Source organism: Litorerythrobacter xanthomarinus (assembly GCF_046254955.1).
Taxonomy (GTDB): domain Bacteria; phylum Pseudomonadota; class Alphaproteobacteria; order Sphingomonadales; family Sphingomonadaceae; genus Qipengyuania_C.
In genome coordinates this window covers 831,060-940,080 of sequence record NZ_JBJXRG010000001.1, presented here as the reverse complement: position 1 = coordinate 940,080, position 109,021 = coordinate 831,060, and the positions used below count along the sequence as shown (strand labels likewise).

The following is a 109,021-nucleotide window of genomic DNA, read 5'->3' as shown; positions in this document are numbered from 1 at the left end:
GCGTGGCGACTTGCCAAGGGCAATGCGCCTTTTTGCGCCAGTAGCTGGGCTTCGATAGGCCTGACGCTGGGTGCCACCGAAACGCAGCATGACAAGTTCTTCGTTCTGGCCGTGGCGCCTGACTCGCCTGCCGAGCGGGCCGGACTCGTAGCCGGAAATGAGATCATCTCGCTTGAGGGAATGGATTACGATTTCCGCGCCAAGAGCAGCGAGGAAACAGGCGACCGGCTGTATCGCATCCATCGTGCCATAGAGACGCTGCTCGACGAGGCTGGCTCTCTTTCACTCACATGGCAAGATGCGCACAGAGGACGGCAGGAAGCAGTAGTGGAGGCGCAAGGCGTCTGCCCCTCCCGCTTCCTCACGCGCGAAGGCAAGAGAATCGGTGCCGACGGTGTCAACGTCCGCTTCGGAAAAGGATTTGCCGGTTTTGAATATCCCGAAGACGAATTTGCGGCGGCGATAGCACACGAGTTGGCACACAATCTGATGGGCCACCCCTATTGGCTTGATCGCGAAGGTCGCAAACGCAGCAATATCCGGATGACCGAGCGTGAAGCAGACCGACTGATGCCGTGGCTATTGGCCAATGCAGGCTACGATCCGCATGCCGCACGGCGCTTCATGGAGCGCTGGGGACCAAGGCACGGTGGAGGATTGCTGCGCAAGCGCACGCATGATGGCTGGGACGAGCGCGCCGATTCGATCGATTCGGAGGTCGCCCTGGTTGAACAGCTATGGGAAAGCGAAGGCGCAGCCGACTGGCGCGCGCGCTTCGAGCGCGAGGAAGGCCTTGCGGAAGCGAGCCCCTAGCTCTCGTTTTCGACGACCTTGGCGTACATCGAATTGACCGGCCGCGCCATGACCCGGCGGACCATCGGCTCGAAGAACTCAAGCGATTCGCTCTCATAGTCCGGATCGAAGGCCGACTGGTCATACTTCTCGCAAAATTCGGCGCAGGCATCGAAATAGGGGCTGTCCCGGTAGTTCTCGCGGATGTCCGGATCCATTCCCACATGGTGGAAATAGAAATAGCCCTGGAATGCGCCGTGATGCTGGCATATCCAGTGCTCTTCCTCCGAAATGAACGGCTTCAGCAAAGCCGCGGCCACATCGGGGTGATTATATGTGCCGAGCGTGTCGCCGATGTCATGCAGCAATGCCATCACGACGTAAGTTTCGGGGCGTCCGTCACGATGCGCGCGAGTCGCGGTTTGCAAGGAATGCTCCAGCCGATCGACCGGAAAGCCTCCGAAATCTCCGTCCAGCAGCTTGAGATGATCGAGAACGCGATCCGGCAAACCCTTCGCGTGAGCCATGTATTCGCTTGAAATGATGGCCCAATCTTCCTGCGTGCCCTCTTTCATCTCGCGAAACTTGGCGCGTTCCATCTGCGTCGACGTAATCTTCTCTTCAGCACCCATGAGCCAATCTCCTCGCTAGCGAGTGTAGCGACTGGCGCAGGCGGAGACAATTCGTCTAAAGTGACGGGATGGCTGTCTTGCCTTTTCAACCCACGCCGTTCTTCGCCAACAAGAACAGGGCCTTTTGGAACCTGCAGCTCGCCGGGTGGCTGAGCGTGTTCGTGTTCCGCGCCGTTTCGGGCTTTGCAGGCGGGCAGGAATTATCGTTTTTCGTGATCATCCTGATCGAAGCCATCACAGGCTTCTCGGTCACCCTTGTGCTTTCGACGATCTACGGGAAGCTTATCACGCGGCGGCCGCTGGTCACCTGGGGCATGACCGCAATCGTCCTCGCCATCGCCGTGCTGGTCATCGCATCGATCAATGCATGGGTGCTGAGTCTAACCCGCCCCGATAGTGAGGCGAGTTTTACCGCACTCCTGATCGGCTACATGATCTTCCCTATGACGCTGCTCGGCGCGTGGTCGGCGCTTTACTATGCCATCAACTTCTTCCTGCAGGTCGAAGAGCAGACCGACCGGATGGAGCGGCTGGAAGCTCAGGCAACCAGCGCCCAGCTGGCGATGCTGCGATACCAGCTTAACCCGCACTTCCTGTTCAACACGCTGAATTCGATCAGCACACTGGTCCTTCTGAGACAGACCGAACCGGCCAATGCGATGCTGACGCGGCTTTCGTCATTCTTGCGCCACACGCTGGTTTCCCAGCCGGGTAGCAAGGTGACTGTCGCCCAGGAAGTCGAGACATTGATGCTCTATCTCGACATCGAGCGGATGCGGTTCGAGGAAAGGCTGCGAACCGAATTCCGCATCGATCCCGACGTGCGCAATGCCTGCCTGCCCGCCATGTTGCTTCAGCCGCTAGTCGAGAATGCCATAAAATATGCAGTGTCCGCGCAGGAAGAGGGCGCGCAGATCAGCCTTTCCGCTCAACTCGTCGGCAACCGGTTACGCGTCGCCGTATCGGATACCGGACCCGGCTTGCCGCAGCCCGGCGAACCGCTAACGCTGCTCGCCGCCATGCCAGGTGGGGGCAAGGCGGTTTCAACCGGCGTGGGGCTCGCCAATATCAGGGACCGATTGGCCCAGGCCTATGGCGATGAGCACAAGTTCGAGATCCGCAATCCGCCCGAGGGCGGGTTCACCGTGATCATCGAGATCCCGTTCGAAGAATCGGAGGAGGCGGCGCGAGCCGAAGCCGCAATATCCCAGCAACCTCACCGGAACCCGCAGCCCGCTCTTGCCGAAGCGAGCCAATTGGCCAATGGAACAAACGCATGACCATCCGCACCATCATTGTCGACGACGAGAAGCTCGCCATCCAGGGGCTGCAATTGCGGCTCGAACCATTTGAGGATGTCGAAATCGTCGACACCTGTTCGAACGGGCGTGAGGCGATCCGCAAGATCAAGACTATCAAGCCCGACCTGGTTTTTCTCGATATCCAGATGCCGGGTTTTGACGGCTTCTCAGTCGTAAAAGGCGTGATGGAAATCGAACCGCCACTGTTCGTGTTCGTAACCGCTTACCAGGAGCATGCGATCCGAGCGTTCGAGGCCAATGCGGTCAATTACCTGATGAAGCCGGTCGATGAGGACAAGCTCGCCGACACGATCGAACGTGTGCGCCAGCGCCTCGCCGAGAAGCGCTCGACCGAGGAGGCCGAGAAACTCAAGAACGTGCTGACCGAAGTTGCACCCGAAGCGGCGGAAGAATTCGCCGAAACTGAGAGCGAGAGCACCCAGCGATTCGAGAAACTGATCAATGTGAAGGATCGCGGGCAGATCTTCCGCGTCGAAGTGGAATCGATCGAACATATCGAGGCGGCAGGCGACTACATGTGCATCTACACCGGCGACAATTCGCTGATCCTGCGCGAGACCATGAAAGATCTCGAGCGCCGACTCGATCCGCGCAAGTTCCAGCGCGTGCACCGCTCAACTATCGTCAATCTTGATCAGGTGAGGCAGGTTAAGCCGCATACGAATGGTGAGTGCTTCCTGGTTCTCGACAGCGGTGCCGAGGTGAAGGTCAGTCGATCTTATCGTGATGTGGTGGCCAGGTTCGTCCATTGAGCGGATTCACGCTTGGCGGTTTCGATCTCGACGTCTTCGTGCGCGAGACGCTGGCTGAAGACCTGGGCATCGGCCTCCCCGGTGGCGGCCACGATGTGACCTCCGAAAGCGTCATCCCAGCCGATGCGCGGTTCTCCGGCGTCATGGACAGCCGCGATGCGATTGCGGTGGCCGGCCTCCCGATAGCCGAGGCATTTTTCCGCGCGCTCGACCCCGGGATTGAGTTAGAGATGCTGGTTGCTGATGGTGACGAAGTCGAGGCGGGCACGGACCTGATGCGCCTATCCGGCAATGCCCGCGCGATGCTGACTGCCGAACGAAGCGCGCTGAACACGGTCCAACACCTCTCCGGCATTGCCACTATGGTACGCACCTATGTCCGCATGATGGATAATCCCGATTGCACCCTACTCGATACTCGCAAGACGATCCCCGGGCTGCGGATGCTCGAGAAGTACGCCGTTCGCATGGGCGGCGGATCGAACCACCGCATGGGGCTGTGGGATGCAGCGATGATCAAGGACAACCATGTGCTGGTCGCCGGTGATGTCGGCGAAGCAGTGCGCCGCGCGGTCGAGGCGGGGGTTCAGGAAATCATCTGCGAAGTCGATCGGATCGACCAGATCGAACCCGCGCTGCAAGCGGGAGCGACGCGGTTGCTGCTCGACAATATGGACCCACAAACGCTGCGCATCGCGGTTGCGCTGGTGAACGGGCGCGTCCCGACTGAAGCCAGCGGCGGGATCGACATGAACACGATCAAGGCCAAGGCAGCGACCGGAGTGGACTTTGTTTCGGTTGGCAGGCTGACCCAAAGCGCGCCCGCAGCGGATATCGGACTCGATTTCACCCCGGTCTAGTTGCCCGCGCCCGAATTGCATGGCATTCTGGACATGTCCGCATGGGGGAGAAACTAATGCGTCCGCAATCCATATTGATGTTCGAGCGCCTGTATCTGGCCAGTCTGGCGATCGGGATCGCTAACTTTGTGTTCTCCTTCGATCAGGCAGTCTCGATGGTCCAGAACGATCCAGAGCTGTCGGAGCTCGGCTTGGGTTCCGGTTTCGTAATCGCCACAAGCGCGTTCAGTTTCTTCATCTCACTGTTGCTCTGGTATCTGATCGCTCGGCGAGCCAGCTCGATCGCCAAGTGGATTTTGGTGGTCCTGACGGCCTTCGGTTTCGTTTTCATGCTTTTCGATCCGTCGAATTATGGCGGCGTTGCTGGAGCAGTGACCTGGATCACGACGATTTTGCAGCTCGTGGCGCTGGTTTTCCTGTTTCGGGGTGACGCGCGCGCCTGGTTCGACGAGGTGCGTGCGAGCAAGCGCAAGGAAAGGCCATCCGGCAGCGTTACGCTGAAATGAAGCGGGCGGGGCCGGCGCTGGCCGCCGCGGCGGCGTTGCTGGCCCCGGCGCAAGCCGCAGCCCAGGCCTATCAATGCCGCAGCCCTGAACGAGTCATTGTGCCCGATATCGAGCGCGATGGGCCAGTCCGGCAACTACCGATCTCGGGCTATACCATGGCGCTGAGCTGGTCTCCCGAGTTTTGCAAGGGGCGCGGATCACAATCCTCGCACAAACGCCAATGCTCAGGCCGCGAAGGTTCGTTCGGATTGATCGTGCATGGATTGTGGCCCGAAAGTGGACGGACATGGCCGCAGTGGTGCTCTGCGCCGCGAAAGCCGCGGCCGAGCGAGCTCAGCCCCAATATGTGCCTGACGCCTTCTGCGAGGCTTCTCGCACACGAGTGGGCCAAACACGGCAGCTGCATGACAAGGCGCCCGGCGACCTATTACAAGGTCACGCGCATTCTGTTTGGCGCGCTGAGAATGCCCGACCTCGACCGACTTTCGCGCCGCGATGGGCTCAAGGTGGGCGATTTGCGCGAGCAGTGGCACATCGCCAATCCGGGTTGGCGTGGAAAGCGGATCGGAGTGGATGCCAATTCGCGCGGCTGGTTGCGCGAAATCAAGCTTTGCTACGGCAAGGACTTCAAGCCGGTCGATTGCCCGCGTTGGCAAGTTGGCGCGAGAGATAGTGCTGCGCTGAAAATCTGGCGGGGGCTTTAGCTTCCCGGTTCATGCGGAAAAGAAGACCCCCGGCTTGCGATGCAAACCGGGGGCTTCCGAGTTCCAGTGATCAATCCTTCGCCACGTTCAGCCGCCGAAGTTGATCTTGAACCGCACGCCGATTTGACGCGGTGGCAAGATGTTCGTGAAAAAGCGACGCGGATAGACAGGATCGCCATTGAAATCCTGCACGGTCTGGCTGAACAGCGGCGTATTGGCGGCACCGGTTTCGGCAAATTTGTCGAACAGGTTATCCGCAAACAGCGTGGCTGACCAGCGATCCGCTTCGTATGTGACCGCGGCGTTGGCGGTGCCGTAGCCATCCAGCGTCAGGCTGCCGCCGCGCCCGCCAGCGCGTGTGAGAACGCTGCTTTGGTACGAGTAGCTGGCGTTGAAGATCAGGCCGTCGCCATTGGCAAGCGGATGATCGTATGAACCGAAGACCGAGAACTGCGTCTTTGGAGTGCCCGGAAGTCGATCACCTTCCTCCCCGTCTTCGAAGACGGTACCAAATCCGGGAGGATCGATCGCCTGGATGAGCCCTGGCGTGAAATCGGTCAACTCAGCGTCGATGTAGCTGAAATTTCCGCGCAGGCGCAGGCGGTCGGTGGCGCGCCAATTGGCGGACAGTTCGATACCTTTCGCCTCGGCTCCTTCGCCATTAACGGTGATGGGAATGCTGGCGTTGACGGTTGCCGAGCCGAGCTGTGGATCAATCCAGTCAATGTAGTAGGCTGCGCCATTGAAGGTCAGAGCGCCATTTGCCAGCGTCGACTTGAAGCCGATTTCGTAGTTACGGGTTTTGTCCGGGAAGTATTGGCGTTCGTCCCTAGTGGAAAACTGATCCGGATTATCGTCGAACTGCTGCCCCGGCGCCAAGGCACAGGAACCCTGAGTGGCATTGGGATCAAACGAATCGCATTGTCCCAGCCCATTGGTCGCGCCGATCCGATAACCCTCACTGACAGTTGCGTAGACTAGCAAGTCGTCAGACGCCTCGTATGAAGCATTGAATTTATAGAGAAAGCCATTGTCCGACTGCGATAGATCCGGATCGAATGCAGCATTTGCAATCTCGTCCAGCGTCAGCGGCATGTAACTGATGTCCTCGAAGTGCGGGAAATCCACTGAGGCGAACGCTTTCAAATCATAGTCGTAATACCGAGCGCCTGCCGTCAGCGTCAGTCGATCAAACAAAGTGTAGCTCAACTCGCCGAATGCCGCGACTTCTACCAACCGCTGTCGATCAGCAGAGAAGTATTCCAGGTCGTCGGGCCGGTTGGTGTAACCGAAATCCAGGCCCGGCTGGTTCACGAACTCGACAAAGTTCGGAGTGAACTCCGAAGATGAAGCAGCCAAAGTCAGCTTGTTGTAATAACCGCCGACGATCCAGCTGAATGGTCCACCATGCTTTGAAACAAGGCGGACTTCCTGATTGATCCGCTCTTCTTCGCCTTCTTCGAAAGTAAAAGCCGTGAATCCGGGGAACAGCTCGTAGCTGTATTCCAGCGTGATCAGCAGCGGCGATTGGTCGCGCTGACCTTCATCAGCGAAGTTGCTCCAACCTGTGGCCGAGGTCAGTTCAGCGAAGCCCAGGTCAGCAACGACTTCAAGCGCAAGAAGATCGTTCTTGATCTCGTTCGGCTCAACAACGCGCTGAGCGTTTTCGTAGCGACCAACGCTGGGTGTGCCGTCAAGCAGGCCAGGTACATTGTCGCGCCAATGCGATACGCGGCGCCCTTCAATGTCAGCTTCCTGATAGTAATAAGTCAGCGTCGCATCGAGTGCCGGTGTCGGCTGCCAGCGGGCAGCGATACGGCCAGAGATAGTCTCTTCCCCGTCGGCGTCCTTAACCCGATTTAGGCCTTCTGCTGTGTCACCATTGGTCACGCCAATTTCATCGACTACGCCGACATAGTCGATAAAACCGGAATCATCCGACCAGTCTAGTGAGCCGCGAATGGCAAAGGTGTCCGAAACGCCAATGTTTACGGTGAAACCAGTTTCATGGCTGAGGCTCGAAGCCTCCGAGTACTTCGACAGCTCGGCCCGCACTTGTCCGCTAAATTCATTGAATTGCGGCTTGACCGGGATGTATCGGATTGCGCCGCCCAGAGTTCCTGCGCCGTAGAGCGTACCTTGCGGCCCAAGCAGCACCTCGACACGCTCTAGGTCATTCAGCTTGAGATCAACAAATACGGGGATTTCGCCCAGATAGGTCGCGACCGTGCCGCCGCCGTCGTTATCGCCGTCACCGGAGCCAATCGCTTCGACATTGAGCCCGCGCACGATAATAGGGTTACCCTGACGGCCGCCTCGATCGACGACGTTTATGCCGGGAACGAAAGGCAACAGATCAGAAAGTTCGGTCAGGCCTTGCTCTTCGATCTGCTCAGTGCCGACCGCAGCTATATTGAGCGGAATGTCCTGGACCGATTCAGCGCGACGGGTGGCCGTCACAATGATCGTATTCTCATCTTGGGCAGCGCTAGCGCCATCCTGCGCCATCGCAGGGGCGGCAAGGGCCGATGTAAAGATGGTGCCACCAAGCAAGGCGGCTTTGGCGACGCGACCGGTGAAAGGAGCTTTCATGTCTGTCATTCCCTCATATTTTTCGTTGGAAGGCTCAGTCCCGTTGCTGCATAGCAACACGCAAATTTGCTGCGCGCGGGGGCTTGAATTGTCAAACTCGGAAGGGGAGAAATGCCATTAGTGCACAAAACTCCCTGACGGGTGTGGCCAAAAAGGAACTATTTGCGGGCCGCTTCAGACAGGCCCATGCCGCGGCACAAGGGGCTCTCAAGGCTAATCCACGAGCCGATGAAGCGGTCTTGGTCATGGCGGCGATCGCCATTGAGCATGGCAACGCTCCTGGAGCTGCAAAGTTATGTGGCCTGCTGGTCGAACGCGATCTTCAAGCCTGCTGGCTTTCCGTGTTGCTTGCGCGTGTGGCGCTTCTGCAACAAGATCAGGAGGCCGCGCGCGGACATGCCTTGGCGGCCCATAAACTGGGAACAAGAGAGCCGCATATCGCCAACCAGCTGGGCGTCGTCCTCTCGCGAACAGGATGGCATCGCGAGGCAGTGGCGCCATTCCGGATTGCGGTTGGCGGAGTGCCGCAAAGCGCCGACTATCGCTACAATCTGGCAGTGGCACTGCAGTTTGTCGGCGATCTTCAAGAGGCAGAGGCGCAATTCTCTGAGCTAATCGCTCGTCATCCTGACCATGCCAGCGGCTGGTTGGCATTGGTGCAGTTGGCTAGCGCCCCTCTGCCGGATTGGGCACCCGTCCTCGAAGCGCAAATCGCCCAAGCAAGCGACCCCGACAAAAAGTTGTTGTTTGGCCATGCGTTGGCCCGAATCGCCGAAACTCAGAAGCACTGGGACAAGTCATTTAACTGGCTGCAGGAGGCCAAGCGCGCAAAACGAAGTGAAGTCATGCATGATCGCAGAAACGTTGAAGCGTTGGCAGTGGCCGCGCGCGCCGCAGCAGAGCAGCAGAATTTTGCGGACGAGACCGAGGGCGACGAACGCCCCATCTTCATTGTCGGCATGCCGCGCAGCGGGACCACGCTGGTTGAGCGCATCCTGACATCGCACTCCGCTGTCACCTCGGTGGGTGAGCTGTCCGATTTTGCAATTGTTCTTAAACAAGCGCTTGGAACGCCTGGGCCGCATGTGCTTGACCCGGAGGTGCTGCAGGCCGCCGCTAAGTCACCCGATCTGGCTGGCGTCGGGGAGGATTATCTGCGCCGCGCGGGAGCGCTGGCCGGCGAGGCTGCGCGGTTTATCGACAAAATGCCGTTTAACTCCTTCTTTGTGCCTGCAATTCTCAAAGCGCTTCCTGGTGCCCGCATCATCTGCTTGCGGCGATCGCCGCATGATTTGCTCTTCGCCAACTTCAGGCAGCTCTTTGCAACCGGCTTCAGTTATTACTCCTATTCATATGACTTTGGCGATGCGGCGCACTTTATCGCCCAGTTCGAGGAAATGGCTGATCACTATGCCGGGGAGCTGCCTGCTGGACGGTTTCACTCGGTTTGCTACGAAAACGTGATTGCCGATCAACGCGGTGAAACAGAACGGCTGCTGGAGTTCTGCGGTCTCGGCTGGGAAGACGCCTGTATGGATTTCCATCGCAATGTGGAGCCAGTCGCGACGGCAAGCTCGGTTCAGGTGCGCTCCCCACTCTATTCCAGCTCGCTTGAGCAATGGCGTCGATATGGCGAGGGCAGCAAGATCGCTGTCGCTGAACTGGGGCGTTACGGTATTGAACCGGACTAGGGCGAGCATAGAGCCAACAGAACCGATTTGCGCGCAATTCCTGGCTCAGGCAGGCGAACAATCTAGCGCCGGGCTTTGAAGAAGTCCCTGAGCAAGGCAGCCGCTTCCTTTTCGCCCATGCCTGGGTAGACATCGGGCTTGTGCAGACATTGCTCCTGCTCGAAAACGCGCGCGCCGTGCTCAACGGCGCCGCCCTTTGGATCAGAAGCAGCGTAGTAGAGTCGCGCGATCCGGGCATGCCCGATAGCGCCGGCACACATCGCGCAAGGCTCCATTGTTACATAGAGTTCGCAATCGGTCAGCCGCTCCTGCTTGAGAGCGCGGGCCGCCCGGCGAAGCGCCAGGATCTCGGCGTGGGCCGTCGGATCATGCGACATTCGCGGCGAGTTATGCGCTTCGGCCACGATCTCCCCGGCCCGAACGACGACCGCCCCCACCGGCACTTCACCGGCGGAGGCGGCCTGTCTGGCAAGCTCCAGCGCGCGGGCCATATGGGGGCTAGGAAACACCCTGCTGCCCCCGGCCAGAAACGCTGAGAAAAGCCTTATTCGTCGCCGGTAACCGGTTCGCCGTCCGCATCACCGGGCATATCGACATCGACTGTCGGAACGTCAACGGTCACTTCCTCGGTTCCAACGTCCACATCGGCGGTTTCTACGTCGAATTCGGGCAGGTTGCCGCCTTCTACGTCAACGTCAGGCATCTCGCCTTCTTCGGTCTGGTCCACATCGCAAGCGCTCAATGAGAATGCAGCTGCAAATAGCGTAGCAGTTGAAATGATCTTCTTCATCGTAGATTCCTCCAAACATCGCTGCACGGGCCAACACGACTCGACCGCGATCGGGAACATAACGGTCCCCGCGCCCCTTGGTTCCAGCTTGACGGAATCACCTGCCCCCGCTATTCGCGCGCCTTTCCGGGCTCCAAGGGCCTGTCGACAACCCATTTTTGAACGAGATTTATCATGTCGCGTATTTGCGAACTGACTGGCAAGGGCCGCCTGGTGGGCAATAATGTTAGCCACGCCAACAACAAGACCAAACGGGTGTTCCTGCCGAACTTGCAGAATGTCACGCTGATGAGCGAAAAACTCGGTCGCAGCTTCAAATTTCGCGTGTCAACTCAAGGCCTGCGTTCGGTCGAGCACAATGGCGGGCTGGACAATTGGCTGCTCAAGACCAAAGACGAAAAACTTTCGAGCAATGCGCTGAAAGTGAAGCGCGAGCTCAAGAAGGCAGCCAAGGACGCAGCCTAAGCCCTAGGGGGTTTACGGTCATCGCTGAAATTCCAAGAGCGCGCGGCGACCCCGCGCGCTTTTTCGTGCGGCTGCTCATCCCAGCGAAGCTGAATAAGTAGCGTCCTTTGCCAGCGCATGAAATTGTCGTCCGATATCAACCAGATCGATTGCGAACCATCGCTTTCACTAATTGCCGCAATACCTTCGTAGTTATCCATCGGAAACGGCGATTCAAGCCGCGCAACCACTTCACCTTGCAATATTTTCCCGGGCGCGATCTCAGTCGGATCAGCAATGACAAGTGCGCCGTCAAAGCGTGGGGGAATACCGAACCGAAACCTGCGAACCAGCACGAGGATCCGCCCGTCGCGCAATAGTGTCGCGCCGGTCGGGCTGAATCCATTGAGGCCAGAAAAGCGGAACGACGCGGGATTGCCACTTGTCAGGGGATCGCCAGGATAGAGCAGCGCTGGCGAGCCCCTGCGCTCGGCCGCTTCCCCGATAATCAGAAAACTGCCGTCGGCCAGTCGCTCGCTTGCTTCTGCGCCAGATCGGCTCGGCCAATCGGCCATAGCCGAAAGAGTCACGGTGCGCCGCGATCCGCCAAAGTCCACGCGCTCCAGCGTGTTGAGGTTCTCATATGTCGCCCACAATGTGCCCGATCCGGGATCATGGGCTAGTGACTCAAGATCAGACAACCGTTTGATACGAGTGGGGTTGGGCCCGAAGTAGCCAAGCTTGGCGGAAGGGATAGCAGTGGTCAGTGGAAGGGTGAGTTCCATGCGCCTTGCCCTGTCACTCGCGGCCAGAAGAGTTCGATCGTCGAGCGCAGCCAATGCAGAGAAGCCGCCGAAATGCTCGTTCGTGCTGCGAAGCTCCCACGCACCAACGACTTCAAGCCGGCCAATCTTCTCGGGGAGGTCGCTCAGCTGCAACACTTCAACTGGCGCACTATGATCCAATCGTGGGGGCTCCGTGCGCCACCACAGACCTGGCGCTAGTCCCAGCAGGACAACGATCAAAAGGATAGCCCTAGATCGGCGGGAATCTCCGCGCTGCCGGTCAAGCTGCATGGACGGAGCCTACACCTAGCGCATCGGGCCGGCGAACAGCAGCGGATCGAGACGCGCATCGCGCCATTTCAGGCTCCAGTGCAGGTGCGGACCCGTCGCTCGGCCGCTAGATCCCACGGTCCCGAGACGTTCGCCCTGGCGCACCACTTGCCCCTCCTCAACCGCGATTGATTCGCTATGAAGGAAGGCGCTGTTGAGGCCTTGGCCATGGTCGATGATAATCAAATGACCTTCGAGCGAAAACGGGGTCTTCGCCGCCAACGTCACGACGCCATCGGCGGGGGCCACAAATGGTGTTCCGCGGCCCGGCGCAATATCGATGCCAGAATGGTAGCTTCCAGTTTCGCCGCGATAAATCCGCTGCGAGCCAAACCTTCCCGAGATCCTGCCGGTCACGGGCCAGATAAAATCCCGCGTCCAGCCAGTCGAATCGCTATTCTTCTCCCGCGCCGCGTTGATGGCATTCCATTCCGGCTCACGTTTCTTCCACCAGGCTTCACTGCTACCACCGCTGCGCTTGGCGACATTGACGTGCTCTATGTTCCATGCGCGCGGCGCCACCACGAGCGTTTCAATGATCTGGCGCCCATCTTCGAGGCGCGCGCGCAGGGTCGCCTCGGCCCCTTCATCGCGGTCAAATGCAGCAAAGAAGGTTCCGTCTTCTGCCAGCTCAAGCCGCTCGTTTCCGAGGAAAGCTTCGACGGCTCCCGCCGGCGCGGTTCCGCGAAGCCAGCCGCCCTGGGTCAATTCTCCGCTGTAGCGAAATGCAGCTATGACAGGTTCACGTGCAGCTTCAGACGTTGGCACCGCTTGAGATTCTGCAATGCCAGGATGGGCAGTCTGAGAGGAATTCTGGGCTTCAGCAGAACATCCACACAAACCAAGCAGGGCGTAGCATCCAAGATTGAGCAGGCTAGGCGTCATGCATGGCCGAGCGCGCGCTTCGTGGCGATCTGCGCGCTGACGTAAGGTTCCTGCAGCTCAACGCTCCAATAGCGCAGCTCCTCGAGCGGAATCGGATCGCCCGTCACCGCACAAGTTACATGCTGCCCCGGTCGCATGACGCGGAACCCGTTGGGGCCATAAACGAGCTTGGCTTCGCTGTTTCCTGAATTCATTAACATGGCGCGCGCCTTAGCAAGGAAGAGCTATCCGAACAAATCATCCTGACCGGGTGTGGCCGCTTTCGGCTTAGCTCGCGATGAACGCCTGGGCGGTGCACCTTTGGCAACCCTACCTGCAGGAACCACATCCAGCGCGCCATCCCGAAACTTCAGCGAGAGCGCAGTCTCCTTCGCCGCCTCAGTGCGGTCAGTAAGCGTCTGGCCCGCGCTCCCAATGACGCGAACATAGCCCCGCGCAAGCACCGAATCAGGATCAAGCGAGGTCATCAGCCTCACTGTGGCAGCAATCCGTTGACTGGCCTCGCGCCAACCGCGCTGGAGCACAGCTGGCGAGAGGCGCGCGGCATTGAGCCGCTCGCGCCCATGCGCCGCACGATCGCGCAGGCCCCGCCGCAAACGCTCCGCCAAATCGTCGAGCTTCTGCGCCTGAGGTTGCAAGAGGGCTTCAGATGCTGGCAGTCGATCTGCCCGCCCGGCAAGTCTTTCCCGACCAAGCTGGACCGGGCGCTGTATTGCGCGCTTCTGCCGCAAGCCATAGTCCTCAAGCGTTGCCGCCAACTCGGCCCGAACAGGCACCGCTATCTCGGCAGCAGCCGTGGGCGTGGGCGCGCGGCGATCGGCCGCAAAGTCTGACAGCGTCGTGTCTGTCTCGTGCCCCACTGCGCTGATGGTGGGGATGGGGCATTCGGCAATGGCTCGGACGACCACTTCTTCGTTGAAGGCCCACAGATCCTCAATCGAGCCGCCCCCTCGCGCGACAATCACCAGGTCCGGCCGCGAGATCCCGCTCCTGGGCTCGAGCTGTGAGAAGCCGCGCACCGCTGCTGCTATCTGTTCTGCTGCGCCTTGACCCTGAACCAGCACCGGCCAAACCAGTACGTGTGTGGGGAAGCGATCAGCCAACCTATGCAGGATATCGCGGATCACAGCCCCGGTTGGTGACGTCACGACACCGATAGTCTTCGGCAGGAAGGGCAAAGGCTGCTTGCGATCGCGTGAAAACAAACCCTCGGCATCGAGCCGCAGGCGCGTTTTCTCCAGCAACGCCAGCAATGCCCCTTCGCCTGCCAGTTCGAGGCTATCAATCACGATCTGGTATTTCGAGCGCCCGGGATAGGTGGTAAGTTTCCCGCTCGCGACCACTTCCAGACCATCTTCTGGAGCAAAGGAGAGCCGCGATGTATTTCCGCGCCACATTACCCCGTCAATTACGGCTTTCTCATCTTTGAGTGCGCAATACATATGCCCTGAAGCGGCGCGCTTCACTCCGGAGAGCTCGCCGCGCAGGCGAACATAGCCGAAGCGATCCTCGACAGCGCGCTTGAGCAGGTTCGAAATCTCGGTGATCGAGAGCGGCGCGGCGTTGTCGCCCGACTGCTCCCGCGCTACCAGCCCGCCCGAGCCATCCGTGTCGTCACCATTTCCCGTAGGAGCGCCAGCCATGAATATCCTTCTACTCGGTTCGGGTGGCCGCGAACATGCGCTGGCATGGAAACTTGCGCAATCCCCCTCGCTGGCCAAACTGTACTCCGCACCCGGAAATCCGGGCATGTCCGAAGGTGCCGAGCTGGTATCATTGGATGCCGGCGATCATGCGGCGGTGGCTACGTTCTGCGACGAACACGACATTGGCTTGGTTGTGGTTGGGCCGGAAGCTCCTCTGGTTGATGGGCTGGCCGACAGCTTGCGCGCTGGAGGCATTGCCGTCTTCGGGCCCTCGAAGGCGGCGGCCCAGCTGGAGGGCAGCAAAAGCTTCACCAAGGCCCTGTGCGACCGCGCTGGTATTCCCACGGCAGGCTACGTGCATACGCACTCGCTGGCAGATGCAATCTCCGCGCTGGATGAATTCACGGCGCCTTACGTTCTCAAGGCTGACGGGCTGGCTGCCGGCAAGGGCGTGGTCATTGCCGAAACCCGCGCAGAGGCGGAGGCGGCGCTCGCCGACATGTTCGGCGGGCAGTTCGGCGAAGCGGGCGCGGAAGTGGTTATTGAGGAGTTCCTCACCGGCGAGGAGGCGAGCTTCTTTGCGCTTACGGATGGCGCCGCAATTCTACCTTTCGGTACAGCGCAGGATCACAAGCGCGTTGGAGAGGGGGATGTTGGTCCCAATACGGGCGGTATGGGGGCCTATTCACCTGCGCCGGTCTTGACCAAAGAGCTGCAGGCGCGAGCGATGCGCGAGATCATCGAGCCGACCGTTTCTACCATGGCCGCCGAGGGAATGCCTTATTCGGGAGTGCTCTACGCCGGTCTGATGCTGACGGCGGATGGCCCCAAGTTGATCGAGTACAATTGCCGCTTCGGCGACCCCGAATGCCAGGTGCTGATGATGCGACTGGAAGACGATCTCGCCGAACTGATGCTGGCCTGTGCCGAGGGAAGGCTTGGCGAAGGACGCGAGGCCCGTTTCGATCAGCACACTGCGCTCACCGTTGTGATGGCGGCCAAGGGATATCCGGGCGCTCCCGAGAAAGGCGGCGCGATCAATCTTCCCTCAAGCGAAGATGGCGGCGCAAAAGTCTTCCATGCCGGAACATCGCTCGACGGCGATCAGCTCGTCGCCAGCGGCGGGCGCGTCCTTAATGTGACGGCACTTGGCGCGAACGTTACAGGAGCTAAGGCGGCCGCCTATGCAGCGGTCGATGCTATAGATTTTCCAAGCGGATTCTGCCGCCGGGACATTGGCTGGCGCGAGGTTGCGCGCGAGCGAGGATAACTCCGCCCAGAGTCCCAAACTTGATTCAGATCAATGCAGCGCGCTGCAATAGGTCTAGTCTCCCGAATGAGAAGGCCAGAGGGAGGCAGCATGCGCGCGATCATAAGTTTGGGTATCACGGCGATTGTGCTGGCCGGATGCCAAGCGAATCAACCGCCAACCCCGCCTCGAACGGCGAGTGCGGTTATGCCTTCCAACGAGGCGCTCGAAGGAGCGCATGAACCGCTGGGCTTTGCCCAGGCTGCATGCGGGGGTTGCCATGCAGTCGAACGCTATTCGGATTCGCCCAATCCAATGGCGCCGCCGTTCCCTGCGATCGCCAATCGCGAGGGGCTGACCGGCGAATCGCTGGCCTCCTGGCTGGCCGATGCGCACAATTACCCCGAGGTCATGGACTTCGACCTCTCGCCAGCCCAGGCAGCGCTCATCGCCAAATACATGCTGACGCTCAGGTCGGAAGATTACGCTCCGCCGATCTGAGACGCTTCAGCCCAGCTTCTCGGCTATCAGTGCCTGCAGATCGGCTTCGGGGCGGGGGCCGTAGTGGCTGATCACTTCCGATGCCGCGATTGCGCCCCGCTTGAGCGAAGCCGCAAGGCCCTCGCCGCGGGCATGCCCTGACAGGAATCCGGCCGCAAACTGGTCACCCGCGCCGGTCGTATCGACCACCTTCGCAACCGGCTCTGCGGCGACTTCCGCACGCTCGCCATGGGCAACCGCAATCGCCCCCTTTTCGCTGCGAGTGGCCACGAGGACCGGCACCTTTCCAGTCAGGGCGGCGACGCCTGCTTCGAAATCTTCTTCGCCGGTCAATGTCGCCAATTCGTGCTCGTTTACGAACAGGATATCGATCACGCCATCATCGATCATTTGGCGGAAGTCATCGCCATGGCGTTCAATCACAAAGCTCTCGCTGGCAGTGAAGGCGACTTTGCGGCCAGCCTTGCGCGCGACATCGATCGCGCGGCGCATTGCACGGCGCGGCTCTTCCGGGTCCCAAAGATAGCCTTCAAGATAAAGGATCGCACCGCTGGCTATCAGATCTTCGTCGAGCGCATCGGCAGGCAGGAACTGTCCTGCACCGAGAAAAGTGTTCATCGTGCGCTCTCCATCAGGCGTCACGAAAATCAGCACGCGACCCGTGGCGGGTTCGCCTTCACGCGCAGGCGTATCGAAATCGATCCCCGTCGCGCGCATATCGTGTCGGAATACCTTGCCGAGCTGGTCATCGGCGACTTGTCCCACAAAAGCACATTGCAGCCCCAGCGTTGACAGCCCGGCAAGCGTATTGGCGGCCGATCCGCCAGAAACCTCGCGCGCCGGCGGCATGGCAGCATAAAGCTCGTCCGCGCGCACTTCGTCGACCAGCGTCATCCCGCCGCGATTGAGCTCGAGCTCTTCGATCAGCTCCTCTCCGCAAGAGGCGATCACATCGACTACGGCATTGCCGATAGCGATAACGTCATAACGGGGTTGAGTCATAAAAGTCCTGAAAAGTAGGGAAGGATTGAGTTGCAGGCGCGCCTAGCGGCTCGATCGCCGCAGGCCAAGACCGCTTCGCCGATATGCTGCGTTGACTTAGCGTGCACCGCGAACGATTGCAGTGGGGATGAATTCGCTCCCCACATCGCTGTCGCTTGCTTTCGGGCAATTGGGCGACCCCGCGATCATACGTGTTTTCCTGAAATCAATCGGGATCACGCTGATTCTCATCGCGTTGGTCGGCGTGCTGCTATTCCAGGCGATTATCAATGCCAGCGCATACGTCGGCATGAGCATCGGTGCAGAGGCGACTTATTTTGTCGCTATCGTCCTGACAATGTTGGCAAGCTGGTTACTGTTCCGGATCATCGCACTGATTGTATTGCAGTTCTTCGCCGACGAAGTGGTCGCGGCAGTCGAGAAGATGCACTATCTCGAGCATGCAGCCAATGTCCGTAAGGTACCGTTTCGCCAGGAACTGGCGCACGCGGCTCGGGGAGGGCTAAGAGCCTTGGGCATCAATCTACTTGCGCTTCCCTTTGCATTGATCCTGTTGGTCACCGGCATCGGCACTGCGGTGCTGTTCTGGGCAGTAAATGCCTGGCTGCTGGGGCGCGAGTTGCAGGACATGGTGTGGCTACGCCATCGCCATGACCCTGCGGAGGCAGCGCCACTAACCGGGCCGCAGCGCTTCATGCTCGGCGGAGCAGTCGCGGGCATCATGTTCGTGCCCTTCCTCAACCTACTGGCCCCGATCCTTGGTGCAGCGAGCGCCACGCATATGGTCCATCGCAGCAAGGAGCAAAGCCTGTGAGATCGCTGCTGCGTTTGGCAGGGCTGCTCGTTACCCTCGCGTCTCTTGCAGGCTGTGTTGCCCCGCGGGTGCCGCCGGCAAACACCGGCACTTTTCCTGCACAGCGCCCCGCGCAAACTGCTGCTCCGGTCCCGTCGATGACTCCTGCCGCCCCTTCAGCCGGCTTTATTCCGCCGCAGATCATGCGCGGCCGTGGACTGGAGGCAGTGAGCGGGGCCCATGCAACGGCGCTCGTAAACCTGTTCGGTACGCCTGCGCTCGACGTAGCTGAAGGCGACGTACGCAAACTGCAATTTCGCGGAACGAATTGCGTGCTCGACGTCTTCCTTTTTCCGCTCAAGCCCGGCGCGCCGCCGGTCGCAACCTGGATGGAGGCCAGGCGCCCGGACAATGGCCGCGATATCGATCGAGCGAGCTGCATCTCAGCCCTGAGACGTTAGTTGGATAAGCCGGGGAGCGGGTCGCAAAGACAATCTGCTCTCTCGAAATCCTTGCGCCTCACAAAGTCGCCTTAGCCGAGAAAGGCACAAACCCCTCCTGGGGAAGCGGGCTACTCGAACTCAATGATACTGCGACCGTCCAGCGCGAGATTGACTTGAAAGCCACGCGATGCACGCGTGCCTTCAGGGTCGCCGCGAAGCTTGATGCGCGCCGCCTTCAGAACGCGAGCTGTCGCGCTTGCCAATTCGGCGATACGTTTTTTCCCGCCTTTGCCGCCTGGTCCAGCGCTACTGGACTTGCCGGATTCGCCGCCAGAGTTCGCGCCGAAGACCTCCTGCGCGGCAAGCGGGGAAGGGACTAGCGTCAGCGCGGGAACGCTAAGCAATGTGATCAGAAGCTTTCTCATGCCAAATCAACGGTGTGGCGAGAATTGGGTTTCCGAACCGGGTTAGTCGATCTTAACCTTCAAAAGTGTCTGGAAACCTTTGAATTCAGTATATCTTTACCAAGCCGAAAGAAATTAATTTTTCAGACCATGAAGCTTTCGCCGCAGCCGCAAGCACCCTTGGCATTGGGATTCTCGAATACAAAGCCGGCGGTGAAATCGTCTTCCTGCCAGTCCATAGTGGAACCGATCAGGTAGAGAACTGAGGCGCCGTCGATGTAGAATACTCCGCCGGGTGTCTCGATTTTCTCATCGAACTTTTCTTCTTCACTGACATAATCGACCGAGTAGGCGAGGCCTGAGCATCCGCGCCGCGGCGTCGAGAGCTTGACCCCCACCGCATCATCGGGCGCCTTCGCCATCAGTTCGGCGACACGAGCTTCTGCAGCGGGAGTAAGAAGAACAGCTGCGGGGCGGTTCGAGAGTGTGCTTTCGGCCATCAGAGCATCCCCAATTCAAGGCGCGCTTCATCAGTCATTTTGTCCGGGCTCCATGGCGGATCCCACACGAGGTTGACCTCGGCATCGCGTACTCCGGGCACACTCGCGGCACGCAATTCGACCTCGCCGGGCATAGTTTCGGCCACCGGGCAATGCGGTGTGGTGAGCGTCATGGTGACAACCACATCGCTTTCGTCATCGACATCGACGCCGTAGATGAGGCCCAGATCGTAGATGTTCACCGGAATTTCGGGGTCGTATATTTCCTTGAGCGCAGCGACGACCGCCTCATACAGCTCGCCGCCCGGCTCGCCGGCCTGCAGGCCCTCCGGCTTCTTCTGGAGGAACCCTTCGAGGTAATCGCGCTTGCGTTCGAGCTTCTCACCCATCGTTTCGGCAGGCGTTTCATCCGGATCGATCGCGTCTTCGACACGTGCACGGGGAGGCTTCTGCAGCAGCGCCTCATTGGGAGCTGGGGCAGCGACGAATTCCTTCTCTTCGGACGGCTTGTTCATGTCCATTTCCTAGGCAAATATCTTCTTGGTTCGTTCAATCCCATCGATCAGTGCCGCGATATCATCGACATCCGAGTAGAGGCCGAAGCTCGCGCGGGCAGTCGCAGGCACACCCAGATGTTCCATTAGCGGCTGCGCACAATGGTGCCCGGCGCGGATCGCTACATCCTGTTCGTCCAATATGGTGCCGAGATCGTGTGGGTGAACCCCATCGAGAGCGAAACTGACGATGCCGGCGCTTTCTTCAGGGCCGAACAAGGTGACATCGTTACGTTTGCGCAGAGTCTCGCGCAGCTTGGCAACAAGCTCACGCTCGTGCGACTCTATCGAAGCGAGGCCAATATCGGAAACGTAGTCGCAGGCGGACGCAAATCCGATAGCCTCGGTGATCGCCGGGGTTCCCGCTTCGAAGCGTTGTGGAGGCGGCGCATATGTTGTGCGCGCGAAAGTCACCTTATCGATCATCGAGCCGCCGCCCTGATAGGGCGGCATGGCGCCGAGCAGGTCTGCCCTGCCCCACAGGGCGCCGATCCCGGTAGGCCCATAAAGCTTGTGCGCACTGAAAACGTAAAAGTCGCAGCCCAAGGCCGCGGCATCGACCGAAAGACGCGGCACCGCTTGGCAGCCATCGACCAGCAGCTTTGCGCCCGCGCCGTGTGCGAGCTCAGCTGCGCGCGCGACATCGAGCTCGCTGCCCAGAACGTTCGAGACATGGGCCAGCGCGACCATCTCGTGCTCTTCGGTCAGCATGGCTTGCGCAGCGTCGAGATCAATCCGTCCGTCTTTGGTGAGCGGGCAGACATCGACCTGCCAGCCGGCTAGCTGCCAGGGGACGATGTTCGAGTGGTGCTCGAGCGTGGAAAGAAGCACGCGCGCCTTCTTGGGATAGGACTGGGCCACAAGATTGATCGCTTCGGTCGCGCCGCGGGTGAAGACTATCTCGTCTTCGCGCCCGCCTACGAAAGCGGCAACAGTGCGACGAGCAGCTTCATAGGCGAGCGTCATCTCGGCAGAACGAGAATAGACTCCGCGATGGACGGTGGCGTAATCTTCGCCCAGCGCGCGCGCCATTGCCTCAATGACGATTCGCGGCTTCTGCGCCGTCGCTGCGGTGTCGAGGTAGTGCCACGGCTTACCATCCCGCGTCCTCAGCCCAGGAAAATCGCCAGCGTGCGAGAAATGGGCCGGCGCGTTCACAGCGCTGCCTCGTCGAGCTTCTTCAGCGCTTGTTCCAGCAAACGCTCCGCCGCGTCCGCGTTGCTGTATTCGACGAAGGCGTCGCCGATGAAAGCCTGGACCAACAGCTTGCGCGCGACCTCGGGCGGGATACCGCGCGCGGCCATGTAATAGCGCGCAACTTCGTCGAGTTGGCCGATCGCGGCACCGTGTGCGCATTGCACGTCGTCGGCAAAGATCTCGAGTTCCGGCTTCGTGTTGGCTGTCGCGCCCTTCTCGAGCAAGATGGCGCGGAAATTCTGCCCAGCATCTGTCTTCTGCGCATCACGAGCAACTTCAATCCGGCCAAGGAAATTGCCCGTTGATTTGCCCCACTGAACCGCTCGCACGGTCTGGTTTGATGTCGCGTTCGGCCCTGCGTGGATCACACGCGTAACGAATTCCTGCGTCGCATCGCCGCCGCCAATCGTGACGCCGCCAAATTCGAAATGTGCGCCATCTTCAAGCGTGACGTCCAGCTCAAGCCGGGTGAAACCGGCCGCGCGAACGACGCTCCACATTTCAAATCGTCCGCCCGCGCCAACATGGACCTGAATTCTATGAATACTGCCGGACGCGGTTTCACCTGAATCGTAAATCTTTGCCTTGGCCAAGTTCTGCCCCGGCGCGACTGACCATTCGGTCCAATGAGCAAGCGTCCTTGGGTCCGCCTCGGCAATGAACTCGGCGTCGGAGTAGCGCCAGTCCTCGTCGCGCGTGGTTGGCCGGGAGAGGGTTGCAGCTTCGTTCACGCCGCGGCCTCAGCCATGATCCCATCATAGCCTTCGGCCTCGAGCCGTTTGGCAAGGTCCGCATCACCGGTTCGTACAATCCGTCCATCTGCAAGGATCGAAACCTTGTCTGGCCGGACGACGTCGAGCAGACGCTGGTAATGCGTGATCAGCAGCACGCCCTTGGCCGGATCCCGCATTATTGAATTGATCCCCTCGCCGACAACTCGCAACGCGTCGATGTCTAGTCCGCTATCAGTCTCGTCTAATACTGCGAACTCCGGATCTAAAATGCCCATCTGGACCATCTCGGCGCGCTTCTTCTCGCCGCCGGAAAAGCCGACATTCACGTTGCGCTTGAGCATCTCCATGTCGAGCTGGAGCAGTTTCGCCTTTTCCTTGGCGAGTTTAAGGAACTCGCCGCCCGAAAGCGGCTCTTCGCCGCGCGCCTTGCGCTGCGCATTGAGTGCTTCGCGCAGGAACTGGACATTGGAAACGCCCGGAATCTCGACTGGATATTGAAATCCAAGGAAAAGACCGGCAGCCGCGCGTTCGTGTGGCTCGAGTTCGAGCAGGTCGATGCCCTTGTACGTCACCGAACCAGCGGTCACTTCGTATCCTGGCCGACCGCCGAGCACATAGGCCAGCGTCGATTTGCCGGCGCCATTGGGCCCCATGATCGCATGGATCTCACCCGCAGCAACGGCGAGCGTCAGGCCCTTGAGGATTGGCTTGCCGTCAATTTCGGCATGGAGGTTTTCAATCAAAAGCATGGGACGGGTATCTACTGTGTGGACGATCCGCTGATCAGGGCGAATGCGCTTGGGGCGAAATAGGCGGCGAGGCCGGCGAAAAGGAGGGCAAGAAGGAGGCCGTTCTTGGAACCGCCGCTCTTCATCGCGCTGAGCAGCGAACCGATGGCCAGTGCCGCGCAAACAAAAAACAGCGCAAGGACAGTGTAGGGATCATTGAGCAACTGGTTCATTGTGGACTCCCCTGGTTTTCAAAATGGTTACGCCGCGCTTCGCGCTTGTCGCCAATCCGCATGCGCATGCCTGCGGTGATGCGCGCGAGCACTGCGTCCATATTTTCGAGTATATCTTCGGCCTTGAGCCGCATCACCCGAATGCCGACCGCCTCAAGGCTCTTGTCTCGGCGCTTGGCGAGCGCGTCGTTCTGATCGGGCTCGTCAATCGCGATCGCCATGCCGAGATTGTGACAATTGAAGTCGACAATCGCCGATCCGACGACCGCGTGACGCTTGAATGTGTAACGACCCAAATCAGCCTTGGCGAAACGCTCGGCGAGCGCCTTGTGAGCCTCGGAAGAGTCCCGGCGCATTTCGCGCGCACGCTCGTGCAGCGCATCGAGACGCGATTCCGAGATTTCCCACCCGCGGCCTTTCTTCTTGATCGCGGGCGGCGCGTCATTCTCGGACGGATCGCGCATGACGAGCTTCTTGCGATTGCTCATCCGACTGACCCTTCAAGCGAGATCGCCAGCAGCTTCTGCGCTTCGACCGCGAATTCCATCGGCAGTTCCTTGAGAACTTCCTTGGCGAAGCCGTTGACGATCAGCGCGACCGCCTCTTCCTCACCCAATCCGCGCTGCATGGCGTAAAACAGCTGGTCGTCGGAGATCTTGGAGGTGGTCGCCTCATGCTCGATCTGCGCAGTGGGGTTCTTCACCTCGATATAGGGCACTGTATGCGCGCCGCATTGATCGCCGAGCAGCAGGCTGTCGCATTGGGTGAAGTTGCGCACGCCATCGGCATTGGGGCCCACGCGGACTAGCCCGCGATAGGTATTGTTCGACTTGCCGGCAGAAATGCCCTTGGAAATGATCGTCGAGCGCGAGCCCTTGCCGTTGTGAACCATTTTGGTCCCCGTATCGGCCTGCTGGTGGTTATTTGTAACCGCAACCGAGTAGAACTCGCCAACCGAATCTTCGCCATTGAGCACGCATGAGGGATATTTCCACGTCACCGCACTGCCGGTCTCGACCTGCGTCCAGCTGATCTTTGAGCGCGCGCCCTGGCATAGTCCACGCTTGGTGACAAAATTGTAGATGCCGCCCTTGCCCTCGGCATCGCCCGGATACCAGTTCTGCACGGTCGAATACTTGATCTCGGCATCTTCCATCGCGACCAGCTCAACCACCGCGGCATGAAGCTGGTTCTCGTCACGCATAGGCGCGGTGCAGCCCTCGAGATAGCTGACATAGCTGCCTTTCTCTGCAACGATCAGCGTCCGTTCGAACTGGCCGGTATTCTCGGCATTGATGCGGAAATAGGTCGATAGCTCCATCGGGCAGCGCACGCCTTCGGGAATGTAGACGAAGGTGCCGTCCGAGAAGACCGCGCAATTGAGCGTGGCGAAGAAATTGTCATGCTGCGGCACGACCTTGCCCAGCCACTTCTTCACCAGATCGGGATATTCCGTGATCGCCTCCGAAATCGAAAGGAAGATCACCCCCGCTTTCTTCAATTCCTCGCGGAAAGTGGTCGCCACCGATACGCTATCGAACACGGCATCGACCGCGACCTTGCGCGCGCCTTTAACCCCAGCGAGCACTTCCTGCTCCGCCAGCGGAATGCCCAGCTTATCATAGACTTCCTTGATCGCCGGATCGAGCTCATCGATCGAGCCCAGTTCGGGCTTCTTCTTCGGCTCGGCGTAATAATAGGCACCTTGGTAGTCGATCTTGGGGTAGCCGACCTTGGCCCAGTCAGGCTCTTCCATGGTCTGCCACAGGCGAAATGCCTTGAGGCGCCATTCGAGCATCCATTCGGGCTCGTTCTTCTTGGCCGAGATAAAGCGAACCGTGTCTTCGCTGAGGCCCTTCTCGGCAAATTCGGTTTCGATATCCGACGACCAGCCATGCTCATAATCGGCTGCCTTGTCGGCAGCTTCGCGAGCATCGCGGTCGGTGACTTCAAGGTCGACGTCTTCACTCATGCCGGCTCTCGCTCAGGAATTGGTTGCTGGGCCAGTTGGACCAGCGAAATATCGGCCAATGCACCGCGCAGCGCGGCATTCACCATCGGCCAATGCGGGCGAACGCTGCAGCCGTGCTCATAATCGCAATCATGGGCATCGACGCATTGGGTCAGCGCGATGGGACCTTCGACTGCCTCGATAATATCGGCTAGATTGATTGCGGCTGCAGGACGTGCGAGCTGCAAGCCCCCGCCAACCCCGCGCACGGAGCGCAGCAGTCCTGCGCCCGTCAGCTTGCTGACAAGCTTCTGCACAGTTGGTGCTGGCAACCCTGTTTCCGCTGCCAACTCGGCGGCCGAGACTCGGCCACCGCCGCAATGGCGCGCAGCCGCGCTCATCGTCACGACGGCATAATCGGCAAGATTCGACAGGCGCATACGGCTCCAAACCTAAATCGGACTGATTCGTTCCGATTTCACTTATGCATGCGCTGAGCGGGTTTCAACGCAAAAGCGCATGTTGCGAGTCGTTTGCATTTAGAGGGTGCCGTCGCACCTATTCCCCGGGAAGCGGGGCTACATTCGGCTTGATCTCGCGGAAATTCCGCACGTCGAGCAAACTCTCGAGAATGGGCGCTTCCGAATCGCCAAAGCGCGCCGGCGTCCGCCCTGCAAAGCTGCGCACTTCTCGAATCAGGTGAGACTGGTCGTAAAAGTGATTGAGCAGTTCGGCGACCTGTTCATCCGTTGTTGTCGGATCGTGCAACAGCGCGACGATTCGAAGAGCGCGATACTTGCGGACTAGAATTTTAGGAGTGACCCCAAAGTATCGCTCAACGAGCCGCTGGACCTGCCGATTCGAATATCCACTGATCTCTGCGAGCTTGGCAATGTCCGGATTGAAATCGGAGGACATCCACGCGTTGACCGAGCGCATGAATTCGACATGTTTAGGCTGCACCGGCTTGATTTGTCCGGCAAGAAAATCCGCCAGCCGTGCGCAAAGCTCCGTTGGGGTGGCCGATTGCGAGAGGTAATCCTGGCGCAGGTTCTCGCCCAAGTGAGTAATCTCCTCCCCGAATATACTCGCTGCATTGTACATCCGGTCACGAGCTTCGTCGGCCTTCAGCCCAGTGAGCGCTGCCCATCCCAGCGGCGAAAGCGATGCGCCGATCGTATGGAATGGACCGTTGACTTCGAACGGCGCCGCGTAGGTAAGGGGAGCCAAGAGCGACACGAGATGTGATGGGTCGGCACGATCGCCAAAGCGCATGGCCCCCTTCCCGCGCAGGAATACGATCAGCGACCCGACAGCGGCAGGCTGGATATCGCGGATCTCCCTCTCGTCGCAGCGAAAGTAGTACAATGTCGTGATGAACGGTTGCAGCGCATCCGAAGGCTGGATGTATTCGAGCGTTATCTTGCTAGCTGGAGTCAGGCCCTGTTCCGCAGACAAGTCGTCCGCTTGCTCGCCTGCGCGACCATTTCTTTTGCCTTTGCGCCCCACACCCCAGCGCCTGCCACAAGTGCCGCAAATACGGAACAAAAAAATAGGGCGGCCCTCTGTGAAGAGTGACCGCCCTTGTGAGTAGAGGAACTCGCTGCTGGAAGCCTCGAGCCCTTCGGGTCGCACGAGTTTGCTAAACGAGTCGGTGATTCGGCGATTGTATGGAATCGACAGGTCCAGTCGTGCTTGGCATAGGCCCGCCTGATGATCTTCCGCCTGCTCCGCGCCCCGCTCTTCGCACTCGATCCCGAACTGGCGCATGGCCTGACTCTCAAAGCGCTGAAGGCGATGCCGGCTGCGCCGCCGCCAAAACCCGGCCCGCTTTCGGTTGAATTGGCCGGGCTCACCTTTGCCAACCCGCTCGGCATGGCGGCCGGGTTCGACAAGAACGCCGAAGTGCCCGACGCGGTACTGGGACTGGGCTTCAGCCACCTTGAAGTGGGATCAATCACGCCGAAGCCACAATCCGGCAACCCCCGACCTCGGCTCTTCCGGCTGGTGGAAGACCGCGCGGTGATCAACCGGATGGGCTTCAACAATGAAGGCGGAGACAAGGCGGCTGGAAAGCTCGCTAGCCGCAAACAAGCCAGCAAAGGCGGAATCGTCGGAATCAATATCGGAGCGAACAAGGACGCGGACGACCGCATTGCCGATTACGCGCACATGACCCGGCTGATGGCACCGATCGCCGACTATCTCACGGTCAATATATCCAGTCCCAACACACCCGGATTGCGCGCGCTGCAAGACGAAGGTGCTTTGAACGCTTTGCTCGACGGGGTGATCGAATCGCGCGGCGAACATTCCGTGCCGATCTTCCTCAAGGTCGCACCCGATCTCCAGCCGAGCGATGTCGATGCGATCGCCCGGATTGCGCTCGAAAAGCAGCTCGCGGCGCTGGTGGTCTCCAACACGACGATCGAGCGCCCCGGACTGAAGTCGCACCATCGCGCTGAGGCGGGTGGGCTTTCAGGCGCACCCCTGCGCCCGATGGCGCTTGAGCGATTGAGAGATTTCCGCAGGGCCACAGGTGCCGCAATACCGCTGGTGGGCGTGGGTGGAATTTCGAGTGGCAAGGACACGTGGGAACGCATTCGTGCGGGCGCCAGCCTCGTCCAGCTTTATAGCGCAATGGTCTACGAAGGGCCTGGTCTAGCGAAAAGAATCCTGCGCGAAATGCAAGCGCTCATGAAGAGCGATGGCTTTTCCTCGATTGCGGAAGCGGTGGGAAGCGAATAGCACCGCCCGCATGATCCGTTCCTTTTCAGTTTCGCTTCTTTCGGTCGCGCTTCTTGCGGCATGCAGTCCGGCCGCCTCCAATGTCGCCAGCGCCCCTCTTCCGCAAGAACAGACCTTCATTGGTTCTGTCAGCGCCGCCGATCCGCGCGCTGAGGAAGCCGGAATGAAGATGTTGCGAGCAGGTGGTTCGGCGACGGACGCTGCGATCGCAGTCATGCTGGCGCTAACCGTCGTCGAACCACAGAGCTCCGGTATCGGGGGCGGCGGATTCTACGTCAGAGGGACAGCAGACGGTGCGGTTAAAACAATAGACGGCCGCGAGACCGCGCCAGACGGGGCGGTTCCGGAGTGGTTTCTGGACGAGAGCGGCGAACTACTGGATTATTCACAATCCGTCCTGTCCGGGCTTTCGATTGGCGTCCCCGGAAACGTCGCGCTGGCCGCGAAGGCTCATGCCGAACACGGCAGGTTGCCATGGGCCCAACTGTTCGAACCGGCGATCCGGCTGACGCGCGACGGTTTCGAAATGAACGTCCGCTTGCACGAATCGCTCAAGACCCGCAGCGAGCGGGCCGGCCATTCGGATTTCGGCAAGGCGCTTTACTTTGGCGAGTCCGGCGAACCGCTCCCGGTGGGAACACTCATCGTCAATCCGGCGCTTGCCGAGACTTTCGAGCAAATTGCAACTCAAGGTCCCGACGCGTTCTACCAAGGCGCATTTGCCGAATTGCTTGCCAGCCATGTCGCCGCAGCAACGCCGCGCAAAGGCGCAATGACCGCAAGCGATCTAGACGGCTACGTGGCCAAGCAACGCGAAGCGGTATGCGGTATGTACCGCGCCTACCGCGTTTGCGGCATGGGTCCGCCCTCTTCGGGTGGAGTGGCAGTGCAGCAAATCCTTGGCCAGCTGGAGCGCTTCGACCTTAACGCGCTGGGTCTCGAGAATCCCGCGACCTGGCATCTATTTCTGGAATCGCAGCGCATCGCCTATGCCGACCGCGAACTGTATCTTGCCGATAGCGACTTTATCGATGTTCCCGTGAAGGGCCTCATTGATCCCGCTTACCTCGCCCGGCGCAGCGCCCTGATCGATCCCGCCAGCCGCATCGCCGATCCCCAGCCGGGTACGCCGGAGGGCGCGCGAACCGCTCTCGCGGATGGGAATGAAGCGCCGGAGAGCGGCACCACCCATTTCTCTGTCGTCGGCCAGGACGGCACCATGATCAGCTATACCTCCACCATCGAGGGCGCGTTCGGTTCGGGGCTGATGTTCGGCGGGTTCCACCTCAATAATGAACTGACAGATTTCAGCCGGTCGCCCGAGATCGACGGCATTCCTGTTGCCAACCGGGTTGAAGGCGGAAAGCGACCACGCAGCTCCATGGCTCCGACCATGGTCTGGGATCCTCAGGGCCGCCCGTTCATGGTGGTTGGTGCGGCTGGCGGCCCCACCATCCCTGTGCAGACAGCACGGAGCATAATTGGCGCGATCGATTTCGGGCTTTCGGCGGAGCAAGCGCTCGGTATGCCGTTCCTCATGGCCTTCGGAGACAGGGTGCTGATCGAAGAGGGAACCTGGCTGGAAGAGCAAGCCGAGGAATTCAAAGCACTAGGCCACGAGCAACTGATCATACGCGCCGCACCGGTCAAAGCTGGCGCGCTTCTACGCCACGAAGCAGGCTGGGAGAGTGCACGGGACCCGCGGCTCGAGGGCAAGCTTGGCTATCTGCCCTGATCCTTGCCGCTACGGGAACGCGAGACTAGTCTCGCATGTTGAGGGTACGCGCATGCGAGTGGGAGCAGGAGAGCCGCATTGCTGAAAGATATCGATGAAGCCAACAGCCTGGTCGAACTTTTCCTGACGCGGGCAGGTGAGCGTAGCGACCAACCCTTTCTTGGCGCAAAGCGCGATGGCGAATGGCAAACGATTACCTGGGGCGAGGCTGCAAACCGGGTGTGCCTGCTGGCCGAAAACCTGCGCAAGCTTGGTCTGGAAGACGGCGACCGTGTGTGCCTCGTAAGCGAGAATCGCCCCGAATGGTGCATCGCAGATATTGGGATCATGGCCGCCGGCTGCATCACGGTGCCGACGTACACCACCAATACCGAGCGCGATCACGTCCACATACTGGACAATTCGGGCGCGCGCGCAGTGATCGTCTCCAACGAGAAGTTGCTTGGCCCGCTTCACGGCGCTTTGCAGGCCACTGGCGTGGCCGAGCACGTAATCGGGATTGAGGATCTTCATCGCCACCAGTCAGGCAGTTTCGACTACGAACGCTGGGACGATATGATGGCGGGCGATCCCGCCGAAGCGCGCAAGGCGGTCGATGCTCGGGTGGCGAGCATGAAGCGCGATGACACCGCATGCATTATCTATACCAGCGGAACCGGCGGAGCGCCGCGCGGAGTCATGCAGCATCACGGCGCCATCCTGTGCAATATTGCAGGCGCAGCCGAAGTGATTCTCGAGGACCTGGGCCTTTCCGAGGAAGAACGTTTCCTCTCATTTCTCCCGCTTAGCCATGCATATGAGCACTCGGGCGGGCAATTCCTGCCGATCAGTGTCGGTGCGCAGATCTTTTACGCCGAGGGGCTTGAAAAGCTTGCGAGCAATATCGAGGAAACGCGGCCGACCTTCATGGTTGTCGTCCCGCGCCTGTTCGAAGTGCTGCGCACGCGCATCATGAAACAGGTGGAGAAGCAAGGCGGTGCGGCCAAGGCCCTGATGGACAAGGCGCTGGCGCTGGGCGAACGCAAGGCCGAGGGCCGATCGGGACTGCGAGACAAACCGCTCGATTTCATCCTCGAACGCCTCCTTCGCCCTAAGATCCGCCAGCGCTTCGGTGGCCGGATCAAAGCCATGGTATCGGGCGGTGCGCCGCTTAATCCCGAGGTCGGCATCTTTTTCGATTCGATGGGTCTGACCATGCTTCAGGGTTATGGCCAGACCGAGGCCGGCCCGGTTATCAGCTGTAATCGCCCTGCAGCGGGCATCGCGATGGATACGGTCGGCCCGCCGCTGCGCGGGGTCGAGGTCAAGATTGCCGAAGATGGCGAGATCCTGTGCCGCGGCGAGCTCGTCATGCATGGATACTGGCAGAACAAGTCCGAGACCGAGCGCACCGTGATCGACGGATGGCTCCATACCGGCGATATCGGGCATGTCGACGAGAAGGGCCGGATCAAAATCACCGACCGCAAGAAGGACATGATCGTCAACGACAAGGGCGATAATGTCGCTCCGCAGAAGCTCGAAGGCATGCTGACGCTGCAGCCCGAGATAGCGCAGGCGATGGTGAGCGGAGACAAGCGGCCCTACGTGGTCGGGTTGATCGTGCCCGATGCCGAATGGGCGCTCGAATGGGCCAAGGCCAACGACGAGAAATTCAACCTAGTCGCCTTGCAAGACCTGCCAGCGTTCAAAAGCGCGGTGCGCGAAGCGATCGACCGGGTGAACAAGGATCTCTCGGTGATCGAGAAAGTGCGGCAGTTCACCTTTGCCGACGAAGCTTTCACGATCGAGAACGAAGAAATGACGCCGAGCATGAAAATCCGGCGCCACAAAATCAAGGAACGCTACCAGGACAAGATTGACGGGCTGTATCGGGGGTAGGGTCTTATGTCCGAATGTGGGTGGAAAGCGGACCTTAGCTAAGTGCTCGCTTTAGCCTCCCGCTGCGCCTTCAGTGCGAGATTGAAAACGCGTTCTGCATCCTCAATGTCATTAAATGCTGGTGGAAGGAATTGGCTTGCTCCCGGCCAACTCGGCGGCATCATTCCAAACATACTCGGCGAACCAAACTGCACCGTGCCACGACCATTCCGTCTCGCCTGAAATCGTATTTCAGGTGCGGCGGCGAGGTTTACCGATCTCCGGCTTGGTCGCCGTAGGCCATCTTGAATGATTGCCCTCTCCGAGGTGAGATAAAAGAACGTGCGCCGCCGAGCGGCGCGATCAATGAGAAACCGGCCAAACAGCATGTGTAGGCCGATGAGCAGAAAGACCGGCAAGATAAGATATGTGAGGGGATCGGCGTCCTTCAACTCACCAGTGAACGCCAGCAGGAAAATCATCAAAACGAGAAAGAGCCAGAAGGCAGCAAAAGGCACAGCGAAAGCGTCTTGTGGCGCCAGCCGGATGCCCTGCTTTGGCTGGCCCTGCCAGATGATACGCTCTCCGGGCGCGAGGTCGATTGTCATTCTGATCTAGTCGCACAGGAATCGGTCTGGAGCAACGTCCACAATTGGGTCGCTAGCGGACCTTGCGCCTAAGCGGCTTCGGCGTGCTCGACATATTCCGGATAGAAGCTCGGAGCGCGGTCGGACCACGCGGGAGCAGTAGCAGCGGCTTCGCTCAGCGACTGAAGCAGCAGCTTGCGGCGATCCGGGCGAATTTGCGGCAGGGCTGCGGCAGCGCAGAATGCACTCGGTAGCCATGGGCGAGCTTCAGCGCCCAAGAGTCGTTCATAAAGGAAACGGAATGCGGCAAAACAGGTAATCCGGTCCTGCGCCAGATCGAACGTGGCAACCCGCGCAAGTTTTCCGAGAAATCCCTCGATCGCATCGGGAGTATCGTTTTGCGGCATGGCGTCGCGAAGCGCCTTGAGTTCCTGGTAAGCGACATACTGGCTGCGGATTGAGGCGTTCTCCCGAGCATCGCGCGCCCAGAGCTTGAATGCATCCTGGCGTCCCAGCCCGACATCGAGGCTGCGGCGGATGTAGCGCTGTTCGCATGGAGCGAAGCTCGCGAACTCGCGCATTTCGGCGATTGTCATCGAAGCAGTGCCCGTAACGGCCATTTTCTTGTCCCCGCTTGTTGCAGGGGACTTGTCGCGCAATATGGTTAACGCTCGGTAACCACGAACGCGATTTCGCTAGATGAGGCCTGCTAGCGGACTTGACGGGTCGGCATATTTGCGGCGGCCCATGCGCCCGGCGAGATAAGCCTCGCGGCCAGCCTCGACACTGAGCTTCATAGCGCGCGCCATCCGGATCGGGTCCTTTGCCTCGGCAATGGCCGTGTTCATCAAGACACCGTCGCAGCCGAGCTCCATCGCCACGGCGGCATCGCTGGCAGTGCCGACCCCGGCATCCACCAGCACCGGCACGCTCGCACCTTCCACGATCAGCCGGATCGTGACCTGGTTCTGGATTCCCAGGCCCGAGCCGATCGGCGCACCAAGCGGCATGACCGCAACTGCGCCCGCATCTTCAAGCTGCTTCGCGGCGATCGGATCATCGACGCAGTAGACCATCGGCAGAAAGCCCTCCTTGGCCAGCACTTCGGTGGCTTCCAGCGTTTCGCGCATGTTGGGGTAAAGCGTACGCGCTTCGCCCAATACCTCGAGCTTCACCAGGTCCCAACCGCCTGCTTCACGCGCCAGCCGCAAGGTTCGGATTGCTTCGTCCGCGTTGAAGCATCCGGCAGTGTTGGGCAGGTAGGTGACCTTCTTCGGATCGATATAGTCAGTGAGCATTGGCGATTTGGGATCGCTGACGTTGACCCTGCGAACGGCAACGGTGACGATTTCCGCGCCGGAGGCTTCCAGCGCCGCGGCATTCTGCTCGAAATCCTTGTACTTCCCGGTACCGACAATCAGTCGCGAATTGAAAGTCCGCCCGGCAACGCTCCAGCTGTCCTCGCCGGAAGCATCACCGCCGCCGACGAAATGGACGATCTCCAGCACATCTCCGTCAGAAAGTGATGCTTCGTCCAAGGTCGAGCGCGGTGCAATGACGCCATTGTGTTCGACCGCGACCTTGGCTGGATCGAGATCGAGCTCCTTGACCAGGGCAGCGATGGTCGCGGCACTGCTACGGCGGGTTTCACCATTGACGACAAGAGAATTTAGGGCGGTCATCACCGCCAGATAGCGCTCAGTGCGCGGATCGCAAGTTCAGAACATGGCCGAAAGAGACGAGGATCACGCCGATAATGGTCAGCACTGCCTCGAACACGCCATGCGGGGCCGCCAATGCTCCCCCCATGAAGGTCAGGCCCATCATCGCGACAACAAAAGGAGCCGCCTTGCGATATTTCAGCGCACCCCAACCAATCGCCACCCCGGCAATCACGCAGGCGATGGCAAGGCCTACCTCATGCACGATTGGCGCGAGCAGGAAGCTTCCGCCAATGCCAAGCCCTGAAAGGATGACGAGACTGGCCACGCAGTGCAAGGCGCAGAGTCCTGAAAGGACTACGCCGGCACGATCAAGACGCTCGCGAATCGAGAGACGGGGTGAATTCATTGCCCAGTTCATGTATGAGATGATGTAACATGATTCAAGCGAAAGCGGGCTCACCTATTCAAATTGCTTGCGCCGCTGTGTCCCCCTCACCACTAAGGCTTCATCATGAACTCCGCAGCAGAAGCTTTGCCGCAACACCGCGCCCGGAATCCCCGGCTCGCGCGGCCGCGAGCAATCGCCTATTGGCTATTTGCTGTAGCCGCGATGGTTGTGATTATCGTGCTGGTCGGCGGGATAACGCGGCTTACCGAAAGCGGCCTGTCGATCACCGAATGGAAGCCGGTCACTGGCGCCTTGCCCCCGCTTTCGGAGGCGCAGTGGCAAGCAGAGTTCGCGGCGTACCAGAAAATTGGCGAATACCAGCAGGTGGCAGGGCCAGCCGGGATGACGCTGGCGGATTACAAGTTCATCTATTTCTGGGAATGGTTCCATCGCTTGCTAGGCAGGCTGATCGGCTTGGCCTTTGCGCTCCCGCTGGCTTGGTTCTGGATCAAGCGGCAGATCCCGCAAGGCTACAAGCCGCGCTTGCTCGCACTGCTTGCACTGGGGGGACTCCAAGGCGTGTTCGGCTGGTACATGGTGCGCTCGGGCCTCAATACCGAGATGACCGATGTCAGCCATTTCTGGCTCTCGATCCATTTGATGACAGCGCTGTTCACCCTAGGCGGCCTTGTCTGGACCGCTCTGGATCTCCTGCGCCTGTATGCCATTCCCGATGCGAGGCCAGCCCGGCTGACCGGCTTGTCTTTTGCAGTGATCTCAATCGTCGCTCTGCAGCTTCTACTTGGCGCATGGGTCGCCGGGCTCAACGCAGGCTTCGCTTCGGATAGCTGGCCATTGATGCAGGGCCGGATCGTGCCCGAGTACGATACATCCCGCGGGCTCATATGGGCGGCGACCCATGACCCATTCCTGATCCATTTCCTGCACCGTTGGTGGGCATGGGTCGCGGTTGCGGCGCTTGTAATCATGGCGCGAAAGCTTCGACCTTTCGATCGGCGCGCTTCGATTGCGATCCATTCGGCCTTCGGAACCCAGATTATCCTGGGCATCGCGGTAGTCATGACTGGGATGGAACTGTGGCTCGCAGCCGCTCACCAATTGGTTGGTGCGCTACTCGTGGCAGCTATGGCCTGGGGGGGCCATGTCTTGGGGCGGGCGCGATGAGCGCCATGATCTGGTGCCCGTTCCCTGACCAGGAAAGCGCCACCGAGGTGGCCGATGCCCTGCTGGAAGACGGTCTGATTGCTTGTGCCAACTTCTTGGGATCCGTTCACTCGCGCTTTGTCTGGAATGGTGAGCAGGGTGTAAGCGATGAACTGGGGGTGTTGTTCAAGACCCACAGTGATTGCCTTGAAAGAGCGGTATCCCGAATCGAATCTTTGCATCCCTACGAAACTCCTGCCATTCTCGGTTGGCATTGCGAAGTGGTTGGCGCGGCGACAAAAGAGTGGCTTGGGGGGCTGCCGCGATCGAAGGGGTAAGATGAGCAGCGCGAGTAGAAGAGAAGTCATCCGAAAAGGGGGCCTGTCCGCCATCGGTGCGATTTGGGCGTTGAACGCGCAAAGTGTTCTCGCAAAGGCCGGAACAGTTGTGAACGTGCCGAGCGGCCCCATGCGCCTGCGCCGCGAGATCACTCGCGAACTTATTGACGGAAACCGGCTTACGGTCGCGCGGGTCTGGAATGTCCGGTTCCTTTCCGCCGCTAATGGCTGGCGTGTCGAGGGAACCCAGCGGGACGTCGAGGTAAAGGCACCTGCCGGCCTCGAATCTCTGGCTGCGCTTGAGCGCTCGAGACAGACTGAGGAATCCTTCCCGCTGGAGCTGGATAGCCACGGGATGATCATGGCGGGCCCAGTGGTTTCGCGGCAGATAGCATTGGACCAACTGGGGCAGGCTGCGCATTCGGCTATTGATTCCCTGGGGGGCGCGGCTGTTCGTCACAACGAACTCAGGGCCTTCCTCGCGCAGCTGCAACAAGCCTCACTAAGCATGATGACGCGGTGGCCGCAGGACCTTTTCTTTCCTGCTGGGAGCGAGTCGAGCGAGAAGAAAGCCATGGACTTGCCCGGCGGGGTAAGTGGGCGGATGGAAATCATCTATCGCGCCGAAGCGGATCTCACCAACGGATTGCTGAAGTCCAGCGAGAGAACGGTTGTCACTCGTATTGAGAATGAAGAATTGCGCTCCAGCGAGGTCTGGAAACTGACAGCTGCATAACCAGAATTCAGCGGAATTGGTCCGGGAGCTAGCTGGCGGTATTATTTTACCTCCTCTGTGAGGCCCGGAAATGCTTGACTTGCGGCACTTTCGACGCCAGATGGCGCGCACTTGGCGCAGGGCTCCCATGAGGCAGGCGCAAGAAATTTGCGCCCCGGCGCGAACGTAAACTCAGGAATGGAAAACAGCCCATGAAGGCGCTCAGCAAGACCACCCGGTCGATCAAACCGGCCGAGGTCGAAAAGAAATGGCACCTGATCGATGCAGAAGGCCTCGTTGTTGGCCGCGTTGCCACGATCATCGCCAACCTCCTGCGCGGCAAGCATAAGCCGAGCTACACCCCGCATGTCGACTGCGGCGATCACGTGATTGTCATCAATGCCGACAAAGTGAAATTCACCGGCAAGAAGATGTCTGACAAGCGTTATTACAAGCACACCGGCTATGTCGGCGGCATCAAGGAAACAACGCCTGCGAAGATCCTCGAAGGTCGTTTCCCGGAACGTGTGCTGGAGAAGGCAGTCGAGCGGATGATTCCGCGCGGACCCCTTGGCCGTGACCAAATGCGTGCACTGCACCTCTACAACGGCACCGAACACCCGCACGACGGGCAGAAGCCCGAAGTGCTCGATGTCGCATCCATGAATCGCAAGAATAAGGTCACCGCATAATGGCTGACGAAAACAACACCGTTTCCGATCTCGCCGATCTGAAAGACATCGCCGGCGATGCACCTGAAGGTGATGCCGCTAAAATCGCAGCCGTGGCGGACGTTCCGCTGCGCGAACAGGAACTTGACGATCTCGGCCGCGCTTACGCAACCGGGCGGCGCAAGGATGCGGTCGCACGTGTCTGGATCAAGCCGGGCAAGGGCACAGTCACCGTCAATGGCCGCGATCAGGAAGTCTATTTCGCGCGCCCGACTCTTCGCCTGATCATCAACCAGCCATTCGCCATCACCGAACGCGAAGGCCAGTATGACGTGATTGCAACCGTGCGCGGCGGCGGTCTTTCGGGCCAGGCCGGAGCGGTCAAGCATGGCATCAGCCAGGCGCTGACCAAGTACGAGCCGGCCTTGCGGGCTACCGTCAAGGCTGCCGGGTTCCTGACCCGCGATAGCCGTGTGGTCGAGCGGAAGAAGTACGGCCGCGCCAAGGCGCGTCGCAGCTTCCAGTTCTCGAAGCGCTAAGCGAACTTCACAGACAACAAAGGGCGGCTCGATTGAGTCGCCCTTTTTCGTGTATTGGTGGGTATCGAAACTAGCGCTGCATCAGCATCAGACCCCAGGCTAGCCCGGTACCTCCGAGAAACAGCGGCCATGACCACAGCACGTCGATTTCACCCATGGTCATGTGATGAATCGCCAGCTGGCCGCCGCTCGAACCGGTTGAACCGATTACAAGCGCGACAACCCAGGTGAGAATCACCCCCATGGGGATCGCTTTGACCAACTCCATCACGACGCTCCGCGGCCCGTTTGCTTAACAAATCCTTGGGCTAGATTGGCCGGGCTATATGACCAACGGCTTGCCAAAGATGGTTAACGCGAAGTTAGGGCGATCCGTTGCAGGCTTAATGGACGGGCGGATCAGTCCGCGGCACTTGGTTGACCCGGGCCACCGGCTCTCCAGGCTGGCGGGGCGGCAGGGCATTGGCCGGAACATCGCTGATCTGCATATCCTGGGTAAGGACATGGTCGAGATTGCGAACAGTCACCTCAAGCCGTCTTCCGTCCCAGACAAGTTCATTGAAGCTAGGCGGAGTCGATCGCACACGCTGGGACAGGGTTCCCGCCCCTATCATCCTGACTGGCCCGCTGCCCGTCTCCTCGACAATGTCGAAGGCATCGTGAACATGGCCGGAAAGAACCGCTAGCACCGGGCGCACTGCCAGGGCATCCAGCGCCTTGCGCCCGTTTCGTGTCAGCGCGGTGCCTTGGGTGCCCACTTCGCGGAGCGGATGATGCGCCGTGACGATCGCCTGCATCCCCTCGGGTAGCGCATCGATCGCGGCCAAGCATTTTTCGAGCGCGGAATCGGTCACCCAGCCTTTCGACCAGTTGAGGCGGGGCTGCCAGCGCCGAACTGTCTTGAGGGGGACAACTGCAAGGCCGGGCAAATCGATTTCCTTCTCAACCTTGTCCTGGATGGCGCTCATTCGGCGATAGGGATCGAAGAAGCGCTCGACCGGGTTGAAATACGGCATATCGTGATTCCCGATCTCTACGGTTACCGGGGCATCAAGCGAGTTGATCCACTGGGTCGCCGCCTCGAACTCCCGATGCCGGGCACGCATGGTAAGGTCGCCCGTGATTGCCACGGCATCGGGCCGCTGCTCGGAAATCTCCTGCTTTACCCAATCCAGCGCCCGGTTGTCTTCAAGGCCGAAATGGACGTCGCTCAGGTGGAAAATGAGTGTTCTGCCTGATGTCATGGTGTTGTCGCTAACAGATCGACCTCGACTTCCGCCACAGTCAATTCCTCCCGGGACGCCTTTCGCGACGTTTACCGCCGATATTCTCCAGCACGAGGTGCTCTTCGACACCCAGGCCATCATGCGGGCCGTCCGAGGAGCGCCGGATCAAGCTAAGCCCGTCCGGTGAAGGTGTTGGGAAAACAGCTTTAACGTTCCGCCGGTCAAGACGTGAATGACCCCGCTTGTGGGGCTGGTCGGGAGCAGTGAAAGTTCATCATCGGAGAGGCAGATAGTGCGTTCGATATCGAAGCCCGCCGATTGAATCCTGTCGGTCAGATGCTCAACAGCCTGCGGGTTGTAGCTTCCACTTGCAGAGTTGCTCACGCGGCAGGTTCGGGGAAACTCGGCCATAGGCGCTAAGCGCTAGAAGGCAGGCAGTGGTTTCCCGAACTTAGAACCGCCTTGATATTATGAGCCAAGCCGCAAACGCATTGGCAGCGGTGTAGATCGCGTAGGCCAAGCCGGCCCAGCTTTCATCACGAAACGCAAATGCCAATGCCGCAACAAGTACAATGAACTCGACCGGGAGTGTAAAACGTCCGGCGCCTTGTAGGAAGGCGCCCCCATCACCCTGAAGCAGCGGGTGCCTACTGCCCAGCACCGCGCGATGCAGCGCGAAGTTGGCAACGCCCATGATAAAGGTGAAAACAATGAGCACGTAACTTTCTAAGCCCTAAATCCATCAAATTGAAAGGCCATTGCATGCTCGCCGCCGTTTGTCGGCTTAAAGTTGCAGTCCGTCGGGTCATCAAGACCGCTTGTCAAAAGGCCGAATCGCTCGTCGATAGATCGCTGACCGCTCAGCCGGAAAAGCTACATAGACGCTATGGGGACTGCTGCTGAATTCGGCATCGCCGAGTTACTTACGGAGAACGACAAATGACAAAGATCCCGCACGCCCTCGCTGCCCTGGCGCTTGCCGCAACAACATCGCCTGCTTTCGCGGACGAAAGAGCGGTTAGCTATGCAGACCTCAATCTTGCATCACCCGAAGGACAAGAAATCCTTGAGCGCCGCATTACCCGCGCACTGGAAGAAGTTTGCCAAGTGCAAACAATCCGGACCGGTACGCGAGTGCGCTCCAATGAAGCGCGTCGCTGCATGGTTGAGGCGCGGGCCAACGCAAAAAACCAGGTAGCAGCGATCCTCGATCAGAAAGGGTTGGGCGGCTAGACCCCATGCCGTCCAGCTGGCCCGGACCGGACGCAGTCCCCCGGTCCGGGCCAATCATTTTGCCAGCCAGGGACTAGCGACACGCAAATCGCAGAATTGAATCTAGCGACCCGCCATAGCTTTAACCTTGGGCAAATATGTTCGGCCGATCCTGAGCTCCGCGCCGTTCTCAAGCTCCGCTAACCAAACACCCAGACCATCGTGTCGAAGGCCGCGGATGAAATCCCGCCTCAAAATGTTCGAACGATGGATCCTGATGAATCGCGATGGATCAAGTTTCTCTTCAAGGCCGGCAATTGTCTGAAGCAGCAGATAGGTTTGTTCGCCGACATGTAATCGGACATAGTCTCGTTCAGCATCGATCCTTGAAACATTGTTCATCTCGATCCGGATTAGCTCAGATTTGTGCGGGATCCATAATTCTTCAAGCCATCGACTATCGCTCGAGAGCCGTGTGCCCTTGCGGGCTTGAGCCCGATCGATCGCACGTGAAAGCCTTTCTGCGGTGACCGGCTTGAGCACGTAATCCACCGCATCCAAATCGAAGGCCTCGACAGCGTAGCTGTCATGCGCGGTCACAAATATCACCGCAGGTCGCCTCTTCTGCTCGGCAAGTTTCTTGGCCACGGTTAGACCGTCCATGACTGGCATCGTCATGTCGAGCAAGACGAGGTCCGGCTCGAGCGCCTCTATCAATCGAAGTGCGGCAGCACCGTCATTGGCCGTACCAGCAACGTTGATGCCCTCCATCTTGGCGCAAACAACCTGAAGACGCTCGACGGCGAGCGGCTCGTCATCGACGATCAACGTGCGCAGCGAAGTATCCTGATCAGCAGTTGCCATCGTAATCCAGCGGCACCCTTATGTGCGTAGTATAGCCAGTTTCAGTTGGACCCGAAGTGATCTGTACATCTCCGCCAAATCGAGCTTCAAGCCTTTGCCGGACATTGATGAGTCCGATTCCATGACTCTGCCCGTTACCATTAAGATCACTATTGCCGTTATCCCCCAACCCTGGGCCATCGTCACTGACAGTAATTAGCAGCCGGCCAAATTCTTCGCGCGCCTTGATTTCGATCAGGGTCGGATCGACGCTTGCGGCCACAGCATACTTCACCGAGTTCTCAACCAGGGGCTGCAGTATCATTCCTGGCAAGCGGGCATCGAGCAGATCGTCTGGGATGTCGAATCTTGTTCGCAGTCGCTCTGGAAATCTCACCGCTTCGATCGCAAGGTAGTTACGTTGGAGTTCGACTTCTTCGTAAAGACACAAATCCGCCGTCGGATCATCGATCAGGCTACGGCGATAGAAGCTGGCAATGGATTGAACCATTTCTTCCGCCTGCTCGTTCTTGCTCGTGAGAATGAGTGCTGAAAGCGAATTGAGCGTATTGAACAGGAAATGCGGGTTAACCTGATAGCGCAGAGATCTAAGCTCAGCTGCCCGGGCTGCTTGGCGAAATTCACCCTCTCGCCTCTCGGCAAGCCGAGCCTTTTCTCCAGCCAACATCGCAAAATAGAGCGCGCACCAGGCAAGCAACAAGAAATAGCGGCCAATGGCCATCTCGCTTAGTTGGCGCCAATAATCCCGCTCCTCATCGCCTCCAAGCTTGATTACTTGTGTTGGAGGCAGCGGATCACCCTTATCGCCGAGGCCATCGTTTTCAATCTCGACAATCAACTCACCATCATCGTTACGTTTGATTTCGAGTCCATTCTTTTTGCCCATCTCATGGATGAATTTGTCATCTAGCGGTGCAAACATGGCGCGATTAAATCCCGCGATTGTGAAAGCGATCGGCAGTGCCAATACGATGGCGACCGATACCTTCACCCAAAGTGCGTTGCGATCGAAGAAGCGAATGCCCCACCAAAGCACGAAGGTGAGTGCCGCGCCGCCTAGAGAAACGATTGCACGCCGCCAAAGCATCTCCCCTTGATAGGGAAGCGCAATGATCAGGCTGCGTGCTGAGATCAGCCCATAGTAGCACGCCCACAGGACAACGATCGAAAGAAGCACCAGTCGAATTGGCACACGCGCCACCGGCGCTTCCTGGATCCTATCCCCTGTCGACATCGGAACGATCTAGACCAGAGCCTTATCCGGGACCAGACCCGCTATCGAGGCGAATCTGCCCTTGGTCGATAGATTCAGGCGTCTTGCAGGAGGCCTTCCTCGGCAATTTTGGTCTTCCACGCAGCGGGCGCCAATGTGTGGACGTTGTTTCCTTCGGCATCTACGGCCACCGTGACCGGCATATCCCTCACAGTAAATTCATAAATCGCCTCCATTCCAAGGTCCTCGAAAGCGAGAACCTTGGCGTCCTTGATCGCGCGCGAAACAAGATAGGCGGCCCCGCCTACGGCCATGAGGTAAGCGACCTTGTGCCGGGCAATGACATCGACCGCGCCTTGCCCGCGTTCGGCCTTGCCGATCATCGCAAGGAGGCCCTGCTCGAGCATCATGTCGGTGAACTTGTCCATACGGGTGGCGGTCGTTGGTCCAGCCGGGCCGACTATCTCGCCGACGACTGGATCGACGGGGCCAACATAGTAGATCGCCCGCCCCTTGAAGCTCACGGGCAGATCTTCACCCTTCGCCAGCATGTCCTGAATGCGCTTGTGCGCCGCATCGCGCCCGGTCAGCATCGAGCCATTGAGAAGTAGCCGGTCGCCAGCCTCCCAGCCCTGGACTTCTTGCGGCGTCAGATTATCGAGATCAACGCGCTTGGCGTTTGTATCAGGTTCCCAGTGGACTTTTGGCCAAGCATCGAGATCGGGCTGCGGCAAGTAGGCAGGGCCCGAGCCATCGAGCGAGAAATGGGCGTGGCGGGTGGCGGCACAATTGGGGATCATCGCGACAGGCTTGTTCGCCGCATGGCACGGCGCATCGAGGATTTTTACATCCAAAACAGTCGACAGCCCACCCAGGCCTTGGGCACCGACACCGGTCGCATTGACAGCATCGAAAATATCGATCCGCAGTTGTTCGATGTCGGTCTTGGCCCCGCGCTTCTTGAGCTGTCCCATGTCGATGGGGTCCATGAGCGACTGCTTGGCGAGCTTCACACAATGCTCTGCCGTGCCTCCGATGCCGATGCCCAGCATGCCCGGCGGGCACCATCCCGCCCCCATCAGCGGGATCATTTCGAGAACCCATTCGACGATGTTGTCGGAAGGGTTCATCATTTTGAACTTGGATTTTGCTTCGCTGCCCCCACCCTTGGCGGCAACATCGATCGAAACCGTTCGTCCAGGCAGCATCTCGACCGACAGAACACTCGGCGTATTGTCGCGTGTATTGCGTCGGGTGAAGGCCGGATCGGCCAGAACCGAGGCGCGCAGCTTGTTATCGGCATGGGCATAGGCACGCCGAACGCCTTCATCGACAACCTCTTGCAGGCTGCGCGGTGAATTCAGCCGACAATCCTGCCCCCATTTGACGAATACGTTGACGATTCCAGTGTCCTGGCACAGCGGCCGATGCCCTTCGGCACACATCCGGCTGTTGGTGAGGATTTGGGCGATGGCATCTTTGGCGGCGGGGCCTTGTTCGGCCTCATAGGCTTCGCCCAGCGCCTCGATGTAGTCCATCGGATGATAGTAGGAGATATATTGCAACGCGTCGGCCACACTTTCGATGAGGTCGTCTTCGCTGATAATCACCATGTCGTTCATCGCCCGTTCGCTCCAGTTGGTCGAAGGAGGCCCCATAGAGCCAGTCGCACCTGAGCGCAAAGCGCTTGGCGCGGCACCGGTTTATCACTAGATAGCGCCCGCTCCGGATTGACGGACTGTATTATTAGACTAGAACAGTGTTCCAGGACATTTCAATGAATTCCACTGCCACAACCACCGATTTTGCTGCCGCACGGCGCGCCATGCTCGACAGCCAGTTACGGACCTCGGGGGTCAATGAATCTTTCGTTCTTTCGCGCATGGGCACGGTGCCGCGCGAAGACTTCGTGCCGGCTGCATCGCGCAATGTCGCATACATGGACCGCGCCATCCCGCTTGGTGACGGCAATTACCTCAGCGCGCCCCTGGTTCATGCCAAAATGCTGGCAGAAGCAGAACCCCGCGCATCCGACCGTGTGCTTCTGGTTGATGGCGGTAGTGGCTACCTGCCAGAGCTCGTGCGCCCGCTGGTGGGCAAGCTGGACGTGATCACACCCGAAGAAGCGACCGGTTCCTCGCGCAAGCGCGCAACCTATTCGCTGCTGTTGATCGACGGCGCTATCGACGAGTTTCCTGAAGCGCTGGTCAAGCGTGTTGAACAAGGCGGCCGTGTCGTGACCGGGATTGTAAAGAACAATGTTACTCGGCTGGCCGTCGGTCGGCGCGTGGGAGCCCGGATCTCCTTGCTGCCATTGGCCGAACTGGGGATTGCTCGCCTTCCGCAGTTCGAGAAGCCCAAGGAATGGAGCTTCTGAATATGGCGGGAGGGTCGCTTCGTGTGGGCTTGTTAATGGGCGCGGCGCTCGTCGCCGCTCCTGCGCAGGCTGACACATTGCGCGAAGCACTTGCCCAGGCTTATCTCACCAATCCTACCTTGCAGGCCGCCCGCGCAAACCAGCGCGCGACAGACGAGAATGTGCCGATCGAGCAGTCCCGTGCTGCTCCCAATATCACTGCGAGCGGGAATCACATCGAATTCCTGAAGGTTTCGCCCAACAGTTTCACGGCACCTGAGCGTCGCACACAGATCGGGCCGGATCTAACGGTTCCGATTTATTCAGGTGGCGCAATCAAGAACTCGATCAAGGCTGCGAAGGAGCGCGTCGCAGCAGGACAAGCCGATCTACGCGGCACGGAGAGCTCGGTTTTTTCCCAGGTTGTCGCCGCATACATGGATGTTCTGCGCAACCAGGCCGTGGTTGGACTTTCCGCCAATCAGGTCGATGTCCTCGCAATCAATCTCGAAGCGACTAGCGACCGTTTCGAAATTGGCGACCTGACCCGCACCGATGTTGCCCAGTCGCAATCGCGTCTGGCCGTCGCGCAAAGCGATTTGCAGGGCGCGCAGGCCAACTTGGTCGGTGCGCGTGAGAACTACATCCAGTTGGTAGGGGAAGCCCCCACCAACCTTCAGCCCCCTCCCCCGCTTCCGGGCCTTCCGGACAGCGTCGAAGAGGCTGTCGGAATAGCGCTTGAACATAATCCGGACCTGATTGCCGCCCGTGAGCGGGCTGAAGCCGCCGGTTTCGATTCTGAAGCTGCAGGTGCAGGACGGCTGCCCACGCTGGGCGCCTTTGCAGGGCTCGATTACACGGATTATCATGGGACGCTTGGCGGCCCGATTGCCGCCGATCTGGTGCAAACAGAAACCACTGCGAATATCGGCCTGCAAGTGACGATCCCGATATTCCAAGGTGGTTTGCCAGCCGCGCGCCAACGCCAAGCTTATGCGCGCGAAACGGCTGCGCTCGAGCAACTTATTGGAGCCGAACGCAATGTCATCGCGCAGGTCAGGGCAGCCTATTCAAGCCTGCTCGCATCGAATGCGATTATTGAGAGCTCGCAAGGCGCAGTTGCTGCTGCCGAACTCAGTCTCGAGGGCGTGCGCGCAGAAAATTCAATCGGCAGCCGCTCCATTCTCGATGTGCTCAATGCCGAACAGGAACTGCTGCGCGCGCGTGTCCAACTGGTGACGGCAAGGCGTAACGCCTATGTTTCGGGCTTCAGCCTGCTGGCCGCGATGGGCCGCGCAGAAGCGCGCGACCTCAATCTCGATATGGGCGGGCCGCTCTACGATCCGCAGCTCAATTACGACCGTGTCCGCAATCGCGTATTCGACTGGGATCGCGACCCAGAGCCTGCTGCCGTATCCACCAGCACGGTCGATATCGCCGCCCCGGATGCATCTATTCCGCTAGAGGATGAAAATCCCGCCGAATGATGCTTATAGTGCGGCTCGCGATTCGAATCAGGGGTTGATGAATGAAGCAGCAGGGTGAAGCCTCGGTCGAAGAGATCCTGGATTCGATCAAACGGGTGATTGCCCGTGATAATCGCGATAGCGCGGACGCTGAACGCCGGCGCCGGAGCGAAGTCGGAGTTGCCGAAGAATTGGCATCCGACGAACCGGATGAGATCTTCGATCTTTCTGAAGCCGAATTGGTCGAGGATAGTTGCTACGATGACGATATCGGCGAAGAAGAAGATACTCCACTGATAACCAGCAGTGTCAGCAGCTCGATGCAGGAGAATTTTGCGGCGCTCGCGATGCTCTCAGAGCCCAGCGCCAAACCGCAGATCGTACGTTCGGGTGAAACGTCGCTTGAAGGTTTGGTGCGGGAAATGCTGCGACCGATGCTTTCAGAATGGCTCGACAAGAACCTTCCAGGAATGGTCGAGAAGATGGTGAAAGACGAAATCGCGCGGATTGCTCGCAAGCGAAGTTAGATCATCCGCGTGAACTCCCAGATCGAGATAGACAAGGCGCGGATCGCTTGTGACAAGATCGGCGCGAGTGCCATCGAGCGCCATATCTTCCTGTGCGCAATGTCTGAGAAGCAGAAGTGCTGTCGCCGCGAAGATGGTGAGCGGTCATGGAAATATCTGAAATCGCGCCTCAAGCAGCTGGGACTGACAGGACCAAAGACCTCCGAGACGCAAGGCGGGATCGGGCGAACGAAGGCCGATTGCCTGCAAGTTTGTGCTGCTGGACCGGTCGCGCTCGTCCAGCCTGACGGAGTTTGGTATCATTCGTGTACGCCCGATGTGCTCGAACAGGTTATCCAGCAGCATTTGGTTGGCGGTCAGCCGGTTGAGGAATTCCGGCTTTATCCTCCGGAACCAGACTAGTCGCGGTACTCCGTGCCGTCGGATACGCTCGCATCATGGCCCGTGCCGTTCGAGAGGAACGTCAGCCCCATCAAGGCGCTGGCCAACATCATTGTCACTCCGATCCCGAGACCGGTGGCGATGTAGAAGTGGATCGATACGGGCCCGGTGGTGAAATAGAGGATCGTCAGAGCGATCGCGACCACAGTGATCGTCAAACCGACCATCAGCAGCATCAATCGCTTATACCGCGCCCAGGCGAAACGGGCATTTTCGGGATCATCGAGAGGGGATTCGCTCGGCATGTCAGCATGCTCATGGGCCAAGGTGCAGTAGAGCGCAATTGCTTAGGTGATTGGCGCGGACTCGCTTTGCGCTCAAAAAAATGGCATTCTCCGGCCGAAGAGAGAAGGAGGGAGCATGGAAATAGCGCAATTGATCGCGAGCCGCTCTGCTAGCGCGGTGATTACATGCGATGCCAATGCAAGCGTAGCTGATGCCTGCAAGCTGCTGGCGGAAAAACGCATTGGAGCAGTTCCGGTACTTGAGAACGGCTCGCTGGCTGGCATTTTCTCGGAACGCGATGTCCTCTATAATCTGGCTAAAGATGGCTCTGGTAGCCTCGCCTGCCGGGTTGGTGACATCATGACGGCTCCGGCCATTACGGTCGAGAAGTCTACTCGGGTTGATGAGGCGCTCGGACTGATGACACGGCGCAGAATCCGCCATCTCCCAGTGACAGATAACGGCGCGATGTGCGGATTCATCTCCATCGGCGACCTGGTTAAATCACGGATCGACGAGGTTGAGCATGAGGCCCAGGCGATGCGCGAGTATATCACAACCGGCTAGCCTTTTCCGCGCAGATATCGATTGCGCTTGAGCAAGCGGCGCCGCGTACCTACATTCGGTCCATGGCTGAAACGCTTACTCTTACCCCTTCCGCTGCAAAGCGAGTTGCTGCGATTGCCGAAAAACAATCGAAGCCGGCACTCCTGCGGCTGTCGGTCGAAGGCGGCGGGTGTTCGGGCTTTCAATACAAGTTCGACCTCGCAGAAGCGGCAGAGGCTGACGATATCGTGAGCGAAACCGAAGGTGTGCGCTTGGTGGTCGATCCTATCAGTCTCGATCTTGTAGCAGGTAGCACGGTCGATTTCGTCGAATCGCTTGGTGGCGCGGCTTTCCGAGTGGAAAACCCCAATGCCGCGGCGGGCTGCGGTTGCGGTTCCAGCTTCGGTATCTAAAGATCGGCGCGTGCGGATCGCGTCATTCAATATAAACGGCATCAAGGCTCGCCTTCCACGCTTGCTGGAATGGCTCGAGGAAACGCGCCCCAAAGTGGCGTGCCTGCAAGAGATCAAGAGCCAGGATGATGGCTTCCCTGCCGATGCCTTCGAGAAGATTGGTTACAAGGCGATCTGGCACGGCCAGAAGAGCTTCAATGGTGTGGCAATCCTCGCGGACGGTGTGGAACCAAAAGAAACGCAACGCGGTCTACCAGGTGATGCTTCAGACGAGCAATCACGCTATCTCGAAGCCGAGGTAGACGGCGTCAGGGTCGCATCGATCTACTTGCCGAACGGCAACCCGCATCCAGGGCCGAAATTCGACTACAAGCTCGCTTGGATGGAGCGTTTGCGCGCACATGCCCGCACATTGTGGGAACAGGAGATCCCCTGTGCACTCGTGGGCGACTACAATGTCATTCCTGAAGACCGAGACGTCTGGTCGACCAAGTCGATGCAGGACGATGCACTCATGCAGCCCGAATCGCGTGCGGCCTATGCGCGCCTGTTGGGCGACGGCTGGGCCGATGCGCTAGCCACACTCAATCCACGCGGCGGGGTGTGGACTTATTGGGATTACCAGCGCGGCGCATGGCAAAGAGACCATGGTTTTCGCATCGATCATTTGCTGCTCAGCCCGGAGCTCGCCGACAGCCTCACCGCAGCAGGCGTCGACAAGGAACATCGCGGACGCGAAAAAGCGAGCGACCATGCACCCATATGGGTGGAAGTCGCTCGCTAATCTCGGCGGCTGGCGCCTGAAGCTTGCCTACCTATAGAAAATGTGCGTGTTGATCGTCGCGCGTGCCTGCTTAGCGCGGGCCCAGCGAGGTTTCACATAATTGGCATGAAAGTAGAGGGAATCGGCCGCCTGGCTGTCCCACATTCCCTCATGGGCGATACGCGCCACTGCGCGTGCGCGCTGCCACGCACGCGATCCGGTTTTGATGCGAGGCATCGAGCCATTATTTACGAACGAAAACTGCGCACGCTGGTAAACAACACCGCAATAGCTCGCCGGAAAACGGCTTGATTCCGCGCGGTTTATGACGACCCGCGCCACTGCCAACTGACCAGCAAGCGGCTCGCCGCGCGCTTCGAAATATACGGCACCGGCAAGACATTGCATCTGCTCGGAAAGTTGTTCCGGAACTCGCATATCTGCGACCAGGGCATGCAGGCTGGCAGCCTTGGGTTCAGGAGCTGCGACAGTCGACGATCCTGTGACCGGCTGAGCAACTTCCTCAGAGATGAAAAGAGTGTCCTGGATCGGTTCTGTGGCGGGGACCTCGGGGACGATCTCGTCGGTGAGGGCCAATTCGCCTTTCTGAATGGTTTCGCCGGCTTCTGTATCCTGTGCGATAGCGCCCGATCCATCGGCGCTTGCAAATACAACCATCAGACTTGCAGCGATCGCTGCAATGCTTGCTTTCGTAGTCTTACGACTCATGATCCCGTCAATCAGGGCGGTAGACGGACCTGCGCAGGCTGGAACCCGATGCGCGTTGCTTGCGTCATTGGATTGGGTTCATTGCTGACCTGCCGGCCGCCTCCCGTCTGCGTGCTAACAGGCCCGGCCCCAATGCCGCCCCATCGCCTACGCTTTCTGGAAGATGGCGGCCAAATAGGGGACTGAATCGTTAAGTCAACTCAATGCTGCAGTGCAGCGATGAACCGTTCTCCATCTGGGACATCCAGTTCAACAACCCATAAATCTCCATCCTGGCGCCGCCTCTTCGCCACATATTCGGAAAATTCTTGTTTTTTCTCAGGATCTTCCTCACGGGTGCAGACAAAGGTCCGCGAACCATCCATTTGCGGCATTCGCTCGTGAAAACGTGCATTTTTGTCACGCTCTATGGTTAATATGGCAAGGGTTCCCGCATCGCGTTCCCCTTTCGCCAACACAGTAGCGAAACCTCCTGCAGCCTCAACCGCGCGGATCAGGCCGGACACTTCGAGGTGTGTGGGAAGGCGTGTATCCACGCCTCAGCTCGTCCCGGGGTCGTAACCCGCAAGCCCGTACAACGCGATTCGCGAGCGCATGAATGTGCCGGTCCCGCGCCCGATTTCATCGCCCTCGGCATCGATCAGGCGCGATTCGGCAACAAACACACGGCGGCGGCCGCTTACCCACCGCCCTTCCGCAACGACCTTTCCTTCGCGGACGGGCTTGGTGAAGTGCAGGTTGAATGAGGTTGTCAGAAGGAAGCGGTCGGTTGCCAATGTATTTGCGGCGTAGAAAGCCGCATCATCGAGCATCTTGAAGTAAATAGTACCATGTGCTGCACCGGCTGCGTGATAGGCGGCTTCGGTCACATCGAAGCTGATCTCCGCCAGCCCCTCACCCGTGATCTCAATCTCGGAGGCGAAGAGGGAATTGATGGGTGCCGATCGATACAGATTCTCGAGCGCCCGGTAGTGCTGTTCGGCTCCGCTCACCTTGATGGATCCCAGGAAATCACTGCGCTCCAAGACATTGACTTGCCTCCTCAGGCAGCGTCGCGATCCGTAACGTTTGTTAGAAGCGCAAACAGTGCTTCATTGTCACTCGCTTCGACAAGCGCCTGGTGAATATCTTCATCTCGCACCATTCTTGAGATCGCTGCAAGCGCATGTAAGTGCGTAGCGCCGGCGTTGCTCGGAGATAACAAACCAATCACGAGATCCACAGGCATGCCGTCCGCCGCCTCGAACTCGACTGCATTTTTCAGCTTCAGCAGTGCTGCGACCGGGCGGTTAATCCCTTCTATGCGGGCATGGGGAATCGCAACGCCCCGCCCGAAGCCTGTCGATCCAAGATTTTCACGCTCTTCCAAAGATTCAAGCACTTGGGGTGCATCAAGCTCATACACCCGGGCAAACAACTCAGCCAGCGCTGAGAGAATTTCATGCTTCTCGTCAGCACCGATCGTATCGATCGCATCGGGTAAAAGATTAAACTTGGCATTCATGGCAATCTTGGTCTTTGCGTCCCTTAAAAAAGCAAACAGCTCATCGGTTCAACGCTCGCGCGCCGTTCCCGGTTCCGGTTCCCCCAGCTTGGGTGAGTCTGCCGGTAACCCTCAAAAATCCCGGCGTCAGCGGGGCTCAACCCATCCGATCGAGCCATCGCGGCGGCGATAAACCATATTATGCCGCTCAGTTCCAGCATTTTTGAAAAACAGCGCATTGGTGTCACGGAGATCAAGCATCATCACGGCATCTGCGACGCTGGCTTCTGGAATATCAGCCGTAGTTTCAGCGATAATCGGCGGCGCATCGCTGGTTTCAACCTCCTCCACATCGTCCTCTATTGGGGCAAATATGGTATAAGCCGCCTCCTCTTCTCGCTGCGCGTAAGACTGCTGCTTGTGGCGATCCTGGATACGCCGCTTGTATCGCCGGAGCTGTTTGTCAATTTTGGCTGTCGCTTGGTCGAGCGATTGATGGATGTCGTGAGCAACACCGTGAGCCTTTACAATCATGCCCTGCATGACATGCGTCACTATATCGCAGCTGAAAGCGCCCCCTGCTTCCTTGCCGAATGTCACATGTGAAGAAATCGCGCGATTGAAGTACTTCTCGACCATCGACGTCAGGCGCTCGGAGACATGCTCTTGCAAAGCGCTGCCAGTATCGATCTGATGCCCTGAAACGCGAACTTCCATAAACTCTCCTACCCCTTCAATTCAGTCTTGCGCGCCGAGCGAACTCAGCTGCGCCAAAGAGCATTCTCGATCTGCCCAACAAATTCGGCATGCCGCTCCAGCTCGCTAGGGCTAGCAACATGCGGACGTGGCTCGCGCCGCTCGCCCATCGGCTTGCGCACAGCCCCTGCAGCAGCAATCCGCCCATCGCCATTTGGCGCACTCGCCCCGGCGTCTGCAGCGAGCGAAAGACCTATCTGTCGTCCACCCAGAAGCTCGAGATAAACCTGCGCCAGCAATTCGGCATCGAGCAACGCGCCATGCTTGACCCGGTGGCTACGATCGATGCCGTAGCGAGTGCACAATGCATCGAGCGAAAGTTTCGCCCCGGGATGGCGCTTGCGCGCAAGCGCGACTGTGTCGACCATGCGATCCATCGACACGATATCGCGGCCACACAGAGTGAGCTCGTTGTTAAGGAAGCCGAAATCGAAAGAGGCGTTGTGCGCAACTAAAGGTGAGTCCTGCAGAAACTCGAGCAACCCGTCGGCTTTGGAGCCGAACATGGGCTTGTCAGAAAGAAAGGCTGCCGAAAGCCCGTGCACAGCTTCCGCCCCCGAGGGCATGTCGCGTTCAGGATTATAGTAGCTGTGATAGGTCTCACCGGTTGGCATCCGGTTGATCAGTTCGATGCAGCCTATTTCGACCATCCGGTCCCCCGATTTGGGATCAAGGCCGGTGGTTTCGGTATCGAACACGATTTCGCGCATTGGCAGCACTATCGGCCTGAATCCTGAAGCTTGCAAGGGGGGTCGAGCACGTATTCGACGTGATACGTGTCAGTCTGCCTGGCGCAGCTGCTCGATGACTGATTTCACCGCAAGTTCGGTTTCCGCAAGGGTGGTCCCTGTATCGATCACATGATCCGCGCGGGCGCGCTTTTCGGCATCTGGTACTTGCAGCTCAAGGATATGGGCGAACTTCTCCGGTGTCATACCAGGGCGTGCGAGGACGCGCTTTCGTTGGGCCTCTGGAGGCGCAGATACCACGATCACTGTGTCGACCGCTTCGTGGCCACCCTTTTCGAACAGCAACGGTATATCAAACAACACCATATCCGCATTGGCATGCTCGAGCAGGAAAGCCGCGCGGTTCTGGCCCACTGCCGGATGCACGATCGCTTCCAGATCTGCGAGTGCTTCGGGATCGCCGAAGACCTGCTCCCCCAACACATCCCGCTTTACGCCCTCCGGTCCTGTAGAACCGGGAAAACGTGCTTCGATAGCGGGAAGCAGCTTGCCACCGGGACCCTGCATGCGGCGCACATCAGCATCGGCATCGAACACCGGAACGCCGTGCTCGACAAACATCGCTGCAACGGTCGACTTGCCCATACCGATCGAACCGGTAAGTCCAAGGATTCGGGGCCGGGTCAAGAGCTGAGTATCCTTCGCAATTCTGCATCATGCTCGCGCGGGGCGGGCTGGCCGAAGAAGTATTCGAACGCGACCGCCGCCTGCCCGATCAGCATATTGAGGCCATCGATAGTGCGGTGGCCTGCTGCTCGGGCATTTGTAAGAAACTCGGTCTCAAGCGGATCGGTGACAATATCATAGGCGATTGCGCCGGGCGGGGCGTGGCTCCAGTCGAAAGCGAGCGGCGGCTGCCCGCGCATGCCGAGCGGCGAGGCATTGACCACCAGATCGAGGCAGCCTTCGCGGTCATCAAAGGCGAAGTCGGTCGGCTGGGCAAAATGAGCGAGATCCACTGCATGGTGCTCGCCGCCCCCGCTCTCCTTGGCAGGGGCAAGCTCATCGAGCATGGCGCGCGCCTTGTCGGGGTTGCGCCCCGCCAGCACCAGGGTGAAACCATCTGCGGCCAGAGCTGTGACAATCGCCCGCGCCGCGCCGCCGGTCCCGAGAATCCGCGCCATGCGAAAGTAGTGCTTCTTCTCCAGCTCAGCTCGGAGCGGTTCGAGGAAGCCGGGCACATCGGTGTTTTGCCCCGCTAGCAGCCGGTCGTACGCAGGATAGATTGTGTTGACAGCGCCGATGCTTCTCGCCGGCTCTTCGGCACTGTAGAGATGCAGTATCACCGCCTGCTTATGCGGCATGGTGACATTGCACCCGCACCAATCGGGATCGGCGCGCCGGGCGGCTAGATAGTCCGCCAGCCCGTCGCCCAGCACATGGCAGGCGCGGTAATCCGCCTCGATCCCCAGCTTGCCCAGCCAGAACCCATGGATCGCGGGCGATTTCGATTGCGCAATCGGATCGCCAATCACTTCCGCATAGGGCCTGCTCACGAGAGGATCTCCCCTCGTTCGCGCAGTGCGGCCAACACTTGCAGTAAGGGCATACCCAACACAGTGAACTGGTCACCAATGATGCGCTCAAACAGCTGCGGACCGCGCGCTTCGATCCGGAACACGCCGACGCAGCCCGATACGGCGGGCCATTCCGCATCGAGATAGGATTGGATGAAATCCTCGCTTAATGCGCGCACATCCAGCCGCGCCTCGCTATGCCCGACCCATTCGACCTTGCCGCCGCGCGCCAGCGCTGCTGCGCTGTGGAGGATCATCGACTTGCCCGAGAAGAAGTGGAGGTGCTCGGCGGCATTCTCGCGGTCTAGGGGTTTGTCGAAGCGTCGTTCGCCGACGACCACGAGTGAATCGCTCCCGAGCACAACTTCATCGGATCGCCGCGAAGATACCTCCGCCGCCTTGGCCGCAGCGAGGGCCTGCACCACCTCCTCGGGACCAGCATCGTCCATCTCCGCCTCAAGCGCGCGTTCGTCGATATCGGCAGGGTCGCAATCAAATTCGATGCCGACCTGGTCGAGCATCGCCCGGCGTGACGCGCTTTTCGAAGCAAGCACAATCATATCGGCTTGGAACCCAGAAGTGACGGCGTTTCATCGGCCTCGCGGTGGCTCAATAATCGAATCGCCGCGGCCGCAGTTTCTTCGATAGAACGCCTCGTCACATCGATTACTGGCCAGCCGTTGTCGGCAAACATACGGCGCGCATACTTGAGCTCTTCCCTCACCCGGTCGTCCTGCACGTAGCTCGTATCGGTATCCTCATGCAGGCTGAGTAGGCGATTGCGGCGGATCTGCACCAGCCGGTCGGGCGCAGTCGTCAGCCCTACCACCAATGGTTTGCGTAGCCGGAAGAGTACGTCGGGGGGCGGACTTTCGACAACGATCGGGATATTGGCAGTCTTGTAGCCACGATTAGCGAGGTAGATGCTGGTGGGCGTTTTCGAGGTGCGTGAGACACCAGCAAGAACAATGTCCGCCTCTTCCCAGTCCTCGTGTCCGATACCGTCATCATGCGCGATCGTGTATTGGATTGCCTCGACCCGGTCGAAATAGGCCTCATCCATGGTGTGTTGTCGGCCCGGTTTCCCGTGCGCTTCCTGCCCCAGTTGCGATTCGAGCGATTCCGTCACTGCATCCAGCGCCGGGACCGCCGGAAGGCCCGAGGCACGACACTGCTCCTCCAGGCGCTTGCGCGTTTCAGGATTAACCAGCGTGAACAGTACCAGCCCGGGATTCTGCGCGATATCCGGCATGATCCGGTCGAGATGCTGGCGCGATCGCACCATCGGCCAGAAGTGCCGCGTCACCTGCGCGTCGTCGAACTGGGCCAGCGCGGCCTTAGCGATCATTTCGAGCGTTTCGCCGGTGGAATCCGATACTAGATGGAGGTGTAGGCGAGTCATTGGAGCTCGATTTGAGGCTGTGGGCAACCACCGGCATAAACCACGGGACAAAGCCGTCGACAAGTTCGGTGATGAAATCCGTACCCATTGCGAGTCATGCTCAGGGTCTTTCGTAGACAGGCGAGCATGGTTACACACAGCGTGTTGGTAGCGGGGATAAATCGAGCTTGACGCGCTAGACTGCCGAGTCCCCAATCATGCAAGCCCGCTTGAGGTGGGACTAAATCGTGCATAGAGGGCTTGTGCCCGCTTTCCACAGGGCCAACAGACTCCAACAAACCTTATATAAGACTCTTATTATTTAGTTTGGACACGACGAGATGCCCGGAATTCTCCTTGATACCTTGCGCGGTCAGCGGACTGACAAGGTGCCCATGTGGCTTATGCGTCAAGCCGGTCGCTATTTGCCCGAGTACCGCGAACTGCGTGCCGAGAAGGGCGGATTTCTCGATCTTGTTTACGACAGCGAATCTGCAGCTGAGGTTACAGTCCAGCCTTTGCGCCGGTTCGGCTTCGATGGCGCGATCCTGTTTTCTGATATCTTGATTGTCCCACATGCGATGGGTCAGGGTCTGGAATTTCTCGCTGGCGAGGGTCCCAAACTCTCACCGCCGTTAGTCGATACCGCCCTGGAAGATTTCACCGCACAGCCCCAGCGGTTCGATCCGGTTTACGAGACGGTTCGCCTCTGCCGTGAGCAATTGCCCGAAGGTGTCACGATGCTGGGCTTTGCCGGTAGTCCGTGGACGGTTGCGACCTACATGGTTGCTGGCGAAGGAAGCCGTGACCAGCATGCGACGCGCTCACTGGCATACACAGATCCCACCCGGTTTCAGTCGATCATTGATGCAATCGGCGACGTGACGATCGGGTATCTTGCCGGACAGATCGAAGCGGGGGCCGAGGCAGTGCAGTTGTTCGACAGCTGGTCTGGTACCCTTGCGCCCGATGAGTTTGAACGTTGGGTGATTGCTCCCAACGCCAGGATTGTCGCTGCGATCAAGGATCGTTTTCCCGATGTTCCTGTCATCGGTTTCCCCAAGGGCGCGGGTGAAAAGCTGCCTGGATACGCGCGCGAAACCGGGGTGGACGCGGTGGGCGTAGATGAGACGATCGACCCGGCTTGGGCGGCGCCCGAACTGCCGCGGGATATGCCGGTCCAAGGCAATCTCGATCCGCTCTTGCTATTGGCAGGGGGTGAACGATTGGCGCAGCGCGTGGAATACATCCTTGATGCCTTCCGCGATCGGCCGCATGTTTTCAATCTGGGTCACGGCATCGGGCAATTCACGCCGATTGCGCATGTCGAACAGCTTGTGTCGCAGGTCAGGAACTGGCAGCGCTGAATTGAACGGGCGGCCTTTCAAGCGCTAGCGAGGCATCCTATCTAGATCGCATGCTCGAGGTGCTCGATTTGCTTTATCCCTGGCTGAAGGTTGCGCACCTGGCGTTCGTCATCTTCTGGATGGCGGGGCTTTTCATGCTTCCGCGCTTCTTCGTCTATCACCAGGAAGCACCGGCAGGGTCAGAGGAGCGCAGTCGCTGGATCGAGCGCGAGAAGCGTCTGATGAAGATTATCCTCAACCCGGCAATCGTGCTGGTTTGGGTCTTCGGGTTAGCGCTCGCATTCACGGTCGATGCCTGGGCGCAGCCATGGTTTCACCTCAAACTGCTGCTGGTAATTCTGCTGTCAGGATATCATGGTTACATGGCAGCCTACGGCAAGAAGCTGGCGCAAGGCGAAGAGGCGATGAGCGGCAAGAAATTGCGCCTACTCAACGAGGTACCCGGAATTGCGGCAATCCTGATTCTGGTTAGCGTGTTTATCGTCCGCATTTATCTGCCCTGAAATTCCTCCATCTTGCATGAAGCGAATTGACGGCGCCTTGCACGAAGCGTAATTGCCTCCCATCAACTGCTGGTTAGGTGCCTGCTTCGATGCGGTGCCGGGTCTGCTTTCTCCAAGCCCTCACGACCTTTTCGGCCAGCCTCCCAATCTGGAATACCAATTATGCATCTCAAGGAATTGAAACAGAAACCCTCGGCCGAGCTTGTCAGCATGGCCGAAGAACTTGGCGTTGAAGGCGCCTCAACCATGCGCCGGCAGGACCTGATGTTCTGCATCCTGCGTGAACTTGCAGATGACGAAGAGTACACCGAAAACATCATGGGTGTGGGCACGATCGAAGTGCTGCAGGATGGCTTCGGTTTTCTTCGCTCGCCCGAAGCAAATTATCTCGCTGGGCCGGACGACATCTATGTTTCGCCGAACCAGATCCGCAAATGGGGACTGCGCACGGGTGACACCGTAGAAGGTGAAATTCGCGCACCCAGGGAAGGCGAGCGCTATTTTGCCCTCACAAGCCTTACCAGCGTCAATTTTGAAGATCCGGACCAAGTCCGCATGCGGACCAACTTTGACAACCTGACGCCGCTGTATCCGGACCAGAAGCTTACTCTGGACCAGGCCGACCCTACGGTTCAGGACAAGTCGGCCCGCGTTATTGATATCATTTCTCCGCAAGGCAAAGGGCAGCGGGCGCTGATCGTTGCGCCGCCGCGTACGGGTAAGACGGTTCTGCTGCAGAATATCGCTAAGGCGATCACCGACAATCACCCGGAAGTTTTCTTGCTCGTGTTGCTGGTCGACGAGCGTCCGGAAGAAGTGACCGACATGCAGCGCAGCGTGAAGGGCGAGGTAATCTCCTCGACATTTGATGAACCCGCCCAGCGTCACGTCCAGGTTGCCGAAATGGTAATCGAAAAGGCCAAGCGCCTCGTCGAGCACAAGAAGGATGTCGTGATCCTGCTCGATTCGATCACGCGCCTCGGCCGTGCCTACAACACCGTGGTTCCGAGCTCGGGCAAGGTGCTGACCGGCGGTGTCGATGCCAATGCCCTCCAGCGCCCCAAGCGCTTCTTCGGTGCCGCGCGTAACATCGAAGAAGGCGGCTCGCTTTCCATCATCGCCACCGCGCTGATCGATACTGGCAGCCGCATGGACGAGGTCATCTTCGAAGAGTTCAAGGGCACGGGTAACAGCGAAATCGTGCTCGATCGCAAGGTGGCCGACAAGCGCATCTTCCCAGCTCTCGACGTCGGCAAGTCCGGCACCCGCAAGGAAGAGCTGCTGGTCGAGAAGGACAAGCTTTCCAAGATGTGGGTCCTGCGCCGTATTCTCATGCAGATGGGCACAGTCGATGCGATGGAATTCCTGCTCGACAAGATGAAGGATTCGAAGACCAACGAAGACTTCTTCGAAACGATGAACCAATAATCCAAGCCACCTCTCGAATTTGAGACCTTGAACCTGATCGCGACCAAAGGCATTAGCCGTCGGTCGCGAACGGGTAATGGGGGGCTCATGCTGCGTGAGATCGTGTACATTAGTACGGCAAAGGATATGGACTTGTCGGCGGTCGAGGAAATCCTGGAATCAAGTCAGCGCAGCAACAGGCAGCGTAATGTCACCGGCCTCTTGCTCTACAACGGGCGCAATTTTCTCCAACTATTGGAGGGCGATGTAGAGGATCTGTCAGAGGTCATGCAGCGCATCGAAAATGATCCGCGACACACCGGATTCTCCGTTCTTGAGGATATCACAATCAGTGAGCGGGCCTGCCCCGATTGGTCAATGCGGCATATTCGTCTGGCGGCTGATGCGCCGGAGAGGCGCACGGCGCTGGATGCCGAACTGCCCAGGCAACTCGACCCCAATTTGCGTCGGATATTTCTGAATTTCGCTGCGCTGAATTAGGCTGCTCTAACTGGTTTTTTGACGCTCCAGCTGCGCGGCCATCATTTCCCAAACCTTGTTCACAGCCTTTAATGGTCTTACCATCACCTTGAAATCTATTATCTTTCCGTCCTCGTCGAAGCGGATCAGGTCGATGCCGTTGACTTGGATGCCGTCCATCTCAGTGATGAATTCGAGCAGCACGCTGTCGCCATCGGCCATTTCGCGGACGTAAGTGAAGCTGTCATTACCAAGCGTCTGCCCGGCGGCTCCCAAGTAAGCCATGACGATGGGTTTGCCGCGCTGGGGTGTGTGTACAACCGGCGAATGGAACACGGCGTCGTCGTGCAGGATTGCAGATAGCTTTTCGTGCGAGCTGCCGGATTCGATAACCTCATGCCAGCGCTTAAGGCCTTCGTCGGCGACACTCATGCCAGATGCTCCGCGAAGAACGCTTCGGTGCGGCTGTCGGCCAGTTGCGCGCCTTCTTCATCCCGGCGGTTGCCGCTTTCGGTTGCGAATCCGTGATCGAGCCCATCGTAATCGTGCAGCGTGACCTTGGCGTGATCGTCCAAACCGTCATGCATTGCAGCCTGCGCTTCGGGCCCCACGAAGTGATCGGCGGTGGGGATATGGAGCATGAGTGGGTGCGCGATTGCATGCTTCTCGTTCAGCATTTGGTCGATCATCACGCCGTAGTAGCCTACCGAGGCGTCGATATCGGTGCGCGCGGCAGTCATGTAGGCCAGCTTGCCACCGAGGCAGTAGCCCACGCAGCCGACTTTCGAAACACCCGCTTCGCGGCGGATCCAGTGGATCGTCGCTTCGATGTCCTTCACACCATCGTCGGGGTTGTACTCGCCGAAATAGCCGAGGGCCTCCTGGAACTGTTCCTCCACATCGGGATCGAGCTCGATTCCCGGCTTGATGCGGTAGAACAGGTCAGGCGCCACCGCGAGATAGCCTTTGCTGGCCCAATCATCACACTTGCTGCGGATTCCCGGATTCACGCCGAAGATCTCCTGTATTACAATTATGGCCGCCTTGGGTGTTCCTTCGGGGCGCGCGACATAGGCGGAGAAGTTGGCGTCTCCACCCAAGGTTTCGATGGATACGGTTTCGGACATTAATTCAGCCTCCAATGTAAGATCGTGAATCGCTGGCAATTGCCTTGGTTACGGTGTTTAAAGCTTGTCTCACGTTGTGGGTAGACCCAGATAAGATAGGAAACCGTACAAGGGAGTCCGGGTGATGAAGGTGAATATCGAAATCGACTGCACGCCGGAAGAAGCGCGCAGCTTCATGGGATTGCCCGATGTGAGCAAGGCCAATTCAGTCTATGTCGATACCATGGCCAAGGCGATGAAAGGTGTAAGCAATCCGGAGAAACTCCAGGAATACGCTCAAAACCTCGCGCCCATGGGGCAAGTCGGACTGCAGTTGTTCCAAAGCTTCATGCAGAACAGTGCTGCCATGGCTGAAGGCGCATCGAGATCTTCCAAGAAGTCGTCCGACGACTAACCAACACTGGCTTGGGCCTTGGATACGATTTTCGCTCTTTCCAGCGGCGCGCCGCCGGCTGCGATCGCGGTGATCCGGATCAGCGGGCCGGACGCATCCAGTGCACTTGGGAAGCTGGCAGGCGACCTGCCAGAGCCTCGCCGGATAAGCTATCGAACACTGCAGACCGCGAGCGGCGCAACACTCGATCACGCCATTGTCATCTGGCTGCCGGGACCCAACAATGCGACGGGTGAAGATTGCGCTGAGCTGCATTGTCACGGCGGACGAGCTGTTGCTCAGGCTGTGCTGCGCGAACTTGGGACGATCGCTGGCCTGCGCGAAGCTGAGCCAGGGGAATTCACCCGCCGTGCGTTCCTCAATGGGCGGATCGATTTGGCTGAGGCGGAGGGCCTCGCCGATCTGCTCGAAGCAGAGACGGAAATCCAGCGTGCCAGCGCAATCTCAATGGCCGGCGGGATGGTATCGCATCAGGTCGAGCTTTGGCGTGAAGAGGTCTTGCGGCTTTCGGCGCAAGTGGAAGCGTCGCTCGATTTCTCGGATGAGGACGACGTCGAGGGAGTGCCCCTAACTTTTGGTACGGGTCTAGAAAAGCTGAAAGAGGGCGTTTCAGGGTGGCTTGATCACCCCCATGCAGAGCGCCTGAAGGAGGGTTACAAGGTTGTTATTGCGGGGCCACCTAATGCGGGAAAATCCACCCTTTTCAATGCATTAACAGATAGTGAGGCGGCCATAACTTCTCCGATTGCGGGAACCACGCGCGATGTGATCGAGCGTTCGGTAGCACTCTCCGGCATACCTTTCAGTTTCATCGACACGGCCGGGTTGCGGTCCGAAGATACCGACGCGATCGAAGCGATCGGGATCGATCGAGCCCATCGCCAGATCAAAGGCGCTGACTGTGTCCTCTGGCTGGGACCAGAGAGCAAAGGTCCGATCGGCGCTTGGGAGATCGAGTCGCAGATCGATCTTGATCGGCATGAGACCAAGAGTGAGCCGAAGCATCGCGTTTCGGCGCTTTCGGGTGAGGGGCTGGATGCACTCCGTTCGGATTTGGTGGAGGCTGCGAAGCTCACGATGCCCAAACCGGGCGAAGTCGCGCTCAATACTCGGCAGCGAGCGGGTATTGCGGAGCTGGCAGAGTTTCTGGACGCGGCCGTTAAAACAGAGGATCTGTTGATCCTTGCTGAGCATCTTCGGCGGGCGCGGGTGGCACTCGACATGCTGGTCGGTCGGACGACAACTGAGGATATGCTGGACGCGCTCTTCGGGCGGTTCTGTATTGGCAAATGATGTTCCACGTGGAACGGTGAAACGCGAAGCACTTGCCTTTTGACGCTCAAACGAGTGCGAGCTAAAGGGCCGCTCATGCGCGAATTCGATGTCATCGCAGTCGGCGGAGGTCACGCCGGAGTCGAAGCGGCTGCGGTTGCGGCGCGTATGGGCCTGCGTGTGGCGCTGGTCAGTTTCGATCTCGACCAGATCGGCGCGATGAGCTGCAATCCAGCGATAGGCGGATTGGGTAAGGGACACCTTGTCCGTGAAGTCGATGCATTTGACGGTTTGATCGCTCGCGCGGCAGACGAGGCGGCGATCCATTACCGCATGCTCAATCGGTCCAAGGGCAGCGCTGTTTGGGGGCCGCGGGTCCAGGCGGATCGCAAGCTATTCAAGGCAGCCATTCAGCGCATGATCCGCGCGCAGGGCGATCTCGAGCTAGTAGCGGGAGAAGTCACGGGCCTGACATTCTCGGGCGAACGGGTAACCGGCGTCACCCTCGGCGACGGGTCTGAACTGAGCGGCAAGGCAGTGATTCTTTGTACGGGTACATTCCTTGGCGGAACGCTTTTTCGCGGTGAAGAGCGGATCGAGGGTGGGCGCATTGGTGAGGCGGGCGCAAAGAAGCTTGCCGAGCAGATGCGCGCGGCGAAGCTGCCTATGGCGCGACTCAAGACCGGTACGCCGCCACGGCTCGATGGGCGTACAATCGATTGGGCGGCGCTGCAGGAACAGCACTCGGACAGCGAAAGCTGGACCATGTCTCCAATGAGCACCGGGCGCACCGCACCGCAAATCTTCTGTGCGATCACGCGGACTAACGAACGTAGCCATCAGGTCATTCGTGAGAATCTCGATCGATCTCCGCTGTTCAGCGGTGCCATCGATGCCCAGGGCCCGAGGTATTGCCCGTCAATCGAGGATAAGATTCACCGTTTTGGCGACCGCGATGGCCATCAAGTCTTCCTTGAGCCAGAGGGGCTCGACACCCATTTGGTGTATCCAAACGGGATTAGCACTTCGTTGCCGGTAGACATACAGCTAGCGATGCTCCAGTCGATGAAGGGCCTCGAGGAAGTACGCATGGAGGTCCCGGGTTACGCAGTCGAGTATGATCATATAGATCCGCGCGCCTTGTCGCGCTGGCTTGAGGTTGACGCGATGCCTGGGCTGTATTGTGCGGGGCAAATCAATGGCACGACCGGTTACGAGGAAGCTGCCGCCCAGGGCTTGATTGCCGGAATGGGTGCTGCATCGGCGCTTCTGGAGCGCGAGGCTCCCGCTATTGACCGAGCCAACTCCTATCTCGCAGTAATGGTTGACGATTTGACGCTTCATGGCGTCAGCGAGCCCTATCGTATGCTAACAGCCAGAGCAGAATATCGCCTGCGGCTTCGCGCCAATAACGCGGCAAGCCGGCTGACTTCGCTCGCCGTTGAGGCGGGCTGCGTAGGAGAAGAGCGCGGGGCATGGTTTGCCGAGCGTCAAGACCGAGCCCAAGCCTGGCGGAGCGCGCTTGATGCCTCCATAAGCTCGCTCGAGCTCGCAGAGCGCGGTGTCGACATTCGCCGCGATGGGCCAATGCGCACTGCAGCGGAATGGCTCCAGAACCGGGCGGTGAGCGAACGCGATCTCGCCGATTGGTTGCCTAGTGGCTTCGTAAGTACAGACCCTCTCGCCGAGGAGTTAATCGAGGATGCGGCTTATGCGCCCTATCTGGTGAGGCAGGAGGCGGAACTGCGCGACCTGCGCTCCAGCCAGCATGTGCTGTTGGCGCGCGACTTTCCTTACGCGCAGGTTCCCGGGCTTTCCAATGAGATGATCGAGCGCTTAGACGCTGCGAAGCCAGCGAGTTTAGCGGATGCGGGGCGCGTCTCCGGCATCACCCCAACCGCACTCGCGGCCGTGCTCGTATACGCTCGTAGGATGGAGCGCGATGCCGCGTGATACACAGCGAGGGACAAGCGCGGGAATTTGTTTCGGAACGCTGCGATTTGGAGGCAATGGAGAAGGTCGAGAGCTACCTCGCCGCCCTGCGCGAAGAGAACACTCACCAAAACTTGGTTTCCGCGCGTTCGCTTGAACAGGCCTGGATCCGCCATCTAGCCGATTCCGCCCAGTTGCTCGACCATGTTCCACGTGAAACACTGACATGGTTGGATCTTGGCACTGGGCCGGGACTCCCCGGGATTATTCTCGCCTGTATGCGCCCGAATTTTCGCTTCATCCTTGTTGAATCGCGCAGGCGGCGGGTTGATTGGTTGCACGACGTTGCGCAGGCTGTTGGTCTTGCTAATGTCCAGATTGAAGGCTCTCGATTGGAGTTGGTGAGCGACTGCAAAGTGGACGTCATCACCGCTCGCGCTTTTGCACCGCTGCCGAAACTGATCGACTTATCCGCTCGCTTCTCCACAGACGCCACATATTGGGTCTTGCCCAAAGGCCGCTCTGCGGCGCAAGAACTGCATGAACTACCGCGCTCTGCACGTAAGATGTTCCACGTGGAACAATCAGTAACCGATCCGGAGGCGGGAATTCTGGTTGGGAAGCTCTCCAAGAGCGAAAGGATGTAGGCATGATCACCATAGCGGTCGCAAACCAAAAGGGCGGTGTTGGCAAAACCACCACTGCCATCAATATCGCGACTGCCATGGCGGCAACAGGTTGGAAAACCTTGCTTATCGATCTTGATCCTCAAGGAAACGCTTCGACCGGCATGGGGGTTATGGCCGCTGATCGCGAAGTTTCGAGCTATGATATTCTGGTTGACGAGGTCTCCTTAAGGGATTGTGTCAGCAAGACGAATATCCCGGGTCTCGACATTGTCCCCGCGACGGTTGACTTGAGTGGCGCTGAAGTCGAGCTGGTTTCAGTCAAAGATCGTACGTCGCGGCTTAGCAGAGCTTTGGCTGGCCATCACGGACACGAGATCTGCTTTATTGACTGTCCGCCATCGCTTGGGCTCCTGACGCTCAATGCGCTTGGCGCGGCCGATACCTTGCTGGTGCCGCTGCAGTGTGAATTCTTTGCATTGGAAGGGCTTAGCCAGCTTTTGCAGACGGTTGAGCAGGTCCAGCAGCGCTTCAATCCAGACCTCGGTATCATTGGCATCGTGCTGACCATGTTCGATCGGCGCAATCGGTTGACCGACCAGGTCGCCGACGATGTGCGAGATTGCCTTGGCGATCTGGTGTTTGAAGCGGTGATCCCGCGCAATGTCCGCTTGTCAGAGGCGCCCAGTCATGGACTGCCGGCGCTGATCTACGACCATAATTGTGCGGGAAGCCGCGCTTACATGACTTTGGCGCGCGAACTGATTGGAAGGCTTCCAGAGCGGAGGAAGGCAGCATGAGCAGCGAAAGCGATAGCAAGTCGCAGGAATCAAAGCCTCCGGCCGCGAAAAAGCGCCTTGGCAAGGGCTTGGGCGCGCTCTTGGGCGAAACCCGGCGCGAAGAGCCGCTCGTGCAGTCCGGCTCCGTAGCAGCCAATCGTGATGGAGCGGACTCTGGCGCTCCACGCCCGAATCAAGCCAAGGAAATGGGGCTGCAATCGCTCTCCATCGCCTCGATCGAGCCGATGCCGGATCAGCCGCGAACGCATTTCGATGAGGATTCCTTAGCCGAACTCGCCGAATCGATTGCGGCGCGCGGGGTGATCCAGCCAATCATCGTCAGGCCAGTTGGGGGCGGACGCTTTCAGATTGTTGCAGGCGAGCGGCGCTGGCGGGCAGCCCAAAAGGCGCGTTTGCACGACATCCCGGCAATAGTTCGTGAGCTCGACAGCCGTGAAGTCATGGCCCTCGCACTGATCGAGAATATCCAGCGCGAAGACCTTAATCCCATCGAAGAAGCGCAGGCGTATCAAAGGCTTGCTGACGAAGAAGAGATGACCCAAGCGGAAATTGCTACGCTTGTCGACAAATCGCGCAGCCACGTCGCCAACCTTATGCGCTTGCTATCGCTTCCTGACGAGGTCCTGGGCCTGGTTGCTTCGGGCAAGCTCTCGATGGGGCATGCCCGCGCCCTGATTGGCAATGACGACGCTATCGAACTCGCCCGACAAGCGGTGAAGGAGAGCCTATCGGTTCGAGAGGTCGAGAAACGCGTGCGCAATGCCGGAGTGCCTGAGGGCAAACGATCGCCGCGCGCCCCTCGCGATCCAGCCAAAGACGCGGACATCATAGCAGTCCAAGGGCACCTTGAAGAGTTCCTCGGGATGAATGTGCGGATCAAGACCGATTCCGATCCGCGCTCGGGGGCGGTGACAATTCGTTACCGCACGCTCGACCAGTTGGACCTGATATGCCAGCGCCTCACGGGTGGCGACATCTAGGAATCATGCCGCTTACGATCCTTAGCTACGGGTAAATCATTAATTTTTGCCCGAATCCGTTAACCAATCCCGGAAGTAAAGACTGAACCCCGCAACGCTACTTAGGGCTTGCGAATGGGGGCGATCCCTATTCGGCGGGGGGTTCCAAATGGTCGTCCCGCAGGGGAAGAAGACCATAGTTTACAAGGGATTAGACCAGATGATCAACAAGCTTCGTATTGGTGCCGCAGGCGCCGCTATCGCTGCAGCAATGGGCATGAGCTCGGCTGCATTCGCTCAGGACAATGCTACTGCAGACGCAACCGCTGAAGTGCTTCAGGCTCTGACGCTCGTCGAAGACGGCACGGTATTGGACTTCGGCTCGATGGTTGTTACCGGCGCAGGTACGGTAACGCTCGATTCGGCCAATTCGCTCGATTGCACCGATGCAAGCATCGTTTGCTCGGGCACGACGAGCGTCACCGGTTTCGATATTTCTGGCGGCAACGCTGGCCTGGTAGTCGATATCAGCTTCACCAGCGCCTCGGTGAACTTGGTTCGCCAGACCACCGCCGGTACGCTTGCATCGGACGTTATCGTCCTCGACAGCTTCACCACGAGCGCGACGGGTGACCAGGTCACTCTCGACGGCGGCGGTGCAGGATCTTTCACGGTTGGCGGCACGATCAACTTTGACGGCAGCGAAGTTCCGGGCATCTATGACGGCACCTACAACGTTTCGGTTGCCTACAACTAAGCCAAATTTCGCAGACCCCGGCGCATAAGTCGGGTTTGCGATCAAGATAAAGGCCGTGCCCAGTCCGGGTGCGGCCTTTTCTCGTTGGCTGCCGATAAAGAAGTGTTTTCGCCGTCAGTGTTTAAGCAATCTTAACCCTGTCTGCTTACCAACATAGGTGAAATTGCGGAGGGCAATGCCTCCGCCGAAGCAATTGCTCTGGAGTTTCACCGCATGCGATTTTCGCCTTTGCGTTCACTAATTCATGTCGTGGCATTGCTGTGTGCCGCGTCCGGGCTCTGGATCGCCGCGCCAGCGCAGGCCCAAGGTGACTTGCTGGTCGCGCCTACCCGCGTAGTGCTTGATGGCCGCCGCGGGGCGGAAGTGATCCTCAGCAATATCGGGGACGAAGAAGCCACCTATCGAATCTCGCTCGAGCTGCGCCGCATGACCGAAGATGGCTCGCTTGTCGAAGTCGCTAAGGATTCGGCCAATAACAAAGAGGCCGCCGCGCTGGAGATGATTCGCCATGCTCCAAGGCGGATAAGCCTACCGCCAGGGCAACCCCAAGCTGTGCGGATTGCGGCCCGCCCCGGAGCGGAATTGCCCGACGGCGAGTATCGGGCGCACATGCTCTTTCGTGCTATACCGAAGCCGCGTCCGATCGCTGAGCAGCAGGAGGCGGCTTCCGGCGTATCGATCAACCTTATTCCGATATACGGGATCTCGATCCCGATCATCATCCGCCATGGCAAGGTCGACGTACAGGCCGGAATCGTGGAGCCACAGCTCATCCAGGGCGAGGAAGGACCCGAGCTGCACCTTGGCATCACGCGGGAAGGCGCAAGTTCAACCTACGGCATGCTCCGCGTGGTGAAACCAGGAGAAGGGACCGTATTCGAGGCCCGTGGCCTGGCGGTTTATCCAGAACTTTCAAAGCGTTCCGTAGTCTTTCGGCTCACTCCAGAGCAGGCTGTCCTGATGCAGGGATCGCTGCGCTTCGAATATCGTGACATGCCCGAAGCGGGCGGCGGCCTGATCGCCGCACTCGATACGGTGTTCCGATGAGTAGCGGCTAGCAGGGGGCGGGGAAACCAGGACAATGATCAGGCGCTTCTCTCGAGGCATCAGCGCCGTCGCAGCATTTGCGGCGGCGTTTGGCGCGTCTGGAGCAGTTCTGGCACAGTCAGTATCCCAAGCGCCCACATGGCAGGCCAATGAGGACGACTATCTCCTCCTGCAGCCGGTTATCGGCAGCTATAAAATGATCTCAGATGTCCGCGGTTACCAGACCGACACAGGTGTTTGCCTCGACTTGGCGGATGTCATCCAATCGCTCGACCTGCCGATCCGGCTCGACAAGAAGTCGCGCCGCGCAACTGGCTGGTTGTTCTCGGAAGATCAGAAAATCACGATCGACCGCTCCTCAAATACGGTACAAAACGTGAACACAGGTGTGGCTCCGGTCAATCATGAGATATACGACACGCCGGAAGGGTGGTGTGTGGACACCAAGGCCTTGTCGCGCTGGCTAGGGATGGAGTTCAAGCCCGATCTCTACAATGCGGTGGTTCGGCTTGAGAGCGATCGCAAGATGCCGTTCCTCGAGGCGCTGGAGCGCAAAAGTCGCGCCGCTAAGTTGCGCCCGAAACGGCAAGCCTTTGATATTTCTTCGTATCCACATGCGGATATGGAATACAAGATGTGGCGGACCCCCTCGGTGGATGTGGTTGCGCATGCGGGCTATCGGTCGGATGCGCCAGCCGGCAATCGCACCACGGCGCGGGTAGAACTCTACGCCGCCGGGGAGCTTGGCAAGGCGAGCTACACCGCGCGATTGGCAACGAATAACGATCTGGAGCCGGATTCGCTGCGTATCCGCGCCTATCGACACGATCCTGAGGGGGGTCTGCTCGGTCCGCTCAAGGCCACGCAGGTGGCTGCAGGTGATGTGCAGACATTCTCGGGGCAGCTGACGGGGCAAACTTCGGTCGGGCGAGGGGCATTCCTCTCCAACCAGCCGCTGGGCCACCGTGCGCGCTTCTCGGAAACGTCGCTTCGCGGCGTCTTGCCTGCTGGCTGGGATGCGGAGCTTTATCGCAATGGCCAATTGATCGCATTCCAGACCGATAGTGCCGACGGCCGCTACGAGTTCCTCAATATCGACCTCTATTATGGCCGGAACGACCTCGAAGTGGTCCTCTATGGCCCGCAAGGCCAGGTCAGGCGCGAGAAAAGCAGCTTCCCTGTCGGGACGAACAATATTGAGCCCGGCAAGACCTACTACTGGGCCGGCATGCTCCAGGACGATCGCGACCTGATCGAACTCAACCCGCAGCGCAGTTTCGGGCCGAACAAATGGCGCTGGGGCGTGGGCGCTGAGCATGGAATCGACAAGAAGACCAGCGTCGGGCTTGGCTACCAGAGCTTCTGGCTGGCCGGAGAACGGCGCGACTATGTCGAGACAACTTTGTGGCGCACTGTCGGCCCCATGCTCGTCGAGCTTGGGGGCGCGCACGAATTCGGCAATGGAACCCTGGCGCAAATCAATGCCTTGGGTCAGCTGGGCCGATTCAATTTCGGCTTGCACGCCGCAAAAGGTTTCGGAGAATTTAACAGCGAGCAGATCGTGAGCAATCTCGATCACGAATTCGGCTTGCAGATCGACACCTCGGTAAGCCTTGGCAAGCTGGCGATGCCGATCCAGCTTGCGGGCAGCCAATCGCAGCTGCGCGATGGCACCAGGATCCGGAACTTCCAGGCCCGCACGGCTGTTGCGACCAGAGTCGTTGCGCTTTCTGCCGAATTTGCTCACGAAAGCCGCGAACTACCCGGTTCTGGCGGTGACTTCCGGCGTAATCAGCTCCGTCTACTGGCAAATTCCCGCCTCTTTGGGTTGCGTCTGCGCGGCAATGCGACCTTCGAGCTTTCCGGACCGCAGAAAGGTTTCGAATCCGCGCGTTTCACAGCGGAGAAACCCCTCACCGAAAGGTCGGATATCGCGGCTGAAGTCGAATATCTCCAACGCGAGGATGCCACGCGCTTCAGCCTTGGATACACGCGCTATTTCGACAAGTTCTCGCTGCGTTCGGACGCTACCGTCGCCACCAATGGAGCGGTCGGTGCGAATTTGTCGATTGCTTTCAGTTTCGGGCCCGATCCGCGAGGCGGTGGGCTCCGGTTCTCCGAAAGCAAGCTCGCGCGCAACGGTCAGGCGGCCGTGACCGTGTTCCGTGATGACAATGGCGATGGACGCCGCTCGCCTGGCGAAGAGCTCCTCTCTGATGTGCGCGTGGAAGCAGGTCTTCGCCGCCATGATGCGGTTACCGACGAAAAGGGCCAGACGATTGTCGACGAGCTGCGCCCCTTCATTCCGATCGTCGTCGGGATCGACGAATCGTCGCTTGATGATCCGTTTCTCGCGCCCGGGACCAAGGGCATCGTCGTCGTGCCACGCCCCGGCGTTTCGACCATGCTCGAGCTGCCCATTTCGCCATCAGGTGAAGTGGAGGGCGTGCTCCTCAACACTTCGGGTATCGAGATCGGCGGGGTCGAGCTCGAGCTAATCGATCGCGCTGGCAAAGTAGTCGCACGCACAGCGAGCGATTTCGACGGCTTCTTCCTGTTCCAGCGTGTGCCATACGGCGAATACCGCCTGAGGGTAGGCGAAAGCTCGGCCCGCACGCTGGCGGTCAAGCGCGGCCTCGGCGAAGCCTTGGTTCTCAAGCGCGATCATGATGTTGCCAGGCTGGGAGTGATCAAGCTGGACAGTGGCACGCAAGTAATGGCGGCAAATGCGAGCCTTTCAGGCGGCGAATGACGGCGCGAGCAAAGCTGCAAGCCGCTCCATTCCCTCGCTATCGTCCGTGTCGAAATGGTCGGAGTGCGGACTGTCGAGATCAAGCACTGCTACGACCTCGCCATCAAGGATGATCGGCACGACGAGCTCCGACCGGCTCACGGCATCGCAGGCAATATGTCCCGGAAAAGAGTGGACGTCCGGCACCAGCTGCGTCGCGCGGTCGCGCGCTGCTGTCCCGCAAACGCCCTGTCCCAAGGGAATGCGGATACACGCGGGCCGGCCGATGAAGGGTCCCAGAACCAACTCGCCCTCCACCATCCGGTAGAACCCGGCCCAGTTCAGCCCGGGCAGGAACTCCGCGATAAGCGAGGCGACATTGGCCATGTTGGCGATTGCATCATCCTCGCCCTCGATCAGCGCACCGGCAGCGGCAAGAAGCTGGCGATAGAGTTCCGCCTTTTCGAGACTGTCATCGGGCTTGAAGTCAAACATCGCCTCTCCCTAGCGAAGCTAGCCATTGCCGCAAGCGCCACACTTGCCTATTCGCTGGAGCCATGAGCAGCGCACGCAGTAACCTCGCCTTTTTCCTCGTCGTAGTCCTGTTGCTGATCTTCGCAGCTGCCTGGTTTATCGAGCCAGATGTGGCCGACCAGACTGTCGAAGAACTTTCCGGCACCGAACCTGAGCTCGGCGAACCGCAAGAGGAAGTATTCCCCACCGTTGTAATTGCCGAGCCGGTCGGCTGGGCGGAGGACGCGGTGCCGCAGGCTGCACAAGGCCTGGCAGTGACCCGCTTCGCCGAAGGCCTCGATCATCCGCGCGTTATGTATACCCTGCCAAACGGAGATTTGCTGGTAACGCTGACGCGATCACCCAAATCGGCGGGCGCCAACGATGATCCCAGCATCATGGATAGAATCCGCGGATTCATTGCCGGGATCCTCTTTGCCCAAGCCGGCGCAGCAGGGGAATCGCCCAACACCCTTATGCTGCTTCGCGATGGCGACGGGGATGGAGCCGCCGAAGAGAAGATCGCGCTCACGACCACGCTAGACTCACCCTCTGGCATCGCTTGGCATGACAACAAGCTATATATCGCCAATCATGACGAAGTCCTTGAATTTGCGTATGAACTTGGCTCTACCGGATCGTTAGGTGAGGGCCGCAAGCTTATGGATCTGCCGCCAGGCGGTGGGCACTGGATGCGCAATATCGAGCTCGATGAGGCGGGCGAGAATCTCTACATTGCAGTTGGTTCGCTCAGCAATATCGGCGAGCAAGGGATGGAGATCGAAGAGGGCCGGGCAATGATCTGGCAATATGTCTTCGCCCAGCAATCGGCTCGTCCGTTCGCAACCGGGCTCCGCAACGCCAATGGCCTCGACTGGAATCCCTGGAGCGGCGAACTCTGGACCACGGTCAATGAGCGCGACATGCTCGGATCGGATCTTGTTCCCGACTACCTCACCAATGTGCCGGTGGGCGCACAGTACGGCTGGCCATGGATCTATTTCCGGGACAACTTTGATCGCCGGGTCGAGCACCCGATGCCGGCCTACCTGCAGGACTATGTCCGCCGCCCCGAATATGCACTTGGTCCGCATGTTGCGGCACTGGGCCTCGAATTCACCAAGGCCGGCCACCGGCTGGGCGGCGAATTCGGCCAAGGTGCGATGATTGCCCGTCATGGCTCGTGGAACCGCAAGCCTCCCTCCGGTTATGATGTCGTGTTTGTTGCGTTTGACGAGAGAGGCAACCCGCAAGGCAAGCCTATTCCGGTACTCAGCGGCTTTTTGAACGATGATGGCACGACGAAGGGCCGCCCGACATGGGTGGCATGGGCCGCAGACGGCGCACTCCTGGTCACGGACGACACGGCAGGCATTATCTGGCGGGTGATCGCGCCGGGAGCCGAGCCAGCTCCACCAATTGAGCGCCTAACCGGCGCGTCTATGCCGCCTAGACGCGAACTACGCGGTGATCCGCGCGCATCGTTTGGCGAGGAAGACTACGCGCGCGTCCAGCCGGTGCAGTGATTGCGCTCGACGGGTCCTGATTACACAGTTTTTCCGGCCCTACCGGCGATCTCGGTAACATATTGCCAGGCGGTGCGCCCCGAGCGTGCGCCACGTTGCATTGCCCAGGCCAGTGCGTCGCCTTCTTCCCAATCCAGTCCGAGCGGCTTGGCATATACCTCTACAATCGCGAGATAGGTATCCTTGCTGCAAGAATGAAACCCGACCGATAGGCCGAAACGGTCAGCCAGTGCGAGCCTGTCTTCGATCTCATCACGCGGATTGATCGGGCTATCCTGTTCGTCGTTCTGCCGAGGTACGATCACACGCCGGTTGGACGTAATTGCCATGCGCACATTGTCTGGCCGCGCATCCACTCCGCCTTCGAGCAGGCTCCGCAAGGCGCGCGGCCCGATCGGATCATCGTCGGCAAAACCCAGGTCGTCGAGGAAGACCACAAATCGGCGCTTTGCGCGCGCCAGCTCGCTGAACAGGCGCGGCAGCGTGGTCAGCGCATCGCCTCTAACCTGCACGAGCGCAACGCGGCGAGGATCCACTTCTTGTGCGGAGATAAGTGCGGCGCGCACCAATGCCGATTTGCCCATACCGCGCGCGCCCCAAAGCAACATGTCATGCGCCGCATGGCCGGCAGCGTGGCGAGCGATGTTCTCGACCACGCGCTCTTTCTGCGAATCGATGCCGTGCAGCTGGCCCAATTGCGGCGCATCAAGCAGCTCGACCGCGCGCGCCGCCTGACCTTCCCAGACATAGGCGGGGAAATTTCGCCAGTTCGCAGAGCCGCGCGTTTCCGGAGCGCCGCGCTCCAGCGCTTCGGCAATGCGCGTCAATATCTTGTCCCTATCCATCAAGATACGGCTCTCAGCCCGACAGCGCTTCCGCAGGAAGCGCGTAGAGCAATTCTGCCCCCGCCACGGCGGCGGCCTTCAACCCGCGAGCTTGAGGGATGATATGGTCGGTGAAGTAGCGCACACTCATTCGTTTGCGATCGCGCTGAGATGCATCGTCGGACTGCTCAAGTCCACGCAATTGGCGTAGCATTTGCCACCCTGACACCGCAATTGCGGCCATCTCGGTGAATGGCACGCTGCCAGCGAGCTTGTCGTCGAGGGCGGCAGTGTCGCGCATCCATTGGGCCACCGTCGTACAATCCCCGGCGAGGCCCGCAAGCTCCGGCTCGCCGGTGCAATCGCGCGCGATATCGGCAAATAGGCCGAGCAGGGCCTCACCGCCCGAAAGGCCGAGCTTCCGCGTCACGAGGTCGGCAGCCTGGATACCGTTTGTTCCCTCGTAGATCGGCGAAATCCGCGCATCTCGGTAATGCTGGGCCGCACCCGTTTCCTCGATAAACCCCATCCCGCCATGAACTTGCACGCCCAGGCTGGCGACTTCGATGCCGACATCAGTACCCCAGGCCTTGAGCATCGGAACCAGAAGTTCGGCGCGTTCACCGGCGGCCTCATCGCCGAGCGTTCCGCGATCAACCTGCCCCGCAGTGTAATACAGCAGTGCGCGGGCAGCTTCGGTCAGCGATTTCATACGGATAAGCATGCGCCGTACGTCCGGGTGCTCGATGATCGCTACGGGCGTCTTGTCGGACGAACCGGCGCGAGTGGATTGTACCCGCTCGATTGCATAGGCCATGGCCTGCTGCGTCGCGCGCTCCGCGATCTGGACGCCCTGGTTGCCGACATTGATGCGCGCATTGTTCATCATCGTGAACATGGCAGCAAGACCGCGATTCTCCGCCCCGACCAGCTCGCCGATACATTCGCCATTGTCGCCGTAGCTCATCACACATGTGGGTGAAGCATTGATGCCCAGCTTGTGCTCGATGCTGACGCACTTCAGCTCGTTGCGCGGGCCAAGCGATCCATCTGCCTTCACATGAAATTTGGGCACGACAAACAGCGAGATGCCCCGTGTGCCCTCGGGCGCGCCTGGAAGTCGCGCCAGCACAAGATGTATGATGTTCTTCGATAGCTCGTGCTCGCCCCAGGTAATGTAGATCTTCTGGCCCTGGATGAGGTACTTGCCCGCGTGCTCGCCATCTTCGATGGGCGTAGCGGTTGCCCGCAAAGCGCCGACATCCGATCCCGCCTGCGGTTCAGTGAGATTCATCGTCCCGGACCATTCGCCCGTTACCAACTTCGGCAAATACTTAGACTGCAGCGCTTCGGAACCATGCGCCTCGAGCGCTTCGATCGAACCCACGCTCAGCATCGGCAGCAAGTTGAAGGCCATGTTGGCCGTGCCAAGGTTTTCGAGCACATTGCACGAGAGCGCGAATGGCAGGCCCTGCCCGCCAAACTCCGCCGGGCTGGATATCGCGTTCCAGCCTTGCTCGACATAATCGCCATAGGCCTGGGCGAACCCATCGGGCAGGCGCACCACGCCATTTTCCAGCCGCGCACCCTCCAGATCGCCAATCCGGTTAAGCGGGGCCCATTCGCCAGCCGCGAAGGCACCGATCCCTTCGACAATGGCCTCGACCATATCCGGCTCGGCAGCGGCAAAGCGCTCGGCCTGAGCGAGCTGTTCGATTCCGGCGTTGACGCGAATGGCGAGCAGCTGGTCTTGCGTGGCAGGCGAATATGTCACTTGGGCAGGCTTCCTCTTGGCTTTGCGTCCGAAGCGCATATAGCGCACCGCCATGCGCGGCAAGAACGCTACGGAACGGATAGCGCCCGATGAGGCGGGAATTGCGAGCGCCTGCGCAATCCTGGCTGACGGCGGCCTGGTCGCAGTGCCAACCGAGACTGTCTACGGCCTCGCCGCTCGCGCCGATAGCGCTGAGGCGGTTGCGCGGATCTATGCAGCGAAGGGCCGCCCCAGCTTCAATCCGCTGATTGTCCATGTGGCTGATGCGGAACATGCCGCGCGGCTCACGCGGTTCGATCCGCGTGCGCGATTGCTGGCGGAGCAATTCTGGCCTGGGCCGCTAACGCTGGTTCTGCCTCGGAGCGAGGGTGCCGAACTGGCCGAGGCGGTGACTGCAGGGCTTGAAACATTGGCGATCCGAGTTCCGGCCCACCCGGTCATGCAACAGATCCTCCATGCGAGCGGTCTGCCTCTGGCTGCACCCTCGGCCAATCGCAGCGAGGCGATTAGCCCGACTACGCCCGATCATGTGCTCGAGACTCTCGACGACCGGATCGATGCAGTGATCGATGCAGGCCCATCCGAGCGCGGTGTTGAGTCGACTATAGTTGCGCTGCGCGACTCAGGTGGCTGGGGGATGCTGCGACTGGGCCCCATCGACCGCGACGAGATCACTAGCCTGCTCGGTCCGGAGGAAGCAAAATCCGGTGACAGAATCGAGGGACCTGGACAGCTCGGGCGCCACTACGCGCCTGGCAAGCCGATGCGCCTCAATGTGCTCAAGGCGGAACCGGACGAGTTCCTCATCGGCTATGGTCCGGTTGCGGGCGACATTTCGCTCTCGCCAACAGGCGATGTGAATGAAGCGGCAAGCAGGCTCTATGCCTGCCTTCATACTGCCGCGCGCGCCGGTCACCCGCGGATCGCCGTGGCTCCCGTTCCCCTTGCCGGTGTCGGCGCTGCGCTAAACGACCGTTTGCGCCGCGCCGCGTCCTAAATTCAGTCAGTCCGATCCGGGTTCCGCAGGAATGGTGGGAAGGATGATCTGGATCTCCGCATAGGTTTTCTGCGCATCCGAGCAGGCTCTGCGGTTGCCATCCTGGCAATCGGAAATCTGCTCTTCATAGCGACGCTCGAGCTTGCCGAGTTCTTCTTCCCGCTTGCGAAGCTCGCGTCCGCGCTTCTCGTCAGCCTCCGATTGGCTGGTGGTGGCCAGGTCGATAGCCTTGGCGGTGACGCGCACCGGGGCGGTCACGACATTGGCTGCGGTCCGGGCGATACAGCCCGAAAGCAAGGCTCCTGCAAGCAGGGCTACAAGGAAGGATGAGCGACGCATGAGAGGGGACCTTTCCCATACGTCGCTCAAAGTAAAGCACTTTGCGTTGTCTGGAGTGAGGGCAGTGCTCAGGCTTTACGAGGCTTGCCTTTTTTACCGGGCTTCTTGGGTTTTATGGTTTTGGCTGTTCTTGGGGCTTTCTTCTTGACCTCACTAGCTTTCGCCTGCGCCTCGGCCGGTTCGGCAGCGGGGGCCGCCTGGCACGTAACCGTGCCCGAACCAATCGCATTGACTTCGCAAGTAGCAGAGCCGGTGATGCGCACATTACCTGAACCGACCATGGTCGCCTCTACCCGTCCGTCGGAAGAGAAGTCCGCGTTACCTGAGCCGGCGATGTTGAGTTCGGCGCGATCGGCCTTCAGGGCGCGCATGCTGGCAGTGCCCGAGCCGCCGATATTAAGTTCGAGCCTGTCGACATTGCCCGCAGCTTCGAATGTGCCGGAGCCTGCGACCACCACTTCGAGCATCTCGGAATCGACGGTGCTTGCCTTAGCGCGCCCGCTTCCGGCGATCACAACCTCGGCGTTCGACGCCAATTCAACCGCTTCAACCTCGCCGGATCCGGCCACCACGATCTTCTCCGGAGCTGGCATGGTGATATTCACCACTGCGCGGCCCCTGACGTTTTTGACTTCGAAATCGCGCATGATGGCGAGTGCGCCGTTCTCGAGGGAGAAGCGTAGCGCTTCCACAGCATCCTGATCGCCGGAGACATCGATTGACAGCGCTTCGCCATTGGCCAGTATGACCTTGTCGGGGCCGGCTAAGACCAATTCCTTTGGAGGAGCGCCTGACATGTCGAGATCGGCGAGCGGTACGCCGTCGGCATCTCCGACACGGACCTTGGCCCCGTCACACCCCGCCAAACCGGCAGCGAGTGCGATTGCGGCAATAGGTGCAATACCCTTGATAATTTTGTGCAGCATTGGATCCTCCATTGTGTATTGCCGATATAATACAGCAATGAAGCCAATACAAGCGGAAGTGAGCAGGCCAGCAAAGAAAAGGGCCGCCGTTTCCGGCAGCCCTTTTCGAATCAGCATTGAAAGCGCGTCTTACGCGTCTTCTTCCTCGTTATTGTAATACTGCGGTGCGTGTTCGCGCAGTACTTCGAGGATTTTCTCGAGCGCAGTCGGCTCGTCAGTCTTCTCCATCGCGGCGAGTTCGCGCGCAAGCCGGCTGGAAGCCGCTTCAAAGATCTGCCGTTCCGAATAGCTCTGTTCCGGTTGATCGTCGGGACGGAAAAGGTCGCGCGTCACTTCGGCGATCAACACGATCTCACCCGAATTGATCTTCGCTTCATACTCCTGCGCGCGGCGCGACCACATGGTGCGCTTGACCTTGGGCTTGCCTTTGAGCGTTTCCATCGCTTCCTTAAGCGTCTTGTCGCTCGAAAGCTTGCGCATGCCGATCGATTCGACCTTGTTCGTCGGCACGCGGAGCGTCATGCGCTCTTTTTCGAAGCGCAGCACATAGAGTTCCAGCTGCATGCCGGCGATTTCTTCGTTCTGCAATTCAATGACACGGCCTACGCCGTGCTTGGGATAAACAACGTAGTCGCCAACATCGAATGCCAGGGCTTCGTCTGCCATGGTTATACCTTTCCTTGTCGGAAGTGCTGCCTTAGCGCGCGTCAAAACCGCCTGCGGCCGGGCTTCAAGGCCCGGTCGAAACGGTCTTTTCAGCTGTCGCTAGTGCTCCTGCCCTTCCAGCTTAGCCAGTCCGGCACAGGCAAAACGCCCGTGCGATTGTTGCATTATATACCACAATCGCAACAAAATTGCGAGTCGCAAAGCGAAAGGGAGCCTGCAGCGGTGCTGACGTTACGGAATCGGATTGTTCTTGGGCAGGCTGATGTCGCCGAGGAAGGAAACAAACACTTCCGCATCCACCAATCTTATCTAATCGCCTTCGCCAGGTTCGGGTGAGAAGAACTTTTCCATTTTTCCTTCCATGCCCTTGTAGTCGTCAGCGTCGGCGGGCGGTTCCTTCTGGCTTGTGATGTTCGGCCATTCTGCAGAATACTTGGTGTTGAGCTCGAGCAGCTTTTCGAGCCCATCCTCGGTATCAGGCAGAATCGCTTCGGCTGGGCACTCCGGCTCGCACACACCGCAATCGATGCACTCGGAAGGGTTGATGACCAGCATCGTCTCACCTTCGTAGAAGCAGTCGACCGGGCAGACCTCGACGCAGTCTGTGTATTTGCATTTGATACATGCGTCGGTGACGACGTAGGTCATGGGCCTTCTTCCCCTTCCGGCTCTTGCGTTACCCCGGCTGCTAATTCGCTTTTGGCCGCCGGGTCAAGCGCTCTATAATGAGAGTGCGCTTCCGCAGCAGGTCCGCGGCGGTTTGGCAAGGTGAGAATTTCAATAACCCGGACTCCCTTGCCGATCGGAAAGGTCAAAACATCGCCCGATGCGACCTCCTGGCTGCAGCGATCGATCCGCCGTCCGTTGAGGCGAGAATGTCCTTCACCCAACATTCTCTGAGCCAGTCCGCGGCTCTTGAAAAATCGGAGATAGTAAAGCGCGCGGTCGATGCGCATTATTTAACCAGCCCCCGCAGCTCGGCAAAAGGATTGCCCGGCTGCGCCGCGAATTGCGGCTTGCGGCTGGCCCTCTTTGCCGGACCCTTCGACGCAGGCGTGTGGTGGGGTCGCCAGCTCCATATATGTGGTGCAGGCGGTCCATGTGCACCTTCACCCAGTGTTCGCGCATGGTTTACCTTGAAGCCTGCTGCACCAAGCAATCGTTCGAAGCTGCGCGAGGTAAGTCCGGTCGAGATCGCCAGGGATTCGTCAACTCGAAACTTTCGCTGCCCCGGACTCACTTGCGCAACACGGCTTTCATGCGCAGCCCGGATCAGCTTGTCGGCAATATCGATGCGGATCGCCTGTTCGCCTGCTGGTCGGTAACCGGAAGGCAGCTTGCCCTTCCCATCGATTACGGGCTGCATCGAAGGCTCTAGCCTCCGGCGGTCGCGCCCTATGGCACGCAACATTTGCCGCGCTGCGGGCTTGAGAAGTACCGGGGCATAGATATCCAGGCCCCCGAAATGCACGCCAAGCTTGCGCAGATAGGGACGCAGCTCCTTTGGCAGGTGTTCGAGTCCTGCCGACTTGCGTGCTACATAGCCTTGTCCGGCGAGCAATTTGAGCAGCAGCGCCCTCGCCTCGCTCCCGCCAGCTGGATCACGAGTGGCAGCTTCGATATTGGCGAGCGGTTCGAGCGGAGCCAGTTTCGCATCGAGCCACTTGCCCAAGGCTTCGAGAAGTTCGCTGCGCTGGTTGGCCGGAACGCTGTCCAACGCCTTACCGGCGACAAGCCGAGGCGGAAATATGGGTCCGGTGGAGTCCAGCCTCGCAAGGATATCACCCTCCCAGCACAAGGCGCCATTCTCAATCTCAACCATTTCAAAGCCGTCCCGGACCAAGGATGCCGCTCGCTCACCCAGTAGTTTCGGCATCGCTCTCTCCCCTGCTGCGAGCAGCATCTTGCGATCTTGGTGATTGGCGCTTGGATCGGCGTCAAAGCGAAAGCCGCGCAGAATTCCGATGGATTCGTCTTCGACCAGCACCGCGCCATCTTCGGTTAGACTCACTGGAAGCATAGCCCCATCCTGCCCCATCGATCGCAGCAGAATCGCTGTACGGCGACTGACGAAGCGTTCGGTCAGTCGCGCATGAAGGGCATCGGAGAGCCGCGCTTCGACAGCCCGCGCGCGCGCTGCCATTTCGTCACGTGCTAGTACCCAGTCGGGGCGCTGGCAAACATAGGCCCAGCTCCGGATCGCCGCGATCCTGCCTTGCAATGTGTCGATATCCCCCTGGACATTGTCGAGCTCGGAGATGCGCGCGGCGACATAATCCGCGCCAAGATAATCGTGCCGCAGATCTTGCCACAGCCGGGTTACGAAGCGGGCATGCGCCTCTATGCCCAGCTGGCGGAAGTCAGGCAGGCAGCAGGCCTCCCAGAAGCGGCGCACCTGCGCGGCCCCGCGAATGTCTTCGGCCAAGGACTCTTCTGACAATCGTTTGAGCACGGCAAGATCGATGGCTTCAGGCGCGAGAGAGAGGGCCTGGTCTTCGGGAGGCGCTTCGAGGTCAGCAACCAGGACTTCAAGCGAATCGAAGCGCGGCTCGGGCTCGCGCCAGAAGAGCTTCGTCAGCGGTGCAAAGCGGTGCTCCTCTATCGCGTAGACCTCTTCGGCGGTAAACTCGAGCGCAGGACCCTTTCCGCCAGCAAGGACGCCGAAACTACCATCACGCTGGTGTCGCCCCGCCCTGCCCGCGATCTGCGCCATTTCGGCTGGCTCCAGCCTGCGCTTGCGCCTGCCGTCGAACTTGCTGAGCGCGCCGAAAGCGACATGGTCGATATCGAGATTAAGTCCCATACCGATCGCATCGGTGGCGACAATGTAGTCAACTTCACCGTTTTGGAACAACTCAACCTGTTTGTTACGGGTTTCTGGTGAAAGCGCGCCCATCACCACTGCGGCACCGCCTCGAAAGCGCCTGAGCATTTCGGCCATCACGTAGACCTGCTCGGTGCTGAAGGCGACTATCGCGCTGCGCGGCGGAAGACGCGAAAGCTTGGCAGGCCCGGCATGGGTCAATGTCGAGAAGCGCGGCCGATCCTCGACCGTCGCGCTCGGAACCAGCTGGCGCACCAGCGGGGCTAGTGTCGCCGACCCAAGGATCAGGGTCTCCTCGCGTCCACGCGCGTTGAGCAGGCGATCGGTAAATATGTGACCGCGCTCGAAATTTGCGCCGAGCTGCGCCTCGTCGACAGCGACAAAGGCTGCATCACCTCCCAGCCTCGGCATTGCTTCTGCAGTACAGCAGAAATAGCGCGCATCTGGCGGCTCGATCCGTTCCTCGCCGGTGATGAGCGCGACTTGCCTCTCGCCCTTGATCGCGACGATCCGGTCATAGACTTCACGGGCCAGCAACCGGAGCGGAAAGCCCATGACGCCGCTGGAATGACCGCACATGCGTTCGATCGCGAGATGCGTCTTCCCGGTATTGGTCGGCCCTAAAACGGCCTTGATGGTGCCTGCGTCCACCCAGTGAAGGTGACAGGCATGCACCAATGCTTCAACCGTTCGTCGCAGTGATTCAACAGCTTGTCGCTGATTTGACTCGTTTCATCGCGGGTTAAACGCAGATTTACTTTGCTCTCCCACAGCTTTGAGGCAACAGCAGCGAACCGGTCGCCGGGCCAAGGGTTCGAGCGACCATAGACGGGGCGCAAACGGAGGGGGCGTTGTACACGCCGCAGGATCGAGATCTTTCGGGCGATAGCGAGTCTGCCTTGCCGCGATGCGAGGATAATAGTGCTGCGCGTAAATTGGGCGCGCCGCCAGAGGCTGAGTCAACCAGGCCTCTGCCCAGGCAGATAGGTGCCTGGGCAAGCGAACGCGCCGAGAAACTCCGCGGCTCGATTGCCCATTTCTTCGACAAGACGGATCTAGCCCCTGACCTGGCGCAGGACATCGGTAGCCGAAGCTGGTTTCGCGGGTTGGGAACACTTGTGGGCTTAAGTGCTGTGGCTCTGGCGTTCTGGCCTAACTTTGCCCCGCTCGAAGCGGCTCCCGCTGTTCACATAGACCGTGATGCGCGCGACGAGTATCGCAGCCAGATGATCATGCCGCTGGCGCTGGGCGGCGATAGCGGGCGGCAAATGGGCGCAACTGCGGCAGTAGTACCTCTCGCCGCGGCGCCGGAAAGGCCGCAGCTTGAGCTGATCGCCAGCCTTCCTACGGGCGATTCGCTGATTTCGGTCCTTCGCCGCGCCGGCGTCTCTTCAGGAGATGCCTCGCGTATCGAGGATCTGGTCCAGCGTTCGATACCGCTGGCCGAAATCGAAAAGGGGACGCAGCTGCAGATTACCCTTGGGCGCCGCGAAGAGGCTGGCGCGCCGCGTCCGCTCGATTCGCTGAGTTTCCGCGCCCGCTTCGATCTGGAACTCGAGGTCGAGAGGCAAGGTGGGAACCTGGCGCTCCGGCGCGTACCGATCCGGGTTGATGATACTCCGCTTCGCATTCGCGGGCCGGTTGGCGACAGCCTTTATCGTTCGGCACGTGCTGCCGGAGCTCCAGCCAAGGTGGTCCAAGAATACCTTCGCGCACTGGGAGACCAGATTGACGTAAACCGGGATATCGGCGCCAACGACACTTTCGACATGATTGTGGCATATCGCCGCGCAGCGACTGGTGAGCGGCAGGCTGGGAAATTGATCTATGCCGGTATTGATCGCGGAAGCGCGCCGCGGACCCAGCTGATGCGCTGGGGCAAGGACGGGAACTTCTTCGAAGCGAATGGCGTAGGCGAAGCGCGCGGAGGCCTTGTTGCCCCGGTACCCGGCCGCATAACTTCGAATTATGGTATGCGGCGCCATCCAGTACTTGGCTATCGCCGGATGCACTCGGGGATCGATTTCCGGGCGCGTCATGGTACCCCGATCGTGGCGGCGACCGATGGCCGAGTTTCCGGCGCAGGCCGGATGGGCGGCTGCGGCAATGCCGTGCGCCTCAACCATGAGGGCGGACTGCAGACGCGCTATTGCCATATGAGCCGCATCGCCGTTCGGCGCGGGCAATCGGTCAGGCGCGGACAGGTTATCGGCTACGTCGGCTCGACCGGGCTCTCGACCGGCCCGCACCTGCATTACGAAATGTATCGCGGAGGACGCGCGATTAACCCGCGCAATGTCAAATTCGTCACCCGCGCGACGTTGAGCGGAAACGAACTCGCCGAGTTCCGCGAGGCCCTGAAAGCAATTCGTAATGTTGAGCCGGGTGCCGCATTGGACGATCTCGAACTCAGGCCGGAAGAGCAAGCGGCACCCAAACGAGAGATCGAACGCGCGGAACAGCCCCGCCGAATTGGCTGACGCGGCGGCACACATCTCCAGTATGATTGCGGAATCGGCCAGATTGCGGCAACAGGCCGCGCAATGACTGGTCAATACCCATCAACTCGCTTGCGCCGTACGCGGGCTTCCGGCTGGAGCCGCTCGCTCCACCGGGAAACCGTGATGACGCCGCAGGATCTGATCTGGCCGCTGTTCGTGACTGCGGGAACGGACGTCGAGCAGCCGATCGGTTCGCTACCAGGTGTTTCGCGCTGGTCGGTCGATGGGATTGTCGAGCGGGCGAAAGAAGCGGTAGGGCTGGGTATTCCTTGCATTGCTTTGTTCCCCAATACCGAAAGCGACAAGCGCTCCGAGGATGGCAAGGAAGCACTCAATCCCGATAACTTGATGTGCCGCGCCATCAGGGCGATCAAGGATGCCTGCGGAGAAGACATCGGCGTGCTGACCGACGTCGCGCTCGATCCCTATACCAGTCATGGGCAAGACGGATTGCTCGATGGCGCCGGCTACGTGGTCAATGATGCGACGGTAGAGGTGCTTGTTGGCCAAGCAATCAACCAGGCTGTCGCCGGTGCCGATATCATTGCACCGTCAGACATGATGGATGGCCGTATCGGCGCGATCCGGAATGCGCTGGAACGCGACGGCCATGCCAATGTGCAAATCATGAGTTACGCCGCGAAATATGCGAGTGCCTTCTACGGCCCGTTCCGCGATGCAGTCGGCTCGGGCGGGCTGCTGAAAGGCGACAAGAAAAGCTACCAGATGGACCCGGCCAATGGTGACGAGGCGCTGCGGGAAGTCGAAATGGACATTGCCGAAGGCGCCGACAGCGTGATGGTGAAGCCCGGCCTCGCCTATCTCGACGTGATCTGGCGGGTCAAAGAGCGCTTCGGCGTGCCGGTGTTCGCTTACCAGGTAAGCGGCGAATATGCGCTGATCGAGATTGGAGCGCGCGAAGGCGTGGGTGATCGCGATGCGCTGCTGCTGGAAAAGCTGCTGGCATTCAAGCGCGCCGGATGCAGCGGCATCCTCACCTATCATGCGCCGCTAGCGGCGAAGCTCCTGGGAGCCTGAAATGACGATTGAACGCCCCGGTGTGAACATTATCCCGATCCACGGAAAGACTCCGAAAATTCACGAAAGCGCCTTCATCGCGCCCGGCTGCACGATCATCGGCGATGTCGAGATCGGGGCCGAGAGTTCGATCTGGTACAATTGCGTTCTGCGCGCCGATGTTTTCACGATCCGCATTGGCGAGCGCTCCAACGTGCAGGATGGCAGCATCCTTCATTGCGATCCGCCCCGCCCCGGCGATGAGGACGGATCGCCGCTTGTGATCGGTGACGATGTCCTGATCGGACATATGGCGATGGTCCACGGCTGCACGATCCATCATCGCGGCTTTGTCGGGCTGGGCGCCATTGCCATGAACAAAGCCGTGATAGCGAGCGACGCAATGCTTGCTGCGGGAGCAATGCTCACCGAAGGTAAGGTCATGGGCGAACGCGAGCTATGGGCAGGCCGTCCGGCCAAGAAGCTCAAAGATCTGACCGATGGAGCCGTTGCGGGGATGCGCATGGGCGTGGTGCATTACACCGAGAATGCGAAGCATCATGCAGCAGCGATCGGCAATGTGCAGAAAAGCTAGCTTCTACGCGGCAGGCTGCCGCAGGTAGCCAAACATGTAGCCAACAAAATCCGCCTTGCCGATCTCCAGCCCCTCCTTGCGCAGGATCGCATAGGTAGTGGCGGCGTGGAAATAATACTGCGGGACTGCCCAATCGCGCACATACTCAGCTGCCGTCAGGTCGAAAGCCATACCATTGGGCAGGCTGAGATCGACCGCTGTATCTTCGGCCAGGAAATCCTGCCGAGACCATTCTTCGATATGGCCAAGTGTCGCTGTAACCCGCTTTCGCGCATCGGACAGCGTCGCAGGATCATCGTCCGATGACGTAAACTCGATACCGATCAGGCGGGCCATCGCTTCGCCCGGCATGTTGCATAGAAAGCGCACCTGCGTTGCCAACGGGTGCATATCATCGGCAAGGCGTGATGCTAGCAACGCGTCACCGCGCGGGTCGCCTTCCGCCTTGGCCAGAAGGCCGTCGAGGGTGCCGAGCATATTGCGATGAACGCTTACGATTGTGTCCTTGAGGGTCATAAAATTCTCCAGTTGCGATTTGCAACTTAATGGCAGTGCATCACCCGTCAATCCCTAATAAGCGACTGAAGTGCTACTATCCGGTCCGCCTCGTGCGGCGGCTTGTCCCAGCGAATTCGGTGGATGCGCGGAAAACGCATGGCAAGGCCCGATTTGTGACGCTTGCTTTCATGCACCGAATCGAAAGCGACTTCGAAGACCAAGCTCTTGTCAGTCTCGCGTACGGGCCCGAAACGATTGACGGTATTTTGCCGCACATGCCTGTCGAGTTTTTTGAGTTCCTCATCGGTGAACCCGGAATACGCCTTGCCGACAGGCAGCAGGTCTGCCCCTTGATCGGGATCGCCATCCCAACAGCCGAACGTGTAATCGGAATAGAACGAACTGCGCTTTCCCGAGCCGCGCTGAGCATACATCAACACGCAGTCGATCAGCAGCGGATCACGCTTCCATTTGTACCAGAGCCCCGTCTTACGTCCCGCGACATATGCGCTCTCCTTGCGCTTGAGCATAAGCCCTTCGATCGCATCTTCGCGGGCACCTTCGCGAATCTGCGCCAGATGGGCGAAATCGCGCGCTTCTACGATCGCGCTGAGGTCGAAGTGGCTCTCCGGCAAACGCGGCATTAGCGCTTCGAGCCGCTCGCGCCGCTGCGACCAGGCCCGCTCGCGCAAATCCTCTCCTTCGAGGATCAGAAGATCGTAGAGCCTCACGAAAGCGGGAGATTCAGTGCGCATCTTCTTCGACACGGTCTTGCGGCCAAGGCGCTGTTGCAGGGCATTGAAGCTGGCCGCCCCGCCTGTTTCACCTCCCTGCGCCGAACCGCGCACAAGAAGCTCTCCATCGAGCACGCCGTCCATTGGCAGAGCATCGAGCAATTCCGGAAAGCTGTGTGAAATGTCATCGCCTGAGCGTGAATAAAGCCGTGTCTCGCTTCCTGCGCGCACCAGCTGCACACGGATACCGTCCCATTTCCATTCGGCGGCGTAGTCTGCGAGATCGACCACTGTGTGCTCCAACGGATGTGCCAGCATGAAGGGGCGGAAGGTGGGCATATTGTCGACATCGGGTGGATCGGACCCATCTGCCGCCCAGGCGAACAATTCGGCATAAGGAGCGCTGAGCGCGTGCCAATACTCCTCCACCAGATCGACCGAGACTTCGAAAGCTTGTGCAAACGCGGTCTTTGCCAGGCGGGCGGAAATCCCGATCCGCATCGCGCCGGTCGCCATCTTGATCAGCGCATAGCGACCACTTGCGTCGAGCCGGTCAAGCAGCTGCGGAAGCTCGGACATGACTGTGCTTCGCGTCATGCCCTGTAGGGCTTCGACCGCATCGGACACGCTTGGCGGTGAAGGGGGGGCATCGGGTGCGGGCCATAACAGGCTGGCGGTTTCTGCCGTATCGCCGACGAAATCGCGGCTTAGACTCCATAGCACCGGGTCGATCCGCTCATGCATCAAGTTGCGGATGGTCGAGCTCTTCACCGCAGGGAAATCAAGCCCGCCAGTGAGCGCTGCCATGGCCCATCCGCGATCGGGATCAGGCATGCCGCGCAGATACTCCGCGATCAGCCGTAGCTTCTCGTTGCGGCTACGGGTGTAGACCAGCGCATCGATGAGGGCGGCGAACTCCTCCACGCCTCAATCATCCTCATCATCATAGCCGACCAGTGCGAGCGCGCGGGCGCGGCGCTGATGGAGTTGGCACCAGCGCAGCAACGCGTCTTCGCGGCCATGGGTGATCCAGTTTTCTGCCGCGTCGACCTCCTCGATCGTGCGAGTCAGTTCATTCCAGTCGGCATGGTCCGAGATTACCAGCGGCAGCTCTACATTGCGTTGGCGGGCACGCTGGCGCACGCGCATCCACCCGCTCGCCATGGCGGTAACTGGTTCGGGCAGGCGGCGAGACCACCGGTCATTGAGGGCAGATGGCGGGCAAATGACGATAGACCCGCGCATATCGTCCTTGGAATGATCTGAGACGAGTCGCAGTCCGCCAAGGTCCACGCCGTGCTCTTCATAGAGCCGGCACATTCTCTCCAGTGCGCCATGCAGATAGATCGGATCATGATGCCCGGCTGCGCGAAGTTCGGTGATCACCCGCTGCGCTTTTCCCAGGGCGTAGGCGCCGATCAGCATGCAGCGATCAGGATGCGCTGCAAGGCGCGCCAGCAGCTTGGCCATTTCGTCCGCGATTGGCGGATGGGCGAACAGCGGGAGGCCGAACGTCGCTTCGGTTATGAAGATATCGCAGGGCGTGACTTCGAATGGCGGGCAGGTCGGGTCGGCGCGGCGTTTGTAATCGCCGGTCACGATCACGCGCTCGCCGGCATGCTCAAGCAGGATCTGCGCACTACCGAGTACATGGCCGGCAGGAATATACGTGGCATCGACCCCGCCTTTGAGGCGTATGGTCTCGCCGTATTCGACCGTCGCAGCCTTGTGCGGGATCTGCCCGGCGTCATCCTGCGCGCCGGTGCGATACCGCAGTTCCATAATGGCGAGCGTTTCAGGTGTGGCGACCGTCTCGCCATGACCGCCGCGAGCATGATCGGCATGCCCATGGGTGACAAGCGCCTTGTCAACCGCTTGTGAGGGGTCGACCCAGCAATCCGCTGGCGCGACATAGATCCCATGTGCTTCGGGTTTTATCCAGGAAAACGGCGCAGGCATATCCTACCCAACGAAAAGGGGCGCGAAGCTTTCCCGCCCGCACCCCAAATCAATCTCATAGCCTCAGCCGCTAGCTTTTGCTGTCTTTGCTGCCCGTGGTTTCACCCGCATCTGACTCAGGGGCAGATTTCGGAGATGCCTTCTTGGGTGCGGCCTTCTTTGCGGTCGGCTTCTTCTTGGCCGGAGGCTTGCGCTTGGCCTTTGCCTTGGGCGGAGCGGGCGTTAGCTCGAACGCCGGTTTGCCGTCCTTCACGCTGACGTGAACCTCGCCGCCATCGACGAGCTTGCCGAACAAAAGCTCCTCAGCGAGCGGTTGCTTGATCTTCTCCTGCAGCAATCGGCCCATCGGACGTGCGCCGTAGAGCTTGTCATAGCCTTTATCGGCCAGCCATTTGCGCGCATCGCTGTCGAACTGGATATGAACGTTCTGGTCAGCCAGCTGGAGCTCGAGCTCGAGGATGAACTTGTCGACCACGCGGGCAACGGTGCTCTTCCCGAGATAAGCGAAAGGCACGATGGCATCGAGCCGGTTGCGGAATTCGGGCGTGAACATCTTCTTCACGGCCTCTTCACCCGCATCTTCCTTCGACACGTCGCCAAAGCCGATGCCTTGCGTCGCCATCTGCGCTGCGCCGGCATTGGTAGTCATGATCAGCACCACGTTGCGGAAATCGACCGTCTTGCCGTGATGATCGGTCAGGCGGCCATTATCCATAACCTGGAGCAGGATATTGAACAGGTCCGGGTGGGCTTTCTCGATTTCGTCGAGTAGCAGCACACAATGCGGGTTCTGATCAACCGCATCGGTTAAAAGTCCGCCCTGATCGTAACCAACATAGCCCGGAGGGGCGCCGATAAGGCGCGAAACGCTGTGGCGCTCCATATATTCAGACATGTCGAAGCGCTTGAGTTCGATTCCCATGATTGAAGCAAGTTGGCGCGCCACTTCGGTCTTGCCGACACCGGTGGGGCCCGAGAACAGGAACGAGCCGATCGGCTTGTCCGGATCGCGTAGGCCCGCGCGCGACAGCTTCATGGCGGTCGCCAGACGGTGAATTGCCTCGTCCTGGCCGAAAACAACGTGCTTCAGGTCGCGGTCGAGCTTCTCGAGCGCCTTTTTGTCGTCTTTGCTGACCGATTTGGGTGGGATTCGCGCCATGGTCGCGATCACTGCCTCGATTTCCTTGGAAGTGATCTTCTTGCGGCGACGGCTGGGCGGCACCAGCATTTGCATCGCGCCCACCTCGTCGATCACGTCGATCGCCTTGTCGGGCAGCTTGCGGTCATTGATGTAGCGGCTCGACAATTCAACCGCGGTCTTGATCGCGTCGGGTGTGTACTTGACCTTGTGGTGCTCTTCGAAAGCCGAGCGCAGGCCCTTTAGGATCTTGATCGTGTCCTCGATTGTCGGTTCGACGATATCGATCTTCTGGAACCGCCGCAGCAGCGCGCGATCCTTTTCGAAGTGGTTGCGAAATTCCTTGTAAGTGGTCGAGCCAATGCAGCGGATCGTCCCGCCGGAAAGCGCGGGCTTCAGCAGGTTGGAAGCATCCATGGCGCCCCCGCTGGTCGCTCCCGCACCGATCACGGTGTGGATTTCATCAATGAAAAGAACGGCATCCGGCATCTTCTCAAGTTCGGATACGACCTGCTTGAGGCGTTCCTCGAAATCGCCGCGATAGCGCGTTCCTGCTAGCAGTGCGCCCATGTCGAGCGAATAGATGACCGCATCGGTCAGCACTTCCGGCACATCGCCTTCGACAATCTTGCGCGCCAGACCCTCGGCTATTGCGGTCTTGCCCACACCCGGATCGCCGACATAGAGCGGATTGTTCTTCGAGCGGCGGCACAGAATCTGGATTGTACGATCCACTTCCGGCCCGCGGCCGATCAGCGGATCGACCTTGCCGGCCTGCGCCTTGGCATTGAGATTGACCGTAAACTGGTCGAGCGCGGTCTCTTTTTTCCCGCCTGCTTCGCCCTGCTTCTCGTCGCCTTGCTGGGCCTCCTCTGCACCCTGCGGCGAACGGCTTTCGAGTTGGCGGCCGCCCTTGCCAATGCCGTGGCTGATGAAGCTCACCGCATCGAGTCGGCTCATATCCTGCTGCTGGAGGAAGTAGACCGCATAGGAATCGCGCTCGGAGAACAATGCCACGAGCACATTGGCACCGGTCACGGTGTCTTTGCCTGAAGATTGGACATGCAGGATCGCGCGCTGGATGACGCGCTGGAATCCGGCGGTTGGCTGTGGATCGGCCTCTTCATCGGTCTTAAGTGATTGATATTCTTGCGCCAAGTACTGCTTCACAGCCTCGGCCAATTCAGCGAGGTCCACCCCGCAAGCACCCATCACCTGGGCGGCATCCTCGTCATCGGTGAGGGCAAGCAGCAAATGCTCAAGCGTGGCATATTCATGCCGCCGCTCGGCTGCATCTGCGAGGGCAGCGTGGAGCGTTTTCTCGAGGTTTTGCGCAAAACTAGGCATGGTCTGGTCTCGTCCCGATCATAGGGCTGAAGGTATGAATAATCTCTTTGCGCCGGACGGCGTGAGAGGTTGAAAGTGTAAGCGGCTGCGATGTTTTCGCTTCGCCAACCTCACCGTAATATGGGATGCCGCCGCGGGTTTTCGAGAGGCGGCACGACGTCATGAGCTCGATTTCCTGCCAAATAGTGCATCGGCAGCAGCGCGATGCGCCGCTGATTTGTCCCTGTGAGCCTCGACCCGCGCAATCTCCGCCTTAAGCATTGCCACGCGTTCGTCCAGTTCGTCCACCGAGTAGGGCGACAGATCTTCTCCCGCCAATTTACTGGCAGCATCGCCTTTCGGACGGGGAAGGTCGTCGTCCATAGACGCAAGATCGCCACGCGGGGCGCTTGCTGTCAATGGGAGGGAGGGCTAATCGATGGGAATTATGGGGCAAATGTCGCTCCCGAGCCACAAAAGACGGCCAACCTTAGGAGCCATACGCAGGTGGATACAGCCGAGACCTTGACCAAGACAATGACTGCGATGGGTTTTGACGAGCCCGGCGGACCCGATGTTTTCCGCGCGGAAGAGCTCGCTATCCCTGAACCCGGCACCGACCAGGTCTTGATCCGCGTGAGCCATGCGGGGGTCAACCGGCCCGATGTTATCCAGCGGCAAGGCTTCTACCCGCCGCCTCCCGGTGCTTCGCCGATCCCGGGACTGGAAGTTTCTGGCGAAGTCATTGCGCTGGGTGATGGCTCGCCGCAGGCGCTGATGGGGCAAAGGGTCTGCGCGTTGGTTTCGGGCGGAGGTTATGCCGAATATTGTCTCGCCCATTTCCGCCACTGCCTGCCGGTACCTTCAGGCCTGTCGATGGCCGAAGCGGCGGCGCTGCCGGAAACGCTTTTCACCGTGTGGCACAATGTTTTTGAGCGCGGCTTGGCAGCCGATGGAGAGACGCTGCTGGTGCATGGCGGTACTTCCGGGATCGGGACGATGGCCATCATGCTCGCCAAGGCATTCGGCCTCGATGTGATTGTCACCTGCGGCGATGACGCAAAATGCGAAGCAGCGCGCGAAGTTGGCGCCGATCATGCGATCAACTACAAACGCCAGGATTTCGTTGAGGAAGTCGGCAAGATCACTGCAGGCAAGGGCGTTGAAGTCGTGCTCGACATGGTCTCGGGCGATTACGTCGCGCGCAACCTCAAGTGCATGGCCGAAAGCGGCCGCCACGTCACGATTGCAGTGCTTGGCGGCATGCAGGCTGAGATCAACATGGCGGTGGTGATGAGCCGTCGCTACACTTTGACCGGCTCGACTTTGCGTCCTCGTTCCGATGCGTTCAAGGCGGCGCTGGCGGATGAGATCGCGCAAGTCGCCTGGCCCTTGATCGAAAAGGGCGAGATTCTCCCCGTGATGGACCAGACTTTCCCGCTGGCCGAAGTCAGCGCCGCCCACGCGCGGATGGAGGCGGGCGATCACATCGGGAAGATCGTGCTGGAGGTGGCGGGTGACTGAGCGTTATACCCTCCACGAAGACCGGCGCAGCGGCAATTGCTACAAGATCAAGCTGACCGCGGCTTTGCTGGGACAGCTGATCGAGCTCAGGCAATATGACATCATGGCGGGAGATACTCGCACTGCCGAGTTCCTTGCTGATGTGAATCCCAATGGCCGTATCCCGGTGCTGCAGATTGAGAGCGATGGCGCAGCAACACGCTTTCTGCCGGAAAGCAACGCCGCGTGCTTCTATCTCGCCGACGGCTCGCAGCTCGTCTCGCAAGATCGCTTCACTCGCGCAGACATGCTGCGCTGGATGTTCTTTGAACAGTACAATCACGAGCCCAATGTTGCGACGCTGCGTTTCTGGTTGCGTTTCGTCGGCGAAGCGAATCTGTCCGAACAGCAGAAGTCCCAGATCATGCCCAAACGCATCGCTGGCTGCGACGCGCTGGCGCTGATGGACAAGCATCTTTCGGAGCGGGAATGGTTTGTCGGCGATGGCATCTCGCTCGCCGATATTGCGCTCTACGCTTATACCCATGTCGCCGAGGAGGGCGGGTTCGGGCTGGGCGATTATCCCAACATCGGACTTTGGCTTGCCCGCGTTTCGGCCATGCCCGGCTACATCGCGATGGATTGAATCGCTTGCGCGCGGCGCTGCGATGACCTAGATCATCTCGCAACGGCCGCTCCGAAAGGGGCGGCCCTTCTATTTTCAGACCGCATTCCAGATTTCAGGACGAAGCTCCATGGCCAACCAACCCACCCCGCTGATGCCGCATGCGACTGCCACTTGGCTGGTCGACAATACGGGTCTTTCTTTCGAGCAGATTGCAGAATTTTGCGGCATTCACATTCTCGAAGTGCAGGCCATGGCCGACGACCTGGCGGGCAGCAAATATACCGGCCGCGATCCGGTCCACGCGGGCGAGCTGACGCTGGACGAAATCGCCCGGGGCGAAGCCGACGCGGAGTATGACCTCGTCATGCAGAAGGCTCCGGTCGAAGTGACCCGGACCAAGGGCCCTCGCTATACGCCGGTTTCCAAGCGGCAGGACAAGCCCGACGGGATCGCTTGGTTGCTGCGCAACCATCCCGAGATTTCGGACGCGCAGATCTCGAAGCTGATCGGGACGACGCGCAATACAATCACCGCAATCCGTGAGCGTACACACTGGAATATCCAGAACATCCAGCCGAAGGATCCGGTGACGCTGGGCTTGTGCTCACAGCGAGAACTTGATGCGGTCGTAGCGAAGGCTGCCAAGAAGGCAGGCCTTACCGAAGAGGCGCCGGCAGCAGTCGAAAGCGTCGCCGGCGGGTCGGATCGCGACCGGCTGATTGCCGAACTGCGCGCCGAACGCGATGCCAACGAGAAGGCTGCTGCAGAGGCTGCCCAAGAAGCTGAGGCGGAAGCGTGGCTTGAGAACAAGCGCGCCGAAGAATCACAGGAAAACGGCGAGACCGCTTAGGCGGTTCGCGCGCTTACCTGTTCCAGAATTTCAGAATCAACCGGCGAGGGTGAGCTTCGGTTCGCCTTCGTCGCCCTTCGCATCCTTGCCAGCATTGGGGGCTGGCTGCGAAGCCTTGGGCTGTTTGGGCTTGCGATTGGCGAAGCGGCCTTCGACCTGCGCACCCTGTTCGATGGTTAGCGCATCGTAGTGCACATCGCCTTCGATCTTGGCGGTCTTGAGGATCACCAGCTCGCGAACGTTGATCGAGCCATTGACCGACCCGGAAAGGCGAGCGGTCTCGGATTCGATCGCGCCGATCACCTTGCTGCTTTCACCTTGCACCACAGAGGTGCAGGCAATGTCGCCTTCGATCGTGCCGTCAATATGAAGATCGGCCGATGCGCTGACATCGCCCTTGATCGTGACATCGGAACCGATGACGGAAAAGGTTGAGTTGCCGTGGTGATTGGCTGCCATGGATTCAGATACTCCGCTCGGTCGCGGGGATTCCGCGGGCTTCTTTGAGAACATCGGGTGCACTCTCCAGGAAGGGGCGCGGGTTAACCGCACGATTGTTGATGCGCAGCTCGAAATGGAGGTGCGGGCCGGTGGAACGGCCGGTGCTGCCTAGCGCGCCGATCTGGTCGCCTGCTTCGACGACCTGTCCGCGTTGCGCATTGAACTTCGACATATGCGCGTAACGGGTGACGATGCCGTTGCCATGGCTGATTTCGACTACTTTGCCGTAGCCGCTTCTCCAGCCGGCAAATGTGACTGTGCCTTTGGCGGCTGCAACGATCGGCGTGCCGCGCGGTCCCTTGAAGTCCAGTCCGCGGTGCATGGCGGCGCGGCGAGTGAATGGATCACGGCGGTAGCCGAAGCCTGAAGAAATCTGCCCAATCTGAGCCGGCTGGACCTGCGGAATACCTTCAAGCCCACGCTCGAGCGCGGCCATCCGGGCGAGGCTCAGTCCCAGGCGTTCGAAGCGTGGGTCGACCGAGCCATCATGGCGGGTCGCAAGTTTCTCGAACGGACCACCCATGGCTTCCCGTTCCGCCGTCCGCATCATGGCATCAGGATCAAGGCCCAGTTTGCGAATGGCTTTAGCGGTACGGTCGGCGCGGCGGTCGGCGTAGCGGGTGAGCCGCTCGACAAATGCCAGCTGGCGCGCCTCAATCTGGGCAAGTGCGACGGCTTCGGGGATCGAAGAGCTGACCTTGTCGACCATCTCTGAGGCCTCACCGGTCGAATCGGTAACGGTTTCTCCCGCCTTGGCGTCTTCCGGCAATGCATCGACCATCGTTTCGATGAAGTCCTGCCGCTGCTCGAGGTCGCTTGCGACGGCGTCGAGATTGTCGCGATAGGCGGCAACGCGCTCTTCCGCTGTGGCGACGCTGGCTTCGCGGGCGAGCAGCGAATAGCGATCGGCTCCGGCGCGGTATTGTGTCCAGGCCATGCCAGCCATCGTCACTGCCCAAGCCAGGAGCGCAAAGGCAGTCAGCGCGGCAGCGCGCTTTTGCAATCTCGATGATATCTTGATGAAGCGCACTTGTCCTTGAGAGCGCATGATGAACTCGCGCTCAGGAAACCAGCCACGCACACGCGCTGCCAATCCGCTTTCAGATGCCTTTTTTAGCAATACGACCCCTTACCCGTCCCGTTGGTGTCGGTTCTATTTTTCCCGTACGTGAGCGCTAACAAGGCGATGGTTAAAGGTCGATTGTCAGAGAATGGTAAAGGGGACGAGTCGAAAGGCGCGCGCGACGAATTGAACGGAACCTGCGCAATTTTCTAACAACAGAGGGAACGAATCGCAGAATCGCTAGTTACGAACGTCGAATTTTCTCCCACTGACAGCTTGACGTCATGATGCTAGGCGGTTTTCCATGGCTGAAGCGGACCCCCATCTAGAAAGCAACTTTACGGAGCTTGTTGGCTCGCTCGCCGTTGCTGGCAGGCAAGCGCAGCGCGCACTGGCGAGGCTGAGCGATGTGGACAGGGCGCAGGCCCTCCTTGAGGCTGCGAAGGAGCTTCGAGCGCAATCGGAAACGATTCTTGCCGCGAACGCCGTGGACCTCGCGAATGGAAAGGAGCGTGGCTTGAGCGGCGCCATGCTGGACCGGCTCTTGCTTGATGGCGAACGGCTGGAAGGTGTGGCTGTCGCAATCGAAGCTGTAGCGGGCTTGCACGACCCGGTCGGTGACGTAATCGACACCGTTGAGCAGCCCAATGGCCTCGTGATGTCGCGCGTGCGCATTCCGATCGGCCTTATCGGGATTATCTACGAAAGTCGTCCCAATGTCACGGCGGATGCTGCAGCGCTGTGCGTGCGGGCAGGCAATGCGGTTCTCCTGCGGGGTGGAAGCGAAGCGGTGTATTCCAACCGCGCTATACACGCTGCTCTTGTTGCCGGGCTGTCGCGGGCGGGGGTCCCGGCTGAAGTCGTCCAGCTGATGCCGACCCAGGATCGCGAGGCCGTGGGTGCCATGTTATCTGCTGCAGGGCTGATCGACATGATCATTCCACGCGGAGGCCGCAGCCTGGTCGAGCGCGTGCAAAACGATGCGCGCGTGCCCGTCCTCGCGCACCTCGACGGGCTCTGCCACACCTACATCCATTCCGGTGCCGACCCCAAGAAGGCCCGCGAAATAGCGCTCAATGCGAAGATGCGGCGCACAGGGATCTGCGGCGCCATGGAAACCCTGCTAATCGATGCTGGCTTCGGGTCCTCTCCTGACGTCGTGACGGCATTGGCCCAGGCTGGTTGTGAATTACGCGGCGATGGACGTGCGCGTGCGCTCGATGCCCGCATCCAGCCCGCTTCGGCCGAAGACTGGACCACCGAGTATCTCGATACGATCCTGTCGGTAGCGATTGTTGACGGTATCGATGAGGCAATCAGCCATATCGAGCGGAATGGCTCGCATCACACCGATGCAATTGTGACCGAGGACGAAGATGCTGCCGCCCGATTCCTCGCAGAAGTCGATTCTGCCATCGTGATGCATAATGCGTCGACCCAGTTTGCCGACGGAGGGGAGTTTGGCCTCGGGGCGGAAATCGGCATTGCAACGGGGAGGCTGCACGCGCGAGGACCGGTCGCGCTTGAGGGGCTCACAACCTACAAATGGCAGGTGCGCGGCACCGGGCAGATCAGGCCTTGAGGCTGCGTTCTCTCCAAACTGGTTCCATTGACACAATCTTCTAACCGCATCGGCCTGCTAGGCGGGAGCTTCAACCCAGCACATGGCGGCCATCGCCGGATTTCGTTATTCGTGCTCGATGCGCTGGGACTCGATGAGGTCTGGTGGCTGGTTTCACCGGGCAATCCGCTAAAGCCCAAAGCGGGCATGGCACCGCTTGTGGCACGCATGAAGGCCGCGCAGGCAATGGCGCGCCGTGCCCCGATTCGCGTGACTGCCATCGAGCGCGAATTTGGCTCGCCTTATACCATCGACACCTTGCGCGCATTGCGACGGCGCTACCCCAAGCGCGAGTTCGTTTGGCTCATGGGATCGGACAATCTGTTGCAATTTCACCGCTGGAAAGACTGGCGTGGGATTGCGCGCACAATGCCGATTGCGGTGATCGCAAGGCCCGGATATGATGCGCATGCTGATGCAAGCCCCGCGTCGGCATGGTTCAGGCGCTATAACGTGTCTGCGGCCACATTCAGGAACCGGGGCGAATGGAGTGCGCCGAGCCTGGTGAATTTGCGTTTCGATCCCGATCCCCGATCGGCCACGGCAATCCGCCGCGCCGACCCCAATTGGGCAGACCGCTTCGCCGACGGCGCAGTACGTGACCAGCTGACACATCGATTGATCGGTTCTGCGGGGGCTCAGCCCGCGTGACAGTCGGTCCAATCCCGCCAGCACAATCATTTCCATATTTCAGGAGCATGCACCCCGCCTATGAATCAGGCGCAAACCCCCGCGGCATCTGCCGCATCGCAACCCACCCCGCTTGCCGGCGTGGATAACGCAAAGACCTCCGAGGCGCTGCACGCGCTGGTTCTCGGCCAGCTCGATGACGATCAGGCGCAGGAAGTCGTTTCGATCCCTCTTGAGGGCAAATCGAGTATTGCCGATCACATGGTTGTCGCTTCGGGCCGCTCAACGCGGCAGGTCGCCTCGATCGCGCAGAAACTGGCTGAGAAGATCAAGCAGGCCGGTTACGGTCCGGTCCGGCTCGAAGGCTTGCCTGCAGCAGACTGGGTCCTGATCGACGCCGGCGATGTCGTCGTCCACCTGTTCCGGCCGGAAGTGCGCAGCTTCTATAATCTGGAACGCATGTGGGCCTTCGGCGATGCGCCCCCTGTAGCCGGATCCGCCTGAAAGCAAGCCGGGCATAAGATGTCGACGCTTTCGGCGGGCACCGAAACCGTCTAGATGCGCCCGCATGCTGCTGCACGTCATCGCTCGCGGAAAGATCGGCCGTTCGCCCGAAGCCGAGCTGGTGGAGCGCTACGCAAAGCGCATGACTTGGCAAACAAAGCTCACCGAACTACCTGAGAAAGGCGGGAAGATCCCTGGTCCGCAGCCTCCACTCAGGACCGTCTTGCTTGATGAGCGCGGCCAGGCGCTTTCGAGCCAACAACTTGCCGACTACCTCGAACGCTGGCGCGATGGCGGCGTGCGCGAAACCCGCTTTATCCTCGGCGCTGCCGATGGACATTCGGACGCTGAACGATCCGAAGCCGACATGCTCCTTTCATTTGGAGCCGCCACCTGGCCCCACCTTCTGGCCCGCGCGATGTTGATGGAACAGCTTTACCGCGCAACCAGCATCCTTGCCGGCCATCCCTATCATCGGGCAGGGTAGGGCAATGCGCAGGCTCATAGGAATATCGGCATTCGGAGCACTTTTTGCATTAGGCGCTATCGCCCTTTTTCCGGTTGAGATCGAAGCGCAGGGCCCCTTGAGCTCCGCCAGTCCGGCCGATGCGCGCTCGGCACTGAACCGAGCCGAAGCCGACCTGCGTGCGGCCGACATGCGCGCTGAGACATTGGAAGAACAGGCCCGACTCGCGGAGGAAAGTGCCGAGAAGGCGCAGCGCGATGGAGCCGCTTTGGCGGCACGTATCCAGCAATCCGAAGCCGCGATCACGGCGACCGAAGCGCGCCTCGCGCTGATCCAGGACCAGCAGGCCGCTATCGACTTGGGGCTGGCGGAGAAGCGTGCCCCCTTGATGCAGCTGACGGCTGCCCTGCAGCGCCTTTCTCGCCGCCCCATGGCGCTTTCTGCTTTGCGCTCCGGCTCGCTCAAGGATGCAGTTTACCTTCGGGCCATGTTGGCGACGACCGTGCCGCAGGTGGAGGAGCGGACCCGTTCGCTTCGCACCGAACTCCAACAGAGCCGCGAGCTGGCAAGCGCGGCGCAATCGGCGCTTGGCGAACTCGAGCAAACCGAACGGCAGCTCGCAGAACGCAAGCGCCAAATGTCCGCGCTGGAAGCGAGCCAGCGAATGGCATCGCGCCAGGCGTCTGCGGCAGCGCGGCGCGAGAATGAGCGCGCCTTTGCCCTGGCGGAACAGGCGCGAGATCTTGACGCACTGGTCGGCGAAATCGACCGCGCCGGCGAACTTCGTCGCTCGCTTGCAGCATTGCCCGGACCGGTCTTGCGACCATCTCGTCCCGGTGCGTCGCGCGTTGCCGCGCCGAGCGCTCCGTCGCCCGGAACAAACGCTTCCCCCCCGAGCTACCGATTGCCCGTCACCGGGCGGACGCTGGCAGGCTTCGGCGAGCGAACCGACAACGGACCGCGCCGCACTGACCTGCTGCTCGCACCGCGCGCATCGGCCATCGTGGTCGCTCCCGCAGATGGGCGTATTGCCTTTGCCGGGCCGTATCGCGGCTATCGCCATATCGTCATCATCGAGCATTCCAATGGCTGGACCAGCCTCGTGACCGGAATGGCGCGCGCCGATGCGCGGGTAGGTGCAAAAGTGGTCGGAGGGGCGCCGATAGGCGTGGCCCCGGCTCGAAACCCGCGCGTTACGCTCGAGCTGCGACGCGCCGGTACGCCGGTCAATCCTTTATCGCTCGTCGGTTAAGTTCGGCACTTGGCCGAAATTCCCGTTTCGACACGGGCATTCTGCGCAATCTGGCGTTCATTGACAAGGCGCGATAGGATGGGCGTGAATCAAGGGTTCCGGGCAAGCAGGAAAGAACCGATGGCTATTGCAAATTTCCTTCGAGCGGCGGCGCTGGTCAGTGCTGTGGCCGTCATCCCGGCAACGACTGCCGGATATGCCGCAGTGGATGCGAAGGCTGGACCCGAATTCTCGCGCTTCCTGGCCGTCTACGAGCTGGTTAAGGACAATTACGTCGAGAAGGTCGATGACGAGGTGCTGATTCGCGGTGCGATCAACGGCATGCTCGGCGCGCTAGACCCGCACTCGAGCTATGCGGTCGGCAGCGATTTCCAGCGCCTGCAGAGTGTGATTGATGGCAATTATTCTGGCCTCGGCCTTTCCGTTGTCATGGACGACGGCGCGGTGAGAGTTATTTCGCCGTTCCGGGGAAGTCCTGCGGAAGATGCGGGAATCAAGGCCGGAGACTACATCACGCATATCGATGGGAAGCTGCTCTATGGCGGCGATATCGACGATGCGGTTGCGCAAATGCGTGGGCCGGCTGGTACGGCAATCAATCTGACGATTTTTCGTTCGGGCCGCGACGAGCCGCTGGAACTGCGGGTCACGCGAGGCGTCATCGAGCTCGAGCCGGTCACTCACAAGCTGCACGACGGCAATATCGGGGTTATCTCGGTCAACGAGTTCTCGCGCGATGTCGGTAGCGATGTGTTCTCCGCCTGGGAATCGTTGCGCAAGGAAGCGAGCGGGCGGCTGGATGGCCTCGTGCTCGACCTACGTTCGAATCCGGGCGGCCAAGTCGAAGAAGCGGTCGCCTTGTCCGACCTGTTCCTCGACAAGGGCCGGATTTTATCGGAGCGCGGTCGTGCCCGGGGCAGTACCTACGTTTGGAACGCTGAGACGGTGTATCGCGGCGATATCGCAGCGCAGGTTCCGATGATTGTCTTAATCGATGTCGGCAGTGCTTCGGCCTCTGAAATTGTTGCCGGTGCGCTGCAGGATCATCGCCGTGCAGTGATCATGGGCCAGCGCAGCTTCGGCAAGGGAAGCGTGCAATCGATCTACCCACTCGGCCGCGGTGCAGCCGTCAAGCTGACGACGGCGCGTTATTTCACACCTTCGGGCCATTCATTGCAGGAGGGCGGGATCAAGCCCGATATCGCCGTGCCGCAATTGTCCGATCCGGATCTTGCCCTGCGCGCCAAGTACGAACTCCGCGAATCCGACTTGCGCGGGCATCTGGTCAATGAGGCTGCAATCGACGACGAAGCGATGGAGAAGGACAAGCGCGACGATCCGCGCTTTCAGCTTACCGCCGAACAGCTTGAGGAGCAGGGGATCGACGATTTCCAGCTGCACTACGCGCTTGATACGCTTCGCCGCACATCGCCCAATGCACTCGCTTTACGCGATTGATTGATGGCGCCTGATAATTCGACGAGGCTGGCGCGCCAGGTCGCGCTTGCCGTACCCGCCCTGCTCTTGGGAGGGGCGCTGATCTCCCAATACGGATTCGGCCTCTATCCCTGCGAAATGTGCATGTGGCAGCGCTATCCGCATTATGCCGCGATTGGCCTGGCATTACTCGCAAGTTTCATTGAACCGAAGCGCGTCTGGACCGCGCTCGCCGCACTCGCAATCCTGGTTTCGGGCGCGATCGGTGCATTTCATGCAGGCGTTGAGCAGGGTTGGTGGGAAGGCCTGACCGGTTGCGCGACTGTTGTTTCTGCAACCGAGGGCAATGCGCTGGAAGCAATCCTCAATGCACCAATTGTTCGCTGCGACGAGATTCCCTGGAGTTTCCTTGGACTGTCGCTGGCGGCGTGGAATTTCGTGATCTCCACCCTGGCGGGCTTGGCAATTCTCGCCCTTCTGGCAAAAGGGCGTCCATGACCGCTAAATTGCAAGCAAAACGCACCTCACGCGAACGCATGATCCGGGTCGACCAGGCCGGTGAGTTCGGGGCGACGCGCATATACGAGGGCCAACTTGCCGTGATGGGCACGCGCGGGCCGCATTCGGGCGAAATCGCCGAAATGGCGCGTCAGGAAGAGGGCCACCGTGAGCGTTTCGATGCGCTGATGGCCGAACGCGGCGTGCGCCCCACTATCCTCCAGCCTTTCTGGTCGGTGGCCGGGTATGCGCTTGGAGCGGGCACGGCATTGCTCGGGCCAGAGGCAGCAATGGCTTGTACCGCGGCGGTCGAGGAAGAGATCGACCGGCATTATTCGGAGCAACTCGACGAGCTCGAGAGTGCCGGCGATGATCCGGAGCTCGCCGGGATGATTGCCGAGTTTCGCGAAGACGAGCGCGAACACCGCGATGCTGCGATTGCCGCAGGGGCAGAAAAGGCCCCGGCCTATCCGCTGCTCTCCGGAGCGATAAGACTGGGTTGCCGCGCGGCGATCAAACTGGCCGAACGTATCTAGACCGGCTGCGATGTTTTCCTGCTTCACATGGTATTCAGTCGGTAAAGTGCCTAGATAGGTCGCAACAATCGCATCAAGAGGTTCGAACCATGATCCGCCATTTCTCCGTCCTTGCCTTGGCATCTGTGGCTACCATGGGCGCTGCGCCCTTAGCGGCCCAAGATGAGGCGGGTGACCGGGTCAATATGGTCATCATCTATGGCGATGACGAATGCCCGCCCTCGACCGAAGGCGAGATCACTGTCTGTGCGCGCAAGGCCGAAAGCGAACGCTATCGCATCCCCGAGCGGCTGCGTACGAGCTCGTCGCCGCTCAACCAGTCATGGACCGAGCGGGTCGAGCGATACGAGACGGCCGGCGATTTTGGAGTGATGTCGTGCTCCCCAACAGGCGCAGGCGGCGAAGCGGGCTGCACCCAGAAAATGATCGATGCCGCGTACCGAGCCCGCGAAGAGGGTTCCGATGTGCGCTTTGGCCAGCTGATCGAAGAGGCGCGGCAGGAACGCCTCTCGACGATCGATCAGGAAGCGGCAGACGAGCAGGCGCGCGTCGAACAACTCGAGAAGGCCTACATGGAAAGGCTCGAACGCGAACGGGCAGGCCCAGTGCCAGGTGAGGCAGTCGATCCAAGCCCTCCGCCTCCTGGTATCGACGATCCCGCCAGAATGCCGCCGGCAGAGCCGTCGAAGGACACAGCTTTCGATGATGGCGACGAGGAGCCGCTGCCCATCGATTCGCAGGCTCCGGCCAGTATCGGGACCGAGTAGGCAGCCTGTGCCGTCTGGCACAATCTTCATTACAAGACTGTAATTCCAGCATTTCTCGCTGGCTCGGGAGCCGAGCGCAGGGCACACGGGATGCATGCGGGCGCGCCTCAAGGTACTGACGGTTTTCGGCACACGGCCTGAAGCCATCAAGCTTTTCCCGCTGCTGCACAGGCTCGAACGTGATCCGCGCTTCGTTTCCCGCGTCTGCGTAAGCGGACAGCATCGCGGCATGCTTAAGCAGGTGTTGGAACTGATGGACATTGCTCCCGATCATGACCTGCGCCTGATGCGCGAGGGCGAGTACCTGAACATATTCACCTCTCGCTTTCTTGCTGCGATTGATCCGATTTTGCAGGCGGAGTCCCCCGATCTTGTTCTGGTGCAGGGTGATACGGGCACGGCATTCGGCGCCGCGATGGCTGCGCATTATCGCAGGATACCGGTCGCGCATGTGGAAGCCGGGTTGCGTAGCGGCAACCTCGATCAGCCATGGCCGGAGGAATTCAACCGCAAGGCGATTGCAGCACTCGCGCATTATCACTTTGCCCCGACGGCCAGAGCGCGCGAAGACCTGTTGGCGGAAAACGTCCCTGCCGAGCGGATACGGGTCACGGGGAATACGGTAATCGATGCCCTCTACTGGATGCGCGATCGTCTGCGGTGCGAACCGCAGTTGGCGGGTACAGCCGGGGAGCTGGAAAAGCTGGCCGCAGGCAGGCGGATCATCGGGGTCACTTGTCATCGCCGCGAGAATCTGGAGGGCGGGATCGCGCGGATTGCCGCTGCGCTGCAGGCCATCGCTGCACGCAAGGATGTGCTGATTGCCTTTCCGCTCCACCCCAATCCGCAAGTGTCCGGCCCCATGCGCGCGGCTCTGGAAGAGAGGGCACGCATCCATCTCATGGAGCCGCTTGGCTATCCGGACTTCATTCGCCTGATGGATGTAAGCCACTTCATGCTGAGCGACAGCGGCGGAGTTCAAGAAGAAGCGCCTGCGCTTGGTACACCGGTGCTGGTCATGCGTAAAGCGACCGAAAGGCCAGAGGGGATCGCTGCGGGAACCGCGCGGCTGGTCGGGACCGATCCCGCGCGGATTGTCACCGAAGCTTCGCGTCTACTAGACGATACCGGGGCGCATCGCAGCATGGCAAATGCGCATAACCCGTATGGTGATGGTAGGGCGGCGGAGCGGATTGTGCAGGTGCTGGCGAGGGACCGGATCAGCCATTCGATCCGTCAGATATCGTGATAGGCGCGATACCATTCGACGAAATTCGGAAAACCGACTTCTACCGGCGTCGTGGGCTCGTATCCAAGGTCGTTCCTGATCGCATCAATATCGGCGTAAGTCTGGGTCACATCCCCGGGCTGCATAGGTAGCAGCTCGATCTCGGCCTTTCGTCCGCAGGCCTGCTCGATAATGCCGACGACTTTCATGAGTTCCTCGGCGCGGTTGTTGCCGATATTGTAGAGCGCATGGGGCGCGTGGCTGCCGCCCGGTTTCTTTTCGCCATTGTCCTGCGGTGAACTGTCTAGGCAGGCGGTCACTCCAGCGACAATATCGTCGATGAAAGTGAAGTCGCGGCGCATCTTGCCGTGGTTAAACACCTGGATCGGTTCGCCGGCAAGAATCTTGCTCGTGAAGATCCAAGGCATCATGTCGGGCCTGCCCCAGGGGCCATACACGGTGAAGAACCTCAATCCCGTCATAGGGATGCGGTAGAGGTGCGCGTAGGATTCGCTCATCAGTTCGTCGGCTCTCTTGGTCGCTGCGTAGAGCGAAACCGGGTGGTCGGAGCGATCATCGACCGAGAAGGGTAGCTTCTCGTTTCCGCCGTAGACGGAGGAGGAGCTGGCGTAGACCAGGTGCTCGATTTCAAGCTGGCGCGCGAGCTCTAGGATATTAAGGTGACCCAGCAGATTGGCGCGCGCATAAGCGTGGGGGTTCTCAATGCTGTAGCGTACACCCGGCTGTGCGCCGAGATGGACGATGCGGGCGATCTTATGACCGGAAATAGTCTGGGCGAGAGCCTCGGGATCGGCAAAATCGCATTGAACAAGCTGAAACGTGCCCTGCCGGGCCGATACTTCGATGTCACGCACGCGCGCGTGTTTCAGCGCAACATCATAGTACGGCTCGAAATTATCGATGCCGACGACTGCGTCCCCGCGTGCAAGGAGTGCTCGCGCTACTGCAGAGCCGATGAAGCCTGCCGCGCCGGTGATGAGTGTGGTCAAAACGTGCTTCCGATTTGTGAGAGAGTCGGGATTTCTAGCAAGGCCCCATTCTCCGTTCCAGTCAACTTCACTCAATTGTAGACTTGAATTGATGCGGCCATGTGCAATAGGGAATGTGGTCAGACGTGCGGTGGTTCGCGAATGAAGAAACTTGTTTCGAAAGTTCTAAATTGGAAAATCGCACCAAGGTTGGGCCGCTAGGCAAAACTGAATCAGATTTGTCCAGGAAACTTGCGCCAAGGTTTTCTGCCATCTTACTCAATTTGCTTGCACTCGATCGCTCTCGTAAGCGTTTAATCGTTTTCGTTCTCGACACGGCAATGTGTTTTCTCGCCACAATCCTCGCATTTTCCCTCCGCGTAGGCGCTCTTGCTTTTCCACTCGAGCCACCACTTCTATTTTTCGCAGCTGCATTCGTGTGTTTCACAGCGGTTTTCGGAATACTCGGTGTTTATAAGAACATATTTCGCTACTCCGGTGGCGGAACCGTCATGCATCTGGGATGGGCCTTCATTGTCTATAGCCTCCCATTGATTGCAGTATTCTTGCTCTGGGGTGTGAAGGACATTCCCCGAACAATAGCGATTCTTCAACCAATGATATTTTTTGGCATGGTCGCGTTCGGGCGCATAGCAGTGCGATACCTGTTCATAGACGTTCTGGGAGCCGAGGGGCGAATCGGAACGACGCGAAGAGTACTTGTTTATGGCGCAGGGGCGGCGGGCCAACAGCTTGCCTTATCTTCTCGTCACGACTCAAGGTTGAACATCGTTGGCTTCCTTGATGACGACCCTCGGCTTGATGGGCAAAAGCTCGATGGCCTGCCAATTTATGACAGCGCCCGGTTAGGAGCACTATTGGAAACCACGGTCATCGACACCATCCTCTTAGCAATGCCGCAAGCCTCGCGAGCACGCCGCGCTGAGATCGTCAACGAGTTGCGCAATCATCTTGTCGAAGTCCAAACGCTTCCCGAGCTTCATGAACTTGTCGATGGTCAGGTAAGCCTTCGCGATTTGCGCGAAGTGAGGGTCGAGGATCTGCTGGGCAGGGATCCTGTGAAGCCGAACGAGCTGCTATTGGCAAAGGCTGTCGTAGGCAAGACCGTTATGGTCACGGGCGCAGGAGGGTCGATTGGTAGTGAGCTCAGCCGGCAAATTATTGCCATGCGTCCCACGCAGCTAATTCTGGTCGAGATGACCGAGCACGCTTTATACGAGATCGAAACCGAGCTGCGTGAGAATTCGGATGCCAGCGAAGCAATCGAAGTAATAGCGGAGCTTGAAACGCTAATCGACGAGAAAGCAGTCGAGAGGATGGTGGGTCTGCATAGACCTCACACTATCTTCCATGCAGCAGCTTACAAACACGTTCCCTTGGTCGAATCGAATGCAATCTCGGGAATGAAAAACAACATCTTGTCGACTAGACACTTGGTCACGGCGGCTCGGAAGTTTGGTACGGAAAGATTCATACTGATCAGCACGGACAAGGCTGTCCGACCAACGAATATAATGGGTGCGTCAAAAAGGGTCTGTGAATTGGTGCTTCAAGCGATGGCAGCCGAGGAAGGGCCGACTTGTTTCGCAATGGTCCGTTTTGGCAACGTCCTAGGGTCTAGTGGCTCAGTTGTACCGCGTTTTCAGGCCCAGATAAGTGACGGAGGACCCGTAACAGTCACGCATAAGAACGTTACACGCTACTTCATGACTATTCCTGAGGCTGCCCAATTGGTGATTCAGGCGGGTGGTATGGCCGAGGGTGGCGAGGTCTACCTGCTTGATATGGGGGAACCAGTCCTGATCGCCGATTTGGCGCGCACGATGATCAATCTATCTGGCTTGCAGGTTAGAGATGAGAACAATCCAGAAGGTGACATTGAAATAAGGGAAGTTGGCTTGCGTTCAGGCGAGAAGCTCTTTGAAGAGCTGCTCATTGATGCCGACGCACAAAAGACAAAGCATCCGCGAATAATGCGGGCTCATGAAACCTATTACCCGCGCAATGTGCTGGATGAAAAACTTGATAGACTGCTGGGATTTTGTGCTGCGGGCTCACGGGACGATGCAGTCGGGGTGTTGCGCCAACTTGTTCCCGAGTATAGCGCTGAGGCGAACTTGGCGGCTTCGGAGAAACGAGAAGGCGCGACCACCCGTTAATTTGCGGACTCACTGATGTCGTTCTCTCTAAAAAACCCGAAGCGCAGATTCTGGGCGATTGCACAAGAGCCTCGAGCGCGCTTCTGGATCTTGGCAGTATTTCTCTTTGGCGTTGCATTACTGGGCGGCAGCTCGAGGGCCGACAGCCTAGCGACCCTTATCATAAGACCACTATCCTTTATTGTGATAGCGTATGCGGTCTTGATCATTGGCCGTGATCAGCTGTCCAGCATTCGAATTCCCCTCGCGCTTCTCTTCGGATTGTCCGGCCTAGCTGCGCTGCAGCTGTTGCCACTTCCTCCCAGCATATGGTCTGAGCTACCCGGCCGCGCCGAGATACTGGAGATGTACCATGTCGCCGAAATGACACCCCCATGGCTCCCATTGGCGCTCTCGCCCTCACGTGCGACCAATGCGTTGATGAGCATGAGTATTCCGCTTGCAGGCCTTCTGCTTTTTGCAGTCCAAGACCATGAATCTCGGAAGCGGGGCTGGTCTTTGGTCTGGGTCCTTGTGTTGATCAGCGTCATAGTGGGGATGGCGCAACTGGCTGGATCGGGCGGACGCGGACTATATTTTCACCGGATTACAAACCCAGGCCTGCCGGTGGGGCTGTTTGCCAACCGCAATCACCAAGCGCTTTTCGTTTGTATCGGGATTCTCTTGGCTGCCGCAAAGTTTGCCACCGACAGTCGTGGACGACGCAGTTTTGCATTTGTTGCCACCCTGTCATTGGGCTCACTTCTGGTTTTTGTTCCTTTCTTGCTGACCATTGGTTCACGCGCAGGCCTTATCATAGGCAGCACACTCCTTTTGCCTTCATTTGCCTTGGTCTATTTTGCAGTGCAGCAGCGCTCAAAATCGGGAAGGAAGAGTTTCTCTCCTCAGATGCAAAAAATTGGCTTCGGACTGCTGGTATCAACTGCTGTAGCCATTATCGTAGCGGCCATTGCATTTTCTCGCTCGCTGTCTTTCGATCGCTTGGTCGAGAAAGGCGGTGGGGACGCAATTCGCAGCGAAACACTTCCAATAGTCGCACAAATGACGATTGATAGTCTGCCATTCGGTATCGGATTTGGAGCTTTCGATCTGGCGTATCGCCGGGTTGAACCTCTCGAGTTGCTGATGCCAAGCTATCTCAATCAAGCGCATAACGACTGGCTACAGTTCATTCTGGAGGGCGGCGCGCTCGCCGGCGTTCTACTATCGCTTTTCATTGTTTGGGCTATGGCTGCCTCCTTCCAGGTAGTTTCCAGTTCGCGAAAGTCGTTGCGGCCATACGGGCTGGCGTCGGCTGGGACACTGGCAGCCTTCGCGGTCGCAAGTTCGGTCGATTACCCTTTGAGGGTTCCGACACTGTCACTGCTGTTTGCCTTCGCTTGCGTTCAGCTTGCTTTCGACTCGCGCTCGAATGCCATTGCGGTGCGTGATGGGGAAGGCTAGTGCGCCATTCGGACGGGTTGAAAGCATGAACATCAAAATTTTCTCGATCACCATCTTGGCGGTGTTCATC

The 109,021-nt window shown here is 59.5% G+C and carries 122 protein-coding genes (2 of these 122 only partly in view); 62 read left to right on the top strand and 60 right to left on the bottom strand.

Annotated elements, in window-relative coordinates:
• Window positions 1–813, top strand: partial view of a hypothetical protein gene (locus tag ACEWMW_RS04900; protein WP_409412773.1) — the 3' portion only. It extends 132 nt beyond the left edge of the window; the window shows 813 of its 945 coding nt (coding positions 133–945); its start codon lies off the left edge, out of view; it ends in the stop codon at window positions 811–813.
• On the opposite strand, the gene ACEWMW_RS04895 is transcribed toward ACEWMW_RS04900, so the two are convergent.
• On the bottom strand, window positions 810–1,424 hold the full coding sequence (locus ACEWMW_RS04895; RefSeq protein WP_409412772.1) for an HD domain-containing protein: 615 nt from the start codon (window positions 1,422–1,424) through the stop codon (window positions 810–812). The two genes, ACEWMW_RS04900 and ACEWMW_RS04895, sit on opposite strands and share 4 nt — an antisense overlap.
• 68 nt (window positions 1,425–1,492) lie before the next feature.
• On the opposite strand from ACEWMW_RS04895, the gene ACEWMW_RS04890 reads away from it, so the two are divergent.
• Genes ACEWMW_RS04890 through ACEWMW_RS04870 form a run of 5 tightly spaced genes read left to right on the top strand, consistent with a single transcriptional unit; the run spans window position 1,493 to window position 5,568 of the window.
• A complete protein-coding gene (locus tag ACEWMW_RS04890) occupies window positions 1,493–2,704 on the top strand; it encodes a sensor histidine kinase (RefSeq protein WP_409412771.1) in 1,212 nt (403 codons plus the stop codon).
• The gene (locus ACEWMW_RS04885) at window positions 2,701–3,498 is read left to right on the top strand and encodes a LytR/AlgR family response regulator transcription factor (protein ID WP_409412770.1); all 798 of its coding nucleotides are present in this window, start codon (window positions 2,701–2,703) and stop codon (window positions 3,496–3,498) included. The genes ACEWMW_RS04890 and ACEWMW_RS04885 overlap by 4 nt, the downstream gene beginning before the upstream one ends.
• Window positions 3,495–4,358, top strand: coding sequence for a carboxylating nicotinate-nucleotide diphosphorylase (nadC, locus tag ACEWMW_RS04880; RefSeq protein WP_409412769.1), 864 nt, complete (start codon window positions 3,495–3,497; stop codon window positions 4,356–4,358). Before ACEWMW_RS04885 ends, nadC begins: the two co-directional genes overlap by 4 nt.
• Window positions 4,359–4,414: 56 nt before the next feature.
• Window positions 4,415–4,864 (top strand): hypothetical protein, encoded by a 450-nt coding sequence (locus tag ACEWMW_RS04875; RefSeq protein WP_409412768.1) that lies wholly within the window; start codon window positions 4,415–4,417, stop codon window positions 4,862–4,864.
• Window positions 4,861–5,568, top strand: coding sequence for a ribonuclease T2 family protein (locus ACEWMW_RS04870; protein WP_409412767.1), 708 nt, complete (start codon window positions 4,861–4,863; stop codon window positions 5,566–5,568). The genes ACEWMW_RS04875 and ACEWMW_RS04870 overlap by 4 nt, the downstream gene beginning before the upstream one ends.
• A gap of 87 nt (window positions 5,569–5,655) precedes the next feature.
• On the opposite strand, the gene ACEWMW_RS04865 is transcribed toward ACEWMW_RS04870, so the two are convergent.
• Window positions 5,656–8,160 carry a TonB-dependent receptor gene (locus ACEWMW_RS04865; protein WP_409412766.1) on the bottom strand — a complete coding sequence of 835 codons (2,505 nt, stop codon included), beginning with the start codon at window positions 8,158–8,160 and terminating at the stop codon, window positions 5,656–5,658.
• 143 nt (window positions 8,161–8,303) lie between these two features.
• On the opposite strand from ACEWMW_RS04865, the gene ACEWMW_RS04860 reads away from it, so the two are divergent.
• A complete protein-coding gene (locus tag ACEWMW_RS04860; protein ID WP_409412765.1) occupies window positions 8,304–9,851 on the top strand; it encodes a tetratricopeptide repeat-containing sulfotransferase family protein in 1,548 nt (515 codons plus the stop codon).
• 62 nt (window positions 9,852–9,913) lie between these two features.
• On the opposite strand, the gene ACEWMW_RS04855 is transcribed toward ACEWMW_RS04860, so the two are convergent.
• Together ACEWMW_RS04855 and ACEWMW_RS04850 are read right to left on the bottom strand one after the other, a co-directional pair.
• Window positions 9,914–10,342: a nucleoside deaminase gene (locus ACEWMW_RS04855; RefSeq protein ID WP_409412764.1), complete on the bottom strand. Its 429-nt coding sequence runs from the start codon at window positions 10,340–10,342 to the stop codon at window positions 9,914–9,916.
• Window positions 10,343–10,395: 53 nt separating this feature from the next.
• Window positions 10,396–10,641 carry a hypothetical protein gene (locus tag ACEWMW_RS04850; RefSeq protein WP_409412763.1) on the bottom strand — a complete coding sequence of 82 codons (246 nt, stop codon included), beginning with the start codon at window positions 10,639–10,641 and terminating at the stop codon, window positions 10,396–10,398.
• Between the two features lie 174 nt (window positions 10,642–10,815).
• Here ACEWMW_RS04850 and rpmB point away from each other — a divergent pair, with 174 nt between their 5' ends.
• The gene (rpmB, locus tag ACEWMW_RS04845; RefSeq protein ID WP_409412762.1) at window positions 10,816–11,106 is read left to right on the top strand and encodes a 50S ribosomal protein L28; all 291 of its coding nucleotides are present in this window, start codon (window positions 10,816–10,818) and stop codon (window positions 11,104–11,106) included.
• Here rpmB and ACEWMW_RS04840 read toward each other — a convergent pair.
• The 4 genes from ACEWMW_RS04840 to xseA all read right to left on the bottom strand — a co-directional run bounded on the left by ACEWMW_RS04840 (window position 11,103) and on the right by xseA (window position 14,728).
• Entirely contained in the window at window positions 11,103–12,050 is a 948-nt protein-coding gene (locus ACEWMW_RS04840) for an esterase-like activity of phytase family protein (protein ID WP_409412761.1), read from the bottom strand. The genes rpmB and ACEWMW_RS04840 overlap by 4 nt on opposite strands.
• Window positions 12,051–12,176: 126 nt before the next feature.
• Window positions 12,177–12,968 (bottom strand): M23 family metallopeptidase, encoded by a 792-nt coding sequence (locus tag ACEWMW_RS04835; protein ID WP_409412760.1) that lies wholly within the window; start codon window positions 12,966–12,968, stop codon window positions 12,177–12,179.
• A gap of 113 nt (window positions 12,969–13,081) precedes the next feature.
• Window positions 13,082–13,285 (bottom strand): DUF2093 domain-containing protein, encoded by a 204-nt coding sequence (locus ACEWMW_RS04830; protein WP_409412759.1) that lies wholly within the window; start codon window positions 13,283–13,285, stop codon window positions 13,082–13,084.
• Between the two features lie 24 nt (window positions 13,286–13,309).
• The gene (gene xseA / locus ACEWMW_RS04825) at window positions 13,310–14,728 is read right to left on the bottom strand and encodes an exodeoxyribonuclease VII large subunit (RefSeq protein WP_409412758.1); all 1,419 of its coding nucleotides are present in this window, start codon (window positions 14,726–14,728) and stop codon (window positions 13,310–13,312) included.
• Between xseA and purD the strand changes: the two genes are divergently transcribed.
• Window positions 14,727–16,001 carry a phosphoribosylamine--glycine ligase gene (purD, locus tag ACEWMW_RS04820; RefSeq protein WP_409412757.1) on the top strand — a complete coding sequence of 425 codons (1,275 nt, stop codon included), beginning with the start codon at window positions 14,727–14,729 and terminating at the stop codon, window positions 15,999–16,001. The two genes, xseA and purD, sit on opposite strands and share 2 nt — an antisense overlap.
• Before the next feature lie 90 nt (window positions 16,002–16,091).
• Window positions 16,092–16,481 carry a hypothetical protein gene (locus ACEWMW_RS04815; protein WP_409412756.1) on the top strand — a complete coding sequence of 130 codons (390 nt, stop codon included), beginning with the start codon at window positions 16,092–16,094 and terminating at the stop codon, window positions 16,479–16,481.
• A gap of 6 nt (window positions 16,482–16,487) precedes the next feature.
• Here ACEWMW_RS04815 and ACEWMW_RS04810 read toward each other — a convergent pair whose 3' ends face one another.
• Window positions 16,488–17,483 carry an adenosine kinase gene (locus tag ACEWMW_RS04810; RefSeq protein WP_409412755.1) on the bottom strand — a complete coding sequence of 332 codons (996 nt, stop codon included), beginning with the start codon at window positions 17,481–17,483 and terminating at the stop codon, window positions 16,488–16,490.
• Window positions 17,484–17,610: 127 nt separating this feature from the next.
• Between ACEWMW_RS04810 and ACEWMW_RS04805 the strand changes: the two genes are divergently transcribed.
• Together ACEWMW_RS04805 and ACEWMW_RS04800 are read left to right on the top strand one after the other, a co-directional pair.
• The gene (locus ACEWMW_RS04805; protein ID WP_409412754.1) at window positions 17,611–18,297 is read left to right on the top strand and encodes an EI24 domain-containing protein; all 687 of its coding nucleotides are present in this window, start codon (window positions 17,611–17,613) and stop codon (window positions 18,295–18,297) included.
• Window positions 18,294–18,737, top strand: coding sequence for a hypothetical protein (locus ACEWMW_RS04800; RefSeq protein WP_409412753.1), 444 nt, complete (start codon window positions 18,294–18,296; stop codon window positions 18,735–18,737). Before ACEWMW_RS04805 ends, ACEWMW_RS04800 begins: the two co-directional genes overlap by 4 nt.
• Before the next feature lie 110 nt (window positions 18,738–18,847).
• Here the strand turns inward: ACEWMW_RS04800 and ACEWMW_RS04795 are convergent, their stop codons facing one another.
• From ACEWMW_RS04795 to ACEWMW_RS04745, 11 genes are all read right to left on the bottom strand, one after another.
• Complete coding sequence (locus tag ACEWMW_RS04795) at window positions 18,848–19,144, bottom strand: hypothetical protein (RefSeq protein ID WP_409412752.1); 297 nt, start codon at window positions 19,142–19,144, stop codon at window positions 18,848–18,850.
• Window positions 19,145–19,266: 122 nt separating this feature from the next.
• Window positions 19,267–19,623 (bottom strand): HesB/IscA family protein, encoded by a 357-nt coding sequence (locus ACEWMW_RS04790; protein WP_409412751.1) that lies wholly within the window; start codon window positions 19,621–19,623, stop codon window positions 19,267–19,269.
• A complete protein-coding gene (locus tag ACEWMW_RS04785) occupies window positions 19,623–20,138 on the bottom strand; it encodes an SUF system Fe-S cluster assembly protein (RefSeq protein WP_409412750.1) in 516 nt (171 codons plus the stop codon). Before ACEWMW_RS04785 ends, ACEWMW_RS04790 begins: the two co-directional genes overlap by 1 nt.
• Window positions 20,139–20,147: 9 nt before the next feature.
• On the bottom strand, window positions 20,148–21,335 hold the full coding sequence (locus ACEWMW_RS04780) for an aminotransferase class V-fold PLP-dependent enzyme (protein WP_409412749.1): 1,188 nt from the start codon (window positions 21,333–21,335) through the stop codon (window positions 20,148–20,150).
• A complete protein-coding gene (locus ACEWMW_RS04775) occupies window positions 21,332–22,105 on the bottom strand; it encodes a SufD family Fe-S cluster assembly protein (protein ID WP_409412748.1) in 774 nt (257 codons plus the stop codon). The genes ACEWMW_RS04780 and ACEWMW_RS04775 overlap by 4 nt, the downstream gene beginning before the upstream one ends.
• Entirely contained in the window at window positions 22,102–22,857 is a 756-nt protein-coding gene (gene sufC / locus ACEWMW_RS04770) for a Fe-S cluster assembly ATPase SufC (protein ID WP_409412747.1), read from the bottom strand. The genes ACEWMW_RS04775 and sufC overlap by 4 nt, the downstream gene beginning before the upstream one ends.
• An 11-nt stretch (window positions 22,858–22,868) precedes the next feature.
• Complete coding sequence (locus ACEWMW_RS04765) at window positions 22,869–23,069, bottom strand: hypothetical protein (protein WP_409412746.1); 201 nt, start codon at window positions 23,067–23,069, stop codon at window positions 22,869–22,871.
• Window positions 23,066–23,557: an endonuclease domain-containing protein gene (locus tag ACEWMW_RS04760; protein ID WP_409412745.1), complete on the bottom strand. Its 492-nt coding sequence runs from the start codon at window positions 23,555–23,557 to the stop codon at window positions 23,066–23,068. The genes ACEWMW_RS04765 and ACEWMW_RS04760 overlap by 4 nt, the downstream gene beginning before the upstream one ends.
• Window positions 23,554–25,041 carry a Fe-S cluster assembly protein SufB gene (gene sufB / locus ACEWMW_RS04755; RefSeq protein ID WP_409412744.1) on the bottom strand — a complete coding sequence of 496 codons (1,488 nt, stop codon included), beginning with the start codon at window positions 25,039–25,041 and terminating at the stop codon, window positions 23,554–23,556. Before sufB ends, ACEWMW_RS04760 begins: the two co-directional genes overlap by 4 nt.
• Window positions 25,038–25,460 carry an SUF system Fe-S cluster assembly regulator gene (locus ACEWMW_RS04750; RefSeq protein WP_409412743.1) on the bottom strand — a complete coding sequence of 141 codons (423 nt, stop codon included), beginning with the start codon at window positions 25,458–25,460 and terminating at the stop codon, window positions 25,038–25,040. The genes sufB and ACEWMW_RS04750 overlap by 4 nt, the downstream gene beginning before the upstream one ends.
• A gap of 118 nt (window positions 25,461–25,578) precedes the next feature.
• On the bottom strand, window positions 25,579–26,478 hold the full coding sequence (locus ACEWMW_RS04745; RefSeq protein WP_409412742.1) for an AraC family transcriptional regulator: 900 nt from the start codon (window positions 26,476–26,478) through the stop codon (window positions 25,579–25,581).
• Between the two features lie 255 nt (window positions 26,479–26,733).
• On the opposite strand from ACEWMW_RS04745, the gene ACEWMW_RS04740 reads away from it, so the two are divergent.
• The 3 genes from ACEWMW_RS04740 to ACEWMW_RS04730 all read left to right on the top strand — a co-directional run bounded on the left by ACEWMW_RS04740 (window position 26,734) and on the right by ACEWMW_RS04730 (window position 31,384).
• Window positions 26,734–27,768, top strand: coding sequence for a quinone-dependent dihydroorotate dehydrogenase (locus ACEWMW_RS04740; protein WP_409412741.1), 1,035 nt, complete (start codon window positions 26,734–26,736; stop codon window positions 27,766–27,768).
• A 10-nt stretch (window positions 27,769–27,778) separates the two neighbouring features.
• Window positions 27,779–29,503, top strand: coding sequence for a gamma-glutamyltransferase (gene ggt, locus ACEWMW_RS04735; RefSeq protein WP_409412740.1), 1,725 nt, complete (start codon window positions 27,779–27,781; stop codon window positions 29,501–29,503).
• 78 nt (window positions 29,504–29,581) lie between these two features.
• Window positions 29,582–31,384, top strand: coding sequence for an AMP-dependent synthetase/ligase (locus tag ACEWMW_RS04730; protein WP_409412739.1), 1,803 nt, complete (start codon window positions 29,582–29,584; stop codon window positions 31,382–31,384).
• Between the two features lie 38 nt (window positions 31,385–31,422).
• Here the strand turns inward: ACEWMW_RS04730 and ACEWMW_RS04725 are convergent, their stop codons facing one another.
• The 4 genes from ACEWMW_RS04725 to ACEWMW_RS04710 form a co-directional block, all read right to left on the bottom strand.
• Entirely contained in the window at window positions 31,423–31,971 is a 549-nt protein-coding gene (locus ACEWMW_RS04725) for a hypothetical protein (protein WP_409412738.1), read from the bottom strand.
• 68 nt (window positions 31,972–32,039) lie between these two features.
• Window positions 32,040–32,570: a hypothetical protein gene (locus ACEWMW_RS04720; RefSeq protein WP_409412737.1), complete on the bottom strand. Its 531-nt coding sequence runs from the start codon at window positions 32,568–32,570 to the stop codon at window positions 32,040–32,042.
• A 75-nt stretch (window positions 32,571–32,645) separates the two neighbouring features.
• Window positions 32,646–33,632, bottom strand: coding sequence for a sulfur carrier protein ThiS (gene thiS / locus ACEWMW_RS04715; RefSeq protein ID WP_409412736.1), 987 nt, complete (start codon window positions 33,630–33,632; stop codon window positions 32,646–32,648).
• Window positions 33,633–33,648: 16 nt separating this feature from the next.
• On the bottom strand, window positions 33,649–34,020 hold the full coding sequence (locus ACEWMW_RS04710; protein ID WP_409412735.1) for a MerC domain-containing protein: 372 nt from the start codon (window positions 34,018–34,020) through the stop codon (window positions 33,649–33,651).
• A 105-nt stretch (window positions 34,021–34,125) separates the two neighbouring features.
• Here ACEWMW_RS04710 and ACEWMW_RS04705 point away from each other — a divergent pair, with 105 nt between their 5' ends.
• From ACEWMW_RS04705 to rpsI, 5 genes are all read left to right on the top strand, one after another.
• Entirely contained in the window at window positions 34,126–35,187 is a 1,062-nt protein-coding gene (locus ACEWMW_RS04705; protein WP_409412734.1) for a COX15/CtaA family protein, read from the top strand.
• The gene (cutA, locus tag ACEWMW_RS04700) at window positions 35,184–35,504 is read left to right on the top strand and encodes a divalent-cation tolerance protein CutA (protein ID WP_409412733.1); all 321 of its coding nucleotides are present in this window, start codon (window positions 35,184–35,186) and stop codon (window positions 35,502–35,504) included. Before ACEWMW_RS04705 ends, cutA begins: the two co-directional genes overlap by 4 nt.
• A 1-nt stretch (window position 35,505) precedes the next feature.
• Complete coding sequence (locus tag ACEWMW_RS04695) at window positions 35,506–36,240, top strand: hypothetical protein (protein ID WP_409412732.1); 735 nt, start codon at window positions 35,506–35,508, stop codon at window positions 36,238–36,240.
• A 191-nt stretch (window positions 36,241–36,431) separates the two neighbouring features.
• Window positions 36,432–36,911, top strand: a complete 480-nt coding sequence (gene rplM, locus ACEWMW_RS04690; RefSeq protein ID WP_409412731.1) for a 50S ribosomal protein L13 — start codon at window positions 36,432–36,434, stop codon at window positions 36,909–36,911.
• The gene (gene rpsI, locus ACEWMW_RS04685) at window positions 36,911–37,429 is read left to right on the top strand and encodes a 30S ribosomal protein S9 (RefSeq protein ID WP_409412730.1); all 519 of its coding nucleotides are present in this window, start codon (window positions 36,911–36,913) and stop codon (window positions 37,427–37,429) included. Before rplM ends, rpsI begins: the two co-directional genes overlap by 1 nt.
• Window positions 37,430–37,499: 70 nt before the next feature.
• Here rpsI and ACEWMW_RS04680 read toward each other — a convergent pair whose 3' ends face one another.
• The 3 genes from ACEWMW_RS04680 to ACEWMW_RS04670 form a co-directional block, all read right to left on the bottom strand.
• Window positions 37,500–37,697, bottom strand: a complete 198-nt coding sequence (locus tag ACEWMW_RS04680) for a hypothetical protein (RefSeq protein ID WP_409412729.1) — start codon at window positions 37,695–37,697, stop codon at window positions 37,500–37,502.
• A 115-nt stretch (window positions 37,698–37,812) separates the two neighbouring features.
• Complete coding sequence (locus ACEWMW_RS04675; protein ID WP_409412728.1) at window positions 37,813–38,673, bottom strand: metallophosphoesterase family protein; 861 nt, start codon at window positions 38,671–38,673, stop codon at window positions 37,813–37,815.
• A gap of 433 nt (window positions 38,674–39,106) precedes the next feature.
• Window positions 39,107–39,373, bottom strand: coding sequence for a hypothetical protein (locus tag ACEWMW_RS04670; protein ID WP_409412727.1), 267 nt, complete (start codon window positions 39,371–39,373; stop codon window positions 39,107–39,109).
• Window positions 39,374–39,594: 221 nt separating this feature from the next.
• On the opposite strand from ACEWMW_RS04670, the gene ACEWMW_RS04665 reads away from it, so the two are divergent.
• On the top strand, window positions 39,595–39,888 hold the full coding sequence (locus tag ACEWMW_RS04665) for a UrcA family protein (RefSeq protein WP_409412726.1): 294 nt from the start codon (window positions 39,595–39,597) through the stop codon (window positions 39,886–39,888).
• 102 nt (window positions 39,889–39,990) lie between these two features.
• On the opposite strand, the gene ACEWMW_RS04660 is transcribed toward ACEWMW_RS04665, so the two are convergent.
• The 3 genes from ACEWMW_RS04660 to ACEWMW_RS04650 all read right to left on the bottom strand — a co-directional run bounded on the left by ACEWMW_RS04660 (window position 39,991) and on the right by ACEWMW_RS04650 (window position 43,557).
• Window positions 39,991–40,731 (bottom strand): LytR/AlgR family response regulator transcription factor, encoded by a 741-nt coding sequence (locus tag ACEWMW_RS04660; protein ID WP_409412725.1) that lies wholly within the window; start codon window positions 40,729–40,731, stop codon window positions 39,991–39,993.
• Entirely contained in the window at window positions 40,718–41,965 is a 1,248-nt protein-coding gene (locus ACEWMW_RS04655; RefSeq protein ID WP_409412724.1) for a sensor histidine kinase, read from the bottom strand. The genes ACEWMW_RS04660 and ACEWMW_RS04655 overlap by 14 nt, the downstream gene beginning before the upstream one ends.
• A gap of 74 nt (window positions 41,966–42,039) precedes the next feature.
• Complete coding sequence (locus ACEWMW_RS04650) at window positions 42,040–43,557, bottom strand: fumarate hydratase (RefSeq protein WP_409413606.1); 1,518 nt, start codon at window positions 43,555–43,557, stop codon at window positions 42,040–42,042.
• A gap of 164 nt (window positions 43,558–43,721) precedes the next feature.
• Here ACEWMW_RS04650 and ACEWMW_RS04645 point away from each other — a divergent pair, with 164 nt between their 5' ends.
• Genes ACEWMW_RS04645 through ACEWMW_RS04630 form a run of 4 tightly spaced genes read left to right on the top strand, consistent with a single transcriptional unit; the run spans window position 43,722 to window position 46,695 of the window.
• Window positions 43,722–44,321: a protein-L-isoaspartate O-methyltransferase family protein gene (locus ACEWMW_RS04645; RefSeq protein WP_409412723.1), complete on the top strand. Its 600-nt coding sequence runs from the start codon at window positions 43,722–43,724 to the stop codon at window positions 44,319–44,321.
• Entirely contained in the window at window positions 44,309–45,787 is a 1,479-nt protein-coding gene (locus ACEWMW_RS04640) for a TolC family outer membrane protein (RefSeq protein ID WP_409412722.1), read from the top strand. Before ACEWMW_RS04645 ends, ACEWMW_RS04640 begins: the two co-directional genes overlap by 13 nt.
• A gap of 41 nt (window positions 45,788–45,828) precedes the next feature.
• The gene (locus ACEWMW_RS04635; protein WP_409412721.1) at window positions 45,829–46,293 is read left to right on the top strand and encodes a DUF2497 domain-containing protein; all 465 of its coding nucleotides are present in this window, start codon (window positions 45,829–45,831) and stop codon (window positions 46,291–46,293) included.
• Between the two features lie 9 nt (window positions 46,294–46,302).
• Window positions 46,303–46,695 carry a (2Fe-2S) ferredoxin domain-containing protein gene (locus ACEWMW_RS04630; RefSeq protein WP_409412720.1) on the top strand — a complete coding sequence of 131 codons (393 nt, stop codon included), beginning with the start codon at window positions 46,303–46,305 and terminating at the stop codon, window positions 46,693–46,695.
• On the opposite strand, the gene ACEWMW_RS04625 is transcribed toward ACEWMW_RS04630, so the two are convergent.
• Complete coding sequence (locus ACEWMW_RS04625; protein WP_409412719.1) at window positions 46,692–46,979, bottom strand: hypothetical protein; 288 nt, start codon at window positions 46,977–46,979, stop codon at window positions 46,692–46,694. The genes ACEWMW_RS04630 and ACEWMW_RS04625 overlap by 4 nt on opposite strands.
• A 115-nt stretch (window positions 46,980–47,094) precedes the next feature.
• On the opposite strand from ACEWMW_RS04625, the gene ACEWMW_RS04620 reads away from it, so the two are divergent.
• From ACEWMW_RS04620 to xth, 3 genes are all read left to right on the top strand, one after another.
• Entirely contained in the window at window positions 47,095–47,526 is a 432-nt protein-coding gene (locus ACEWMW_RS04620) for a CBS domain-containing protein (RefSeq protein WP_409412718.1), read from the top strand.
• A gap of 62 nt (window positions 47,527–47,588) precedes the next feature.
• Window positions 47,589–47,918: an iron-sulfur cluster insertion protein ErpA gene (erpA, locus tag ACEWMW_RS04615; RefSeq protein WP_409412717.1), complete on the top strand. Its 330-nt coding sequence runs from the start codon at window positions 47,589–47,591 to the stop codon at window positions 47,916–47,918.
• A gap of 10 nt (window positions 47,919–47,928) precedes the next feature.
• Window positions 47,929–48,702, top strand: coding sequence for an exodeoxyribonuclease III (gene xth / locus ACEWMW_RS04610; RefSeq protein WP_409412716.1), 774 nt, complete (start codon window positions 47,929–47,931; stop codon window positions 48,700–48,702).
• Between the two features lie 27 nt (window positions 48,703–48,729).
• Here the strand turns inward: xth and ACEWMW_RS04605 are convergent, their stop codons facing one another.
• The 10 genes from ACEWMW_RS04605 to ACEWMW_RS04560 all read right to left on the bottom strand — a co-directional run bounded on the left by ACEWMW_RS04605 (window position 48,730) and on the right by ACEWMW_RS04560 (window position 55,317).
• Window positions 48,730–49,410 carry a cell wall hydrolase gene (locus tag ACEWMW_RS04605; RefSeq protein WP_409412715.1) on the bottom strand — a complete coding sequence of 227 codons (681 nt, stop codon included), beginning with the start codon at window positions 49,408–49,410 and terminating at the stop codon, window positions 48,730–48,732.
• A 200-nt stretch (window positions 49,411–49,610) separates the two neighbouring features.
• The gene (locus ACEWMW_RS04600) at window positions 49,611–49,946 is read right to left on the bottom strand and encodes a DUF1491 family protein (RefSeq protein WP_409412714.1); all 336 of its coding nucleotides are present in this window, start codon (window positions 49,944–49,946) and stop codon (window positions 49,611–49,613) included.
• Window positions 49,947–49,949: 3 nt separating this feature from the next.
• On the bottom strand, window positions 49,950–50,402 hold the full coding sequence (locus tag ACEWMW_RS04595; protein WP_409412713.1) for a PaaI family thioesterase: 453 nt from the start codon (window positions 50,400–50,402) through the stop codon (window positions 49,950–49,952).
• 50 nt (window positions 50,403–50,452) lie between these two features.
• Complete coding sequence (locus ACEWMW_RS04590; protein WP_409412712.1) at window positions 50,453–50,914, bottom strand: PTS sugar transporter subunit IIA; 462 nt, start codon at window positions 50,912–50,914, stop codon at window positions 50,453–50,455.
• 126 nt (window positions 50,915–51,040) lie between these two features.
• Window positions 51,041–51,610: a ribosome hibernation-promoting factor, HPF/YfiA family gene (gene hpf, locus ACEWMW_RS04585; RefSeq protein WP_409412711.1), complete on the bottom strand. Its 570-nt coding sequence runs from the start codon at window positions 51,608–51,610 to the stop codon at window positions 51,041–51,043.
• A 44-nt stretch (window positions 51,611–51,654) separates the two neighbouring features.
• Complete coding sequence (gene dnaQ / locus ACEWMW_RS04580) at window positions 51,655–52,359, bottom strand: DNA polymerase III subunit epsilon (RefSeq protein WP_409412710.1); 705 nt, start codon at window positions 52,357–52,359, stop codon at window positions 51,655–51,657.
• Between the two features lie 69 nt (window positions 52,360–52,428).
• Complete coding sequence (gene coaE / locus ACEWMW_RS04575) at window positions 52,429–53,025, bottom strand: dephospho-CoA kinase (RefSeq protein ID WP_409412709.1); 597 nt, start codon at window positions 53,023–53,025, stop codon at window positions 52,429–52,431.
• Complete coding sequence (locus tag ACEWMW_RS04570) at window positions 53,022–53,894, bottom strand: shikimate dehydrogenase family protein (protein ID WP_409412708.1); 873 nt, start codon at window positions 53,892–53,894, stop codon at window positions 53,022–53,024. The genes coaE and ACEWMW_RS04570 overlap by 4 nt, the downstream gene beginning before the upstream one ends.
• Window positions 53,891–54,475: a Maf family protein gene (locus ACEWMW_RS04565; RefSeq protein WP_409412707.1), complete on the bottom strand. Its 585-nt coding sequence runs from the start codon at window positions 54,473–54,475 to the stop codon at window positions 53,891–53,893. The genes ACEWMW_RS04570 and ACEWMW_RS04565 overlap by 4 nt, the downstream gene beginning before the upstream one ends.
• Entirely contained in the window at window positions 54,472–55,317 is an 846-nt protein-coding gene (locus ACEWMW_RS04560; protein WP_409412706.1) for a pyruvate, water dikinase regulatory protein, read from the bottom strand. Before ACEWMW_RS04560 ends, ACEWMW_RS04565 begins: the two co-directional genes overlap by 4 nt.
• A gap of 320 nt (window positions 55,318–55,637) precedes the next feature.
• Here ACEWMW_RS04560 and hemE point away from each other — a divergent pair, with 320 nt between their 5' ends.
• The 4 genes from hemE to ACEWMW_RS04540 all read left to right on the top strand — a co-directional run bounded on the left by hemE (window position 55,638) and on the right by ACEWMW_RS04540 (window position 59,074).
• Window positions 55,638–56,663 carry a uroporphyrinogen decarboxylase gene (gene hemE / locus ACEWMW_RS04555; protein WP_409412705.1) on the top strand — a complete coding sequence of 342 codons (1,026 nt, stop codon included), beginning with the start codon at window positions 55,638–55,640 and terminating at the stop codon, window positions 56,661–56,663.
• A gap of 50 nt (window positions 56,664–56,713) precedes the next feature.
• Window positions 56,714–57,166 (top strand): CopD family protein, encoded by a 453-nt coding sequence (locus ACEWMW_RS04550; RefSeq protein ID WP_409412704.1) that lies wholly within the window; start codon window positions 56,714–56,716, stop codon window positions 57,164–57,166.
• Window positions 57,167–57,328: 162 nt separating this feature from the next.
• Window positions 57,329–58,594, top strand: coding sequence for a transcription termination factor Rho (rho, locus tag ACEWMW_RS04545; protein WP_409412703.1), 1,266 nt, complete (start codon window positions 57,329–57,331; stop codon window positions 58,592–58,594).
• An 87-nt stretch (window positions 58,595–58,681) separates the two neighbouring features.
• Window positions 58,682–59,074 (top strand): BLUF domain-containing protein, encoded by a 393-nt coding sequence (locus ACEWMW_RS04540; protein WP_409412702.1) that lies wholly within the window; start codon window positions 58,682–58,684, stop codon window positions 59,072–59,074.
• 6 nt (window positions 59,075–59,080) lie between these two features.
• On the opposite strand, the gene ACEWMW_RS04535 is transcribed toward ACEWMW_RS04540, so the two are convergent.
• Window positions 59,081–59,485 carry a nuclear transport factor 2 family protein gene (locus ACEWMW_RS04535; protein WP_409412701.1) on the bottom strand — a complete coding sequence of 135 codons (405 nt, stop codon included), beginning with the start codon at window positions 59,483–59,485 and terminating at the stop codon, window positions 59,081–59,083.
• A complete protein-coding gene (locus ACEWMW_RS04530) occupies window positions 59,482–60,180 on the bottom strand; it encodes a dienelactone hydrolase family protein (protein WP_409412700.1) in 699 nt (232 codons plus the stop codon). The genes ACEWMW_RS04535 and ACEWMW_RS04530 overlap by 4 nt, the downstream gene beginning before the upstream one ends.
• A 124-nt stretch (window positions 60,181–60,304) precedes the next feature.
• Between ACEWMW_RS04530 and ACEWMW_RS04525 the strand changes: the two genes are divergently transcribed.
• From ACEWMW_RS04525 to ACEWMW_RS04485, 9 genes are all read left to right on the top strand, one after another.
• The gene (locus ACEWMW_RS04525) at window positions 60,305–60,574 is read left to right on the top strand and encodes a DUF6489 family protein (protein WP_409412699.1); all 270 of its coding nucleotides are present in this window, start codon (window positions 60,305–60,307) and stop codon (window positions 60,572–60,574) included.
• 18 nt (window positions 60,575–60,592) lie between these two features.
• On the top strand, window positions 60,593–61,867 hold the full coding sequence (mnmE, locus tag ACEWMW_RS04520; protein ID WP_409412698.1) for a tRNA uridine-5-carboxymethylaminomethyl(34) synthesis GTPase MnmE: 1,275 nt from the start codon (window positions 60,593–60,595) through the stop codon (window positions 61,865–61,867).
• Window positions 61,868–61,942: 75 nt separating this feature from the next.
• Window positions 61,943–63,799 (top strand): tRNA uridine-5-carboxymethylaminomethyl(34) synthesis enzyme MnmG, encoded by a 1,857-nt coding sequence (mnmG, locus tag ACEWMW_RS04515; protein ID WP_409412697.1) that lies wholly within the window; start codon window positions 61,943–61,945, stop codon window positions 63,797–63,799.
• Window positions 63,800–63,855: 56 nt separating this feature from the next.
• On the top strand, window positions 63,856–64,425 hold the full coding sequence (rsmG, locus tag ACEWMW_RS04510; protein ID WP_409412696.1) for a 16S rRNA (guanine(527)-N(7))-methyltransferase RsmG: 570 nt from the start codon (window positions 63,856–63,858) through the stop codon (window positions 64,423–64,425).
• A gap of 2 nt (window positions 64,426–64,427) precedes the next feature.
• Window positions 64,428–65,204 (top strand): ParA family protein, encoded by a 777-nt coding sequence (locus ACEWMW_RS04505; RefSeq protein WP_409412695.1) that lies wholly within the window; start codon window positions 64,428–64,430, stop codon window positions 65,202–65,204.
• Window positions 65,201–66,184 carry a ParB/RepB/Spo0J family partition protein gene (locus ACEWMW_RS04500; RefSeq protein ID WP_409412694.1) on the top strand — a complete coding sequence of 328 codons (984 nt, stop codon included), beginning with the start codon at window positions 65,201–65,203 and terminating at the stop codon, window positions 66,182–66,184. The genes ACEWMW_RS04505 and ACEWMW_RS04500 overlap by 4 nt, the downstream gene beginning before the upstream one ends.
• Window positions 66,185–66,383: 199 nt before the next feature.
• Complete coding sequence (locus tag ACEWMW_RS04495) at window positions 66,384–66,920, top strand: DUF4402 domain-containing protein (RefSeq protein ID WP_409412693.1); 537 nt, start codon at window positions 66,384–66,386, stop codon at window positions 66,918–66,920.
• A 228-nt stretch (window positions 66,921–67,148) separates the two neighbouring features.
• Window positions 67,149–67,967 (top strand): fimbrial biogenesis chaperone, encoded by an 819-nt coding sequence (locus ACEWMW_RS04490; RefSeq protein ID WP_409412692.1) that lies wholly within the window; start codon window positions 67,149–67,151, stop codon window positions 67,965–67,967.
• Between the two features lie 34 nt (window positions 67,968–68,001).
• Window positions 68,002–70,719, top strand: coding sequence for an MSCRAMM family protein (locus tag ACEWMW_RS04485; protein ID WP_409412691.1), 2,718 nt, complete (start codon window positions 68,002–68,004; stop codon window positions 70,717–70,719).
• Here ACEWMW_RS04485 and ACEWMW_RS04480 read toward each other — a convergent pair.
• Window positions 70,705–71,193: a GAF domain-containing protein gene (locus ACEWMW_RS04480; RefSeq protein ID WP_409412690.1), complete on the bottom strand. Its 489-nt coding sequence runs from the start codon at window positions 71,191–71,193 to the stop codon at window positions 70,705–70,707. The two genes, ACEWMW_RS04485 and ACEWMW_RS04480, sit on opposite strands and share 15 nt — an antisense overlap.
• A 62-nt stretch (window positions 71,194–71,255) precedes the next feature.
• Between ACEWMW_RS04480 and ACEWMW_RS04475 the strand changes: the two genes are divergently transcribed.
• On the top strand, window positions 71,256–72,737 hold the full coding sequence (locus ACEWMW_RS04475; protein WP_409412689.1) for a PQQ-dependent sugar dehydrogenase: 1,482 nt from the start codon (window positions 71,256–71,258) through the stop codon (window positions 72,735–72,737).
• 20 nt (window positions 72,738–72,757) lie between these two features.
• On the opposite strand, the gene ACEWMW_RS04470 is transcribed toward ACEWMW_RS04475, so the two are convergent.
• Both ACEWMW_RS04470 and ACEWMW_RS04465 read right to left on the bottom strand, forming a co-directional pair.
• Entirely contained in the window at window positions 72,758–73,582 is an 825-nt protein-coding gene (locus ACEWMW_RS04470; protein ID WP_409412688.1) for a DUF815 domain-containing protein, read from the bottom strand.
• A gap of 13 nt (window positions 73,583–73,595) precedes the next feature.
• Entirely contained in the window at window positions 73,596–75,335 is a 1,740-nt protein-coding gene (locus ACEWMW_RS04465) for an acyl-CoA dehydrogenase (protein ID WP_409412687.1), read from the bottom strand.
• 52 nt (window positions 75,336–75,387) lie between these two features.
• Between ACEWMW_RS04465 and ACEWMW_RS04460 the strand changes: the two genes are divergently transcribed.
• A complete protein-coding gene (locus ACEWMW_RS04460; RefSeq protein WP_409412686.1) occupies window positions 75,388–76,332 on the top strand; it encodes an L-threonylcarbamoyladenylate synthase in 945 nt (314 codons plus the stop codon).
• A gap of 6 nt (window positions 76,333–76,338) precedes the next feature.
• Here the strand turns inward: ACEWMW_RS04460 and ACEWMW_RS04455 are convergent, their stop codons facing one another.
• The 6 genes from ACEWMW_RS04455 to ACEWMW_RS04430 all read right to left on the bottom strand — a co-directional run bounded on the left by ACEWMW_RS04455 (window position 76,339) and on the right by ACEWMW_RS04430 (window position 81,738).
• The gene (locus tag ACEWMW_RS04455) at window positions 76,339–76,671 is read right to left on the bottom strand and encodes a hypothetical protein (protein ID WP_409412685.1); all 333 of its coding nucleotides are present in this window, start codon (window positions 76,669–76,671) and stop codon (window positions 76,339–76,341) included.
• 68 nt (window positions 76,672–76,739) lie between these two features.
• A complete protein-coding gene (locus ACEWMW_RS04450) occupies window positions 76,740–77,597 on the bottom strand; it encodes a head GIN domain-containing protein (protein ID WP_409412684.1) in 858 nt (285 codons plus the stop codon).
• 129 nt (window positions 77,598–77,726) lie between these two features.
• Window positions 77,727–78,263, bottom strand: coding sequence for a CarD family transcriptional regulator (locus tag ACEWMW_RS04445; protein WP_409412683.1), 537 nt, complete (start codon window positions 78,261–78,263; stop codon window positions 77,727–77,729).
• 309 nt (window positions 78,264–78,572) lie between these two features.
• A complete protein-coding gene (gene fdxA, locus ACEWMW_RS04440; protein ID WP_409412682.1) occupies window positions 78,573–78,911 on the bottom strand; it encodes a ferredoxin FdxA in 339 nt (112 codons plus the stop codon).
• Window positions 78,908–79,219: an RNA-binding S4 domain-containing protein gene (locus tag ACEWMW_RS04435; RefSeq protein WP_409412681.1), complete on the bottom strand. Its 312-nt coding sequence runs from the start codon at window positions 79,217–79,219 to the stop codon at window positions 78,908–78,910. Before ACEWMW_RS04435 ends, fdxA begins: the two co-directional genes overlap by 4 nt.
• Window positions 79,219–81,738: a helicase-related protein gene (locus ACEWMW_RS04430; protein WP_409412680.1), complete on the bottom strand. Its 2,520-nt coding sequence runs from the start codon at window positions 81,736–81,738 to the stop codon at window positions 79,219–79,221. The genes ACEWMW_RS04435 and ACEWMW_RS04430 overlap by 1 nt, the downstream gene beginning before the upstream one ends.
• A gap of 482 nt (window positions 81,739–82,220) precedes the next feature.
• On the opposite strand from ACEWMW_RS04430, the gene ACEWMW_RS04425 reads away from it, so the two are divergent.
• From ACEWMW_RS04425 to ACEWMW_RS04415, 3 genes are all read left to right on the top strand, one after another.
• The gene (locus ACEWMW_RS04425; protein WP_409412679.1) at window positions 82,221–83,567 is read left to right on the top strand and encodes a M23 family metallopeptidase; all 1,347 of its coding nucleotides are present in this window, start codon (window positions 82,221–82,223) and stop codon (window positions 83,565–83,567) included.
• Window positions 83,568–83,630: 63 nt separating this feature from the next.
• Complete coding sequence (gene hemB / locus ACEWMW_RS04420) at window positions 83,631–84,626, top strand: porphobilinogen synthase (RefSeq protein WP_409412678.1); 996 nt, start codon at window positions 83,631–83,633, stop codon at window positions 84,624–84,626.
• Window position 84,627: 1 nt separating this feature from the next.
• Complete coding sequence (locus ACEWMW_RS04415) at window positions 84,628–85,200, top strand: gamma carbonic anhydrase family protein (protein WP_409412677.1); 573 nt, start codon at window positions 84,628–84,630, stop codon at window positions 85,198–85,200.
• Between the two features lie 3 nt (window positions 85,201–85,203).
• Here ACEWMW_RS04415 and ACEWMW_RS04410 read toward each other — a convergent pair whose 3' ends face one another.
• The 5 genes from ACEWMW_RS04410 to ACEWMW_RS04390 form a co-directional block, all read right to left on the bottom strand.
• On the bottom strand, window positions 85,204–85,716 hold the full coding sequence (locus ACEWMW_RS04410) for a DUF1993 family protein (RefSeq protein WP_409412676.1): 513 nt from the start codon (window positions 85,714–85,716) through the stop codon (window positions 85,204–85,206).
• A 47-nt stretch (window positions 85,717–85,763) separates the two neighbouring features.
• Window positions 85,764–87,356, bottom strand: coding sequence for a cisplatin damage response ATP-dependent DNA ligase (locus tag ACEWMW_RS04405; RefSeq protein ID WP_409412675.1), 1,593 nt, complete (start codon window positions 87,354–87,356; stop codon window positions 85,764–85,766).
• Window positions 87,357–87,359: 3 nt separating this feature from the next.
• Window positions 87,360–88,391 carry a ligase-associated DNA damage response exonuclease gene (locus ACEWMW_RS04400; protein ID WP_409412674.1) on the bottom strand — a complete coding sequence of 344 codons (1,032 nt, stop codon included), beginning with the start codon at window positions 88,389–88,391 and terminating at the stop codon, window positions 87,360–87,362.
• Window positions 88,392–88,461: 70 nt separating this feature from the next.
• Window positions 88,462–90,876, bottom strand: a complete 2,415-nt coding sequence (gene clpA, locus ACEWMW_RS04395; protein WP_409412673.1) for an ATP-dependent Clp protease ATP-binding subunit ClpA — start codon at window positions 90,874–90,876, stop codon at window positions 88,462–88,464.
• Window positions 90,877–91,035: 159 nt separating this feature from the next.
• Window positions 91,036–91,239: a DUF1192 domain-containing protein gene (locus tag ACEWMW_RS04390; RefSeq protein WP_409412672.1), complete on the bottom strand. Its 204-nt coding sequence runs from the start codon at window positions 91,237–91,239 to the stop codon at window positions 91,036–91,038.
• A 153-nt stretch (window positions 91,240–91,392) separates the two neighbouring features.
• Here ACEWMW_RS04390 and ACEWMW_RS04385 point away from each other — a divergent pair, with 153 nt between their 5' ends.
• The 3 genes from ACEWMW_RS04385 to ACEWMW_RS04375 all read left to right on the top strand — a co-directional run bounded on the left by ACEWMW_RS04385 (window position 91,393) and on the right by ACEWMW_RS04375 (window position 93,836).
• The gene (locus ACEWMW_RS04385; RefSeq protein WP_409413605.1) at window positions 91,393–92,379 is read left to right on the top strand and encodes an NAD(P)H-quinone oxidoreductase; all 987 of its coding nucleotides are present in this window, start codon (window positions 91,393–91,395) and stop codon (window positions 92,377–92,379) included.
• Window positions 92,372–93,004, top strand: coding sequence for a glutathione S-transferase family protein (locus tag ACEWMW_RS04380; RefSeq protein WP_409412671.1), 633 nt, complete (start codon window positions 92,372–92,374; stop codon window positions 93,002–93,004). The genes ACEWMW_RS04385 and ACEWMW_RS04380 overlap by 8 nt, the downstream gene beginning before the upstream one ends.
• 109 nt (window positions 93,005–93,113) lie before the next feature.
• Window positions 93,114–93,836 (top strand): cell cycle transcriptional regulator TrcR, encoded by a 723-nt coding sequence (locus ACEWMW_RS04375; protein ID WP_409412670.1) that lies wholly within the window; start codon window positions 93,114–93,116, stop codon window positions 93,834–93,836.
• A 36-nt stretch (window positions 93,837–93,872) separates the two neighbouring features.
• Here ACEWMW_RS04375 and ACEWMW_RS04370 read toward each other — a convergent pair whose 3' ends face one another.
• Both ACEWMW_RS04370 and ACEWMW_RS04365 read right to left on the bottom strand, forming a co-directional pair.
• The gene (locus tag ACEWMW_RS04370; RefSeq protein ID WP_409412669.1) at window positions 93,873–94,295 is read right to left on the bottom strand and encodes a bactofilin family protein; all 423 of its coding nucleotides are present in this window, start codon (window positions 94,293–94,295) and stop codon (window positions 93,873–93,875) included.
• 4 nt (window positions 94,296–94,299) lie between these two features.
• Complete coding sequence (locus ACEWMW_RS04365; RefSeq protein WP_409413604.1) at window positions 94,300–95,385, bottom strand: M23 family metallopeptidase; 1,086 nt, start codon at window positions 95,383–95,385, stop codon at window positions 94,300–94,302.
• Window positions 95,386–95,704: 319 nt separating this feature from the next.
• Between ACEWMW_RS04365 and ACEWMW_RS04360 the strand changes: the two genes are divergently transcribed.
• The 10 genes from ACEWMW_RS04360 to wecB all read left to right on the top strand — a co-directional run bounded on the left by ACEWMW_RS04360 (window position 95,705) and on the right by wecB (window position 104,360).
• The gene (locus ACEWMW_RS04360; protein ID WP_409412668.1) at window positions 95,705–96,982 is read left to right on the top strand and encodes a glutamate-5-semialdehyde dehydrogenase; all 1,278 of its coding nucleotides are present in this window, start codon (window positions 95,705–95,707) and stop codon (window positions 96,980–96,982) included.
• Between the two features lie 27 nt (window positions 96,983–97,009).
• Window positions 97,010–97,672: a nicotinate-nucleotide adenylyltransferase gene (locus tag ACEWMW_RS04355; RefSeq protein WP_409412667.1), complete on the top strand. Its 663-nt coding sequence runs from the start codon at window positions 97,010–97,012 to the stop codon at window positions 97,670–97,672.
• A 60-nt stretch (window positions 97,673–97,732) separates the two neighbouring features.
• Window positions 97,733–98,155 (top strand): ribosome silencing factor, encoded by a 423-nt coding sequence (gene rsfS, locus ACEWMW_RS04350; RefSeq protein WP_409412666.1) that lies wholly within the window; start codon window positions 97,733–97,735, stop codon window positions 98,153–98,155.
• A gap of 64 nt (window positions 98,156–98,219) precedes the next feature.
• The gene (locus ACEWMW_RS04345; protein WP_409412665.1) at window positions 98,220–98,642 is read left to right on the top strand and encodes a 23S rRNA (pseudouridine(1915)-N(3))-methyltransferase RlmH; all 423 of its coding nucleotides are present in this window, start codon (window positions 98,220–98,222) and stop codon (window positions 98,640–98,642) included.
• Window positions 98,643–98,739: 97 nt separating this feature from the next.
• On the top strand, window positions 98,740–99,873 hold the full coding sequence (locus tag ACEWMW_RS04340; protein ID WP_409412664.1) for a murein hydrolase activator EnvC family protein: 1,134 nt from the start codon (window positions 98,740–98,742) through the stop codon (window positions 99,871–99,873).
• A 120-nt stretch (window positions 99,874–99,993) separates the two neighbouring features.
• The gene (locus ACEWMW_RS04335) at window positions 99,994–101,331 is read left to right on the top strand and encodes a S41 family peptidase (protein WP_409412663.1); all 1,338 of its coding nucleotides are present in this window, start codon (window positions 99,994–99,996) and stop codon (window positions 101,329–101,331) included.
• Between the two features lie 3 nt (window positions 101,332–101,334).
• Window positions 101,335–101,808 carry a disulfide bond formation protein B gene (locus ACEWMW_RS04330; RefSeq protein ID WP_409412662.1) on the top strand — a complete coding sequence of 158 codons (474 nt, stop codon included), beginning with the start codon at window positions 101,335–101,337 and terminating at the stop codon, window positions 101,806–101,808.
• Entirely contained in the window at window positions 101,805–102,344 is a 540-nt protein-coding gene (locus ACEWMW_RS04325; protein WP_409412661.1) for a demethoxyubiquinone hydroxylase family protein, read from the top strand. The genes ACEWMW_RS04330 and ACEWMW_RS04325 overlap by 4 nt, the downstream gene beginning before the upstream one ends.
• Before the next feature lie 89 nt (window positions 102,345–102,433).
• The gene (locus ACEWMW_RS04320; protein WP_409412660.1) at window positions 102,434–103,111 is read left to right on the top strand and encodes a hypothetical protein; all 678 of its coding nucleotides are present in this window, start codon (window positions 102,434–102,436) and stop codon (window positions 103,109–103,111) included.
• A gap of 94 nt (window positions 103,112–103,205) precedes the next feature.
• Complete coding sequence (wecB, locus tag ACEWMW_RS04315) at window positions 103,206–104,360, top strand: non-hydrolyzing UDP-N-acetylglucosamine 2-epimerase (RefSeq protein WP_409412659.1); 1,155 nt, start codon at window positions 103,206–103,208, stop codon at window positions 104,358–104,360.
• Here the strand turns inward: wecB and ACEWMW_RS04310 are convergent.
• Window positions 104,348–105,349: a GDP-mannose 4,6-dehydratase gene (locus ACEWMW_RS04310; RefSeq protein WP_409412658.1), complete on the bottom strand. Its 1,002-nt coding sequence runs from the start codon at window positions 105,347–105,349 to the stop codon at window positions 104,348–104,350. The two genes, wecB and ACEWMW_RS04310, sit on opposite strands and share 13 nt — an antisense overlap.
• A 170-nt stretch (window positions 105,350–105,519) precedes the next feature.
• On the opposite strand from ACEWMW_RS04310, the gene ACEWMW_RS04305 reads away from it, so the two are divergent.
• The 3 genes in view from ACEWMW_RS04305 to ACEWMW_RS04295 are tightly spaced (at most 25 nt apart) and all read left to right on the top strand, a layout consistent with a single transcriptional unit that may run on beyond the window.
• Window positions 105,520–107,508: a polysaccharide biosynthesis protein gene (locus ACEWMW_RS04305; RefSeq protein WP_409412657.1), complete on the top strand. Its 1,989-nt coding sequence runs from the start codon at window positions 105,520–105,522 to the stop codon at window positions 107,506–107,508.
• A 15-nt stretch (window positions 107,509–107,523) separates the two neighbouring features.
• Complete coding sequence (locus tag ACEWMW_RS04300; RefSeq protein WP_409412656.1) at window positions 107,524–108,951, top strand: O-antigen ligase family protein; 1,428 nt, start codon at window positions 107,524–107,526, stop codon at window positions 108,949–108,951.
• A 25-nt stretch (window positions 108,952–108,976) separates the two neighbouring features.
• A protein-coding gene (locus ACEWMW_RS04295; RefSeq protein ID WP_409412655.1) for a polysaccharide biosynthesis/export family protein crosses the window boundary here: on the top strand, window positions 108,977–109,021 show its beginning. Its footprint extends 672 nt past the window's final position; 45 of the gene's 717 nt are visible here — the first part of the coding sequence; the start codon lies at window positions 108,977–108,979; the stop codon falls past the right edge of the window.

Excerpts from the sequence above, each read along its gene's own strand:
- ACEWMW_RS04625 (WP_409412719.1), bottom strand. The coding sequence starts at position 46,979 with ATGCCGAGCGAATCCCCTCTCGATGATCCCGAAAATGCCCGTTTCGCC.
- ACEWMW_RS04345 (WP_409412665.1), top strand. The coding sequence starts at position 98,220 with ATGCTGCTGCACGTCATCGCTCGCGGAAAGATCGGCCGTTCGCCCGAA.
- ACEWMW_RS04390 (WP_409412672.1), bottom strand. The coding sequence starts at position 91,239 with ATGGACGACGACCTTCCCCGTCCGAAAGGCGATGCTGCCAGTAAATTG.
- ACEWMW_RS04455 (WP_409412685.1), bottom strand. The coding sequence starts at position 76,671 with ATGCGTCGCTCATCCTTCCTTGTAGCCCTGCTTGCAGGAGCCTTGCTT.
- ACEWMW_RS04850 (WP_409412763.1), bottom strand. The coding sequence starts at position 10,641 with ATGAAGAAGATCATTTCAACTGCTACGCTATTTGCAGCTGCATTCTCA.
- ACEWMW_RS04890 (WP_409412771.1), top strand. The coding sequence starts at position 1,493 with ATGGCTGTCTTGCCTTTTCAACCCACGCCGTTCTTCGCCAACAAGAAC.
- ACEWMW_RS04435 (WP_409412681.1), bottom strand. The coding sequence starts at position 79,219 with ATGCGCATCGACCGCGCGCTTTACTATCTCCGATTTTTCAAGAGCCGC.
- ACEWMW_RS04445 (WP_409412683.1), bottom strand. The coding sequence starts at position 78,263 with ATGGCAGACGAAGCCCTGGCATTCGATGTTGGCGACTACGTTGTTTAT.
- ACEWMW_RS04885 (WP_409412770.1), top strand. The coding sequence starts at position 2,701 with ATGACCATCCGCACCATCATTGTCGACGACGAGAAGCTCGCCATCCAG.
- ACEWMW_RS04675 (WP_409412728.1), bottom strand. The coding sequence starts at position 38,673 with ATGACATCAGGCAGAACACTCATTTTCCACCTGAGCGACGTCCATTTC.
- ACEWMW_RS04335 (WP_409412663.1), top strand. The coding sequence starts at position 99,994 with ATGGCTATTGCAAATTTCCTTCGAGCGGCGGCGCTGGTCAGTGCTGTG.
- ACEWMW_RS04450 (WP_409412684.1), bottom strand. The coding sequence starts at position 77,597 with ATGCTGCACAAAATTATCAAGGGTATTGCACCTATTGCCGCAATCGCA.
- ACEWMW_RS04330 (WP_409412662.1), top strand. The coding sequence starts at position 101,335 with ATGGCGCCTGATAATTCGACGAGGCTGGCGCGCCAGGTCGCGCTTGCC.
- ACEWMW_RS04655 (WP_409412724.1), bottom strand. The coding sequence starts at position 41,965 with ATGTCGACAGGGGATAGGATCCAGGAAGCGCCGGTGGCGCGTGTGCCA.
- ACEWMW_RS04375 (WP_409412670.1), top strand. The coding sequence starts at position 93,114 with ATGGCCAACCAACCCACCCCGCTGATGCCGCATGCGACTGCCACTTGG.
- ACEWMW_RS04870 (WP_409412767.1), top strand. The coding sequence starts at position 4,861 with ATGAAGCGGGCGGGGCCGGCGCTGGCCGCCGCGGCGGCGTTGCTGGCC.
- ACEWMW_RS04750 (WP_409412743.1), bottom strand. The coding sequence starts at position 25,460 with ATGCGCCTGTCGAATCTTGCCGATTATGCCGTCGTGACGATGAGCGCG.
- ACEWMW_RS04650 (WP_409413606.1), bottom strand. The coding sequence starts at position 43,557 with ATGGTGATTATCAGCGAAGACGACCTCATCGAAAGTGTGGCCGACGCG.
- fdxA (WP_409412682.1), bottom strand. The coding sequence starts at position 78,911 with ATGACCTACGTCGTCACCGACGCATGTATCAAATGCAAATACACAGAC.
- purD (WP_409412757.1), top strand. The coding sequence starts at position 14,727 with ATGAATATCCTTCTACTCGGTTCGGGTGGCCGCGAACATGCGCTGGCA.
- ACEWMW_RS04525 (WP_409412699.1), top strand. The coding sequence starts at position 60,305 with ATGAAGGTGAATATCGAAATCGACTGCACGCCGGAAGAAGCGCGCAGC.
- ACEWMW_RS04400 (WP_409412674.1), bottom strand. The coding sequence starts at position 88,391 with ATGCCTGCGCCGTTTTCCTGGATAAAACCCGAAGCACATGGGATCTAT.
- rplM (WP_409412731.1), top strand. The coding sequence starts at position 36,432 with ATGAAGGCGCTCAGCAAGACCACCCGGTCGATCAAACCGGCCGAGGTC.
- ACEWMW_RS04740 (WP_409412741.1), top strand. The coding sequence starts at position 26,734 with ATGATCTTCCGCCTGCTCCGCGCCCCGCTCTTCGCACTCGATCCCGAA.
- ACEWMW_RS04385 (WP_409413605.1), top strand. The coding sequence starts at position 91,393 with ATGACTGCGATGGGTTTTGACGAGCCCGGCGGACCCGATGTTTTCCGC.
- ACEWMW_RS04660 (WP_409412725.1), bottom strand. The coding sequence starts at position 40,731 with ATGGCAACTGCTGATCAGGATACTTCGCTGCGCACGTTGATCGTCGAT.
- ACEWMW_RS04875 (WP_409412768.1), top strand. The coding sequence starts at position 4,415 with ATGCGTCCGCAATCCATATTGATGTTCGAGCGCCTGTATCTGGCCAGT.
- ACEWMW_RS04725 (WP_409412738.1), bottom strand. The coding sequence starts at position 31,971 with ATGACAATCGACCTCGCGCCCGGAGAGCGTATCATCTGGCAGGGCCAG.
- ACEWMW_RS04830 (WP_409412759.1), bottom strand. The coding sequence starts at position 13,285 with ATGTTAATGAATTCAGGAAACAGCGAAGCCAAGCTCGTTTATGGCCCC.
- hemB (WP_409412678.1), top strand. The coding sequence starts at position 83,631 with ATGACTGGTCAATACCCATCAACTCGCTTGCGCCGTACGCGGGCTTCC.
- hpf (WP_409412711.1), bottom strand. The coding sequence starts at position 51,610 with ATGGAAGTTCGCGTTTCAGGGCATCAGATCGATACTGGCAGCGCTTTG.
- ACEWMW_RS04620 (WP_409412718.1), top strand. The coding sequence starts at position 47,095 with ATGGAAATAGCGCAATTGATCGCGAGCCGCTCTGCTAGCGCGGTGATT.
- ACEWMW_RS04865 (WP_409412766.1), bottom strand. The coding sequence starts at position 8,160 with ATGAAAGCTCCTTTCACCGGTCGCGTCGCCAAAGCCGCCTTGCTTGGT.
- ACEWMW_RS04695 (WP_409412732.1), top strand. The coding sequence starts at position 35,506 with ATGAGCAGCGCGAGTAGAAGAGAAGTCATCCGAAAAGGGGGCCTGTCC.
- ACEWMW_RS04710 (WP_409412735.1), bottom strand. The coding sequence starts at position 34,020 with ATGAATTCACCCCGTCTCTCGATTCGCGAGCGTCTTGATCGTGCCGGC.
- ACEWMW_RS04895 (WP_409412772.1), bottom strand. The coding sequence starts at position 1,424 with ATGGGTGCTGAAGAGAAGATTACGTCGACGCAGATGGAACGCGCCAAG.
- ACEWMW_RS04765 (WP_409412746.1), bottom strand. The coding sequence starts at position 23,069 with ATGAACCAGTTGCTCAATGATCCCTACACTGTCCTTGCGCTGTTTTTT.
- ACEWMW_RS04415 (WP_409412677.1), top strand. The coding sequence starts at position 84,628 with ATGACGATTGAACGCCCCGGTGTGAACATTATCCCGATCCACGGAAAG.
- ACEWMW_RS04480 (WP_409412690.1), bottom strand. The coding sequence starts at position 71,193 with ATGTTTGACTTCAAGCCCGATGACAGTCTCGAAAAGGCGGAACTCTAT.
- rsfS (WP_409412666.1), top strand. The coding sequence starts at position 97,733 with ATGAATCAGGCGCAAACCCCCGCGGCATCTGCCGCATCGCAACCCACC.
- ggt (WP_409412740.1), top strand. The coding sequence starts at position 27,779 with ATGATCCGTTCCTTTTCAGTTTCGCTTCTTTCGGTCGCGCTTCTTGCG.
- thiS (WP_409412736.1), bottom strand. The coding sequence starts at position 33,632 with ATGACCGCCCTAAATTCTCTTGTCGTCAATGGTGAAACCCGCCGTAGC.
- ACEWMW_RS04590 (WP_409412712.1), bottom strand. The coding sequence starts at position 50,914 with ATGAATGCCAAGTTTAATCTTTTACCCGATGCGATCGATACGATCGGT.
- ACEWMW_RS04550 (WP_409412704.1), top strand. The coding sequence starts at position 56,714 with ATGCTCGAGGTGCTCGATTTGCTTTATCCCTGGCTGAAGGTTGCGCAC.
- ACEWMW_RS04535 (WP_409412701.1), bottom strand. The coding sequence starts at position 59,485 with ATGAGTGTCGCCGACGAAGGCCTTAAGCGCTGGCATGAGGTTATCGAA.
- xseA (WP_409412758.1), bottom strand. The coding sequence starts at position 14,728 with ATGGCTGGCGCTCCTACGGGAAATGGTGACGACACGGATGGCTCGGGC.
- ACEWMW_RS04485 (WP_409412691.1), top strand. The coding sequence starts at position 68,002 with ATGATCAGGCGCTTCTCTCGAGGCATCAGCGCCGTCGCAGCATTTGCG.
- dnaQ (WP_409412710.1), bottom strand. The coding sequence starts at position 52,359 with ATGCGCGAAATCGTGTTCGATACCGAAACCACCGGCCTTGATCCCAAA.
- erpA (WP_409412717.1), top strand. The coding sequence starts at position 47,589 with ATGGCTGAAACGCTTACTCTTACCCCTTCCGCTGCAAAGCGAGTTGCT.
- ACEWMW_RS04565 (WP_409412707.1), bottom strand. The coding sequence starts at position 54,475 with ATGATTGTGCTTGCTTCGAAAAGCGCGTCACGCCGGGCGATGCTCGAC.
- ACEWMW_RS04785 (WP_409412750.1), bottom strand. The coding sequence starts at position 20,138 with ATGAACAAGCCGTCCGAAGAGAAGGAATTCGTCGCTGCCCCAGCTCCC.
- rpsI (WP_409412730.1), top strand. The coding sequence starts at position 36,911 with ATGGCTGACGAAAACAACACCGTTTCCGATCTCGCCGATCTGAAAGAC.
- ACEWMW_RS04460 (WP_409412686.1), top strand. The coding sequence starts at position 75,388 with ATGCGCGGCAAGAACGCTACGGAACGGATAGCGCCCGATGAGGCGGGA.
- clpA (WP_409412673.1), bottom strand. The coding sequence starts at position 90,876 with ATGCCTAGTTTTGCGCAAAACCTCGAGAAAACGCTCCACGCTGCCCTC.
- ACEWMW_RS04665 (WP_409412726.1), top strand. The coding sequence starts at position 39,595 with ATGACAAAGATCCCGCACGCCCTCGCTGCCCTGGCGCTTGCCGCAACA.
- ACEWMW_RS04635 (WP_409412721.1), top strand. The coding sequence starts at position 45,829 with ATGAAGCAGCAGGGTGAAGCCTCGGTCGAAGAGATCCTGGATTCGATC.
- ACEWMW_RS04680 (WP_409412729.1), bottom strand. The coding sequence starts at position 37,697 with ATGGAGTTGGTCAAAGCGATCCCCATGGGGGTGATTCTCACCTGGGTT.
- ACEWMW_RS04370 (WP_409412669.1), bottom strand. The coding sequence starts at position 94,295 with ATGGCAGCCAATCACCACGGCAACTCAACCTTTTCCGTCATCGGTTCC.
- ACEWMW_RS04320 (WP_409412660.1), top strand. The coding sequence starts at position 102,434 with ATGATCCGCCATTTCTCCGTCCTTGCCTTGGCATCTGTGGCTACCATG.
- ACEWMW_RS04560 (WP_409412706.1), bottom strand. The coding sequence starts at position 55,317 with ATGACTCGCCTACACCTCCATCTAGTATCGGATTCCACCGGCGAAACG.
- ACEWMW_RS04500 (WP_409412694.1), top strand. The coding sequence starts at position 65,201 with ATGAGCAGCGAAAGCGATAGCAAGTCGCAGGAATCAAAGCCTCCGGCC.
- ACEWMW_RS04810 (WP_409412755.1), bottom strand. The coding sequence starts at position 17,483 with ATGACTCAACCCCGTTATGACGTTATCGCTATCGGCAATGCCGTAGTC.
- ACEWMW_RS04790 (WP_409412751.1), bottom strand. The coding sequence starts at position 19,623 with ATGGCCGAAAGCACACTCTCGAACCGCCCCGCAGCTGTTCTTCTTACT.
- mnmG (WP_409412697.1), top strand. The coding sequence starts at position 61,943 with ATGCGCGAATTCGATGTCATCGCAGTCGGCGGAGGTCACGCCGGAGTC.
- ACEWMW_RS04605 (WP_409412715.1), bottom strand. The coding sequence starts at position 49,410 with ATGAGTCGTAAGACTACGAAAGCAAGCATTGCAGCGATCGCTGCAAGT.
- ACEWMW_RS04325 (WP_409412661.1), top strand. The coding sequence starts at position 101,805 with ATGACCGCTAAATTGCAAGCAAAACGCACCTCACGCGAACGCATGATC.
- ACEWMW_RS04530 (WP_409412700.1), bottom strand. The coding sequence starts at position 60,180 with ATGTCCGAAACCGTATCCATCGAAACCTTGGGTGGAGACGCCAACTTC.
- rpmB (WP_409412762.1), top strand. The coding sequence starts at position 10,816 with ATGTCGCGTATTTGCGAACTGACTGGCAAGGGCCGCCTGGTGGGCAAT.
- ACEWMW_RS04365 (WP_409413604.1), bottom strand. The coding sequence starts at position 95,385 with ATGCGCTCTCAAGGACAAGTGCGCTTCATCAAGATATCATCGAGATTG.
- ACEWMW_RS04475 (WP_409412689.1), top strand. The coding sequence starts at position 71,256 with ATGAGCAGCGCACGCAGTAACCTCGCCTTTTTCCTCGTCGTAGTCCTG.
- ACEWMW_RS04470 (WP_409412688.1), bottom strand. The coding sequence starts at position 73,582 with ATGGATAGGGACAAGATATTGACGCGCATTGCCGAAGCGCTGGAGCGC.
- ACEWMW_RS04495 (WP_409412693.1), top strand. The coding sequence starts at position 66,384 with ATGATCAACAAGCTTCGTATTGGTGCCGCAGGCGCCGCTATCGCTGCA.
- ACEWMW_RS04720 (WP_409412737.1), bottom strand. The coding sequence starts at position 32,570 with ATGGCCGTTACGGGCACTGCTTCGATGACAATCGCCGAAATGCGCGAG.
- ACEWMW_RS04300 (WP_409412656.1), top strand. The coding sequence starts at position 107,524 with ATGTCGTTCTCTCTAAAAAACCCGAAGCGCAGATTCTGGGCGATTGCA.
- ACEWMW_RS04360 (WP_409412668.1), top strand. The coding sequence starts at position 95,705 with ATGGCTGAAGCGGACCCCCATCTAGAAAGCAACTTTACGGAGCTTGTT.
- ACEWMW_RS04645 (WP_409412723.1), top strand. The coding sequence starts at position 43,722 with ATGAATTCCACTGCCACAACCACCGATTTTGCTGCCGCACGGCGCGCC.
- sufC (WP_409412747.1), bottom strand. The coding sequence starts at position 22,857 with ATGCTTTTGATTGAAAACCTCCATGCCGAAATTGACGGCAAGCCAATC.
- sufB (WP_409412744.1), bottom strand. The coding sequence starts at position 25,041 with ATGAGTGAAGACGTCGACCTTGAAGTCACCGACCGCGATGCTCGCGAA.
- ACEWMW_RS04640 (WP_409412722.1), top strand. The coding sequence starts at position 44,309 with ATGGAGCTTCTGAATATGGCGGGAGGGTCGCTTCGTGTGGGCTTGTTA.
- cutA (WP_409412733.1), top strand. The coding sequence starts at position 35,184 with ATGAGCGCCATGATCTGGTGCCCGTTCCCTGACCAGGAAAGCGCCACC.
- ACEWMW_RS04795 (WP_409412752.1), bottom strand. The coding sequence starts at position 19,144 with ATGAGAAAGCTTCTGATCACATTGCTTAGCGTTCCCGCGCTGACGCTA.
- rsmG (WP_409412696.1), top strand. The coding sequence starts at position 63,856 with ATGGAGAAGGTCGAGAGCTACCTCGCCGCCCTGCGCGAAGAGAACACT.
- ACEWMW_RS04705 (WP_409412734.1), top strand. The coding sequence starts at position 34,126 with ATGAACTCCGCAGCAGAAGCTTTGCCGCAACACCGCGCCCGGAATCCC.
- hemE (WP_409412705.1), top strand. The coding sequence starts at position 55,638 with ATGCCCGGAATTCTCCTTGATACCTTGCGCGGTCAGCGGACTGACAAG.
- ACEWMW_RS04805 (WP_409412754.1), top strand. The coding sequence starts at position 17,611 with ATGAATTCGCTCCCCACATCGCTGTCGCTTGCTTTCGGGCAATTGGGC.
- ACEWMW_RS04540 (WP_409412702.1), top strand. The coding sequence starts at position 58,682 with ATGCTGCGTGAGATCGTGTACATTAGTACGGCAAAGGATATGGACTTG.
- ACEWMW_RS04505 (WP_409412695.1), top strand. The coding sequence starts at position 64,428 with ATGATCACCATAGCGGTCGCAAACCAAAAGGGCGGTGTTGGCAAAACC.
- ACEWMW_RS04760 (WP_409412745.1), bottom strand. The coding sequence starts at position 23,557 with ATGAGCAATCGCAAGAAGCTCGTCATGCGCGATCCGTCCGAGAATGAC.
- wecB (WP_409412659.1), top strand. The coding sequence starts at position 103,206 with ATGCGGGCGCGCCTCAAGGTACTGACGGTTTTCGGCACACGGCCTGAA.
- rho (WP_409412703.1), top strand. The coding sequence starts at position 57,329 with ATGCATCTCAAGGAATTGAAACAGAAACCCTCGGCCGAGCTTGTCAGC.
- ACEWMW_RS04815 (WP_409412756.1), top strand. The coding sequence starts at position 16,092 with ATGCGCGCGATCATAAGTTTGGGTATCACGGCGATTGTGCTGGCCGGA.
- ACEWMW_RS04855 (WP_409412764.1), bottom strand. The coding sequence starts at position 10,342 with ATGGCCCGCGCGCTGGAGCTTGCCAGACAGGCCGCCTCCGCCGGTGAA.
- ACEWMW_RS04410 (WP_409412676.1), bottom strand. The coding sequence starts at position 85,716 with ATGACCCTCAAGGACACAATCGTAAGCGTTCATCGCAATATGCTCGGC.